Below are 81,888 nucleotides of genomic sequence, written 5' to 3' on the forward strand. Positions count from 1 at the left end.
GTACTGAAGGTAGAGTAATTTCGGACGCGGGTTCAACTCCCGCCAGCTCCACCAGATTTTATATAACCTCAATATAACTTCAATAATAAAATCAGTCAGTTAGCAATTTTAACCAAATTTCAATATCACTATAATATAACTTAAAACGATCCGTATATGATCCGTGGATTCTTTAATAATTAATTTACGTTTAGGTCAAATCAACCGCACTCGGTTAAAAGTGCGGTTGTATTTTTTAAGGATTAATTAGACTACACTACGATTTGATTTGTATCTTTTAAATGTTTGTAAATCCGATCAAGCATAATCTGCTGCGGCGTTTTGCCGATATCATCTTTTGCAAGCGGTGCACTGTTAATACTCTCCGCAGCCTGCGCGTCGATCCACTTATATTCGCTCACTATTTGCGTAAAGTCCGTTACCGTACCATCAGATTCTGTACCTGTGCCGATAACATATTTCGCATTGATTGAGCCGTCATCTTGAATAGAATAACTGGCGATGGCGCTATAAACTGGGTTTAAGATTTTATTAAATGTTGTCATATAGACTCCTTGTTTTGTATATTTACGCTTTACAAGCGCGATAGTTTATTGTATAGTACGGCTATACAAGAGGTTAAAATGATTCTATCGTTCAAACATAAAGGGCTTGAACTCTTTTTTACCACCGGATCGACGGCCGGTATTCAGGCTAAACATACGAACAAATTGCGCTTACAATTGGACGCGTTAAATAGAGCTACTTGTCCTCAAGATATGAACGCGCCGAGCTGGCGGTTGCATCCATTAAAAGGCAATCTCAAGAATTATTGGTCCATCACCGTAAATGGAAACTGGCGTATTACGTTTAAGTTTGAGAATGGGCACGCTGAAATTGTTGACTATCAAGATTATCACTAGGAGTTATCATGAAAATGTACAATCCACCGCACCCCGGTTTCGTATTGAAAGAATACATTGAAGGCATGAAAATTGGTGAAGTAGCGAAAAAATTAGGCGTTTCCCGCATTTCACTTTCCCGCATTCTTAACGGCAAGACGGCGATTAGCGCTGAAATGGCCATTCGCATAGGGCTAGCACTCAATACCAGTCCTAATATGTGGCTAAGCATGCAGGGTGACTACGACCTCTGGCAAATCGAACATAACAAAACCTTTTCGATAACGCCTTTGTTCCCACATAACCCATCCAAGCCGTTACAGGCATAAAAAACGCGGTCAATTGACCGCGTTTTTTATGCTCTTATATTTTTGGTTTATCCACAATCATGATTGGATTTAAAATCGCACCTATACTTTCTGCGTACATTCGTTCTTCAAAATCCATTCTGTTTCCTGGGGTAACATAACATACACTTTCAAATAAAAAACCATCAGAAACAATAGCAGTAGAGTACGCTGCGGATGAATCAAATACGCCTGTCCTCATAAATCTTACAAATTTACGTATATACCCAACAGATACGAGCTTATCTTCCCCAACATATATCTTTTTCCCCTCGGTCGGTAGTATATCTTTTGGCGTGTTATATCTTTCTGTTGCGAGACATAAAATACCTTTATTATGTTGATTGACCGGTTGGCCGCGGAATATATCTTGCGTTACTTTTAATGCCGTTTTGAGGCGGACAATATCCCACCCACTGTGATAAAGCATCTTTCCTGCCGATGAATATATGTTGATGCCATATTTTTCTTGCTTTTTATTTTTTACCTGATCTAGCGATTTAAAAACATAATAATTAGCACTATAGTTGCCACTATCACCATCGGGTTTAAAAACAATTAAGTACCATCCATCAGATCTATAAACCACTTGGGCATCGGTGTATGTGCCAAAAAACACAATACCAGATATGTTTATTCCTCCGCCATTTCTAATTCCTCCGCCAGTCCATCCCTTATATACGGATGGGGTGTAGTTATGCTCAACAAAGACAAAAGGGTATTCTCCAGGTGGAGATATTTTTATTTCTTTGTAGTATTTCGCCGCTGGTGATGTTGTCTTAAACTTATCTAAAATGGACTCATACTTAATCATTTTTTCAAAGATTAAGACTTGTTCATTACCTACAAATAAAGGTAGAGCATCTGAAAAAATACCGTAATTCATAATATTTTTTCTCTCCATAACAAAATAGCAACAACGCTGGCTTCGTAACGCCAAACGTCACTTACGTTTTTTACGGTTTGCCAATGCGCCTTAGGCGAATTCTCTCTCCCACTTACTGGCAAAATATCCGCATATGCAACGACAATATCAACTCCACCTTGATGCCCTGGATTCAAAAAGTCAGACTTGCCATATTGAGTATCGCTCCGCAAGAAAGTAAAAAATTGTCTATACTTTTCTTTCATCGAAACGGGCAACTCTTCAGCGATATACTCACCGCTAGATCCAGTTGGGGTAGGTATTACCTTTACAAGCATAGCAACATCAGAATTGTCATTTTTGCCATCAATCCATAATCCATAACTCATAATAAGTAACCTATTTTAACTCTTACAACACCTCGATCGTCATAAACAATAATCTGATTATTATTCATAACAAGCCCCCTATTTTGCGAGCTCGCTCGCACCAAAAAACTACCTGTTCGACCGACTTTTAATACGCCATCACCTCCGCTTATGTCAATTTCACCACCAGAAATTTTCGGCGCTCTAATCTCCTGATTCGCCTGTATATGCTCACCACGGATTGTATTTGCGATAATACTTCCACCGTGAACCTGAGTAACACCTGCATTTGCCCAAGGGCTAGGTTCAGTGGTGTGCTCGGTGCATTCTTCGAGCATTGGCCGAGCTAAAAACATATAGCAATTTGTTTCATTTACTTTAGCGTCATAAAAAAAGAAATGCACATCTAAGCTAGCAACGTGTGGGTGAGCTTGAAATTTAATGAAAACGCGGTCAGCATTATTTATTCCGTTAAACGAATAACCCTCCCTACAATATTTTGTAATATTGCCTAAGTATTCGCCATTACTTCCACGTTGGTCGATATAAAGTTGAACTGCTGTACTTCTATGATTTCCCATATAAACACTAAGCATATACCAAGTATTAGCAGTGATAGCAATATTTTGAGAAATACCCGATCTTGTATTAATATCTCCAGTTCTGTAATTATGCCAACGCACCACATTTTCATTTGGTAAATAACCACCTTTTTTCAAACCCCAATCAGGATCTTGAATACATTGTCTTTCTCCTAATTTGTTATCAGGAACATTCGTTGAACCTATCCACCCATAAGGCACGCCATTTGTCGGATTAGCAAAAATCGGGTTATAAAGTAAGTTTTCTCCCGAACCCGATGAAAACTTATCTCGAGTAATCGTTCCTGCTACTACAAGATCACCACGAATACCAACTTGCCCATTTGCAACAGAAAACACTGGTTTCACATTGCTGTCATTAGCATTAGCAACAATACCAAATTTATCAGCCATCACAATGACGGAGCTTTCAGCGATCTTTCCGTCACTTGATGCACCAAGCGCAATACCCGCAATTGCAGTACGACCGCCAGCAACAACCTGCGTCTTGATAGTGTGTGTCGCCGACAATTTGCCGTTTACCCCTGCAACTGCACGACTAACCACATCGATTTCCGCTTTGCTTTGAGCTACTGCATCCGTTTTTGCTTTGTCTGCCTTAGCTTGTGCATCTGCTTGCCATGTTGCACGTAGGCTTTGTTGAGCAATGCCAGCAACTTCTGACCTGTCCGCTTTGGCGGTACGGATGTTTGCGATTGAGCTTTCCGCAGTACCCATTCGTGCGGTAAGTGCGCTAATCTGCTGAGCATTAGCCTTATCGCTGTTAGCCTGAGCTTGTTGTACAGCCGTTATGCCGGATAATGCAGATTCCGCCTTGGCCGTTACGGTTTTAATCGTCTCGGCTTGTGCTTTGTCCGCTTTTTCCAGTTTTTGGATTGCCGTCCCTGTAGTGGCTGCTTGGTTATTAATTTGTTGGAGCGCGTTATTTACTGCCGCAATGCGGGCTTTTGCCTCTTCTGACACCGCACTATTTACATCATTTTTGAGCGAGTTAATCAACTCTTGCCCAAGGTGTGATTTAGTGATTTTGCCCTCAATTGCATTGAGTAGATTATCCGGGTTGTGGTCAGCCTCGCCAAATACGGCCTCGGTAAACTCACCTTTGTTGTCGTTTTTATCGCCACAACGCAACCAAAAATAATATTCCGCGCTCAACGGCACGCCGCTCATAACATAGTTATTTTGTGGATATGGCAAGGTTGCCACTTTAACCGCTTTGCTAATATCATTAGTGGTACTACGCCAAACCTCGGTATAGTTGCCAACACTTGCTATCTTTGGCAAGTCCCAATCAAGCTCGATCGCAAATAATAGCGATTTAGTTACAAATCGAGGGATGTTGAGATTAACCTCAAATGTACGTGTTACTGGATCGGATAATTGACCCGAGCTGTTTTTGCTGCGTATCTCTACCGTATATCTTCCGTTCGGGAGATTATCAAAACTAATCTCCGGGCTGTCTAAGTCTAAGTGAGTGCTGTATAGATTGCCGTTACGGTATAACTTAACGTCATACTTAACAGCGCCTTGATTTGTTGGTGTGGTCCACATTAATTTAACGCCGCCATCACCAAAGCTAATATCTGCATTGGCGGGCTTATTAACTCCTGCGCCATGAGTTGTAGTAACGGACGGTGCAAAGCTAGCACTACCATCAACAATAGCCTCTTTCTGCGGTTCGTGCTGTAACGCAGTGATCGCAAAAGAACCGTCGTTGTTTTCAGCAATGCCAATCGCGCGATAAAGCTGCGTTTTTACTTGCGCCGTGTGCAACGTCCAATTCGCATTTTCCACAAGTCCAACCGGTTCGCGATCTAAATTCACTCGCTGCTTGTCATCAACACTTAAAATTTTCACGCGGACGATTTCAGCCGTTCCGGTAGTGCTTAAATAACCGAGGTAACTATCGGCGGTGAAATCAATCGGGCGATCTAACGTCACAACCTTTCCATTAATCGACAATACGCGACCGCCTAAATTTGTGTTGGCGTATCGATTGTCTGCCACTTCGATAATATCGCCCGGCAAATGAGCTAATCCCTCGCGCCCAACGCTAAAGGTAATTGTGCATTGCTCAAGGCGCGAGGTCTCAAGTATCCATTTACCGTAACGATGAGCTTGTCCGCGCGAAGTACAGGCAAACGCGGTTATCTTCTTCACGTTGTAACCGTAGCGGCGAATCAGGTCATCGTCCGCCACATACTCGATCGCCTTTTGATACATATTGCGTTTGTCGGCATATTCCACTTCAACGGCGGTATAAATCGCTTTCTGTGCCACATATTGACGACTAAACTTGCCGTCAATTACGTTTGACTGCGTGTAGGTGCAAACTGGATCTGTAGGGCGGTCTTGTGTCGCGGTCATTTGCTGACCGTTCCAAATCACCATGGCTCGGAACACGCTTGCCATGTCGGAAAGTACTTCGTACGCGCTGCGCTGGTCGGTGATCCACAGGTTCGCCGTCATGCGCGGTTCTTGCCCGCCGTAGCCGTCCGGTACGAGTTGATCGCAATACTGCGCGATTTGGTACAGCTGGAATTTATCAACGCCGAAATCGCCTAATCGTTCGCCCAAGCCAATTTGTTTATTGGTAACTAAATCATAAAAAATCCAAGCTGGGTTGTTTGTCCAGTCCTCTTTGAAATCGCCTTTCCAAATGCCGGCGGCATAGGTGCGCGCCACAGGGTCATAATTGCTTGGAATTTTTACCAAGCGGCCATGTAGCAGAAAATTGATATTCGGAAAATTCGGGTTGTAACGAGAATCTGTTTTAATCCCCACTAACGCCATATTCGGATATGACAGTTTAGTGTCGATGATTTCCGTATAACTTGCCCAGCTCGTCGCGTTCTGTAATCGTTGACTTTTGCTGTCTTCCGTTACCCGTTTTACGGTTACAGTGAACGGCACTTCCGGTAAATTTTCGATAATATAGCTGCGATAAAAACGCGATGAAGATTTACCCTCAATAGTATAAGTATTGCGCGGTAGATTATTAATTAATACCTGAAAAGTAACGCTTGATCCGTGCGTGTCGCCCTGATCATTTTGACTGAATAGCGCACTAACCGCCAGCGTTAAACGTAAGCGGGAAACGTCCGGATCGATAACGGTTTTAGTTAACGGGTGAGCCTGTTTAACTTCTGCATTTACCGGCACTTCTCGTTCGCTTGCTTCAAACCCTTTTAGCGGTAGCTGGTCTTGAGTACCAAGCGTAAATTGAATTTCGGTATTTTTGAAGTTAAAACTATCGGTATCGTTATCATCTTTGCCGTTTTCGTTTTGAATCGGCGTATTGTCAAAATACGTCGTTTTCCATTTGTTCACTGTGCCTTTGATTGGCCCGAGCGAAATCAAGCCAATCGCTCGTAATTTCTGCGCTGATTTCAGCGAATCCGGCGCTTCGTACGGAGTATGACCTCCACCGCCCTTATTTCCACCACCCATAAACTACCCTTTCTTTAATGCGTCCATATCATCAAACGTTTCAACACCCTGCGAAATAAGCACAAGGCTTGTCATCATCTCGCCGTACAATAACGGGATCGGTCTCCCCTGCGGCGTGAGATTTTTAATATTTGAAAATGAGGTGCTTTGTTTCTTTTCGCCCTCTTTGGCACTGGTATCCATATTCGGCGTAAGAGTTAGCAATGTCATCGCACCTGATAAAATCATTGCCGCCCCCATTGCATACCCGCTTGCCATGGCAAGATAAGACCAACCAGCCGTACCACCGATGTACCATGTAGCTGCAATAAGCACTACGCCGATAACAATCTGACCAATACCAAGCCCCTTGCCCGCACCAGCGATAACCGGCGTAAAATGCACCGTGCTTTCCTCGGTGAGCGTCATTTGTGGATTAGTCTTTATCTGTTCTTCCGTCAGGTAACGCTTGCCGATACGCACCTTGTAATAACCTTTGCGCAGGTGTTGTTGCAGTCCGTTAATCTGCGTTAACAAGCCGCTCATTAACTCGGAAAACGACCGCGCTTCTAATTCAAAGGGGGAATCAACAAATCGTTTAAGATCGCCGTGAAATGTAATTGTCGCCATTGCTTATGTCTCCAAATGCTATGCGTTGATCGCAGCCATGCTCCGTCATACGGCACGCGCGCGGACAATCGCCCTACACTATGATGTAGCATTGTTTGATCGCCAAGATAGATGCCGGCATGATTCGGCACGGCGCTACAAATTTTCAACAACACCACATCGCCAAGCTGCGCGGGTTCTTCTGCGAGCTTTTCAAATCCCAACCGCACTAAATTTTCTTCAATCAGGCTTTGACCGCTTTCAAACCATTCAAAATCATAGCCCGCCGGTGGTTTTGGTCGTCCGAAATCCAAGCCCGCCAACATATAAGCATCTAACACCAACTGCGAGCAGTCTTGGTGATAATTGATAAAATTACGCCCCAGTAACGCCGGCGCAGGTCGAAACTGTAAAATTTCATTATCCACCACCAACCAAAACGCTGTAGCACACCGGATCTGACACATACGGTCGGCGGTTGATAAATACGGCAGACCGTCCGGGTGGGAGTGAACTAACGCGATAATCTCGCCGATTTCGCTTGTCATAATCCATTCTTCGTGATCAATCTCGAAATAATTCTCCGGATCTGCGGCAATGTTAGGGCATGGGTAAAATACTTTCTCACCGCCCTCCAAAACAACAAAGCCGCACATTTCGCGCGGCTCTTGTTTCTTGGCGTAATCAAGTATTTCTTTTTTTAATTCATTGGTAATTTCCATAATTAATTGCCGTATTGTGTGGTGGACGGAAACCCGCCAAAAGGTAAAGCGGTATCATTGCCCCAGCGCAATTTACACCCGCGCAGGCAATGCGAACACTTATCTTTTTTCGTGTCTGTTGTCGGCTTATCGAACTCGTCAGCAACCGGCGGACCGGTATAGCCACATTCCGCACTACGATAACGCCAAATACAAGTATCTGACGTAATCATTAAAATAGGTATGCGCGCATTATCTGTTTCCGCCGGCAAAGCAAGCTCAAACGTCGCCACGTCATCAGTTAATGATTTCAACTGCTCGATAATGTAGTAACTGATTGATTCCTGCGTCGGGTCGGCTTTCGTATTTCCACCAGCAAAATTCGCCGCGTCGAGGAATTGCGCATATACCAAGCGGCGCGTAACTTTTGCACCTAAACCCTGCCCGAAATCTTCAGCAAGTGCGGTCACAATTCCGTACATATTCGAGATAGTCAAAGTCGGGCGGTTACTCGGTCCTTGTCCAGATAGCTCAAAACCATCAGCGTTGATCGGGTAGGCTTGATACTCATTACCCTGCCAAATCACGTTTTGATGTCCTTGAGTTACTCCATTATGGAACCGCAATAATTCCCCTTTTTGCGTGGGATTGCTCGCGCTGTGAATGTGCCGCAAGTCAATTTCCCATAGTTCAATTAGCGCGCCCTGCTCAAGTTTCGGCAATTCTTGACGCATATCGCGCGGTATTGGCTTTGGCATTACACCACCTCTTCAAAGCTGCAACTAAATTCAGTGTGCGTCTTCCCGACGGTTTTACTCCATTCGGGACAAACTACCTTGATCAACTGGTTATCATTGGCTTTTTCGCGAAATAAAAAGGCGGTCACGCCGCCCTTATTCCTTAAAAATTTATCAAAATCGACCGCACTTTTATGATGAATTTTGAAAGTCAGCGAATATTTCCGCAATAACGGATTTAATCCGTCCACGATACGTTGTTCGTAACCATCGCCGAACTTATTCACTTTTCGGCGCGGTTCGTTTTTTACTGTGTAACCCGGTTTCGGGCAGTAAGGCAAAATATCAAGTGCCATTTATTACCTCATTCATTACGTCCGATTAAACGCCCCACCACTGCGCATATCTTCGCGCTGATTTTTGCGATAGCGCATATCCGCAATACGATCCATTTGCCGCATAAGCTCAACGGTAATTTGCAATTCATCGCCGTTTTGCTCGCTACTCACGCTGGCGGAAACTGGTTCGCCATTGTTGATCACTTTCACGGTGATGTTACCGCTACTCCGGCTGATGTTTCCGCCATAGTTAGGCAATTCAGGCACGCTTACACCGCCACCATTAGCAAAGCCACGACGCGGAGCGCCGTAGTTAAGCTGATCTAAAAAGCCACGTCCTAAACGGCTCGTGGCTTCTTTTGTGATGACGTACTCTCCTCGGTGGACAATACCAGCAGGCGCATATTTTCCGCCGTCACCAGTATAACCACCGCCAGCAAATCCGACGCTCATAATCTGCGAAATAACATTCGCGCCCGCTGCCGCAACCGCCGCCATATTGGCAAACTTCTGAGCTGGCGTCATAGCTGAACCGTCGCCCATTGCTTGCATGATCGCCATGGAAAGTTTGACATTGGCTTCTGCAATCGCAAAGGCTTTCGATACCGCAAACATCGCTTTATAAGCAGAGGATTGCTTACCTGCCGATTGCTCGACAGCAGATGCCAAATTACCAAATGCACCGCCCAGATCGTTCAATCCAGTGGCGTATTTCCCAAGCTCCTGCAGGGTTTCATCTTTTTTGTATTTATCGATGATCTGTTGTCTGCGTTGCTGATACTCTTCTTCGGTAATCAGTTTCTGCTCGTTAAATGCCTGCAACTGCGCCAATTCTTCCGCTTGTTTGTTTCGCGTTTCCTGTTGAGGGTCGTAGATTGCCCGTAGTTTGCTTAACGGATCAACTGCCTGTTGAGAAATCTGCTGTGCGTAATTAAATTGCATTTGCTGAGCAGCTTTTCTTGCTTCGTCAGCATTTAATTGACCGGCGGACCGCAATTCTTCAATACTGCCTAAATCTTCCGTAAGGTTTGATTTAAGCAGTTTTTCAGGCGCATATTTGCCGGCGAGTTCAAGACGCTGTTTCGCAAAACGTTCTGTAATTGCCGTCTTCGCTGTTTCATACTCTTGGTGAGATACAACGCCTTTGCGCATATGTTCATCGAGACGCTGAAACATCCGCACTTCTTCAAGGTTAATTTCACCTAGAGTTGATGACGATTTCTTACGAATTTCATCATAGAATGATAGCCAGCTATCGCGTGCGTTTTCGCCGCCTTTAATTTGAGTTTCGATTGTTTTGGTCTTTGTTTCAGTCTCAAACAACCCCTCAAGTTTTTTGCCCATATCTAACATGGTCTGCAACTGCTCGGCAGATAGATTGATCGCCTTAGCGGCACTTTGAGCCGCCGCGACATCGCCATTGGCAATCGCATTCAACACCTTAGAATATTCAGCACCTTTCACGCCAAGAACTTCATAAAGCCCGGCAAGCACATAAGACGCTTTGGCATGACCTTTATTTTTCAGCTCAAGGACTTCCAACTTGGCGCGTAAATCATCTGATTTTTTAGTCAGCTCGCTTTGAGCTTTCGCGAGATCGATAACGGCAGCCGTAGCCTGATTAGTGCTATCCTTATTTTTATCAATGCCATTTTTGACATCAGCGATAATTTGACCGGCTTTTTCTGCGCCAACATTAAATACAGATAATTTTTTGTGAATATCATCTAACGACTTGCCGTTATTCAACATGGACTGTACAAGTGCGCGTAGTTGGTTATCAAATGCCTGACTTTTAGCCGACGCAACTTCCAAGCCTCTTTTGTATTTTGCCGATGCTTCTTCTACTTCCTGCGCAGTTGAAGCAAACCAACCGCCGCGACGATGACTAAACTCGGTCGAGATCATCGCAGAACCCAATTTTTTGAGCTGCTCTTCTTGCTCTTTCATCGCTTCGATTTGCTCAAAAATCTTGGTAGTCAGTACGGCTTCGCTTAACCCTTCATAACTTTCTTTCAGTTGCTCATTGGCAGAGGCGGTATCAATCGCTTTTTTACGCGCTTCTTCTGCTTGTGAGTGGAAATATAACAATGCGCTGGCAGCAATAGTCACCGCACCGGCAGGACCGCCAAGCAGTCCCATAACACCCCGCAAACCAGCCGCCGCTGCGCTGGCAAGTCTGTTTGCCGTTGCTAAATTTTGTTTTGCTGTCGCTTCCGCTTTCGTCAGCGCAATAATCTGTGCTGCCTGCGCTTTCATCTGTTCGCGCAACGCAAATCGCGTTTTTTCAGATTGAGCGACCTGTAACTGTGCAGCCAAAGAAGCCATTTCTGTTTGAGCCGCCACCCGTAACGCAGTGGCTTTAGCATAGAGGGCTTTCGCTTCGTTGTAATGTGACAACGTGTTTTTCGCACTCGCGACACCGGTTTGTACAAGTTTTGCGGAATAATTACCGATCTGCCCAACCGCCAAGGCACCAGCAAATAACGTCGCCATTTTAATGGCATCTTCCAAATTCGCCGCCAAGAACTCTATGCTATTCGCTATGCCGGTAGTGGCTCCGGTGGCACTATCAATACGCCCGATCATTTGGATAAATGACGTTTCAAAATTGGTCATCGCGCCGGAAACCGACTTAATGCGATTAGCAAAATCATCATCGACCTGAGCCTTGACCTTTTTTAATGCTTCAACAACCTGCGGAATATCCAGTTTGCCGGCGGCGCCCATTTGTTTAAGTTCGCCGGTCGTAACGCCCAAACCTTTCGCGATTGCGTCCGCAAGTCCGGGGATTTGTTGTATTACCGAATTAAGATCTTGTCCTTTTAACGTTCCTGTTGCCAACGCTTGCCCAAATTGGACTAACCCCGCCTCGGCTTGCGCGGCGCTGGAACCCGACATAGCAACGGATTTTGTTACGGTTTCAGTTAACGCGGCGACATCAGCTTGGCTTAGTTTTAATTTTTCGGCATTTTGCGCAAATTTTTGATAAACAAGAGACGTCGCACTTACAGCCTGATTGGTCCGCAGGGAAATATCAAAAACAGTCTGTGTCGCCAAAGCAAGTTGAGCATTACCATTTGTTGATAGTTTTAATTGATTGGTTAATTCTGTGTTTGCGTCAGCATACTGGATAAATGCCTTAATTGAACTCGTCAGAGAATCTTTAAATAATAAAAAATTAGTTAATTTGCTGGAGTTATTCAGCGCAGTCATCGCCGAATCGATGTTTTCCAAATAACCCTTGGTTTTAGCCGAAAATGTCTGCGCGCGTTGCTGTGCCTTTGATAATGAATTTTGAAAATTGACTTGATCTAACGTTAGCTGAATATTCAGCGATCCCAATGTGCCGGCCATAAATAAACCCCATAAAAAAAGCACTCCGAAGAGTGCTTTTCTAAAAAGATAAAACTAATTACGAATTACTCGGTTTAAACCATTCAATCAACCCAAAAACAACAGATACAGCAACGATGATTGCGATATATCGGAAACTGCCCCACGCAAAACCGTCTGATAGGATAGAACCAAGAATATAAAGCGCTAAAATTGGAGCAACTACAAATATAGCGATCACTTTAACCATCCAAATAAAGATTTGTCCCATAGTTCCTCCTTTGTTCATATCTGTACTGTACAAAATTATCGTGCTTTATTCAAGGGATTAACTGCGAAATAATCGTTGTCGCTGCCGATTTCAACACGTCAAAAGACAAATCAATACCTTTGTTTTTCAGCATTGCTTTGCTTTTGTTCCAAACAGTATCATTGCGGATTTTGTCTAAGAACTCGTGACCTTGCCATGTAATAGCTTTCGCAGAATATAAACTATTCCCACGTATAGTAATTACATCTGTTTCAATAAGTTCTGCCTGTCCCATTATTTTGAAATGATATGACACAGTATCCGGATCGACCCCCTCAAACTGGTCATCTTTCAATGGAAGGCTTTCCTCAGCCATTTGCTCTAATTTAATTAAAATCTTACGAATAAGTTCCCAATCTCGTTTCATTTTATATTCTCCAAGACCGCACCGGTAAAAGTGCGGTCAGTTTTGAAAGTGTTTTAGATAATGGTTTTACGCTTACTTTGTAGGATTGGCGTATCGAATATGTTTGGGTTGCATTCGCCGTCCACAATTCGCATTCTGTGCGCCAGTTCAAGCAGCATATCTGCCATTAAGTGCGTTTCGTTCATCAATTTACGGTTCAGGCGTACGTCAACACAGCTTTTGCCGTCAATGTTTTTAACGACCGTGCGGTTTTCGTCATCTTCACGGGTGATAACCAACCAGCGACCGGCGTGAGGAATTTTCACCATTTGCGATGTATCTCTCGGCGGCGCAATCAATTCACCCTCTAACGCAATTTTATGTACATACTCTACCGCTTGAGGTAATTGCTCAAAAGTTAGATCTTCTATCGATTCCACGTTAAAGCGCTGGTGGATTAAATGGTAAGCGTCAGAATAAATTAAGCCTTTCTTGCTCACCAGCATATTTACAGCATTGCGTAGGCCCGTGCGATCATCTACTGTAGTTTTTGATTCATATTTGCCTGTTTTACGGATTGCCGGCAAGACTTCTGCTGTTACCCATTTTCTAAAACGGTGTGGAACAGATCCTTTTTTCACCGCATCACGACAGCGTAAGATCAAAGTGTACATTCCGCTTTCGCTAATGATAGAAATACTTTGAGCGCCATTTCCTGCCTGACTGTCGGTTAAACCGATAGTCGCTTTTTCGTCATCATCTAGCTTTAATAAAGCATCGCTTACGTTAGATATTTTTAATGTGCCACAAACGTCCTTAGCAACAAACCAAGGTTCATTGTTAATGACTAAAGTGCGGATAGAATTTGATTCAAAATTGAATGTAGAGAGTTGGGCTTGATTAGACATAGACTGTCTCCTGTGGTTTTTTCGATATTAAGATTTACCCAATTAAGGGTGCCGGGTGGTTCGAAAGCCTTCCACAGGTAGGCTGGGATTATTCCCCTTTCGGGTGTTGTATTCTCCGCCCGCCCGGCATAGATGAAATTTGATTTATGCGTGTTAAGTCTTAATGGCAATAAAACTAAACGAGATCACAAATTTTACGCATAAAAAAACCGCTATGCTATCGGGTGCGGATTGCCGCTGTGGAATATAAGGTTTCGACACCTTGGAACACAATATAAAGTAAAAACCCCGTCTTGTAAACGGGGTTTTTATTTTAGAATACAACTGCTTTAAGCTTAGTATATGTTTTACTATCTGTGGTCGCTAGCATCTTTCTACCGTCTTTTAGAAGCATAATAAAGGTTACATCTTTACCTTTTCCACCCAAAACTAGCCCAGCCAACAACCCTACTGGACCTAGAGCTAATGCGCCAACAGCCCCCCAACCTGCCGCGCCGCCAAGACGAACAGCACTTTCCTCACTGGCTAGTTCAATAGCTTCTATTTGATTCTTATCAAAAGTATATGTTTTCCCTAGTAAACCGCCACCTAAAGGGTCATAAATACTAACACTCCCTAAAAAAGTGCTAATTGAGTTGGCGGTAGATGATATATCCCCCGCATGAATTTTTAATTTAGCCATATTAGATCTCCATAGGTTAAAAAGTCTGGCAAATTTTACCCAACTTTTTTGTAGATCTCCGTGAATTAGATCACAATTATCTTAATAATTTTCCGTCAGCCACCAAAGGTAGTTCAATTTGAATTTTATCTTCAATAATGCGCAACGTAGCTTCTAATACCGGCTTTTTGCCTTTCCATTGATTTAAACCTTGACCGCATAGGCTGGCAAATTGTTTCTCGGCTTTGTGTTCGCCTAAGCATTGATAGTATTGCTCGAGTAATGTTGCGCCGCCTTTTGCTAATTGTTCCTGCATATAGTTAAAGGCTTTAATATAGGAAATTTTAAACTGCATTGCTTTTTTAGTTCGATACCCCATAACCAACAGTAAAAAACCATCTTTGGTCATTTCATAATATGGCAATGGCTTATTATTCTGTAAGTTATTGTTTTTAAAACAAAGCTCAAAATTGAGCCGGTTAAATTCATCATCACCATTTTCTAAAACTTCACGAATATCACGCAAAACATTTTTGTGGAGTTTTCCGAACACTTTCGCTACTGTTTCGGATGTCGTTACGGTTTTGTGATCTTTAATTTGAATAAATTGTTTGAAATTTTCTGGGTTTGCTAATTGCATGATGTTTTCCTTTATAAATTTTAGGCAACAAAAAACCCAGTGGTTAAACTGGGTCTATCGATTGGCTAAATATCTTTCCGAACCGTCATCTTCATCATCTTCTTCCGCCGATTTATCTTTGTAAAAAGGCATAAAGTCCTGTAATTCTGGCGGATTACCTTTTGGATCACGATTAATAACCGCCAGCAAATGTGATATTTGTGCTGTGCGGTAATCATCGCGCCAAAGTCCGAATGGTTGCTCACGGTAAAACAGCATATATTCGGAAAAATGACGTTCAGGCATCAACTCAATCTCTTCTAACGTCTTCCCCAGCGCCAAAGACAGGGTTACTTGGAATCTTCGGCGCTCGGTAAGTTTTTTGGTTCAATGTCAGCAATTGCCTTACTTAATTCTTCAAACACCGACTTATCTAATTGAGATAATTGCTCAAGATCTGCATCATTGGTTGGATCAAACAGGTTTTCGCCTTTTTCATCGCATAAGCGTGTAGCTAAAGTGCGTGCGATTTGATATGGGTCATAGACTTGAGCAAGCTGTTTTGCCAACGCTTCCTCATTATCAAAATTCAACTCAATACCCTGTTCTTGAGCAATTTTAAATAATGCTTGTTGTTGTCCATAAACCGCTTTATTCATGTCGCCGACCGTAAACTCACGGTAAAAATAGGTAATATCGCCAATTAAAAATGACCGAACTTTCGGCTTTGTTGCTAAAAGTTTTTCACGTAAACTCATTTCAATTCTTCCATTCATTCAAAAAAAATGACCGCACTTTTTACAGCGCGGTCGCGTTTATTAAGCGGCTACCGGTAAATGGTAATCGCGTTTTGCTTTTTTGATTGTGACGCCTGATTCAAACTTGCCTTTAGTCTCACCGGAGTAATTAGGCGAAGTTTGAATAAAGCCGGTGCCGTAAAGCGAGCCTTGCTGATTACGCAAAATCATCATGTAAGGGAATGTTTCCTTGGCAAAGAATTTTTTGCGTAAATCCGCCTGCATTGCGGTCCCCGGCGCGTAGAAGAAAGTGAGTTTTACTGAACCATACTCGATTTCGCCCGCTTCAGTTTCAGTACCCTCACTACACATTGTTGTGATGTCTTCTTCCGTGAGTGTATCGCCGTCGCCCTCAATCTGCTTGATCGCACAGAAATTGGAGGACCATTTAACCACCGCCACTTTTGCCGCGCTAAAGTCTGTTGGCTTATCTTGCGATGTCCAATCCACTTCATCGGCAAAAGTAATTGTGTCGGACGCAACGGATTTAACCGGGAAATAACCGTCAAGCGAACCAAGACCGGTAATTTTGACAAAATCGCCCGCTTTAGCACTGTGACCGGTTGCGGTTATTGTCGCGGCTGGCGTTACCGTGCAGGCGGTAATCGCTTTTTCGGTGGTCAAGCCAACACCGATATAAAATTTCGTCCCCTGGAACGGGGTTGTTTGTGTTGCCATAATTTATTCTCCATAAGCAATTTGATAATTAATAACGCGTCGATGTAACTTCGTTTCCGGCTCGTAATCACTGTGATCGCTCATGCGCTCGGCAAACTCAAACGCCGCTGAAAGTGCGGTAAAAATCTGTTTGCGAAGGCTGAAAATGTCGTCAGGATTTTTGCTGTAAACGTCGATTTGTACTTGGAAATCATCTAAATCGCCGTCTTCAAGCGCGGAATTGGGAGAGATGTTCGGAAACTGGTAAACGATGACCGGATAGTCTTTGTTAGTGTCCGGTATGACGCCATAAAAACAATGCCCTGACACCAAAGGCGACAGGGCGCTATAAATTTGTTGTTGGATCATGTCATTTTCCCGCCTCCGCTATAATTTCATCGCGTAACGTGTTAATTATGGTTTGTGCCGCCTGTTGCTTTGATTGCTCAAACGCAGGGCGCATAAAGGGTTTTGCCGGCATTTTTGACGTACCGAACTCTACAAATCGCCAGTAAAACGGGTCGCGCGGGTTATACGCGCCGCCTTTCCCTGTTTTATCCTTGAATTTGAGGACCTGTTTCGTTTTCAGCCCTTTCACCCAAACATAAGTATTTACTCTGCCGTTTTTGTCGATCTTCGTGCGCGACGAAATCGCTTTACGCAAAGTGCCGGGCTTCCGATACGGCGACGGCTGACTTAATACTGGGGCATTTGCTCTTGCGCGATCACGAATAATCGCGCCACCGCGCCGCATAGCTTTCACGGCAATGCGATTTTTTGCTTTCCTACCCAAAGCATTCATCGCTTGCCCTAACTCTTTCAAGCCTGTTACTTTTACTGTTACGCTACTCATTCGGACTTTCCTTACACATCAGCTGTAATGATGTATTCCGCCCGTTTGTGTTGAGAACAGATAAGATTTCATAGTGTTTGCCGTTGTGATTGACGCGCATTGTCGGTTTGACGTCATCACGATAACGTAACCAAATTTGCGTCGTCACTTCGGATTGCACTTGTTGAGCTGAGAAATATTCTCGCCCCGATAGCGGCTTGATTTCCGCCCACACGGTCGCAACATCACGCCATTTCGTGACCGTTGCGCCGTAATCGTTTTGAGCGTTGATTTGCTTTTGTAGCGTTACGCGGTGGCGCAATTTTCCGATTTCCATTTACACTCCCATAATTCGGTAAGGTTGGATCAATCGCCAAACACCCTCTTCAATTTCTTTCGTGGTTACACCGACTGCGACACTTTCCCGATGTTCATACCAATGCGCGATTGTCATCAGCATGGCTTGTTTGATTGCCGAATTAATGACTAAACCATTTGAGACATCTTCCGGCACGCTGTCCGCGTATAAAGTGCGGTCTAACTGGCTTTCGATGTACTCTTTCGCGGCAGATTCGTACAAAGTCAGCAACTCGTCTTCGTCATCGTGATCAAGGCGGCAATGCTGTTTGATAAGTTCGAGACCGATTAGCATAATAATTTCCGAAAGAAAGCCCCGTTTCCGGGGCTATGGATTATTTGGTTTTCGCCGCCAACGTACCTTTCACGAATGCTTCAGGGCGATAGATTGCTAACGCCAAACGTTCTTCGCAAAGGACGGTGACTAAGTTTTTCACAAAGTCATCTTCGTTTTCGGTTGATACCGCAATGCCTGATTGTTGGCGGTCAAAGATTTGCGCACCTAAATCAAATGCACCGGTCAAGAAACTGCCCGCCGCCATTGCTTGGGTTTGTACAACAGGAATGCCCCATAAAGTAGGCTGAGCTAAACTTTGCGGATTACCGATGATGTTGCGACCCATGCCGTCTTTTTCTAGCTCGATTTTTGCCCAGTCGATAGGGTTCAATACGAAACCGTTAGACGGATATTCAGCAAGGATAACTTGCAACTGCGCCAAGCGTAATTGGTCGATAATGGTGTACGCTGCGAGTTTCGCCGGATCTGCGAACGCTTGCGCGACATTCATAATGCCGGTTAAACCACCGGCGGCACCGTCGCCGCTAAGCAGCTGTTTGTCTTCAACCAATTTCAAGCCGTAAGTTAAACGACCGTTGATATAGCTTTGCAACATTGCCGCGTCGTCCAAAATTTGACGAGACGCTTTAACAAAGTGTGCCAACGTTTTAACACCGGTTGTAATTTCTTCAAATTGAAGATCGGATTGCGCTTTCTTCGCACCCTCGGACGCTTGCGCCGCCGCGTTATTCGTAAACAATTTTTCACGAACATATGTAATGGCGTTACTGTCGGTGGTACCCGGCATTAACAAATCGCGAATGGTTAATTTACGTTCCGGCGTAGCAACCACACCCGGCACGCGATGTTCAACCACTAATGCACCGGCAGAACCTGCAGCATCGGCCGTCGCGCTGGTAATGGTCGCTTTAACCATTAATTTCGCAGATTTGTTCGCGCGTGGGTCTTGTGCGTACGATTTAAACTGCTCGGTTTCCATAAGCTGTTCAGCAATGGATTTTTCAGTCGTTGCACCGGCACCACGACGCGCTAATTTTTGCTCAACGTCATCTAAACGAGTTTTTGTATCGTTTAATGTGGTTAAGGCTTCATCGACACGACCTTTCAAGTCATCAAGACCTTTTTCGCCGTTTTCCATTTTGCCTTTCAGCTCTTCACCAAGACCCTTTACTTGATCAGTGGCTTTTTTCAACTCAGCGGCGAGCTGTTCGACGTTCTTTTCTTGTTCAGGCATAATTAATTTTCCCCATTGATAGATTTAAGAATGTTAATTGCGTTGCTAATTTGGTTATTTTCAGGCTCGCCCTGAAGAAGTTTGCGCAAGCCGTGACTAGCAACAATCGTTGCTTGCGTTTTTGAAAACCCTAAATCTCTCAGAGCTTTCTCAAATTCGGGTAATGTCGGCAAACTGCCTTTTGCCAACGCAGATTTAACCGTTTCGACACGGCTTGCTTCATTCGCTGGGAACGTTACAATCGAGATTTCGCGCAAATCGATTTCCAACAACTCCAATACATCTTCCGATTCGTCATAAGCCCATTTGCCCACGCGATAACCGATAGATAAACCGTCAATCGCACCGGCGCGCATAAGCGCGTGGATTTCTTTTGCCTTAGCGACATCGTTTACCAGTAAACGCCCCTCGCCGTATAAGCCGTGTTCATCTTCTTTTAATAGCGTCCAAACACCCAACGGCTGATTACGGTCATGATTCCACAACACCGGCGGCATTTTGCCTTGCGCACTCCACGCCTTAAGCGATTCATCAAACGCGCCCTTACGAACGATTTCGTCATAGCTGTCTTTCACATCAAACACATTGCAATAGCCAGAAAAAAAGCCGTCTTCGTTGACGGCTTCTGTTTTGAATGTGAGATCTTTAACTTTGAATGTCATTTTGTTGTTCCCCGATTTTATCGATTGAGGTTAAATTCAGTTGTACGGTTAATTGATCCGCCCCCTCTACTGGTGGCAAATTCTCTAACGCTCGCACTTCGTTGCGCGTCATCACGCCATTTTGTAAAAGTGCGGTATAAAAACTTGCGCGCCCCGCACTATCCGCGCGGAGCAGCCCCTCTACGCTGAAAATCGGATAGAATTTTGACCGTTCTTCCGGCTTTAATAGCTTGCGCGAAATCGTCTGCTCAATGCGTTTTAGCATTGGATTGAGCGAGTACGTTAAGAAATTTTGGTTAATTTGCTCCGCACTTGACGCCCAAGACGATGATTTATCCGTGCTAAAGACTAATTGCGGCGGCACACCAAACGCGCGGCAGATTTCTTCAATGCCAAAATAGCGGCTTTCCAGCAACTGCGCGTCGTGTGGATTGATCCACGCGCCGGACATATTCGCCGGTTCCATGCCTGCTTCTAAAATCATCCATTTACCGGCATTTTCAGGCTTGCCAAAATCCGCCAATGCGTCACGCATTAATTTTCGCTGATCGGAGTTCAAAACACGGTCGCCGGTTTTCAAAAACCCACCGGCTTTAAGGTTGTTTTTAAATGCTTTGGACGCGGCGTTATTGGCATCAATTTGTAACCCCATGACTTTCGCCTGATAGCTGATTGGCGATAACCCGACTAAACCGTCAAGGGTAAAACCGCGGAAGTGTAAAATTTCTGATTCGTGATATTCGCCGCCGTCCACGTTATTTTTTGTGTAAATGTAAACGATTTCGCCACTGTCGCTACGTTTCACGCGCATATACTGTGGATCAAGAATATCAAGCGATACAACGCGCCCGCCGATACGATTAATGCGGCTATACGCGTTCCCCCACAAGTCAAGATTGGCAATCTGCGCTTCCCAAAACTCGCTCGAACACATATCCGCATTTGGCGCATCGTGAATTATTTTGTACAAGTCGTGCTTTGCGGCAATTTTGCGATCGCTGTCTTTCAGATGTAACGGCAGGGACGCAATCGTCTGACTGCGCAAACGAACGCACGCCCATACTGCACTTAATTTCAGTGATTTTTCTACATCTACACTGCTACCGGAGCCGCTCGACTGGCTAACAAATGGTTCGGCTGTTGAGCCTTTATCAAGACGCTTTGCACCACTAAACCACCGGTCATAAAATCGCGCCCACCAGCCCTGATCGTTTAATGTACTCATGCGATAATAATGTCCTGTAAAAATGAATCTATGTCTTGCGGTGTTTCTGCTGCTTCACAAATTCCCCGCGCCATTGCTAATGCAACCATTCCGTCAATGCGTCCGGTTGCTTTATGTTTTTCAAATTTTCGATTTCCCGCCGGGTCTTGCGTAATGACCGCATTTGCCGCGCACATCGTCAAAACTGGGTTCATGCCGTGGCGTAATTGCGAATTAAGCAAATCGCTTTCCAATGCGTCAATCGCCGGCGACATATCTTTAAAACCCTGCCCAAATGGCACCAACGGCAGGTTAATTCCCTGCGCGTCCATTTCCTTTTTGAAAATATCAATCCGCCAACGGTCAAAAGCGATTGCGGCAATATCAAAATCACGCAATATTTCCGCTATGTCTCGCACAACGTGCGCGTAATCAACAGTCGCCCCCGGTGTCGTACGCAAAAAACCTTGTTTCGCCCATGTGTCATAAGGCGAACGATCGCGTTTTGCGCGGTCTGAAAGACCAATTTCAGGCGTCCAAAAATACGAATAAACGTTCACTGCGCCGCTGTAATCTTTCGCAGTAAGAATAAAAGCGGTTAAGTCGGTCCGCGCGGATAAGTCCAAGCCGCCATATACAGTTAAACCGCTCGGGCTTTCCGGCTCGCCGCCGTTTTCTTTCCATACGTCCTGACTAACAAAGGTTGAAACAGTGCTTACGCGCTGATTCAAGTTCAAGTTACGGAATGTGTTTTCAAAACTTGGCATACGGTTAGCCTTTTCGGCAAGTTTGCGAATATCATCTTCACTGCGGAAAACACCTAAAGCCGGATTGGCTTGTTTCCACGCTTCCGGATCGGTAATTTTCAAATCTTTATCGGCGGTGTAAACATGACAAACCGTGTGCGGATCGCCACTGCTTTTCGCGTCATCAATCCAAATTGACAATAAATCTGCGTCATTCGCCGCCTGTGTACTGATTGTGAGTAGTAACGGGTCTTTGTGCGCACCTTGCGCAGTCGTAATTGCATCCACGAATGCCGACTGGCTACCCTGCACCTGCCCGACTTCATCGAGTATTGCTAACACAGGAGATAAACCTTGCGCGGTTCTACCATCCGCCGCCAATGCCTTATATTCAACATTCATCGGCAATCCGACTAAACGTTTCCCTGACGGTTTAATTGATACAATGTTGCTTAATCGGGGGTTAAACTGCACCATTTTTACCGCAAGGTTAAAAACGATCGAAGCCTGATCACGACTTAATGCCCCACTGACAATTTGGCTATTTTGTACTGCGACAGGTCCGACTAAATGCGCCAGCAATAAACAAGCAATTAGGGCAGTTTTGCCATTTTTCCGCCCAATAGAAAAAATCCCGTGGTTTGTTCCAGCGGGATTATCGTAAACATCAATAATAAATTTTTTCTGAAATGGTTCTAATTTTATTGGTTGCCCAACCGAAGCCCCCTCAGGCACAAAGCAATAGCGTTCAATAAATGCGATTACTTTTTCTGCTTTGGTCATTAGTTAATTGCCCTTGCTATCAAATCATCTTCATCTGATATAGATAAGCGCACATCTTGGTAAAGCTGATTGGTTTTCACTTGATCACGGCTTTCACCATTTGTCGCGCGGCTGTGGATTTGTAAACTGCGGCACATTTGGATTTCGCGTTTATACAAATCTTCGATTACATAATGCAGCGGGTGCATTTTCATTGTGCCGGTATCTGTTTTCACCCACCGGCGAGCCGAAGTAGCCAATTCCTTTTCATAGTCATCAATTTCTACATAGAGCTTGGCAAGTTTAGCGGCGCGTTCTTTGTCAATTGGTGTCCAGCTGTCTAACGCTCGACTGTTGATAATGCTTTCCCAGTACCGCATTTCTGCTTTTGTTAATTTTTGCGGCGGTGGGAGTTTGGTTTGTGCGGCTTTAGCGGCTAAGATTTTAGCGGCTGTGCTATCACTTCTGACTTTGCGTCCGCCCATAAAATCACCTCATAAAGCTGTAAAAAAGGGTAGAAAAACTGTAATAGCGATAAAATAGAGTTCCCCAGGCGGTATTTAGCCTTTTCTTTCTGAACTTTTTACCCGCCCCTACCTATTGAATGGATGTTCGGGGTCAAGCGGAAATCCGTTTATATCGCAACCAATTTCGTTAACGTTTTTTGTTTCTGCTTTTTGCTTTGAGCTATCGTGATGAACCTTACACAATGACTGTAAATTGTTCGGGTCATAGAATAGGTTTAAATCGCCCTTGTGTGCTTTGATGTGGTCAACTACTGTTGCGGGGGTTATCTTGCCCTCGCGCTGGCAGTAAACACACAAAGGTTCTTTTGCCAAGTGGTCAAGTCGTAATTGTTTCCATGCTTTGCGACTATATAAATAATGCCAACTATCACGGCTCATAGCTTACCTTATCCCGCCCTGCAGGCAGGGCTATTGAAATATCAATGCTGAGCATGTTCTACTTGCCATTCACGAATCTTATCAACTCGATTCAGGCACATATCGCGCTCGCGTTTGAGTATGACGGCGTACTGTGTGACATCACCGTAAGTCTTGCCGTCAAATCCTGTCTTGTCCAAGTAACCGATATAAGCCGCCGGTAACACTGGGCAAGTGGCAGTAATTGGTTTACTTGCGCAGGAACTCAATAACATTACTAGGAGCGTTAGCGTTATAAGCATTGCTTTGCTTAACTTGTTGTGGGATTGTTCTAATGACTTCATCTGATTGGCTCCGTGCTTCACTTTCCTGTTTTGATAATTCCAACATAACACGTTGATTTTCCGCCGCGTCTTGTTTCAGTTTGGCTATTGTTGCGCTTTGCGTCTCAATGGTTTGGGCTTGAGCTTGGTTCTCGGCCTTTAGGCTAGATATCTTCTGAGACTGGTACCAAGTCCAACCGCACAAGCCCAAAATCACAATCACCGATACGCCGATAATTGTTCCGGTGATTTTATTAATCCCAAACATAAGGCTTTCTCCACGTTACGACGCTTGACTAAACCCGGCAGGACTTTGCCCTGCGAGTACACCCAGCGGGGGAATTGATTACACATTAAATTAATATCACCTACGCGGGCATATTTAAATAACGAGGCTTGTTTTAACTTCGAGCAACCGGCGTTGAACGTGATTGATACCGCTGCCTCAAATGCGCCTTGCGGCAACTCTTTACCATTTGCCCAACGATTAACGCAATTCTCAGCAATCTTGATGTTATCTTTCCAACGCTCTGCTATTTCTTCGTCCGATAATTTACGACCAAGCACTACGTCGTTTGTATTGCCGATTCCGTCGGTCCATACATCGGCGGGGCATTTATACGGCTCGCGATAACAATCTTCCGCATTGCCGATAACCAACAACCCGACTTCACCGGTTCGGATTCCGTCCGGATATTGAGCTAGAATAATTCCGGCGATAACAACAACACTGCACTTCACTAATGTTTTAAGGTGCTTCATTTGATTAACTTCCCGTTTTTATCTCGGATGCCGGTACGGATTTCTTCAAGTTCTAACATGCGCTTTTTATATCTCGATTCTCGGATATAGCCGCAGACTGTGACAAAAATACCAATTAATACCGCCCACTCACTTAAGGTCAATGCCCCAATGAGACCGGTTAACCAACCCCAAAACTGAGATTCAACGGGCATATCTTTAAATACTTGCATTCTCATAACTCCACCTCGTGTTACTTTGTTAAAAGCTGGTTCCGCGAGGTAATAAAAAACCCCGACCGGAAAACCGATCAGGGTTATAAAATTCTACTTGGTAAACACCACTTACACGATGACCACCATATATTCCAATGATAGTGCAAGTATGCAGGGGGTGTCAATAAGTAATTTTTATATTTTTTGAATTTTGTACACCAGTTTTAAGAAGAACGAAACCAGTTACAAGAAGTTCGTGAATTATAGCTTTTGCTAGGCCAAGTTCTTTTTTGACATTTCTCTTAAATGTATCAATGCTCGGAACTCGAATATTTGATTTACCCGCGCATGGTTGCATGCTAACCTCCCCGCTATTTTCGCGCAGCTTGACAGCAATCCTATTAATTGGATTTTTATTGACGTAATAAGAAAACATGATAAAACGCAAAGTGCGGTCATTTTTTGCGAAGAACCGATCGACGATTTGGCTAATCATATAACCTGTTTCATCATCGCAGGTTTGTTCCCCTGGTTCGGCAGATGCTACGCTTTGCATTAGCTTAGCAATGATATTAACCTGTGCTTTGTCTAATCGACCGGACCGCACCCATGCCCCCCATTTAAACATCCATTCATCGACGAACTCTTCTTGCTGCTCTGTCAACGTTAACTCGGCAAACCGCTTCATTGCTCTAACTCCTTAATTTTCGCTTTGTAATGTTTGATGATCGCCTTGCAGTCTTCGATTGTGTATTTTTTCGGGTCATGGTCCTGCTTTTCCAAAAATTCCACCGCACTTTGTCCAATGCGCCGGACGAGATTTATCCGATATTCGATAATGTTCCCGCTTTTATGGTTATTACATACGCTGCATTGCTTGTGTACGTTTTGTTCGCAGAACCTTAATTCCGGACAAGCCCCAACGCTGCGATAATGCCCGGCATGGTATTGCCCTTGATGATAGCGGCCGCAACTAATACAAGGTTGGTCTTTATCCCGTAACCGGATAAATTTATTAAACACCGCCTGCGCGTCTCTGAGCCACTCTGCGCGGCTTTTCAGTTTCTCCTTGCGTTCCTTAAGCCGTTTCTTTTCCGCTTTGTTTTGCTCGGCCGCTGCCTGTTGCTTGGCATATTCCATAGCACATTGCACCGAGCAGACTTTCGCGAGAGAATTTGCCGGATAAAACAGGTTGCCGCAGTTTTTACATTTCTTTGTCTTACACTTCATCTTGCGCCCCAAAATCCGAATCTGTCGTTGAAATGAACACCATTGTTTACGCCCCACGCAGTCACATACTCAATAAGGCTCGCCATTCTACTTACACTCATTTTTGCTGAGCTTTCACGGATATTTACAAATTCCCCCTCCAACCCCGGCACAACATCCGCTTTTTGATTAGTGGCGATTGCATGACCGGAGATAAATAAGACTTTCCATTGCTCCATAGAGAGTTTCCGCCCCATAAATTCGGCTTGGTTCGCCACGTCTTGGCACATAGCGTGAAATTTCGCATTTTGCTCAAGATTACGTGTCATTGGTTGGATTTTAATAACCAAAGGCTTTTTGTCGTCTGTTGGCAAGTCTTGGATAAACGCTTGGCAATTCGACCGCACTTGTTCGTTGCGCAAGAAAAACGTTTGCTTATCGGTCATTGTAACCGCCTATTTTTTTAATAAAATCAAGACTTACTGAGCGTTGTACAAAGTCTTGCATTGTAGGGTCAAATACTACGACCATTGAGCCTTTGTTGTTTCCACCAACCTCATTGCCAGTCACTGGATTGATAAATTTGATTCGGCCCGAATTAAAATTTCCCTTGTGATCGGTAAACCCGATAATGTCGATCACCTCGTTAGCCTCTTTCCGGATAACCTCAAACCATTCTGTTGATTTATCCAACGGCAACAACATCACCACAAAATAACCAGCCTTGCGTAATTCTGCTGCACGCAACACAAAAGGCAGTGGGTTGTTGTAAGGCGGGTTAACGAAAATCCGTAGCGGGAAAGAGCAAACCTCAGCCACTTCACCAACCAATAAATCAAAAAGGTTGTCGGCTAAAAAATCAGGGGCAATAGATAAATTCTCGTCGTCATCCATACCTTGCTCACCAATATATCGATAACACAAGGCGTTTTTAGCATTTGCGCAGCCATCTAAATCAAACCAGCCAAATTTGTTTTTGAGCCAGTTAAAAACATACTTCGGCGTTTGCCATGTGTTCTTGTCAAAGTTTGTCATGCCGTTTATCCTTTTAATGCCGCCTTGCAGTTGGCAATGTGTTGTAATGTTTTTTCCTGTGGGAGATTCACGATTTTTTGTTCGATTGCCACCGGAATTTCTGGAAACTCGTAACCGCTTTTAACTTTTTCCACAGCGTCTTTTAGCGCTTTAGGGGCCGCATTTAACAAATCTTCTTCGCGCTTGTTCCAATACTTGTTGTAAATCGTTGACAGTAGCCAATATTCCGCTTTTGAGCGGTATTTAAATTTGTGCTCGTCATACTTGGCGTAACCACTAAAAGATTTTAGTCTGGCAATCAACTCGGACTCTGTCGGCAAACCTAACGAGTGATAGTCAATATCGTTGCACCACGCCACAAACTCACCCACGCTTGGCAAATAACCGTTTGCTTTGGCCCTTGCTGCCGCCATGCCGCGCTTGACTTGTTCAAAGGTTTTAATGCCGTTTTCGGCAAACCCTAAAATCCATTGTTGCTTTAGGATTTCCAACTGCTCCCTGCTAATCGTGAGCAAAATCGGACAGCTCGCAGTGAGATTTTCAAAAATCTTGTCAATCATGTGGCGCGCTTGGTCCGGTACGCGTCTTGCGCCGACTTGCTGTTGTGTTGTTAATTGACTCATCAAAATGCCCCCGCCATTTTTTCAGGACTAGACCAGTCGCTTGAGTTTTTCTCGGCAAAAGATTCTTTGCGTGCTCGCTGTTGCCCATCTTGCCAATCCCAACTAGCTCTAAACCCCTGCCAATTTCGCTCGATTGATATTGTGATTGCTTGCACCAACGGAATTCCCGCCTTGTTGGCCTCACGCCGAAATCCGTTTAGCACAGTTTCGGTGATAACGGATTTTTTTGCTTTGCGATGAGCAATAAAATCTTTAGCAAGCTGTCCGGTGATCCCGAATTGCTCTAAAATTTCAACCGCACTTTTTGAGGTTTTTCTCGCGCGCGCGTTACTAACCGTTAGGTTAGTATTTGTATTTTGTGTAGTGTTTTTAATATTGTTTTTTGTGTGTTCACTTTCTGAACTAGTGACTGGTTCACTTTCTGAACTAGTGATGTTCACTTTCTGAACTAGTTCACTTTCTGAACTAGTGCTATTTCTGAACAAGTTGATGGCGTAAACGGAAGTATTTCTCGCGCCGACTTTGCGGACTAAAAGACCGGCATCTACAAGATTTTTTAACGCGTTAATTACCGCAGTTTTACCCGCGCCCGTAAAAGTCACAAATTGGCTGAGTGAAATTGCGTCAAACTCTTTACTCCAGCCTTTAGTTTTGCGGATTACAAGCAAATAGCATTTAAGCTCAACGCCGCCAAGCTCCGCCATTAAGTCATCAACTAACGCATTCGGGACTTGGAAAGAATTTGGGATAAAACGATCGTTACTCATCACGCCTCCAACCAATACTGGGCAACACGTTTTCCACTTGGCACGGTAATCATTTTGCTGATGATGTTATGCCCACGTTTTTTAAGGTCATAGATACGGGCGCCAAGACGTAAGCAGTTAAAGCGCTTTTCCGCGTCTAAGTGCGTTAATCTTTCGCCGTTTTTGAGTGCTTTTAAAATCTGTGCTGATTGTGTTTGACTTGTCGTCTCGTTTTGATTAATATTTTCCATGTTAATTTTTTCCTAAATTGCCACGGTTGCCGCCGTGGTTTTTTATTTGCCCAAATATTTCTCGCGCAACCGGTCGTCAAAGCCTTTTGCCGCCAATAAAAGCAGTTCCAACTCTGATTTCTCAATTGCTACGTGAGAATTCACATCGAAAACATCAAACCCATTTGCCGCAATAAAATTAAACGTCTGATTAGCGTCTTCATTGCTGACAAAACGGCTCAACGTGGACGGCGAACATTCCATCTCGTCCGCAATCTCGCATTGTTTCTGTTTCCAGTATTTGTTCATAACCCGATCTGAAAGTGGTTTTGCGGATCGGGTGAGTTTATTGCGTGCCATTGCGCTTACCTGTTGGTAAATTAATTCCATAAATCAGGGCGCAATTCAGATTTCTTGACTTTACCTTGCGTCAATTCTTCAATCTTTGCGCAACGTTCCGCCGGAACTCTTTCACGCCACTTGGAAACTGCCCAAGGAGTAAGATTGAAATGACGAGCCATAGCCGAAATCCCACCCACGATTTTGTAAGCTTTTTCGATTGGTAGCATTTTAACCCCTCATATCTATTTAAAGTAGCATAATTCTACTACTAAAAATAGAATTGAATCAACTATTTTATTTATGTATCTTCTACCTATAGTAGAAATGGGAGTTTATATGACGACACTTGCGAGCAGACTTGCCGAACTTATGACGCAACAAAACAAGAGTATTCGTGACTTACAGGACGCTTTGGGCGTGACTTATGAAATGGCTAGGAGATATATATTAGGAACTGCCACGCCGAGAGATGCGAAGATAGAGGCAATGGCGGTATATTTCGGCGTCAGTCCTGCTTACTTAAAGTATGGGGCGAGTGAAGAAACCGAAAAACAAGGGCAATCAACAGAAAGCATAAAATCAAATGTGAGAGAGGTAGGTGCCTTTGACTTATGGGATCGCAACACGCCACTAAATAGCGATGAATACGCTGTTCCGTTTTATCAAGACATTCGCCTTGCTGCTGGAAACGGATTTGCTGATGACATAGCGGACTATAACAACTTCAAATTGCGTTTCTCCAAGGCAACACTACGTAAACAAGGCGTACAGTACGAAAATGCGGTATGTGTGATTGCTGATGGAAATTCAATGGAGCCGGTTATTCCGGATGGAACAACGGTGGGAATTGATTTGGGCAATAAGACAATCCGAGACGGCAAGATTTACGCTATCAATCACGGCGGCTTGTTGCGCATAAAACTACTCTACAACATGCCAAATGAACAAGTGAAAATACGTAGTTATAACAGCGAAGAACACCCAGACGAAACAGCCGACCTAAAAGATATATCGGTACTTGGGAAAGTTTTTTGGTATTCAGTTTTACTATAGAAACTAACACTGGATATTGTTGATCTATAATGACTAATCTAAGGAAGAAATATGGACAATTTAAAATTTGAATGTTTTTCAAATATTAATTTAGATGACCCATTTTTTGACAGTTTAAAATCTGATTATATGGAGTTCCCCGACTGGTTCAAAAGGAAAGCCGAGAAAAATGAATATGCTTATGTCCTTTACAATTATAATAGCATTGATGGTTTTTTGTACCTAAAACAAGAAAATGAAATTCTTGATATAGTTCCACCAATATATAATTGTAATATTTTAAAAGTTGGCACATTTAAATTTAATCCGCAAGGTACGCTCAGAGGACAGCGCTTTATAAAGAAAATTCTTGATATAGCAATCATTAATCACTTTGAACTTATTTATCTGACTATATTTGAAAAACACGATTATCTCATTAAATTATTTCAAAAATATGGTTTTTATTATGCCGGTACTAAACAGACTATGAATGGAACAGAGTATGTTTATATGCGAGATATGCGGCACGTTGTTGGCGATATTATTCTAGACTACCCTTACGTTGATCCCAATGCCAATAAATACCTTCTAGCCATTCATCCTGAGTATCACACTCGTCTATTCCCAGAATCTATTTTATTTAATGAATCACCAAATATAATTCAGGATGTTTCACATTCAAACAGTATACATAAGATCTACATATCCGGGGCTTATGGAGCATATAAATTAAAAAGAGGTGATATTCTTGTAATGTATAGAACTGGAGATGGACAAGGATCTGCGTATTATCGTTCAGTGGTATCATCCGTTTGTGTTGTTGAGGAAGTTCACCATATCTCAGAATTCCCAACAGAAGAATCTTATCTTCAATATTGCAGCCGATTTAGTGTATTTAACGCTAGTGAACTTTCTAAATTTTATAGAGAAAAACGATATCCATATATCATTAGGTTTACCTATAATTTAGCTTTGCCAAAACGAATTAATCGGAAACAATTACTTGACAATAGCGTGATAGGAGATCAAACTAGAATTGTATTAGAACAGATTTCTAATGAGCAATTTAGTAGTATTTTAAGGTTATCGCAAGCAAATGAAAGTTTTATTATCAATCAAGCCTGAATTTGTAGAAAAAATTATTTCTGGTGAAAAGAAATTTGAGTTTAGAAAATCTCTACCAAAACGCGAAGGCATAACAACAGTTGTTGTGTATTCCACAATGCCGGTAGGGAAAGTGGTTGGTGAATTTAAAGTGAAAGATACTCTATCTCACACCCCGGAATCTCTTTGGGAAAAAACAAAGGAGTTTTCCGGCATCACTAAAAATTTCTTTGATCAATATTTCTCCTCAAGAGCTTTAGCACACGCACTTGAAATTGATTCATTCAAGTTATACGATGAGCCGTTAGTAATTTCAGATGTGTTGCCATCTGGCACACCTCCACAGTCTTATTGCTACATTAACTAATCAACAAACCGCCCTTAGGCGGTTTTCTTTTGCCCGCGATTCCTACCGCACTTTATTTTGTTCACTGAACAAGTTCATTTGTTCATTTTTTCCTTTTCTTCTCAATTTTGTACTAAACGCCGACCGCACTTTTTAAAATCCGCACTAATCCACTCTCTTTTTTCTGTGATCTAGATCACAAATTCAGCAAATAGTCAAAAATAAATTCAATTAAAAATCAAATATTTACTACTTTTAATAGAAAATATTTCTACTTTTATGCAATTTCTAGTTGCAATTAAATCTACTTTAAGTAGAATTAGCCACATCAAAACGAGATACACAATCTCAACGCTCTTTAACAATACGATTAAAAACACATCGACCAATACTTAAGCGCAGTTAAAACGGCAGTGAGAATGACAAAGCTCACCGATTAATTAGCGATAAGTAGTTAGGAGTAAGTGACTTATGGTCTTGTTGTGATAACACGCCAATCCCGACGGATCGCAAATAGCGATGAACGGATGGAGAAAACTTACATTGCGGTGTGAATGCTTACGGAAATGCAAACAAAGCCAATGGGTGGGAATAGCTAAACGTAAGCAACCGAACCACTGTTTTTGGTCTGTTTTTAAAATGGTTAAAAAAGGAAAAGCGACAGACAGCAAACGTTAGCTAAAGGCGTGACATACCGGAGAGACGGTAAATTTCAAAGCGCATTCTACAAATAATCGAACGAACGCGCGCAGTGAGAGGAATGTTCTTGAGTGCGCTTTGAAATGGCAAACATAAAACAAACGAGGTTAAAAATGGAAGAAAAACAAGAAAACAGCCTATCTGAAAGAGATAAAGAACGAATCAAACAGGCTGTATTAGAAAGTGCGGCAAAGAACACGAATCTTAAGCCAAATGAAGTAGCTGCTCATTTATGTGAGGCATTTACTTTAATTCAGGCTTATACATATTCAAAATCCGAATAGTATCGGTGTTTTCATCAAGCGATTCAAGTTCAGTTGAAAGTGCTTTAATAAACTCACCAAGTGCTTTTGCGTGATATGTGGTAACGATATTCATTTGATCACTTTGGGTTTGTGTTGCGGTCGTTAATATATCGCGGGCAAACATCAATGCCAATGTATCTGCTTTTGGTTTATTCATAATTTCCTCCTGTTTAGATGTAGTCGCAAGATGGAATCTTACTCCTCGTTGTAGTCGCATACAAGAGGGCTTGAGCCTTGCAAGCATAAAGAAAGGCAGCTATCAAAAACCGTATTCTTTAAGCCGAGTGTGGTTCTTGATGGTTGTTATCTTCCATCAAATTGGTTCCTTAGGTTTGCCCTCCGTAAAAGGAGGGCTTTTTTTATAAAAAGGAAATGAAAATGAATACAAAACGTTCAAAAGACATATTTATCCGGCAAGAAAAACACAGTTTCACAGAATTTTTAAAAGTCACCGCCGGCTGGCTTGCAGTTGGTGCGCTGCTGTTTTTGGCTGTGATGATTTTAATCGCTTTCCGCCCTGCGTATGCCACCAACACAGACTGGCACGACGATGCCGTCAGCCGACAAATCCAAGCCGACGCTCGCGCCGAAGCACGCAAAATCTGGCGCGAAGAACACGGCGATTGGCAACCGAATCTCACCCCCGCGGCCGAAGCGGAATTAGTACGTTACACCGTACAAAAACAAACCGACATGGTGCGGGCAACGCAGGAACAATAAGTATGAAAGCTTACGCCGATTATTACAGCCAACTCGACGCAAAACATCAGCGCGAACTGGACAATCAAGCAGCTTATGGTTGCGCCTTAGATAGCGAAAAGTCCAACGTCGATGCCGATTTAAAAGCCCGCGGCGAAAAAAGCGATTATTTCAGCGAAATCACCGAAATACTCAGCATCAACAATAATTTCTGGCTTGCCATCGGCAGTGGCGCGAGTTATGACGACTTCCGCAGCGTGGCCATCGAAGAGATCGCTGCGCGTAACCTTGAAGCAAGAAAAAACGACTATTACCCAGATTAAGTGAGGTAAAAAAATGACGACCCAAGTTCAAACCCAACAAAAACAACCACCGGCATTAAAAGCCTTTTTCGACAAACCCAATATTCAAAACAAAATCAAAGAATTAGTCGGCAAAAATGCCGCTACTTTTGCGACTAGCGTGCTGCAAATCGCCAACAGTAATTCAATGCTTAAAACCGCCGACCCGATGAGTATTTTCAATGCCGCCTGTATGGCAGCTACACTCAATCTCCCGCTACAAAACGGCTTAGGTTTTGCTTATATCGTCCCATATCAAAACCGCAAAGAGAAAAAGACCGAGGCTCAATTTCAGATCGGCTATAAAGGGTTTATTCAGCTGGCCCAGCGTAGCGGCCAGTTTGAGCGACTTGTATCGCTACCGGTTTACAAAAAGCAGTTAGTCAAAAAGGACTTTATCAACGGGTTTATTTTTGACTGGGAGCAAGAGCCTGAGGATGATGAGAATCCAATCGGATATTACGCTTATTTTAAACTCATTAATGGATTTTCCGCTGAGCTATACATGAGCCATGATGATGTTGTTAAACACGCACAGCGCTACAGTCAGACGTTTAAAAAAGGATTTGGTGTATGGCATGACAACTTTGAGAGCATGGCATTAAAAACAGTTACTAAGCTCTTGTTATCCAAGCAAGCCCCGTTATCCGTGGAAATGCAACAGGCCGTATTATCCGATCAGGCGGTAATCAAAAACGAAGGCGAATTCACTTACAACGACAATATCATTGATGGTGAAATTGTTGTCGCCGTTGATGAAACTACCTTTGAACAATGCAAGCAAAGTGTTCAAAACGGCGAAACTACAGTGCAAGAGCTTTGTGATAGCGGTGCGTATGAGTTTAGTCAAGAGCAGTTTGCGGAGTTGGAAGAAGTTGAGAATAAAAGATCAGAATAAATAAATTGACAACCCGCCCGCCATCGGATTAAGATACCCCCACTTTCAAGCCGTCTCAAACGGCTTTTTTTGTATCTAAAATTTACAGGAGAACAAAATGACATCACTCACATACCAAGACTTATGTAAACAACAGCAACAATACAACGACATTCTAATTGGACGCAGAGCAACATTAAGAGAGCAAATCAGACAGCTTAGAGTAGCGCTGGCAATGGATTTAGGACTACTCGAAAGAACCTACAAAAAACAACTTAATGACCCAGCCCCGACAGAACCTTATGTGAAAATAACTGATTGTGAGGGCGTTCCAAGCGACGAGCACCAACTTAAAGCCGAATATGACTGTTTACACAATCCGAATATCACGTTTGGATTAACGTTAGCACTGGAAGAAGGCCCAACAACCTACCCTAAAAAACCGGTTCGACTTGTTATCACAGCTTATTATCTTTCAGAAAATTCCGTAAGATTCGTCTTTCCTAATATTGACGGCACGCCCTCTTTCGGGGTTCGTATTGATGACGATGAGCAAAGTAAATTTACTCAAGTTGTAGAAGCCTATAAACAGCTTGTGATGAAAACTTTTACAATCTAATTGACAAAAACCGCCATCAACAGATAAGATTTTTTTATCGGGGAGAGATAGGTGTAATACAATACTCGAAAGAGAAATAAGCCCAACAAAATCAATAACCGCTCGGGTGCGGTAACCGCTGATTGTGTAGTTGATCCCCGATATTGACAACCCCAAATTCTTATATTACTATTCGCTCCAAGGTCTCAAAACCTAAAACTCAAGGCGGATAGTTCACTAATCGCCACAAGGCGATTTTTTTATATCCGTAATCCTGACTATGTCGGGAGGGCGACTAATACAATACCGAAAGGAAATACGTCCAGCCCTACCTTGAGTGGGTTTTTGAGCCTCCCGACGCCATTCTCAAAAATGGCTTGTTTTAAACAAATACTCAAGGATTACAATATGTCAAATCTTACTATCTTCAAATTTGAAAACACTCCTGTTCAAACCATTGTAGAAAACAATGAGATCTTTTTTAGAGCAGCTCAGCTTGCAGAGTTATTGCAATATAAAAATCCACATAAAGCGATTAAAGATCACGTAGATCCTGACGACCTAACGAAACGTGAGGTCGTGAATACCATCAATAAACGTGCTCAAGTTCTCTTCGTGAATGAAAGCGGAATGTATTCATTAGTCTTGAGTTCAAAATTAGAGCAAGCTAAAAAAGTAAAACGCTGGGTCACTTCCGAAGTGTTACCGGCAATTAGAAAAACAGGAAAATATCAAGTGCAACCAAAACAAATCGCACTACCCGAACCTGAAAAGAAATTCACCTTTGAATTCACGGAGTACGAACTCCAACAGCTTATTTGGTTATGGTTTGCTTTCAAACGTGGTGTCGGCACTTTCCAACACATCGAAAAAGCCTTCAGAGTTTTAGGCTCGAATATGAGCGGGCAAATCTACGGACAGGCTTACGAATATTTAAGCGTGTTACGCTCAACAAACAAAATCTTAAATCGCATTACCAAAGAGTTTGAGATTGACCCAATGACAAACTGGCGAGCATTAGAACACTTGCGCAAATTTGACCCGAAAGCCGTCAGAATCGACTTCTAAAACAACCAAAAATCCACCGCACTTTTTTAAGCCTGCGGCGGATTGTTACACCTAAAATTTAACAAGGAAACTAAGATGTACCACTTTAAATCCCGCTGTTCCGGCATCGCCGATTTAATGCCGGTGCCGAAAAATAAAAGCGATGGAATTTCCGCCACGGCCAAAAGTGCGGTCAGAAAAATTGCCAAATTAGACTTGTTCGGCTATCAAGATTTTGAGGGCAACAAATACACCGAAAAAGGGAATTTGTTAGAAGAACAGGCGATCAAATTAAGCGCGCGCAAGCGTGGACTGCCTCTTAAAAAAAACAACGAGCGACGCGAAAACGACTGGGTGACGGGTGAATGTGATGTTTATGTTCCAACCCGTCGCTTAATTATCGATACAAAATGCTCATGGGACATTGGTACGCACCCGTTTTTTACCGACGAAGCCGAAGAAAAAGCAAAAAAGGCGGGTTATGACTATCAAATGCAGGGCTATATGTGGTTGTGGGAATGCGATGAAGCGCAAATTGATTTCGTGCTTTTCCCGACGCCGTTTGAGCTATTAAGCACTTACGACAATTCCGAACGTTACATTGACTTAGTCGAACAAATCCCGCAGGACAAGCGAATTACCACCGTCACAATTAAACGTGACAATGAAATTATCGAAAAAATCAAACAACGCGTCGAAGCGGCGCAAGACTATTATCAGCAACTCATACAGGAGATGAGCTAATGGCAGGAATTAACAAAGTCATTATTGTCGGCCGCCTTGGCAACGCCCCGGAAATGCGCACCATGCCGAACGGCGGAATCAGCAAGCTATCCTGTGGTAGTTAATAACTACGTAAATAATTTTATTGAGTGGGCCAAAAGCCAATTTAATGCACCGCAAGATTACAACTCACCTAGGCCGCTGGTTGATGTGTTGCCGGTGGTGGATTACAAACCTTATAAAGGAGACATAAAATGTTCGTTGAAGTCCCAACAGTCAAAAAAGTAAATATTAAATACATAGCAATTAAAGTACCGGTCAGATACGGTGAAGAAGACATGCCGTTTGATTTTCCAATGCGCGAAGGCGATGAATGGATTGCGAAAATAGACCTTGATACCAACAAGATAGTAAACTGGCCACAGGGCAAATCAGGAAGTTTTTCATTAAAAGTAGTTGACGAAGGCATTTACGCATTACTGGATGAAGACGGCGCGTATGTTGCGCAAATTTCTTACGACTACGTCCCAAATCGAGTTATTCCGGGCGAATACGGCGATTATATCGATATGAAAATCGACGAAACCGGCAAAGTAACGAATATGCCATATCCAATTAGTTTTGATGATTTCTTTAAAAAGAATGAAGATGATTAATAAAGACGCTCACTTGGAGCGTCTTTTATTTTGAGGTAATTATGACTTACAAGCCAATTTTAGATGCGTGCTGCGGCAGTCGGATGTTTCACTTTGACAAACAAAATCCACACGTTTTATTTGCCGACAACCGAGCTTTCGAAAGCACCTTGTGTGACGGGCGGCAGCTAAAAATTGCACCGGATGTTATCCACGATTTCACGGATATGCCCTACCCGGATAAATCTTTTAAATGTGTAATTTTTGACCCGCCCCACTTAATCAAAGGCGGTGACAAATCTTGGTTAGTCAAAAAATACGGACGGCTTGACGAGGATTGGCGAACGCAGCTTAAAAAAGGTTTTGATGAGTGTATGAGGGTGCTTGATGACGGCGGATCGCTTATTTTTAAGTGGGCGGAAACGCAAATCACGGTAAAAGAGATTTTATCCGCAATTGGAGCAACACCGATTATCGGACATAAATCCGGTAGGCTAAATAATACGCATTGGATGTTGTTTGTTAAAGGCGTTAACTATATCGGAGATGATACAAGATGAGTAAATACTTTAGTTATGACGCGATCGATGTGAATTTATATGTCCATGACACCGCAGAGGAGGCTAAACAATCCGCGTTAGATATTGCCGAGGATGGATATAACTTAAGTTCAGGTTGGTGTGACGGACTTTCAAAAGGCTCGCAGGATTTAATTAAAAGTATTTGTTATGGCGTAATCCTTGGCTGGATTGATTTACCTGTTCGCCAGCCCTCTGTTGAGCAAGATAGAGCGGATGCAGTGGCGAAGTTTAAGTATATGGTGCAACCTCCGGTTATTGTTGAGCATGAGCAAAATAACGGCTGGATTAAGTGCAGTGATAGATTGCCTCCAGTCAACGAGGACGGCGAGAGTTGCTCTGTTTTACTTTATGGTATAGATATACTTAGCGACTTTGGATCTCATCAGTTTATTGGGTACTTGATGGATGGTAAGTTTTATTGCGATGACGGACATAGTCCACATCAATGCTATTACGTCTCTCACTGGCAACCACTCCCTCCACCACCAACAGAATAACCAACGACCGCAAAAGTGCGGTCTTTGAAAACGCTTTAGATGATTAATTCAAGCCGCCCTTTTGGGCGGTTTTTTATTGGAGGAAAATATGGAAAATATTATTATCATTCCGGCGAAAACAATGCCAATCACAAAATACTGTGAAGTGTTTGGGCTAAATCTAGCGCAAATAAATAGGCGATTAGAGCGTGGTATATGGCAAAAAGATGTTCATGTACTACAAGTAGAAGGTTGTAAAGAGCGATTTATTGACTTGGAAGAGGTGGATAAATGGGCGAGAAAAAACAAAATCCACGTGGTGTAACAATTCGCAAGCACAAGGCAAGCGAAACGATTAATATCACTTTCACATTTAAAGGGGTGCGCTGTCGTGAGCCACTCTCTTTACCCATTACTCAATCAAATATCAATTATGCAGCAAGATTATTAGGCGAAATTCGAAATAAAATTGAGCGCAATACATTCAATTATGCTGACTACTTCTCTACTTCCTCCCGTCTTAAAATTTTTGGAAAACTTATTGATGGCGTTACAGTAAAGCATTATCTTGATGAGTATATCGAAACGGCAAAAGTGCGTAAGCTCTCACCGTCCACTATTGTTGGTTATCAAAGGATAGTCAATGAGCTTTCCAGTTTTCACAAGGTTGCCGTAAGTAGTTTAACGCCTGCAATGGTTAAAAACTGGATAAAACAGCAACACACAACAACCAAGACGATCAGAAATAAATTATCTGTCTTGCGTAGTGCAATTGACGAGGCTGTAACAGATGGTGTAATACAGATAAATCCTGTATCTCAAATTTCAGTCGATCGTTATAAATCCACCACCTCGCAGCAAAGTGATGAATACGAAGTCGATCCGTTTACGCCCGAAGAAATTGGATTGATTCTTGATAATTGCCGTTTTCAACAATGGCGTAACCTATTTTGTTTTGCATTAAGAACCGGCTTACGTAGTTCAGAATTGTGTGCTCTGCGTTGGATTGATATTGATTTTACTGAACAGACTGCTCACATCCAAAAAGCAAAAGTTGTAGGCGTAGTGAAAGGCACAAAAACGAAATCTGGGAATCGTATTATCGATCTTGATGAAGTTGCATTGAGCGCATTAAGAGACCAACAAGATTTCACACGAGATTGTGATTTTATTTTCTGCGATCCAAAAACTAAGCAACCTTGGGCATCGTCGGATGCAATCCGAAAAAAGGCATGGGTTCCAACTTTAGCGCAAGCTGGAGTACGCTATAGAAACCCTTACCAAACACGTCACACTTTTGCTACAATGCATATTTCACAAGGTGCAAACCTGTTTTGGCTATCAAAACAAATGGGACATAAAGGCCCCGAAATGCTTTTCCGTCATTACGGACGTTTCTTGAAAGAGTACGAAGGGAAAACAAGTAAATAATTTCCGAAAGGTACGTATTTGATCCGCGCAATAATTGAAAATGAAAATATTCTTTAACATTCAATTAGTTAAGTGTTATTAATGCGCGGGTTCAACTCCCGCCAGCTCCACCAAATCACCATCCAAAGCAAACTTATCAAATTCTAAAAAGCCTTGAAAATAACAATTTCAAGGCTTTTTTATTCTAGGCAAACAAACGTGCTTTGTAATCAGTCAACATTCGCAATGTGCTTGCGAATTGCCAAATAAATGAGTAAACCTAACAATCCGCACACCAAAATTACGCTTGCTGTGGCGTAAAAAATATCGCCAATGCCGACTAATGGCGAGACTATACCGCCTAAAAAGAATGGGGCGAATCCTAACAAGGCGGAGGCGCTGCCGGCATATTGACGTTCGCTTTCCATTGCTAGGGACGAAATGGCCGGAAACGTTAAGCCCATTAATAGCAACATCACAAAGAAACCAATTTCCACCCAAAACCAATGCGGCTGAATCATTAATACCGCAATGGTATAAATTGCGGCGACGAAAAAGCCCGCCACACCGGCCTTCAATGCGGTGCTATTTGGCCACTTCGCGCCGACATTGGTGCCGATAACTAACGCCGCGCCATTCGCGCCAAAACATAAACCAAAAGCAAAGGCGCTCAAGCCGTAAAAACTTTGTAAAATAAACGGCGATGCCGCGATGTAGGCGAACATTGCACCAAGCAAGAAACTTTCAATGCCTACGTAGCTCATAAATAATCGATTTTTGACAATTTTGGCAAAAGCAGAAAAAGTGAAAAACAGCGAACCTTGCAAGCGATTTTCCGAGCTCAGACTTTCTTTTAAACGAAAACAAAAAGCCAACACCGCGACACCAATCAATGCCAAGAAGGCAAACACGCCTTTCCAGCTGATGTATTCCAATAAAAGGCTGCCGAGAATCGGCGAAACAATTGGCGCCATGCCATTGATGGTCATCAACAAGCCGAAGAAACGTGTCATTTCGCGGCCGCGGTACAAATCCGTCGCTATCGCACGGGAAATCACCACGCCGCCCGCCGAAGATAAACCTTGTATGAGGCGTAGTGCGATCATCGTTTCGATATTCGGCGCAAACACAATAAAAATCGTGCTAACAATATAAATCAGCAAGGAAATAACCAGTGGCTTTTTACGACCAAATTTGTCGCTAATCGGGCCAAGCAGCAATTGTCCCAGCGCCAATCCGATCATCGCGGAGGTTAAGGTCAATTGGGTCATGGATGCGGTGCTGTTAAAGAAGGTCGCCAATTGTGGCAATGACGGTAGATATAAATCCACCACGAAAGGTCCGAAGGCGGAAAGTACGCCGAGTAAAATCACTAAAAAGGCTTTGGAATTTGCGCTTGTCATAAAGAAATCCGAATAAAATAAAAATAAGGCGCCGATTATACTTCGTCGAGTCTTGCTTTCAACTCGTTTCATGTCTTATTTTTGTAAAATAAGAAAAAGCTTATTTCATTGTTTTATCTCGCTTTCTCTATTTATTTTGCTAAGACCCGCTGCGTTTTTAATAAAGCAAAAAGAAATTTTTTATAAAAAGATCGCTTTTTAGTACGTGCTTTTATGCCTATAAGCCGCATTTTATTACTGTTTTACTGATACCTTTTTTTCAAGGCATTTTTATCTTGTTCACGCAAGCGTTCCAGCTTTTCTTTAATTTGAATTTCCATCCCGCGATTGGTCGGAAAATAATATTGCGTGTCTTTCATTTCTTGCGGAAAATAATTTTCCCCTGCCGCATAAGCATTCGGCTCATCGTGCGCATAACGATATTCCGCGCCATAGCCAAGCTGTTTCATTAGATTAGTCGGTGCATTGCGTAAATGCGGCGGTACGTCATAATCCGGTAACGCTTTGGCCTGTTGTTTTGCGGCGTTGAATGCGGTGTAAACGGCATTGCTCTTCGGCGCGACGGCGAGATATATAATCGCTTGTGCAATAGCACGTTCGCCTTCATAAGGGCCCACGCGGGTGAAACAATCCCAAGCGGCAAGCGCTACTTGCATGGCACGCGGATCCGCATTGCCAACGTCTTCCGATGCGATCGCCAGCAAACGTCTTGCCACATAAAGCGGATCGCCACCGGCAGTTAAAATACGCGCATACCAATACAACGCCGCATCAGGCGCCGAGCCGCGCACGGATTTATGTAAAGCGGAAATCAAATCATAAAAACGATCGCCCTGTTTATCAAAGCGTGCTTGACGTTCGCCCAGCACTTCTTTTAATAAAGTGTGGTCGATTTTTTTACCGTTTTCGGTTTCATCCGCCATATCAGCCATCAATTCAAGGGAATTAAGCGCAAGGCGGGCATCGCCATTCACATATTCGGCAAGCAGATGCAAAATATTGTCTTCTAAAACCAACCGCGCGTTGCCCAGCCCGCGTTCCGAATCTTGCACGGCCCGTTGCAATACTTGTTCGATTTCTTGCACGGTTAAGGATTTCAACACATAAACCCGCACCCGTGAGAGCAATGCATTATTCAGTTCAAAAGACGGATTTTCTGTAGTCGCGCCGATAAAAATAACAGTACCGTCTTCAATATGCGGCAAAAAAGCATCTTGCTGACTTTTGTTGAAACGATGTACTTCATCCACAAACAAAACGGTTTTACGATCGGCAAGGCGGTTTTGTTTAGCGCGATCAATGGCGTCGCGAATTTCTTTAATGCCGCCGGTAACAGCAGAAATACGTTCCACATCGGCATTAATTCGGTTAGCAATAATTTCCGCCAAGGTGGTTTTACCAGTACCCGGCGGCCCCCAGAAAATCATTGAATGCACATGACCGGCTTGAATGGCTTTGCGTAGCGGTTTACCTTCACCGATTAAATGCGATTGACCAAAATATTGCTCGAGATTAGTCGGACGCATTCTCGCCGCCAATGGCTGAAAGCTATTCTCAGCAAAATCGAAATCAAAATTAGGCATCATTATTTCCTATGAATTGGGAAAAAATTGAGGGCGTACTTAAAATACGCCCTTTATTCTTTGAGTTATTTTTTGCGTTGGTCATCCAACTCGACACCTTTCGGTGGCGTGAATTGAAACAAGTTATCCGATAAAGTTTGATTGGTAATATTGCGTAACACGTAAAGGTTAGTTTGACCGTCTTTTTCCGTTGTGCTGAAATTTTTCAATACACCGCCGCTATCCACACGAATATCAAACTGTCTGATATTGCTCTTGGCCGATTTCGGTTTTAACACAAAGGTATCCGCTTGTTGCGTTACGGAATATTGATTCCAATGACTATTATCGTTGCTAGTAAGCAATACAAACGGCGTGTCGTTTACCGCATCTTTTACCCATTGCGCAGTCACTTGTTGCACGAAAGGATCGTAATACCAAAGGGTTTTACCATCGGCAATAATTTGAGTTTCCTGCGGCGATTGGGTATCCATACGGAATAAATTCGGACGTTTAATTTGAATTTTGCCACTACCTTGTTGTACGTTTTTACCGCCGGCGGAAGTTACGGTTTGGGTAAAATCGGCACTTAATACATGCACTTGATTTAAACGCGACTGTAATTCCCCCGCTGCATCAGCAAATACCACCGCACTGAAGCCCATTAATCCCGCGCCGATAGCGTGAATTGCAGTGAGTCTTAACAGCGTTTTTTTCATTTTACTTTCCTTTTTAAGTCGAATTGAAATTAATAATCGGGACGGTGCGCCAAAATTTCTCGTTTACCGTTTTGCATGGCGCTCACAATACCTTGCTCTTCCATTTGATCCATAATACGAGCGGCACGATTAAAACCGACGCTAAATTTACGTTGAATAGAGGAAACCGACGTAGTACCCGTGTTTAATACAAATTCCATCACTTCATCAAACAGCGGATCCAACTCACCGCCGATAGCGGCCGTTTTTTCAGTATTTTCCTCATCATCAGTGCCATCTAAAATGCCGTCGATATAATCCGGTTTACCGCGTGCACGCCAATCATCAGCAATACGCACCACTTCATCATCGCTCATAAAGGCACCGTGGACACGCACGAGATCTGATGAACCTTGGCCCGAGTACAACATATCACCACGACCAAGTAGAGCTTCCGCACCACCTTGATCCAAAATAGTACGCGAGTCGATTTTACTTGCTACGGTAAAGGCGATCCTGCTTGGCACATTGGCTTTAATTAAACCGGTGATCACATCCACGGACGGACGCTGGGTGGCCAAGATCAAATGAATACCGATAGCGCGGGCTTTTTGCGCAAGGCGTGCAATCAACTCTTCAATTTGTTTTCCTGCCACCATCATCAAATCGGCAAACTCATCAACGATTACCACAATATAACTGAGTTTTTTCAATGCCGGCGGCATTTGATCGATAGTATCACCAGGTTTCCAAATCGGATTTGGAATTGGCATCCCCATGGCTTCATATTCGTCGATTTTTTCGTTAAAGCCCTCGATATTACGCACGCGCAAAGCAGAAAGTAATCGATAGCGACGCTCCATCTCATCCACACACCAACGAAGCGCATTTGCCGCTTTCTTCATATCAGTAACCACCGGCGTAAGCAAGTGCGGAATATCGTTATACACGGAAAGTTCCACCACTTTAGGGTCAATCATAATGAATTTCACGTCTTCCGGTTGCACGCGGAACAACAAGCTCAAAATCATCGTATTTACGCCCACGGATTTACCGGAGCCAGTCGCCCCTGCCACCAATAAGTGTGGCATTTTGGCCAAATCGACCACCACCGGTTTACCGCTAATATCTTTTCCTAATGCCATTGGCAATAAAGCCTTGGCGTTGTGAAATTCCGCGCTATCCAATACATCGCGTAACGGCACGATTTGACGATGCGCGTTCGGCGTTTCAATACCGATATAAGGTTTACCCGGAATCACTTCAGCCACACGAATCGAACGAAACATCAATGCGCGCGCTAAATCCGTATCAATACCGGTCACTTTCGATGCCTTCACACCCGGTTGTAATTCCAGTTCATAACGCGTGACAACCGGACCGACAAGTACATCTTGCACCGTTGCTTTTATATTAAAATTACGCAATTGCTGTTCGATGCGGCGCGACGTGTCCATAATTTCTTCACGCGTAATATCTTGCGATTGGGCAGGGCGACGTTCCAAAAGATCCAAACTTGGCAATGGCGTACTTGGTTTTTCGCGTTTGGCGGTCGGTTGTTGGAACGCTGGATGTACTAACGAATCGCCGTAGGATTTATAGTTAGGCGTGCTGTCTGCCTCCAATGCGGTGCTCTCGGGCACTTGCGGTTCCGATAAAACCACCTTTAACGCTTCTTCCGCATTTAACGCTTTCGCCCGTTGTTCCATCTCCGTTAAACGTTGTCGCTCCTGGGCGGCAAATTGGCGAGCCAGTTCATCATCTGCGCTCTCTTCTTCCGATGCGGCCATTCTGCTTTCCAATGCGGTGCTATTTTGTGATGTCGCCGATGCCAAAGAAACCCTCGGCATTGCAGGTTCTTGCAAAGAATCCAGTAGATTTGTTTTTTCTTCGACTTGAATCGGCGAATAAATATTTTCTTGACTCGAAGCAAAATTTTGCCGGGCCGATAACGCCCCCCCCTCGGAAATACTGACTTTAGGCAATTCGTCCAAGTTTTCCCGTTTAAAATCCGCAAAATTTTCATCAAAATCAGGCAAGTTCTTCAAAGCATTTGGTGAAATATCTCTTTCATTCGACAATCCGCTGATATTGATCTCTTTTTCCGAAGACAACGGCTCGATCACATTTCCATTTTCCTTTGCGAGAATTTCATCTTCTTGAAGAGAGACCGCCTCCGCTTCATCTTTATTCACGACAAGCGTTTCCGGCTTATGAATTACGATTTGTTCCAATTCATCCGCAGATTCTTTGCCTTGCTCGCCGACACTTTCACCTTCATCATTTTTCATCGTGAGCCAACGATAGAAACGCACGATAAGGCGAATTAGAAAAGTGCCGGAACAAAAAATAAAACCGATTACCGAGAACGCTAATCCGGCGAGAATACAGCCTAATTTGCCTAAAGTCGGATAAAAAGAAACCACTAGGCTTCCACCCAATACGCCGCCAGATAAATAGTAATTCGTATTGGAAAGCAGTAATGTTGCCATCGTCGTTAAGCCGACGAGTAGCATAATGAAACCGAAACTACGCAAAAGAATTTTGGTTACGGATAAAGCGCGAACCGCTTTGGTTTTCAGTAAGAAGATCGGTACAAAGAAAAATAAAAATGGAAATACGTTGCCCACATAACCGAAAAATACCAAAAAAGCGTCCATTAACCAGGCGCCGAACGCACCGGCTTTATTGACGACTTCCGTTTGATAACTGGCGGTAGACCAAGAATTATCTAAAGGCGTATAACTTGACCAGGCAACAATCAAATAGAGCCCGAAAAGTGCAGTTAAAGCAAAAATAAATTCACCGAGATACTGCTTCGGCGTAAAACGTTCTGTAATTTGTTTAATCATCTTTATTTTAAAACGAGGTAATTGGTTTGTTTCACCTCTTCCATCACCACATAAGTTCGCGTATCGTTCACCCCCGGCAAACGTAACAAGGTCGTGCCGAGTAACTTGCGGTATGCTGCCATATCCGCTACGCGGGTTTTTAGTAAATAATCAAAATCGCCCGAAACCAAATGACATTCTTGAATTTCATCTAATGCTTGAATCGCCGCATTAAATTCTTCAAATACATCAGGTTTACCACGCACTAAAGTAATTTCTACGATAACCAATAAAGGCGCATCCAGTAACTCGGGATTCAATAACGCCCGGTAACCGGTAATTACGCCTTGCTTTTCCAAGCGTTTTACGCGTTCTAAACAAGGTGTCGGCGAAAGCCCAACCTTTTTAGAAAGATCAATATTTGAGATTTTGCCATTGCGTTGCAATTCATTGAGAATTTTAATGTCAATCGCATCCAATGCTTTGCTTAACTTTTTTTCCATTTCTATTCGTTAATCTATTTGCGGTGCGCGCTATTTTAGCGAATTTTGCCGGAAGTTTCAGTATGCCAATATATTTCTAAAGATTATCCAGCACAGCAAGTGCATCCGACAATTTTTTCACTGTGAATACTTGCATATTTTCCAACGCATTTTTCGGTTTATTACCGAATGGAACAATGGCTCGTTTAAAGCCGTGTTTTGCCGCCTCACTGATACGTTCTTGTCCGCTTGGTACCGGACGAATCTCGCCGGCAAGCCCTACCTCACCAAAAATCACTAAATCTTGCGGTAACGGCTGGTTGCGGAAACTGGAAATTAACGCTAATAATAAGGCGAGATCGGCGCCGGTTTCACTTACTTTCACACCGCCCACCACATTCACAAAGACATCTTGATCCGCCATTTGCAAACCGCCGTGGCGATGCAATACAGCAAGTAATAACGCTAAGCGATTTTGTTCCAAACCCACTGCAACACGGCGCGGATTAGCCAACATGGAATGATCCGCCAATGCTTGAATTTCCACCAACAGCGGACGTGTTCCTTCCCACAACACCATCACAGAGCTACCGGATGTCATTTCATCGCCGCGACTTAAAAAAATCGCCGACGGATTTTTCACTTCGCGCAAGCCCTGTTCCGTCATACCGAATACGCCCAATTCGTTTACCGCACCGAAACGGTTTTTGTGGCTGCGCAAGGTACGATAACGCGAGTCTGCCTCACCTTCTAAAAGCAACGAACAATCAATAACGTGTTCTAATACTTTCGGGCCGGCAAGAGTACCGTCTTTCGTGACATGACCGACCATAATAATTGCCGCTTGGCGCGTTTTCGCGTAGCGCGTTAAAAATGACGCGCATTCGCGCACTTGTGCTACGCTGCCCGGCGAAGACTGAATATCCGCCAAATGCATCACTTGAATGGAATCGATAACGATAATTTGCGGTTTAAGTTGATCAGCAAGGTTACAAATTTGCTCGACGGAGGTTTCCGACAGTATATTTAACTTATCGTTCGGTAGTCCTAAGCGATTGGCACGCATCGCCACTTGTTGTAAAGATTCCTCGCCGGTTACATAAAGTGCCGTCATATTTTTTGCCAAACCGCACATTACTTGCAGTAACAGCGTACTTTTACCCGCACCGGGATGACCACCAATCAAAATCGCACTGCCCGGCACGATACCGCCTCCCAGTACGCGATCTAGCTCATTAAATCCGCTGCTAAATCGGGGCGTTTGCTGCAAACTGATCTCAGAAAGAGTTTGAATTTTCGCTTGAGTTTCACCGGCGTAACCGTTGAAACGGTCATTTTTCGGTTTGGACGCGGAAATTAAACGCACTTCGCTGATAGTATTCCAAGCCTTACAAGCAGAACACTGCCCTTGCCAGCGGGAAAATTCCGCACCGCAATCATTACATACATAAGCCGTCTTCGGGGCTTTTGCCATTTTTTATTCCTTTATTTATTCTTTGTTTCCGATTGTTTAATAAAAAATAAAAGCTATACCGCCAATCGCATCAGTCGAATCATTCGATCAAAATAGGTTCGACTTTGCAGAAGCATCGTTAATTTTTCGAGTGTTTTAACGTTGTCCTTGCATTCGCTGTGAAAACGAATCAGGCTCTGAATCTCACTTAGAAAATATTGATTGCTTTTCAGAATATCGGTCCAATCGGTGACGTCTTTGGACTTGGCCATCGCTTCAATTATTCTTGGGTTTTCATCGTAATAATGATAAAGATTGAAAAACGCACCCACGCGTTCGACGGTTTTCATAAAATCTTGACTGAAAAACGCAATCGGAACAGCCAGCGTTTCCTCTACCAAAGTTTGCTCCATGGTGAGCACCGCATTGAACCTCGAATCCGACACCGCATTGAAACCCGCATCGGACATCGGATCGAGCACCGCATTGGAGGGTGTAGGGAAAGTCATCGCATTTGCTTCGCGTTGTGCTTGTAAAAAATCACGCCATTTATTGAGCCAATCCGTGACGGAAAAAGGTAGAGCTAATCGATAACCGCGCTTGGCTTTGCTGGCGCTGCTGAAATAAATATTTTGCGTAAAAGGCAAGGTTTCGACAAAATCGAAAAGATCTTTGACCTGGCCTTTTTTCAATTCAAATTCGATTTCGCAAATCGGCTCTTCACGTTCGCCTGCTATGATTTTGCCTTGGTCAAAGGCCACTTCGATATGCGAATGACGGAACGGAATCAACCAAAAAGTGCGCTTAAAATCCGTCGAAAAAACGATTTGCAACGGCTCATTCGGTAATTGTTCAAAAGGATATAATGTACGTAATTGTTCGTTAGTCGGAGTTTCTTTAGCGATAAGCGATAAGTTATATTCCGGACGATTATGCAATCCGCCCGCGACTGTTCCATCGGTTTTTAAGGTCAACGTAAATGTTTGCTCTTCTTGGCGAATGCGCAAGCCCATTTTTTGTTTGGCAAGAAAATGATCGGAATAATCGTAATAAGTGTTACCGAGAAAAATGCTTCCGTGTTCTAGCGGAGTGAATTGTTGTAGGTGTCGTTCTAAAAGAGAGAATGAGGCTGAAGATACCGCAAGTTTAAGTTCGATTTCATTATTCATAATAGTGAATCCCACTGAATTTAACTGTTTAAATATACAAGTAAGTGTAAATAAATCAAGATCTTTTTCGTGTAATTTGCGCTGAAATCAAGTAATATGCGCACGAATTTTTTTACCCCTTTTATGGAGTCAATCACTTATGGCAATGAATAATATTCTCGGATTATTTGCCCATTCGCCTTTAAAACCTTTGCAAAAACATTCCGATAAAGTGACCGAATGTTGCGATCTTTTAATTCCTTTTTTCGAAAAAACCTTCTTAAAGGATTGGGAAAATGCGGAAAATACCCGCTTGGAAATTTCCCAGCGCGAACGTGAAGCGGATACTCTGAAACGTGAAATTCGTTTGAAATTGCCTCGGGGTTTGTTCTTACCTATCGATCGTACCGATTTATTAGAATTGGTGACACAACAAGATAAGCTCGCCAATTATGCAAAAGACATTGCCGGACGTATGATCGGGCGCCAATTCGGCATTCCTGAAGAAATGCAGGAAGAATTTTTGCACTATGTGAAACGTAGCTTGGATTCCATTCATCAAGCGCATTTGGTGATTGAGGAAATGGACAAATTGCTGGAAACCGGTTTTAAGGGAAGAGAGTTAAATTTAGTCAACAATATGATTCAAGAACTCGATAGCATTGAAGACGATACTGATCAAATGCAAATTAAATTACGCAAAATGCTTTATACCATCGAAAGTCGCTACAATCCGATTGATGTCATGTTTTTATATAAAATTATCGAATGGGTCGGTGTGCTTGCCGACCAAGCTCAACGCGTCGGCTCACGCATCGAATTAATGCTGGCGCGTTCATAATAAAAATATCAACATAGGAAATTCACTATGGAAGTTATTCATCAATATGGAACATGGCTGGTATTGATTACCGCCGTTTTCGGTTTTTTTATGGCGTTCGGAATAGGCGCCAACGATGTTTCAAACTCAATGGGGACCTCGGTCGGTTCCGGCACGATTACAGCAAAACAAGCAATTATTATCGCATTAATTTTTGAATCTGCCGGTGCATATCTTGCCGGCGGCGAGGTAACGGAAACCATTAAAAGCGGCGTGATCGATCCGATGCAATTTACAGATACGCCGGATATTTTAGCGCTCGGTATGCTTTCTGCACTGTTCGCTTCCGGTGCTTGGTTATTTATCGCCACAAAAATGGGCTGGCCGGTTTCCGGTACGCACACTATTATCGGCGCAATTATTGGTTTTGCCTGCATTACACTCGGACCGGGTTCCGTCGATTGGTCGAATATCGGCAGTATCGTCGGTAGCTGGTTTATCACACCGGTGATTGCCGGTCTTCTCGCTTACGCAATTTTTGCCAGCACGCAAAAGCTCATTTTTGATACGGATCAACCACTTAAAAATGCGCAAAAATTCGGTCCTTATTACATGGGAATCACTGTGTTAGTTCTTTGTATCGTAACCATGACAAAAGGCTTAAAACACGTAGGATTAAACCTGTCTGACAGCGAAACGCTGATAATTTCCCTGCTAATCAGTGTTATCGGCATGCTCTTCTGCCATTTTTATTTTAAAAGTCGAGCTTTCACACAAGCGGTAAATAAAGGGTCCTTCGGTGCGGTAGAAAAAATCTTCAGCATTTTAATGTTATTAACCGCCTGCGCAATGGCATTTGCGCACGGTTCCAATGATGTGGCAAACGCCATCGGCCCCCTTTCTGCGGTGGTTTCTATCGTAAATGAAGGCGGTAAAATCATTTCCGGTGGCGCGCTTGCTTGGTGGATCTTACCGCTAGGCGCATTAGGTATCGCGGTCGGTTTAATCACCATGGGACAAAAAGTAATGGCGACCGTGGGTTCCGGCATTACCGATTTAACCCCGAGCCGTGGCTTCGCTGCACAATTTGCCACCGCGATGACGGTGGTGGTCGCCTCTGGTACCGGATTACCGATTTCCACCACGCAAACGCTGGTAGGCGCAATTTTAGGTATCGGTTTTGCACGCGGTATCGCGGCGTTAAATCTTACGGTTATTCGTAATATCATCAGTTCATGGGTGGTTACATTGCCTGCCGGCGCATTCTTTGCGACCGTCATTTTCTATACGTTACGGGCAGTCTTTCACCAATAAAATAAAAAAAGTGCGGTTAATCCGCACTTTTTTCATCCGATAAATATCCTATTAGAGGATGAATTTTTCAGCATTTTATGTAAGGGAGAATCATGTCAAAACTGAAGCTTTTATTGTCTGGTCTGCTATTCAATGCGGTGCTAAATTCCGCATACGCCGAAACGCAATATGTCACGGAAAATCTTAACACTTATCTTCGTCGCGGTGCGGGCGAGCAATTCAAAATTGCCGGTATGATTCAATCCGGTGAACAAGTCAATGTGTTGGAGCAACAAGGCAAATACAGCCTGATTCGCGACGGCAAAAACCGTGAAGCTTGGATCCTAACTGCTGAATTAAGTAAAACGCCAAGCAGCAAATTAGAAAACCCGCAGTTAAAGGCGCAAATTCAAGAATTGACCTTAAAACTCAATCACTTAGACAGCGATTGGCAACAACGTACCGTAGAAATGCAACGCCGCACCAAACAATCTGAGCAACAAAGCAACGAGTTGTTGGAACAAAATGCTCAGCTAAAACGCGAGCTTGAAATCACCAAAAATAAAAATCGTGATTTAGAAGCCGTGCTAGATGCGGGTAAACGCGAAATCGCCGTTCAATGGTTTATTTATGGCGGTTGCGTATTGGGCTTCGGCTTGTTACTTGGCTTAATTATTCCGCATATTCTACCGAGACGTAAACGTCGTGATGATTGGGCATAATCATGCATCATATTGAGTATTAATTTGACACTTGTTTTTTAAGGAAAAACGATGGAAATCTATTTAGTAGGCGGTGCGGTGCGCGATCAGTTATTAGGCTTACCAATTAAAGATCGTGACTGGGTCGTCGTCGGCGCTACGCCTGAAATGCTACTGTCGCAAGGCTACCAACAAGTCGGCAAAGATTTCCCTGTTTTCTTAAATCCTAAAACTAAAGAAGAATATGCGCTTGCACGAACCGAGCGCAAATCCGGCTGCGGTTATACCGGTTTTATTTGTGATTTTTCAGCGGAAATTACGCTGCAACAAGATCTGATTCGCCGCGATCTCACCATCAATGCGATGGCGTTAGACATGCAAGGCCGACTGCACGATCCCTATCATGGTAAGACTGACTTAGCGCACCGCATTCTACGCCATGTCTCCCCCGCATTTGCCGAAGATCCGCTACGCGTGTTGCGCGTCGCCCGTTTTGCCGCACGTTTTCATCACTTAGGTTTCACCATTGCGCCGGAAACCTTAACGCTGATGAAAACGCTTACCAAAAGCGGCGAACTTTCGTATTTAACCGCCGAGCGCGTTTGGTTGGAAACAGAAAAAGCACTTAACGAAAAAAATCCTGAAATTTACTTTGAAACGCTTCGCCAAATTGGTGCATTAAAGGTGCTTTTTCCTGAATTAAATGCGCTTTATGGCGTGCCAAATCCGCCGCAACATCATCCCGAAATCGATAGCTTTATACATACCATGTTGGTGCTGCAGCAAGCGGTAAAACTCACGCAAGACAAGCCGGAAATAAATAAAGGCGCAGTGTGTTTTGCGGCGATTTGTCATGACCTCGGTAAAGCACTCACGCCAGAAGAGATTTTGCCGCATCATTACGGGCACGAACAAGCGGGCATTAAACCAACACGCGAACTTTGCAAGCGGTTCCGTGTGCCAAATTATTATCAGGCGCTGGCGGAATTGGCTTGCGAATATCACTCGCATATTCACAAAGCCTTTGAACTTCGTGCAGAAACCATAATAAAATTATTTAACCGTTTTGATGTATGGCGAAAACCGCAACGCTTCCAAGAATTTTTACTCGTTTGCCTTGCAGACACGCGCGGTAGAACTGGTTTTGAGTATCAAGAATATCCGCAAATTGATTACATTAACGCCCTGCTTAACGTCGCAAATCAAACGGATGTACAACAAGTGATCGCCGATGGATTTGAAAAAGAAGGCATTCACAACGAATTAACCCGTCGCCGAAGCAAAGCGATAAGTGATGCCAAGAATACATATCAAGCCTGTTAGAACAAGCTTTACTCGATAAATTTAACCCCTTACAATACGCGCAATTTTTTGGTCGAAGCATTATCATGAAACAGTTAAAATTTTTCACCGCACTTTTCGCTACAGCGATACTTGGTGCCTGTACATCAGACCTCGAACGTCCTAACGATGTGCAATATCTTGATAAAAGCGATACAACTTGGCTTCAACATCTGCAAAAAATAGAAAAAATCCGCGCTTATCATGCCAAAGGGCAAATCGGCTACATCAGTCCGCAAGAACGTTTTTCCAGTCGCTTTGAATGGCAGTATCAAAACCCACGCTCTTACAGATTGAAACTTTATTCTTTAATTAGCAAATCCAGTTTATTAATTGAAATGCATCAAAACGGCATGACCGTATCCGATCACGACGGCAACCAACAATCTGCGAGTAATGCCAAATTATTGCTGCAAAAAATGATTGGCATGGATATACCGCTGGAACATTTGGCCTATTGGTTGAAAGGTCAACCAGCACCGCATTCGGATTACCAAGTGGGTCAAAATCATTTTCTCGGTGCTTTTAGTTATCCGCTCGACGGCTCCGTCTGGACAGCGGATTATTTAAGTTATCACGCGCAAAATGCTATGCCGGAAAATATTTTACTGAAAAATCAAAATACCTCTCAAACCTTAAAAATTCGCGTAGACGAATGGGAATTTTAATGAAAACTTACTCATTTTCGCACGTGCTTTCCTCCCCCGAGCTTGACCAACCGAACCGCTTTCCAAGCCCGGCAAAACTCAATTTATTCCTTTACATTAACGGCAAATTACCAAACGGTTACCACGAGTTACAAACACTTTTCCAATTCCTTGATTTCGGCGATTGGCTTGAAATTGACATTCGCGAACAAGACGATCAAATTCTAATTACACCCGAAATTTCCGGACTTAAAACTGAAGATAATCTGATTTATCGCGCAGCTAAATTATTGCAGAAAAACACACAAATCAAACAAGGCGCAAATATTCATTTGGATAAAATCCTACCTATGGGCGGCGGTGTAGGTGGTGGCTCCTCCAATGCGGGCACCGCATTGGTCGCGCTCAATGTACTTTGGAAAGCAAATTTGCCCGTTCATGAACTGGCCAAAATAGGCTTAATGCTAGGTGCCGATGTGCCGATTTTCGTACACGGTCATGCTGCATTTGCCGAAGGGGTAGGCGAAAAAATCACTTATTGCGAACCGAAAGAAAAATGGTTCGTCGTGTTAAAACCGGCCTGCTCTATTTCGACTGCGCTAATTTTTAACGCTCCCGATTTAGTGCGAAATACGCCAAAGCGCACGCTAAAAACTTTACTTAATTCGCCATACGAAAACGATTGCGAAAAAGTTGTACGAAATCATTACGCGGGCGTTGAAAAAGCCCTGAACTGGTTGCTAGAATATGCGCCGGCAAGATTAACAGGAACCGGCGCTTGCGTGTTCGCAGAATTTGATCGGGAAATCGACGCACAAGCCTGCTTTCAACAAAAACCGGCGGAATTATCCGGTTTTGTTGCGAAAGGACTCAATGTTTCTCCGTTACACCAAATGCTGAAACGATATTATCTCCCTAATTTATCTACAATCTAACCTGAGGTTATCACAACATGCCAGATATTAAACTCTTCGCGGGTAATGCGACTCCTGAACTTGCAAAGCGCATCTCCGAACGTCTATATATTTCACTAGGCGATGCGACTGTCGGTCGTTTCAGCGACGGTGAAATACAAGTTCAAATTAACGAAAATGTGCGCGGCGCAGATGTATTTATTGTCCAGTCAACTTGCGCACCAACCAACGATAATCTAATGGAATTAATCGTCATGGTGGATGCATTACGTCGTGCATCCGCCGGCCGTATCACTGCTGTTATTCCTTATTTCGGGTACGCTCGCCAAGACCGTCGCGTACGTTCAGCGCGGGTGCCGATCACTGCAAAAGTCGTGGCAGATATGCTTTCCACTGTAGGGATCGACCGTGTATTAACCTGCGATTTACACGCTGAACAAATCCAAGGTTTCTTTGATGTACCGGTTGATAACGTGTTCGGTTCGCCGGTGTTAATTCGCGATATTTTGAAAAAAACTGACCTTGAAAACCCAATCGTTGTTTCGCCGGATATCGGTGGCGTTGTGCGCGCTCGTGCTGTTGCAAAATTGTTAAACGACACAGATATGGCGATTATCGACAAACGTCGTCCGCGCGCAAATGTTGCACAAGTCATGCATATTATCGGCGATGTGGCAGATCGCGATTGTATTCTTGTAGATGATATGATCGACACCGGCGGCACTTTATGCAAAGCGGCCGAAGCCCTTAAGGAACGCGGCGCGAAACGCGTATTTGCTTATGCTACTCACGCAGTATTCTCCGGCGCCGCAGCGAAAAATCTCGCTAGCGATGCGATTGACGAAATTGTGGTCACCGATACCATTCCGCTTTCACCGGAAATGAAAGCCCTCGGCAAAGTGAGAGAGCTCACCCTTTCTTCTATGCTCGCGGAAGCTATTCGTCGGATTAGCAACGAAGAATCGATTTCCGCAATGTTCAACTAACTCGGTTCAAAAAAACTCAAAGGCATGGATTTCTTCCGTGCCTTTTTTTATTTTAAAAACATTTTAAAAAATATCCTGCATGTTGCCATTTTTTCACAAAATTTGATCAATATCACAAAACCATAAAATCTGCCTTGAGATTTTTTCTCACTCAAGCATAATAACAACCTAAATAAGAACAAATCGCATTTGGAGTTTTTAATGTTGCGTATAATTCGTTATGGCGCGTTGCTGTTTACTTTTTTCCTTTCACAACTTGCTTTAGCGCAAGATCACTACCAAGAACGAGTCGCAGACATTACCGCTCGATTGGATAAAACTACCGCCCTTCTCCGACAAAACAATCCTGATGACGCCCGTACGGAAGTGCAAATGGCTTATTTTGAAGTGTTTGAAAATTTAGAAGGACCAATTCGAATTAATTTCTCCGCACAAAAAAGTTATCAAATGGAAGCCGCCTTCGGTGAAATCCGTAAAATGATTGGCGAAGGTAAACCTCTCAATGAAATCCAAGCAAAAATCGATGGCTTAAAACAAGCGCTACAAGAGGTTCTTCCTTCGTTAACGGAAGGGCATCAATTAAATGCCGATGGGCAACATGACGTTTATCAAAACGATCAAATTCTGCCTTACTGGCAAGAGAGCTTTAAAACTATCGATGATCTCGTGGCGCAAGCTATCGAAGCCTATCAGCAAGGGGATTTTAGTAAAGCCAAACAGGCCTTCCAACAAGCGCAATATGACGGCTATAAAAATTCCGAAATGGAAATGGCAATTCGTACTCATCGTTCTTCCGAACAATCCGCGGCGATCAACCAACAATTCTATAATTTGATACGTTTAAGCGAACAAGCAGATCAAATGACGGAAATTGCCTATCAAAGTACCAATCTTTTGCAAGATATTGAAGAGCAACTACCGAGTTTACCGACCACACGCGAAGAACAAAACCGTCAATCAACGCAAGCGGCGCAAACCACCGAACAAGCAGAACAGGATTGGCAAAACATCGCCAAACAAGTGAATCAAAATATTCAACAAGCCATCATGCTTTATGAAAAAGGCGAACACAAAAAAGCAATTCTTGCCGTACAAGATACTTATTTCGACGTATTCGAAAACAGTGGTATGGAAAACAAAATCGGTTCGCGCGATAGCAATTTCAAAGCCGAATTGGAAGGCTATTTCACCCGTCTTGTAAGCTTAATGAAAGCCGAACAAGGAGATAAGTTACAAGAGCAAGCGAAAGGCTTATCCGACAGATTAAACCAAGCTGTCGATATGTTACAAGGTGGCGAACAAAGTGATTGGTCGTTGTTCTTATATAGTTTACTGATTATTTTGCGCGAAGGTTTGGAAGCTTTACTGATCGTTGCTGCGATTGTGGCATACTTAGTAAAAAATAATCATCAAGACAAATTGCCGGTAATTCGCCAATCCGTTTATGTCGCCTTATTCGCCAGCCTAGTGACGGCATTTTTCTTTCAACTTATCTTTGAAAATTCCGGACAAAACCGTGAACTGTTGGAAGGTTTCACCATGATCATCGCTGTATTTATGCTGTTTATGATGAGTTACTGGTTGCTTTCCAAAGTGGAAGCGCAAAATTGGAAACGTTATTTGGAAGGCAAAATTAGCACCGCATTGACGGCAGGATCACTCGCCGGTTTGTGGTTCACCAGTTTCTTGGCAGTCTATCGTGAAGGCGCCGAAACCGTGTTGTTCTACTATGCGCTAGCCGGCGATGCCAAAAGTGCTCTCGGTTTAACCTACCTTTTCGGTGGCTTTTTGGTCGGCGCATTATTACTTGCCATCTGTTACTTCATCATGCGCTACACTGTGGTGAAATTGCCGCTCAAACCGTTTTTTATGTTCACAGGCAGTTTTATGTATGTAATGGCGTTCGTATTCGCCGGTAAATCCGTACTGGAATTGATCGAAGGTAAGTTATTTGAACCAACCCTGATAAACGGTGTACCTGAAATTACGTGGTTGGGCATCTATCCTTACGTGGAAACCCTTATGCCACAAGGTATTTTAATTATCGCTGCCGTTCTTGCTTTAGCAGTGATGAAATATCAAAGCAAAAAAGTGAATTAAACGTAGGAACAAATATAATTTGTCCTTGCATGATATAAACCTAACCTTCATCTCAGGAGAAAAAATATGAAAAAAGCACTTATCGCGACCGCACTTGCAGCAGGTTTGTTTGCCGCTAGCGCTAACGCCTTTACCGAATATCCGATCGGTGAAGCCGTAACCATGAATGAAATGGAAATCGCTGCCGTGTATTTAAAACCGATTGATATGGAACCGCGTGGCATGGGTTTACCGGCGGCCAAATCCGATATTCACTTGGAAGCGGATATTCACGCGGTGAAAGGTAACAAAAACGGTTTCGGCGACGGCGAATGGATGCCGTACCTTACGATTAACTATACTTTAGTGAATACCGATACCGGCGAAAAACAAGAAGGCACCTTCATGCCGATGGTTGCCGGTGACGGTCCACACTATGGTGCAAACGTAAAAATGATGGGTGTGGGTAACTACAAATTAACTTACCACATCGATCCCCCATCAAAAGCCGGTATGCACCGCCATACTGACGAGGAAACCGGCGTTGGCCGTTGGTGGAAACCTTTTGATGTAAATTATGAATTTAAATTTACGGGGATAAAATAATCTCTGTTCCTTCCCTCCCTCTGTTTACAGAGGGAGGTACTGAAGGCGGAAGGAGGGAAAAAAGCGATTAAATCTAATGTTATTTTTGTAATATCGTTACAATCCCTCCCCCAGTCGCTACGCGACAGCTCCCTCTGTAAACGGAGAGAGCGAAGTTATTAACTTCAAGCTTTACACTAATCTATGAATTACTTCTTCACCTTCCTACTACAAACTCTGCTTCCCATCAGCCTTTTACTCGGTGCGGCATGGGCCAAATCTCGCGATCTTTACCTAAAAGGCATAATTTGGGGTTCGTTACTCGCCTTTTTTGTCGGTATTACTTTACGCCTGAATTCACCTGGCACACAAACTTTCAATCTCGGTTTTACAATTTTCTTGCTTGCGACATTCATTCTATTCGCCACCAGCCAATGTTTTAATGCACGCAAACTCGCTTATTTCTGGCAATTTTTATTGATGCTTATCGCCGGCAATTTATGGGCGAAGGATCCAAATATTGGCACGTTCACCAATATTGATGTCATCAACACCGATTTTATTTTGCACGCCAGTGCTGTTATTTTTGGCGTTATTTTTTGCGGGTCCCTCGGTGCTTGGATTTATTTTCTCTTCCAGCAAAGCGAAAAAACACACAAAAAATTCATCGCTCGATTTAAAAGTCTCATCGCGTTACTTTTAGTCTGCCTCATTATTCCAATCATCGGTGAATTGATGCTTAGTTTGATGAAATTGCAACTCATCGAACTCACTAAACCACGCTTAAGTTTCGTAGCAAAATCCGGCGAAATCACCGGTTATTTAAACTATATTTGTGTTGCATTAATTCTGTTATTTATCGGGCTATTCTACGGAAGCATTCACCGCGCCCGCATACAAGCCGTGGCACAAGCGGGAAATCCAATTGAAAAACGTCAAAAATTAGCAGCTGCACTAATTTCTCGTCGCCTCATCCGTTGGGGCGCGCTTGCTGCGGTAATTATTGCGACAAATCAACTCTACTGGGAAAAAATCGCCTCGCGTCCGCCTCAACTTTCTGAAGCGCAGCCGGTTACGTTAGATGAAGAGCAAAACGTACATATTCCTATTGAGCAAGTAAAAGACGGTAAACTGCATCGTTTTGTCTGGATTGCCGATGACGGAAAAGCGGTACGTTTTTTCATAATTAACCGCCAACCGGCGAAAATCAGTCTCGCAGCGGTATTTGATGCCTGCTTATTGTGCGGAGATCAAGGTTATGTGATGCAAGACAACCAAGTGGTCTGCGTGGGCTGTGGCGTACATATGTTTATCCCATCCATTGGCAAACCAGGCGGTTGTAATCCGGTGCCCATAGAAAATTGGCAACAAACGGAAAATGACGTCGTAATTAATCGTGCCTCTTTGGAGGATGGACTGAATTTATTTAGCACCATCGTGGAAATCAACGTGCAAGATCCGATTAGTGGCGCAAAGCTTAAAAACACCGAAACCGAGCACAAATACAGCTATGAAAATCACACTTATTTCTTTGAAAATGAGGAAAATCTTGAGCTGTTCCGCGATAATCCGGAAAAATACCTGGGTAACCTGAAAAAACAAGGGGAATAACGATGTTAGCAAGAATGTTATTTCAATCTTGGCGATTCGGCATTAAACGCAAATTATTGGCGATAATCACCATTTTCTTGGCGGCCTGCTTAGTTTCTGCGCTGCTTGCGGTATCTATCGACATCGGCGACAAAATGGCGAAAGAGCTAAAATCTTACGGTGCGAATATTTTAATCGAACCGGCCGGCAATGCGGTGCTCTCGGAGGAGTTCAATACCGGCACCGCATTGGCAAGCCAAGATTTTATTGATGAAAAAGAACTGCCGGCGATTAAAGATATTTTCTGGCGCAATAATATTGTTGGCTTCGCCCCACAACTGACGGCTACGGTTCAAGCTAAAAAGGTACAAGCTGAAAAAGCGTTGCCAATATCTGACGCTCATTCTGCTGCCACTGCGAGCGAAAACATCAGTATTCTCGGCACCTTTTTCGATCATCACATCGCCGTACCGGATGAAGATGACTATCACACCGGACAGCGTATTATTAGCCCCTATTGGCAAGTACAAGGCGAATGGGTGAATGACACAGAGGATAATTTCGGCGAACAAATTCCCGTACTCGTAGGCGCCCAACTTGCCAAACATAAAGGTTGGAAAATCGGCGATCGCTTAAATCTGCGTTATCAAGAAGGCGACATTAACAATCAACGTTTAATCAAAATTCAAGGTATTTTAACCACCGGTGGTGCAGAAGATAACCTAATCGTAATGCCGTTAAGCGCGGCGCAAGCCTTACTCGGTTTGGAAGGTAAAGTACAATCGGTCAAAGTGTCCGCGCTGACAGTGCCGGAAAATACGCTTTCCCGCAAAGCACGTATCAATAGCGATGCGTTAGATGCGGAAGAATACGATCGCTGGTACTGCACAGCCTACGTTTCCTCCATTTCCCACCAATTGGAAGAAGCGATTTCCGGCGCAGTAGTACGCCCGATTTGGCAAGTGGCGGCATCGGAAGGTATCGTAATCGGTAAAATTCAATTATTGCTTGCCGTCGTGACCATAGCGGCATTAATCGCAGCGGCAATGGGGATTGCTTCGTTAATGAGCTCCTCTATTATCGAACGAGCAAAAGAAATCGGCTTAATGAAAGCGCTTGGCGCTTATCAATGGCAAATTGTATTACTATTTTATTGCGAAGCGATTCTCAGTGCGTTTATCGGCGGCGCTTTTGGTTGTATTGCGGGCTGGGGATTGGCGAAATTTATTGGTACAACATTATTCGGCGCGCCATTAAGTTTTGCTTGGATTGTCATTCCATGCGTGTTGGCATTATCCGTCCTTATCGCGCTAATCGGTACTTGGTTCCCAGCGCACCGCATTGCCAAATTGTACCCGGTGGAGGTGCTGTATGGCCGCTAATAAAACGATGTTCTGGCGTTTAATTTTCCGTGCGCTTCGCTTGCGTTTACAACGCGTAACAATTATTTTCACCGCGCTTGCTGTGGGCGCAAGTATCGTGACAGCGATGGCCGCCGTGTATTTTGATATCAACACAAAAATGAGCCAAGAATTGCGCACTTTCGGTGCCAATTTCTATATCGGTTCGACAACTGGCGGTATGATTGAGGTCAATCGCTTTGATGAGATATTACAACAAGCCCCACACGGCTTAATCAGTGCCGCCAGCCCTTATATTTATGGTGTTGCACGTAGTGAATTGGAAAAAATCGTCATCATGGGGGTACGCTTTGAAAATATGCGTATTCTTGCGCCTTATTGGCAAATTAGTGGCACACCAATTAATGTGAACTTTGACGATCGCAATGCGATGATCGGCAAAACCTTGGCGGAACGCCTCCACTTAAAAATCGGCGATAAATTGCAATTGAGCAAAAATTCGATAGAAAAACATCAATTTACCATTAAAGCCATTGTAGAAGCCGGCGACGCCACCGACAACATGCTGATCGTGAATCTTGATTTTGCACAAAATTGGTTGGAAAAAGAAGGGCTTGCCAATAATGGCTTACTTAACGTAAAAAACGAATCCGGCCAAGCGGATAGTTTTGCCGAAACAATCATGCAGCGATATCCCGATATGGTTGCGCGCCCAATTCGTAAAGTATCGGCCTCTGAAGGACAGATCTTGGATAAAATCAAAGGCTTGATGGGATTAATTTCACTGGTGATTTTAGTGTTGGCGACACTTTGCGTGAACACCACCTTAATCGCAATTGTTGGCGAACGCGCTAAAGAATTTGCCCTACAAAAAGCCTTAGGTGCAAAACAATCGGATATTATTAAACAAATCTGTACGGAAATTTTAATTATCGCTGCAGCAGCTATCATTGCGGGCTTAATTTTTGGCTATTTATTGGCGCAAATTTTAGGATTCACCGTGTTTAAAGCCTACATCGATATGCGCTTGCCGGTAATTCCCATCACTATTGTTTTATCATTATTCGTCGCCTTGATCGCGGTAATCGTACCGACCCGCCGCGCACTAAAAATTCAAATGGCGAATGTTTTGAAGGGAGAGTAATTTTTATGTCTAGGGTAATTCGTTACTCTAGGTTAAGCATAGCCCTACCCTTTTCTTTTGGGTAGAAATTGTAAGTTCCCCAACGGGGAACGTTTATACGTAACCGTGGGTAGATCCACCCATGGCACAAAGAGAAAAGTATGACTAATTTTGTAATCGAAACCCAGCATTTATACAAACGCTTCGACCAAGTAACAGCGCTGGAAGACATTAACATTCAAATTGCCGAAGGCGAATTTGTCGCCATTATGGGGGCATCCGGCTCGGGTAAAACTACCTTGATGAATATTCTGACCGGATTAGATACCGCCAGCGAAGGCAAAGTGATATTAGACGGCATAGATACGGCACAACTGGATGAAACCGGTCGTCAACGCTTCCGCGCAGAAAAAATCGGTTTGGTGTTCCAACAATTCCATTTAATTCCTTATTTGACAGCGTTGGAAAACGTGATGTTGGCGCAACATTATCATAGCGTGATTGATGAAGCCGCTGCCAAAGCGGTACTGAAACAAGTCGGCTTAGAGCACCGCATTGAACACCGTCCTAGTCAGCTTTCCGGCGGCGAACAACAACGGGTTTGTATCGCGCGTGCCTTGGTGAACCAGCCACCGGTAATTTTCGCCGATGAACCAACAGGCAATTTGGATGAAAAAAATGAGGCCTTAGTGCTTGATTTATTACAACGCTTAAACCGTCAAGGCCGAACCATCGTGATGGTGACGCATAATCCCGAGTTGGGTAAGCTGACCGATCGCGTAATTTATTTACACCATGGTAAATTCATCAAAGAGGAAACACATGCAAAATAAACGATTAAAATTACTGGCGCTAAGTGCGGCAGTTCTCTGCACCGTTTGCTGCAAAGAGCAAACCGCCAGTCTCGGCGACGCAGCGCCGGAAATTGTCGCCTACGACTTGCAAGGCAAACAAGCGAAGTTAAGCGATTGGCAAGGTACACGTCTGCTCACATTCTGGTCAGAAACGTGCGGCGTTTGTGTAGCAGAATTAAAAGAATTGGAAGGCATCGCAGCAACATATCCAAATAAGGTGCAATTGATCGCAATTAACGTGGACGGCGAAAAAGCCGATACGCAAGCCGTGGTGAACAAACGCCAAATCACACAACCGGTCATTAAAGATCAAATGAAAATCACCGCAGAACGTTATCAATTAGTCGGTACGCCAACCTCTTTTATTATTGATAAAGACGGCCATATTCAAGCAAAATTTGAGGGAAAAATTCCGCAAAAAGAGTTGGATAAACTTTTTAAAGGATAAGTTATGAAACGAATTTACTTTTTACTCGGTGCGCTTTGTTGTTTTTCTTTTTTCGTACAAGCGGAATCTCCCGCTAATCCTGATTTAGCCAAGGCTGAAAAAATTTATAAACGTTCCTGCGCTACTTGTCACGGCAAAAGCGGCGAAAAACCGGCGATGGGCGAATCAAAAATTATCAATCAGTTAAACGCAGAGGAAATTTCAAGCGCACTTTTTGATCATAAAAGTGGCAAAATTGTCGGTGCCGGTAATCCGGCTAAACAACGTTTAAGCGATGAAGAAATTCACGCACTTTCAGAATTTATCCCGGACTTAAAATAAATTCTTGAAAAATAATGAAACTAAGCCGAGAATAGACGGTCTTAACAGGGCTTGGCTTTTCCGCTAAGAAAAATATACTTAAATTTCAACTTAAAGGATTATTTATGAACAAATTTACCAAAATCAGCGCAACCGCATTATTCGCGTTATTCTTAACCGCTTGCGATAAACCGGCGGACAAACCTGCAAATAACGCAAAACCAGAAACCACACAACAAACCGAGGCAGCAAAACCGGCTGAGGCAACAAAACCGGCTGAAACAGCGCCTGCATTAAGTGCAGAAGAACAAGAAAAAGCGGACTACGAAAAATTAGTTGCGTGGAATCAACAACAGGGTGCAGCGCAAGCGCAAAGCCAACAAAAACTACAACAAGAATTACAAGCTGCAATCGTTGCGCAAGATGAAAACAAAGCTAAGGCAGCAATTGAAGAATTCAATAAAACCGTTCAAGCAAGCATCGCAAGCTTAGACGCATTAGAAATTAAATCCGATTTAATTAAATCGGCACAAACTAAAACAAAAAACGTCTTAGCTCTTGCAAGCGAATTACTAGTCGCACAAGCTAATGTCAAAGATGAAGCGGAACAAAAAGTTTACGTTGAAAAAGCACAACAATTACAAAGCGAAATGCAAGCTTTAGCACAACTTAGCGCGCAAATCGAAGCAAAATTAAATCCTGCCCCGGCTCAAGCACCGGCAGCAAAATAATTCCTCTCTTAAACGCAAAAGTGCGGTCAATTAATTTGCCGCACTTTTTTCGTATCCCGAATTCTTATAATCCCACTCTGTCCTTAATTCGCTCGGCAAACATACCGATACTCACTGCAAAATAATTAGATTTATTCCAATCTAAAATGGTACGGAAATTATTAGATACCAAAAATACGCGCCCCACTTCTCTATCTGGGCGAACTAACCAAAGCGGCGTATCGGCAAGGACACTCCATTTTTCTTGCTCTTGCGCACTAAAATTCAAAGGCGCTACGCCTAAGCTTTGCCACTCGCTTAATGAACGGGCTTTCTCTTTCTCAACACCGGCAAAAGATAACGCCATTGGTTGCGTTAACATCACTTCCGCCCCCCAAGGTAATTTATCATTCCACCCCACGGTATGTAGATAATTCGCAATAGAGGCGAACGCGTCAAATTGGTTTGTCCAAATATCTTTCACGCCGTCGTCATCGCCGTCCGCCGCATAATTTAAAAACGCACTCGGCATAAATTGAGTTTGCCCCATAGCTCCCGCCCACGAACCAAGCATACGTTCGCGACGAATATGATCGCGTTCCAACATTTTCATCGCATTGATAAATTCTTTCCCGAACAAAGCCTCGCGTCGTCCCTCGAAGGCCAACGTAGCCAAAGCAGACAGCACGTCATAATTACCTTGATAATGCCCGAAACTACTTTCCATCCCCCACAGCGCTAAAATATATTCCTGCTGCACGCCATAACGTTGACTGGCTCGTTGCAACGGCGCCAAAGTTTCCCAATAACGCGTTTCGGCAATGGCTACTTTATTATCGGTCAGCACCTTATTGAGATAGTTTGTCGTGCCGTTTGGATTTAAAATCGGCGGTGCATTCGGGTCACGTTTTTTAATGCTGCCCGCTTGTGCACGATCTAAATCCACTGCCTTTTGCACATATCGGATATTATTTTGCGCCGCCAATACAGATTTCGACACACCTTGTGCCGCCGCTTTGCCTTTTAAAAATTGTACGTAATCATCAAAATTATCTGGCGTGCGGGACTTATCGTAAGTAGCATCCGCGTCAATTGAAGCAATAAAGCTTGGGTTCAATGCGGTGCTATTTTGAGAGTTCAATGCGGTGCCGTAGCGAGCATCCGATTCACTGCTTGAGCATCCAAAGGTAAACGTCGATAAAAGAAAGGTTGAAATAAAAGGAATACTTTTCATTAATTTCACTTTAAAACAAATAATTAGACTAAACGCGCTTAAATAAAAAATAAGCCCGAACGGGAAAATACGAATGGGCAAGATGCAACCGAATGTATAAAAATCAATGTCGGGCTAAAATTGAACGTACTTTCTCCAAGTCTTCTGCCGTATCTACGCCGACTTCCGGCGCTTCTTCGGCTAATTCCACATGAATGCGTTCGCCGTTCCACAGCACGCGTAGCTGTTCAAGTTTTTCTAAATTTTCTAACTCAGTCGGCGCCCATTGCACGTATTGTTTAATGAAACCGGCGCGGTAGGCGTAGATGCCGATATGGCGCCAATAAACATCGGCAAGTTGCGCCTTCGCCGGCTCTTGCAAATTCATAAATTGATCGCGGTCGTAAGGAATCGCCGAACGGGAAAAATATAGCACATAACCGTTTTTATCGGTCAACACTTTCACCACATTCGGGTTAAATAATTCTTGAGGCTCCTGAATTTTCACCGCAAGGCTTGCCATATTCACCTTAAAATTGGCTAAGTTTTCCGCCACTTGACGCACAATTCGCGGCGGAATTAACGGCTCATCACCTTGAATATTGACTATAATTTCGTCATCTGCAATGGCTAATTTTTCCACCACTTCCGCCAAACGTTCCGTACCGGAATTATGATGTTCGGCGGTCATACAAACTTCCGCACCGAAATCTTTTGCCACTTGCGCCACATTTTTATTATCGGTGGCGATAATTACACGGCTTGCGCCGGACTGCCGTGCTTTTTCAAATACATGTTGAATCATCGGCTTGCCAGCAATATCAGCCAGCGGTTTGCCCGGCAAACGTGACGACGCAAAACGGGCGGGAATAATTACGCTAAATGTCATAATCTTTTCCTTATTCTTTCAAAGTTTCTGCTTTTTCGGCAAGCAACAGCGGCACGCCGTTTTTAATCGGGTAGGCTAGACGCTCATAGCGACAAATCAAACGTTGATGTTGCGCATCATATTGCAAGCGCGCCAAACAACGCGGGCATGCAAGAATTTCCAGCAATTTGGGATTTAATAAGCTTTTAGCCATGACGATATTTCTCCACCAAAGCTTCAATTTTTGCCCAAAAGCACGCAAGATTTTCGCCGGATTCGTCTGCATCGACGATTTCTCCTTCTACCGGCACATACCACCAATTATCTTGAGCAAAAGCTTGGCACTTTACGGCATCTTTTTCAGTCATAAAGAGCGGTTGATTTGATGCTATTTTTTCCAACTGAGCCGCAGAAAAATGTTGATGATCTCGGAAAGCTTGAGTTTCGCTCAAACGAATTCCCAACCTTTCCAACATCGTAAAAAAGCGTTGCGGGTTGCCGATGCCGGCAATAGCTGCACCGCATTGGAAAGCGCTTAATGGGCGCTTCTCGTCGGTTTTTAAATTAATTGCATAGTTGAGGATCAATTTCAGCACCGCATTGGAGTACTGATTTTTGCCGCCGTTGGTAATAATAAAATCTACGCTTTTCAAGCGACTCGGTAATTCGCGCAAAGGCCCTGCCGGTAATAAAAAACCGTTGCCCAGCGCGCGTTCTGCATCCATTACGACTATTTCAACATCGCGCTGTAGCGAGTAATGCTGCAAACCGTCGTCGGCAATAATGACATCGCACTCAGCTTGCTTTAACAACAATTCGATGGCTTGCCGCCGATTCGGCGCAATCACTACCGGTACACCGGTGCGTTTTGCGATTAATACGGGTTCGTCACCGCCTTTAACAGGATCCGTGTTTGCTGTTACCGGCAAAGGATAGTTTTGCGCTTTGCTGCCGTAGCCGCGAGAGATCACCCCCGCGCGCAATCCACGTTTTTTTAATTCTTCAGCCAACCAAATCACTACCGGCGTTTTACCGTTGCCGCCAACGGATAAATTGCCAACAATCACTACCGGCTTCGGCGCGCGATAAGAGGATTTTAAGCCGAGAGAAAATAACGCACGACGAATTCGGCTAAGTAACCAAAATAAAAGAGAAAAAGGCAAAAATAGCCAAGCGAGTTTAGAATGAGAGTACCAAAATGGCATAGCCTATCCTTTCTAATCATACAAAATAAAATAACGCGAGTTTTCTAACTCGCGTTTTTCATTCATCCGTGGTTAACCATTAAATTGCATATTATGCAACTGTTTGTACACGCCGTTTAAATCAAGTAATTGTTGGTGAGTGCCGCGTTCACGAATTTCGCCGTGATCGATGACTAAAATTTCATCGGCGTTTTCAATAGTGGACAAGCGATGCGCAATCACCAATACAGTGCGATCTTTTTTCAATGCTTCCAATGCGGCTTGAATTGCGCGTTCGGATTCCGTATCTAATGCTGAAGTCGCTTCATCCAAAATCAATACCGGTGAGTTGCGTAATAATGCGCGAGCAATTGCTAAACGTTGGCGCTGACCGCCGGACAGACTAGCGCCGTTTTCGCCGATAACCGTATCAAAACCTTGCGGTAATTTTTCGATAAATTCCAGTGCATAAGCCGCTTTCGCCGCAGCGATAATTTCTTCACGGGAATATTTATCTTTCGCCGCGTAAGCAATATTGTTGGCAATGGTATCGTTAAACAAATGCACTTGTTGTGAAACCACCGCGCAATTTTCGCGTAAATTAGATAAGCGATAATCTTGAATATTCACGCCGTCAAGTAAAATTTCGCCTTGTTCAATATCGTAAAAACGCGTTACCAAATTGGCGATAGTCGATTTACCAGAACCGGAACGCCCTACCAAAGCGATAGTTTTTCCCGCCGGCAATTTGAAGGAAATATGATTAAGCGCCAATTCATTTTTGCCTTGATAGGCGAAACTAACATTTTTAAATTCCACTTCGCCTTTCGCAGGCTCGGCTTTATAACTGCCGTTGTCTTTCTCCGGTTCGAGATCCAAAATGGCAAATAATGTTTGACAGGCCGCCATTCCACGTTGAAATTGAGAGTTTACATTAGTTAGAGATTTTAACGGGCGCATCATCGCCAACATGGAAGAAAACACCACGGTAAAAGAACCTGCGCTCAGATTATCGTCGGCAATTAAGGGCGTGGTTGCCAGATAAAGCACCGCAGCGAGAGCAAGCGAGGCGATAATTTGTACCACAGGATCGGAAATCGCATCTGCCGTCACCATTTTCATGCCTTTACGACGCATATCGTTACTCACCTGATTAAAACGTTCTTCCTCCACATATTGTCCGCCGAAAGATAGTACCACTTTATGCCCTTTCAGCATCTGTTCCGTGGTAGAGGTTAGTTCGCCCATGGAATCCTGCATATTTTTACTTAATTTGCGGAAAATTTTCGACACTGTGCGAATCAGCACTGCAATAATCGGCCCGATAATAAAAAGCACGATCGTCAATTCCCAACTGGTATAAAACATTACCACCAACAAGGAAATAATATAGGCGCCTTCGCGTACGATGGTAATTAATGAATTCGACGAAGAATTGGCAATCATCTCGGAATCATAAGTTATGCGCGAAAGAAGTTTTCCGGTAGGATTGCGATCAAAAAAACTCACGGGCATAAACATCAAATGCTTAAACAAGCGACGACGCATATTCATCACCACTTTGCCCGACACCCAAGCCAAGCAATAATTAGACACAAAACTAGTGGCACCACGCAAAAAAATCACCCCGATCACTACAAATGCCATCAGTTTCAAAAAACTGTGATCAGCCTCACCGAAACCTTCGTCAAGCAATGGTTTTAATAAGTAAATCAAACCGGAATCTGCCAATGCATTAAAAACTAAAGCGCCCCCCGCCACTACTAAACCGGCTTTATAAGGCTTAATCATCGGCCACAAACGCTTAAAAGTCTGCACAGTAGAAAAATCGTCTTGTAATTTTTGATTTTGCATAATTATTATCTTGTAAAAAAATTGGCGGCATTGTACCTGTTATTCGTTTGAGAATCCAATTTCCCTAGCATACCAAGGCGAAAAAGCGTGACGTGCCCGTTGAACCGTCAATTTCTCGGAATAAAAATTCACTCGGATTTGTCCCGACACCGCGGTATTTTCCACCCGACTTTGATAACGACGCAAACGTTCCATCACCGAAGGATGAGGGAATTTCCACGGATTCCAGCGTCCGCTGGAAATCACGGCGATATCCGGCTTACTTTGCGCTAACAGAAATTCTCCGGTGGACGTTTTACTCCCATGATGGCCAACCTGTAACACATCAATTTTCCCCAGCGAACGGGCGAATACTTGTTCGTTTTTGATTTCTGCATCGCCGGTTAATAACACGCGATGACGGCCGTCCTCGACTAAAATCACACAAGAATCCGCATTTTCCGCGCGTTCAATGCGGTGCTGCGGGGAGAGTACAGTTAAAGATAAACCTTGCCAGTGCCAAACTTTGCCTTGTAAACATTCAATGCGATACGTTTCACCGTAGCTTTGCGCGGAAGGGCTAATTAGCACCGCATTGGGATAAGCCTCTAAAATTGCTTTTGCACCGCCGGCATGATCATTATCATCATGACTTAAAATCAGTTTTTCCGGCGTAATACCTTCGCGTCGAAAATAAGGCAAAATTTCCAGTTCCGCCATAGAACCGCCTTTCCATGCAGCGCCGGTATCATACAAAATCGCACGATTATTCTTTACAATTAAAGTGGCCAAGCCCTGCCCTACGTCAAGCGTGTCAAGATGCCAATGCGGTGCCGAACATTGTCGAATAAGCACCGAAGACAAGCACAAAAACGCTATACCGATTAAGCTTGCGGTTATTTTTTTCCGTCGAACGGGAGACCAAGGCTCGATTGTATTTAAGGTAAAACCGCGGGACGGTTTAATTTGCCAATTTTGCGGGGAAATAGCTCGTTCACGATAAATAAAACGAATCAGTAGGAGAAAAAGTAAGCTACAAATTGCAGTCAATATTAATGCCGAATTAAAGGAAAATGTCAGTTGTTCACCTTGAAAAAAAGCGATCAGCCGAGTAATCGTTTCTGCCAATCCGTTTGCCAATGACCAAGAATAAAAAGCGCCATCGGTCAATACCGCAAACAAAATCAACGGCACCAACAAGAGGCTATACAATGGCACGGCAATCAGGTTGGCAAAAAAACCATTTGCTGCCACGCTGTTAAACAAAAAAAGCTGCAAAGGGGTGAATAGTATTAACAAACCGAATTGCAAATGAAATAACCCTAAAACCCACTGAACTTTGGGTGAAAAAGGTTTATGACGCCATTGAAATAAGGAAAATGGTACATAGCGGTACCATACGATCAAACACCCCACCGCACCGGCGGAAAGCCAGAAGCTGGTAGAAAGGGGCATCAGCGGATCATAAAACAATAGAAACGCCACCACTAATACGAAAAGCTGGTAGGCGGAATAATAACGTCGTGAAAATTGAATAAAAGCCACAAAAACTAAAGCGGAAATGGCACGTAAAGTCGGTACGCTAAAGCCGGCCAAATACGCATAAAGCAGCGCAAAAAGCAGCCCATTTAATATCGGCAAAAGCGGTTGAATAGCCAATGTCGGCAGTGCAAATTGTAACGCGCGCAGCAATAAAAACCCAATGCCAGCCGCCAAGCCGATATGTAAACCGGAAATGGCGATTAAATGCGCGGTGTTAGTTTGTTGGTAAATTTTCCAAGAAGTATCGTCCAACCAAGCCCGTTCGCCAAATGCCAGCGCCATTAACAGCCCTTGTTGCGACAGATCCGAGGTTTGTCGTAACGCGCGTTGTAATTTTGTCGTACGCCACGAAAAGTTTTCACCTATTTTAATCGCTTCTTTTACCGTTCCCACGGCAATAACACCTTTGGAAAAATACCATTGCTGTCGATCAAATCCGCCCAAATTCAATCTTGCAGAAAGCGGGCGCAAAGTAACCTCGCCTTGCCATTGTTCGCCTAAAAAAGGCCGTCCTTCGGCTTTCCAATTCAAAAAAATACGTTGTTCCGGTTGTCCTTCTGCCAATTGAGCTCGCGCAATGATTGTTTGATATGCTTGTTGATGTAGCACTTCCTCGACGGTAAAACTTAATTGCTGTTTGCGAGCCGAGACCGAATTGGCTTGGTTTAATAAATCCAGGGCGAAAGAATGAGCGTAGGCTAATGCAGAAACGATGATAATCAACACCACCAAAATACGGTAAATCGATATTTTTTTACACAAATAAGCGCTCAATAAGAGCGGAATCAGCACTAATAGACAAAGCCATAGGGTTTTATCGGTTAACAAAAGAAAGTCCGGTAAAACTAACAACGAAAGGGAGGCAAAAATCATCGCTCCGGCAAGGATGAATAAATTAAAAGGCATGGCGATCGGCAAAAAAACAAAGATGCGCCAAACGCTAGTGGGATTTTTATTAAAGGACAATCTTATCCCGACAATCTTGCGATCAGGATCGCAAAATCCAGTTCTAATCGGGAAATTCTATTTGCTAAACCGATTAAGTTCTGCTATTTATATCGCCCTTAAAAATCGGGTTCTCAGAAAAGTAGTAGAGAACGAACTATAATAATGATAGACAGGAAGTCGTGAACTTCACGCTTAAATCTGTTCGTATTAGGAGTGAGATATGTCGAAAGCATCGCTAAGTTTATTAGATCTTGCAGGCGTTAAACCATATCAACCAAAAAAAGGTGAAGAATATATGAACGAAGATCAAATTCTTCACTTCCGTAAAATCTTAACGGCTTGGCACGAACAAATCATGGAAGAGGCATCCCGCACCGTAGCGCATATGCGTGATGAAGCGGCGAACTTCCCGGATCCGGCTGATCGTGCAACTCAGGAAGAGGAATTTAGCTTGGAACTGCGTAACCGCGACCGCGAACGTAAATTAATGAAAAAAATCGAATCTACCTTGAAAAAACTTGATAGCGAAGATTTCGGTTATTGCGATTCTTGCGGTGAGGAAATCGGTATTCGTCGTCTAGAAGCGCGTCCGACTGCCGATCTCTGTATTGATTGTAAAACCCTGGCGGAAATTCGTGAAAAACAAGTAGCGGGTTAGATATCACTTGAAGAAAAAAAGTGCGGTTAAAAATCATCTGCTCCCCAAATTTTGGGGGGCAGATTAAATTGACCGCATTTTTTGTTTTACCGAATGGTACATTACATTTCTATATTTTGATCAGAAAAACGTTCGATTTTCGCGCCTAAACTGCGAAGTTTTTCTTCAATATGTTCATAACCGCGATCGATATGATAAATACGATCCACGATAGTTTCGCCGGAGGCGATACAACCTGCTAAAACTAAACTAATTGAGGCACGTAAGTCTGTCGCCATCACCTCGGCGCCGGAAAGTTGCTCTACACCGTGACACACTGCCGTGTTGCCTTCAATTTCCGCTTTTCCCCCCATGCGAATGAGTTCCGGAATATGCATAAAGCGATTTTCAAAAATGGTTTCAGTAATAATGCTGGTGCCTTCGGCCACCATATTTAATAACGTGAACTGTGCCTGCATATCCGTCGGAAAGCCCGGATGCGGTGCTGTTCGGATGTTTACCGCTTTCGGGCGATTGCCGAACATATCAAGAGTAATGCTATCTTCAGCAATATCTACTTGTGCACCGGCTTCACGTAATTTATCAATGACCGCATCCAAAGTATCGGCTTTGGTATTCTTACAAACCACGCGACCACCGGAAATCGCACCGGCAATCAAAAATGTTCCGGTTTCAATGCGATCAGGTACAATGCGGTGCTCACAACCGGTTAAACGATCAACCCCTTCAATTGTAATATGATCGGAACCGGCGCCACTAATTTTCGCACCCATTTTATTTAAGAAATCGGCTGTATCCACGATTTCCGGTTCGCGCGCGGCGTTTTCAATCACGGTCGTACCTTTGGCAAGGGTCGCCGCCATCATCATCGATAAGGTTGCACCAACACTCACTTTCTCCATTACAATACGAGTGCCAACCAAACGATCCGCGACTTGCGCTTTTACGTAACCTTCTTCCAATACAATATCGGCACCCATTTTTTCTAAGCCGCTGATATGTAAATCCACCGGTCGCGCACCAATAGAACAACCGCCCGGCAACGAAACCTGACCTTGGTGAAAACGCGCTACTAACGGAGCCAACGCCCAAATAGAAGCACGCATGGTTTTTACCAAATCATAAGGTGCGACGAAATGGTCAATTTTGGATGCGTCCAACAGCACCGCATTGGAGGCATCACGTTCGGCGATAACGCCGAGTTTACGTAAAATTTTAAGTGTGGTTTCAATATCTTTGAGTTCAGGCACATTGGTTAATTTAACCGGCTCGGTCGCTAAAATGCTAGCAAAAAGAATTGGCAACGCAGCGTTTTTAGCGCCGGAAATACTCACTGTGCCACTTAAACGAGACTGCCCACCATAAACACGAAATTTTTCCATGAAAGAAATCCTAATTAACTGGCTTGGTGTAAAAGACGATCCATTTTCCACTTTTCGGTGGTATAAGTTTTGATCGTCAACGCATGAATCTCACCCGTACTGAAATAAGGCATAAGTGGCGCATAAATCGTTTGTTGCTGTTTTAATTTCGATAAGGCCGCGATTTCATCACTTACTACGATCACGCCAAAGTGCGCATTTTCGCCTTGAGCGTAAACTTCATTCAGGTTTAATGTTTCTTTTAAAATTCGTTCAATTTCTTGCAGTTCCATTCGGCTTTCCGTTTTAATAACTATCGGTAAACGAGGCAATCCAGTCAGATAAATTGACTAAATCCGCCAACGTAAGTAATTGTTGAGGGGGGTTAACTAAGCGCACCGTTTTATTAGGAAGTTGTTGGCTATCGTGTAAAAAATTGCACAACAGCGCAAAGCCCGCGGAATCAATTCTCGTGACACCGATTAAATCCCATTCGATATATGGTTGAGTTAATTTTGTCTCAGATAAAAAAGAAGCACGTTGCTGCCATAATGGTAGCAACGTGTTACGAGATAGCTCCCCCGAAAATCGGAGCACTATCTTATCATTGTTTTGTACTAAATCCCAATTTAACATGGCGAGATTATTTGCTTAAGGTGACAGGTTGAGCCGCAGTTTTTTGAATCTGTGCAGTCAAGGCGTCAATTCCTTGTTGACGTAAAATGCTGCTCCATTCATTTTGTTTAGTTACGACCATGCTGACGCCTTCGGCCACCATGTCGTAGGCTTGCCATTCCCCGGTTTTACTATTTTTACGCCATTTAAAATCTAATTTAATCGGCGCTGCACCACCGGTTTGCATGATATTCACGCGAATGTTCACCAAGTTTTTATCGCCGATTTCTTTTGCCGGTTCTATTTGAATTTGTTGGCTACTGTATGCGGTCAATACTTGCGCGTAGGCTTGTTCGATAAAATCTCCGAAAGCTTTGAAAAATTTATCGCGTTGTTCCGGTGTAGTAGATTTAAAATACGAACCTAGCACTAAAGAACCGGCATAATTCACTTGCACATAAGGCAATAAATCATTACGCACGATAGTACGTAAATAGTCCGGATTTTGTTTAATTTTACCTTGGTTCGCTTTAATGTCTGAAAATAATTTATCCGATGCTTGTTGCATCAACACATAGGGATTAGTTTCCGCGATTGCGGTGCTCGTCACGAAAAGTGTGCTCACGGCAAAAGTTAAAACGGTAAACCATTTTTTTAATTGATTGATTTTCATCATAAATCTCCTAACTAAAATATTATTTTGCTGCCGGTTCTGCGTTTGTCGCATCACCTTCAGATTTTTTATCGCCATAAAGGAATTGACCAATTAAATCCTCCAATACCATTGCGGATTTGGTGTCTTGGATTTGGCTACCGTTTTTTAACATGGCGGTTTCGCCGTCATCAAAGCCCATTGTCAACGCGATATATTGTTCGCCCAATAACCCCGACGTTTTAATCGACAACGAGCTATTTTCCGGAATTTCATCGTATTCTTGGTTAATCTCGATGTTCACCTTCGGTAAATAGGTTTTTTCGTCTAACTCAATGCCACTCACTCGACCAATCACTACGCCGCCCAACTTAAGAGGAGCGCGAACTTTTAGCCCGCCGATATTATCAAAAGTTGCAGTGACGGTATAAGATTTGTTTTCGCCAAAACCTTGCACATTGGCCACTCGTAAACCTAAAAATACTAAAGCACCGATACCCAGTAACAAAAATAAGCCTACCCAAAATTCATATTTAACGGTTTGTCGCATAAAAATACCCTTATTAACCTGCCCCAAACATTATGGCAGTTAAGATAAAGTCTAATCCCAGTACCACTAATGATGCATGAACAACGGTTCTTGTTGTGGCTTGACTGATCCCTTCAGAAGTCGGCATACAATCATAACCGTTGAATAACGCAATCCACACCACCGCAATGGCAAAGAATACGCTCTTAATAAATCCATTGAGGATATCGTAACTCCAGCTCACGGCATTTTGCATTACCGACCAGAAACTACCCGCATCCACGCCTTTCCAATCTACACCGACTAAAGCGCCACCCCAAATACCGATAGCAATAAAAATAATGGAAAGAATCGGCATCGCAATCACGCCTGCCCAAAAACGCGGTGCAATCACTCGGCGTAACGGATCGACTGCCATCATTTCAAGGCTGGAAAGTTGCTCAGTAGCTTTCATTAAGCCAATTTCTGCAGTCAATGCGGAGCCCGCACGACCAGCAAATAAAAGCGCGGTCACGACCGGACCTAATTCCCGCAACAATGAAAGCGCAACAAGCTGACCAAGACTGGTTTCGGCTGAAAAATCCACCAACACGACATAGCCCTGTAAGCCCAATACCATGCCGATAAATAAGCCGGAAAGCATTACGATCAATAACGATTGCACGCCCAACACGTGTAATTGCTTAATCAACAACGGAAAATGTTTACGTATCTGCGGTTTACCGACTAATGCGCCGAACAGCATAAAACCAGCGCGTCCCAATGCTTGGAAAAATTGGATCACATTACGTCCGAGGGAAGAAATCATATCAACGATCATCGGAATAATTCCTCCACATAGTTTCCAGCCGGATAATGAAATTTCACCGGACCGTCCGCTTCGCCGTTTAAAAATTGCACCACTTGTGGATCCCGACTTTGCAATAGTTGCTCGGACGTTCCCTCCGCAATCACGTGTTTATCCGCGATAATATAAGCATAATCGGCGATACTTAACACTTCCTGCACATCGTGCGAAACGACGATGGAAGTCAAATTCAACGCCTCGTTCAAGCGTTTAATCAAGCTTACGATCACGCCCATGCTAATCGGGTCTTGTCCGGTGAAAGGTTCATCAAACATAATTAAATCCGGATCCAATGCAATCGCACGAGCCAATGCGGCACGACGTGCCATCCCGCCGGAAAGCTCGGACGGCATTAATTCCGCCGCACCGCGCAAGCCCACAGCCTCTAATTTCATCAGTACGATTTGACGAATTAAACTTTCCGGCAATCGGGTATGTTCGCGAATCGAGAATGCCACGTTATCAAAAGTAGAAATATCGGTAAACAGCGCTCCCGATTGGAATAACATGCCCATTCGTTTACGCACTTCGTAAAGCTCGCGATTCGACAGGCGACAAATATCCTGTCCATCAAATAAAATCTCACCTCGTTCCGGCATCAGCTGACCACCGATTAATTTCAGTAAAGTGGTTTTACCTATTCCTGAAGGCCCCATAATCGCCGTGATTTTACCTTTTTGCACCTGTAAATTCAGGTTATCGTAAATCACACGACTGCCCCGTTTAAAGGTGAGATTTTTTACTTCGATTAAATTTTGATTCATTAAAATCTCGTTATTTTTCAACCCAAACGCAAAAGTGCGGTGGCTTTGACTAAGGTTTTTGCGAAAGGTTCATCCGCCGACGTATAAAGGCCATCATACCGCGCAGCGTCAAAAACAGTAACGACAAACCATAAAGCGGCATATCGCCCAACACTGAATAAGGCGTTTTTCCTTTCATCGGCGAAATATCGTAAGTTAAAGCGGTTTCTACAAATTGCGGTGCTTGCGCCAAAATTTCACCTTTTGCGCCAATAAACACGGAAATCCCCGTGTTGGTGGCCCGGATCAACGGCTTACCCAATTCTAACGCGCGCATTCTTGCCATTTGTAAATGTTGCCAAGGACCGATGGAATTGCCGAACCACGCGTCGTTAGAAATCGTCAGCAAATAATCGGTATCATTTTTTAAATTTTGACGCACCAGTTCACCAAAAATAATCTCATAACAAATTGCCGGTGCAAAAACTCGGGCTTTAGCCATAAAAGGAGGTTGCGCTACAGCACCGCTTTGAAAAGCGGACATCGGTAAATTAAACACGGAATTTAACGGACGCAATAACGTTTCCAGCGGAACATACTCGCCGAAGGGTACCAAGTGATGTTTGCTGTAACGATTCGGTGTTTCAAGGCGATAAGGAAAATTAGGATTTCCGACGCTTACCATAGAATTGAATAATTTGTCCGAGTGCACGTCTTGATAAACCGTACCGATCACAATTTCTGTATTAGCCGCTTGGCCTGCGCGGTCAAGACGTTCAAAAAACGGAACAAGGGCATTTTCAAGTGTCGGCAAGGCAGATTCCGGCAAAATAATCAGATCGCTTTTGCCTAAATGTTGTGTAATCAGTTTTTGATAAATTTCCAGCGTGGAATATAAATAATCAGGATCCCATTTCAGATTTTGTTCTATGTTGCCCTGCAGCAAGGTAACACGAAGCGGTTCATTTTGAACGGGCTTTACGAAATCAATGCGTTGCGCATAAGCGCTCAAACCGCCAACCCCTGCCAACAGCACCGCATTGAACAGCGCTATTTTCGGATTTTTCCCGTTAAACAAGGCAGAAACACCATTAAAAATACTCGCACTCGCCCACACAGTAAAAAACGTTAAGCCGGTTACGCCAAAAATCGGCGCAATGCCTGAAAACGGGCTGTCGATCTGCGTATAGCCGAATTGTAACCAAGGAAAGCCGGTAAACAGCCAGCCGCGTAAAAATTCGGTGAACGTCCAAATTACGCTGAAAATAACTGCACTTTGCACGTTAAAACGTTGTACTAAGTAAGTGAACAACATCGGATACAGCGCAAGATACGCCGAAAGTAAGCTCACCAAAAAATAACTTACGCCTAAAGAAGCACCACCGAATTGATGAATGCTGACATTCAACCAATTCACACCGAAGCAGAAAAAGCCCATAGACCATAAAAAGGTAGCAAAAAGTGCCGTGGACTTTTTCGATGTTTTTGCTACAAAAATCAAACCGAGCAGTGAGACATAAGCTAAGCCCCAATAATCAAAAGGAGAAAAAGCGAATATGCCGAGCACGCCGGAAACTAAGGCGATGAGGTAAATGATATATTTATTCATAAATAATAATATTGCGTTTACGAATAGAACGAGGGTTACGCAGAGCTTAAAATAAAGAAAGGTATTACTCCGCCTTTTCTTCCATCACATCTATCTCTGATAAATGTTCGTCCGGAACGGTGACGCGCAGTTGAATTAAACGACGGCTATCTGCGGAAGTGACTTTAAACTGTAATTTTTCCAAGGTAATTTCTTCACCGCGTTTCGGTAAATAACCGAAGGCTTGCATGATCAAACCGCCGATAGTATCAACTTCCTCATCGTTAAAATGCGTGTTGAATTGTTCGTTGAAATCGTCAATATCGGTTAACGCCCGCACGGCGTAAGTATGACGGGAAAGTTGGCGAATATCGGCAATTTCTTCTTCATCGAATTCATCCTCAATATCACCGACGATTTGTTCCAAGATATCTTCAATGGTCACTAACCCAGACACCGCACCAAATTCATCCACCACAATCGCCATATGAAAACGTTCAGATCGAAAATCTTTCAACATACGATCTACGCGTTTACTTTCCGGTACAATCACTGTGGGTCTTAAAAGTTTTGATAAATCAAACTCTTCCGAGTCTTCACGCAAAAATTTCAATAAATCTTTGGCGTGTAAAATGCCGGCGATATTATCGCGATCATCCGCATCCGCAATGACCGGAAAACGTGAATGTGCCGATTCGATAATCGTGTTGAGGCACGTATTTAAATTTTGTTGATCTTCAATAAAAACGATTTGCGAACGAGGAATCATAATATCGCGCACACGCAATTCGGCAATTTCCATCACGCCTTCAATCATTTCGCGGGTGTTTTGGTCGATTAAGTCGTTTTGTTCGGAATCTCGGATTACTTCTACCAAATCGTCGCGATTTTTAAGTTCGCCTTGAAAGAAGCGCCCGAAAAGGGATTGGAAAAAAGATTTTTTAGTAACTTCAGCTGGGTTAGTCGAGTGTTCTTCGTTCATAAAAATTAACAATATTACTATCGAATTGATGGGCAAAAAGTACCATATTTACCGCCAAAGCGCAAAAGGAAGCGCCCAAACGCTATAAAATTTTAATCAAATACAAAAATCAATTGAAAACGGCGCAAATCTTTATTGATCTGCGCCGTCTTTAATTTGGTGTCCGCGACAGGACTTGAACCTGCACACCGGTTAGGGCATTAGGACCTGAACCTAACGTGTCTACCAATTCCACCACACGGACTTTTTCAAGCGTTTTACAACGCATTAAAAAGGTTGCCAATTATACAGAAAAAAATGGGTTACGCAAAAATACTTACGGTATTATCTAGCAAGTGCATAACATATCAAAGTGAAGTGTAAGTCCAAAATAGCACCGCATTGGAAGCTACTTCAATGCGGTGCTATTTTGTAAGGTCATTTCAGCTTTGTGCAACAGCCACATAATTTTGAGCACTTGGCATTTTCACCATATTTTTATTTACTCGGTTCCTTAAACCGATATTCCGTCCATTGATAATATTCCTCACCGGCTTTCACAATGCCACCGTAGTTTTGCCATTCAGGGTGATTGGGCGTGTCGGGAAGACATTGGGTTTCCAACGCAACACCACTGTAATCGGCATATTGCGTGTCATGTCGAGTGGGTGTGCCTGAAAGACAATTTCCAGTATAAACCTGCAATGCCGCCTGTGAGGTAAGCACTTCCAAATGCAAATCGTCATTTGGTGAACTGAGCAAAACACAAGGTTTTTGCCAGGCTTTGTTGACGACAAAAGAATGATCGTAGCCCTTGGTGGCAAGCTGTTCGCCTTGCATAAAATCCTGTTGAATCGGCTTGGCAACGCGAAAATCAAAACTGGTGCCGACAACGTGTTTTAACGGCGAATTGGGAATCCCTTCGCTATCTACCGGCAAATAGAAATCCGCATTCAGACGCAAGCGGTGATGACGAACATCTGTCCCCAGCTCAGCGTTTTCTAAATTGAAATAAGCGTGGTTAGTTAAATTCAATGCCGTATCCTGATCGCTTTTCCCCGCATACTCAATTTTGACTGAATTTTCTTCCGTTAAAGTGTAAGTCACCGTCACATCCACATTACCCGGAAAGCCTTGATCGCCATCGGCAGAATGCAAGGAAAAACACACGAAATTTTCACCGCACT

98 protein-coding genes, 1 tRNA gene, 1 other RNA gene and 1 pseudogene (1 of these 101 only partly in view) are annotated in these 81,888 nt (G+C 43.5%); 36 read left to right on the top strand and 65 right to left on the bottom strand.

Annotation, left to right across the window (positions count from 1 at the left end; all coding sequences use genetic code 11):
* Positions 1-54: a transfer-messenger RNA gene (gene ssrA, locus ACO59Y_RS03025) on the top strand (it extends 204 nt beyond the left edge of the window).
* A gap of 197 nt (positions 55-251) precedes the next feature.
* Here ssrA and ACO59Y_RS03030 read toward each other — a convergent pair.
* Positions 252-545, bottom strand: a complete 294-nt coding sequence (locus ACO59Y_RS03030) for a hypothetical protein (RefSeq protein ID WP_486130520.1) — start codon at positions 543-545, stop codon at positions 252-254.
* A gap of 78 nt (positions 546-623) precedes the next feature.
* Here ACO59Y_RS03030 and ACO59Y_RS03035 point away from each other — a divergent pair, with 78 nt between their 5' ends.
* On the top strand, positions 624-902 hold the full coding sequence (locus ACO59Y_RS03035) for a type II toxin-antitoxin system RelE/ParE family toxin (protein WP_486130522.1): 279 nt from the start codon (positions 624-626) through the stop codon (positions 900-902).
* A gap of 8 nt (positions 903-910) precedes the next feature.
* Positions 911-1,210: a HigA family addiction module antitoxin gene (locus ACO59Y_RS03040; protein WP_486130524.1), complete on the top strand. Its 300-nt coding sequence runs from the start codon at positions 911-913 to the stop codon at positions 1,208-1,210.
* Between the two features lie 34 nt (positions 1,211-1,244).
* Here the strand turns inward: ACO59Y_RS03040 and ACO59Y_RS03045 are convergent, their stop codons facing one another.
* The 39 genes from ACO59Y_RS03045 to ACO59Y_RS03235 form a co-directional block, all read right to left on the bottom strand.
* Positions 1,245-2,114, bottom strand: a complete 870-nt coding sequence (locus ACO59Y_RS03045) for a hypothetical protein (RefSeq protein WP_486130526.1) — start codon at positions 2,112-2,114, stop codon at positions 1,245-1,247.
* Entirely contained in the window at positions 2,111-2,482 is a 372-nt protein-coding gene (locus tag ACO59Y_RS03050) for a hypothetical protein (RefSeq protein WP_486130528.1), read from the bottom strand. The genes ACO59Y_RS03045 and ACO59Y_RS03050 overlap by 4 nt, the downstream gene beginning before the upstream one ends.
* Entirely contained in the window at positions 2,479-6,513 is a 4,035-nt protein-coding gene (locus ACO59Y_RS03055) for a TipJ family phage tail tip protein (RefSeq protein ID WP_486130530.1), read from the bottom strand. Before ACO59Y_RS03055 ends, ACO59Y_RS03050 begins: the two co-directional genes overlap by 4 nt.
* A gap of 3 nt (positions 6,514-6,516) precedes the next feature.
* Entirely contained in the window at positions 6,517-7,038 is a 522-nt protein-coding gene (locus ACO59Y_RS03060; protein ID WP_486130690.1) for a tail assembly protein, read from the bottom strand.
* Positions 7,039-7,061: 23 nt separating this feature from the next.
* On the bottom strand, positions 7,062-7,823 hold the full coding sequence (locus tag ACO59Y_RS03065) for a C40 family peptidase (RefSeq protein ID WP_486130532.1): 762 nt from the start codon (positions 7,821-7,823) through the stop codon (positions 7,062-7,064).
* 2 nt (positions 7,824-7,825) lie between these two features.
* Positions 7,826-8,560, bottom strand: a complete 735-nt coding sequence (locus ACO59Y_RS03070) for a phage minor tail protein L (RefSeq protein WP_486130534.1) — start codon at positions 8,558-8,560, stop codon at positions 7,826-7,828.
* Positions 8,560-8,895 (bottom strand): phage tail protein, encoded by a 336-nt coding sequence (locus ACO59Y_RS03075; RefSeq protein ID WP_486130536.1) that lies wholly within the window; start codon positions 8,893-8,895, stop codon positions 8,560-8,562. The genes ACO59Y_RS03070 and ACO59Y_RS03075 overlap by 1 nt, the downstream gene beginning before the upstream one ends.
* 15 nt (positions 8,896-8,910) lie before the next feature.
* A complete protein-coding gene (locus ACO59Y_RS03080) occupies positions 8,911-12,234 on the bottom strand; it encodes a tape measure protein (RefSeq protein ID WP_486130538.1) in 3,324 nt (1,107 codons plus the stop codon).
* A gap of 58 nt (positions 12,235-12,292) precedes the next feature.
* Complete coding sequence (locus ACO59Y_RS03085) at positions 12,293-12,484, bottom strand: hypothetical protein (protein WP_486130540.1); 192 nt, start codon at positions 12,482-12,484, stop codon at positions 12,293-12,295.
* A 49-nt stretch (positions 12,485-12,533) separates the two neighbouring features.
* Positions 12,534-12,890, bottom strand: coding sequence for a DUF2513 domain-containing protein (locus ACO59Y_RS03090; protein ID WP_486130542.1), 357 nt, complete (start codon positions 12,888-12,890; stop codon positions 12,534-12,536).
* Between the two features lie 53 nt (positions 12,891-12,943).
* Entirely contained in the window at positions 12,944-13,777 is an 834-nt protein-coding gene (locus ACO59Y_RS03095) for a BRO family protein (RefSeq protein ID WP_486130544.1), read from the bottom strand.
* Between the two features lie 313 nt (positions 13,778-14,090).
* Positions 14,091-14,459, bottom strand: coding sequence for a hypothetical protein (locus ACO59Y_RS03100; protein WP_449236039.1), 369 nt, complete (start codon positions 14,457-14,459; stop codon positions 14,091-14,093).
* 76 nt (positions 14,460-14,535) lie between these two features.
* Positions 14,536-15,078 (bottom strand): Rha family transcriptional regulator, encoded by a 543-nt coding sequence (locus ACO59Y_RS03105; protein ID WP_486130546.1) that lies wholly within the window; start codon positions 15,076-15,078, stop codon positions 14,536-14,538.
* A gap of 54 nt (positions 15,079-15,132) precedes the next feature.
* Entirely contained in the window at positions 15,133-15,363 is a 231-nt protein-coding gene (locus ACO59Y_RS03110; RefSeq protein WP_486130548.1) for a phage tail assembly protein T, read from the bottom strand.
* Between the two features lie 44 nt (positions 15,364-15,407).
* On the bottom strand, positions 15,408-15,833 hold the full coding sequence (locus ACO59Y_RS03115) for a hypothetical protein (protein WP_486130550.1): 426 nt from the start codon (positions 15,831-15,833) through the stop codon (positions 15,408-15,410).
* A gap of 42 nt (positions 15,834-15,875) precedes the next feature.
* Positions 15,876-16,532: a hypothetical protein gene (locus tag ACO59Y_RS03120; protein WP_486130552.1), complete on the bottom strand. Its 657-nt coding sequence runs from the start codon at positions 16,530-16,532 to the stop codon at positions 15,876-15,878.
* Between the two features lie 3 nt (positions 16,533-16,535).
* Positions 16,536-16,880, bottom strand: coding sequence for a DUF3168 domain-containing protein (locus tag ACO59Y_RS03125; RefSeq protein WP_486130554.1), 345 nt, complete (start codon positions 16,878-16,880; stop codon positions 16,536-16,538).
* Between the two features lies 1 nt (position 16,881).
* Positions 16,882-17,364, bottom strand: a complete 483-nt coding sequence (locus ACO59Y_RS03130; protein WP_083015876.1) for an HK97-gp10 family putative phage morphogenesis protein — start codon at positions 17,362-17,364, stop codon at positions 16,882-16,884.
* Complete coding sequence (locus ACO59Y_RS03135) at positions 17,357-17,680, bottom strand: phage head closure protein (protein WP_486130557.1); 324 nt, start codon at positions 17,678-17,680, stop codon at positions 17,357-17,359. The genes ACO59Y_RS03130 and ACO59Y_RS03135 overlap by 8 nt, the downstream gene beginning before the upstream one ends.
* A complete protein-coding gene (locus ACO59Y_RS03140) occupies positions 17,681-17,995 on the bottom strand; it encodes a head-tail connector protein (protein WP_486130559.1) in 315 nt (104 codons plus the stop codon).
* 40 nt (positions 17,996-18,035) lie between these two features.
* Complete coding sequence (locus ACO59Y_RS03145) at positions 18,036-19,232, bottom strand: phage major capsid protein (protein ID WP_486130561.1); 1,197 nt, start codon at positions 19,230-19,232, stop codon at positions 18,036-18,038.
* A 2-nt stretch (positions 19,233-19,234) separates the two neighbouring features.
* The gene (locus ACO59Y_RS03150; RefSeq protein ID WP_486130563.1) at positions 19,235-19,894 is read right to left on the bottom strand and encodes an HK97 family phage prohead protease; all 660 of its coding nucleotides are present in this window, start codon (positions 19,892-19,894) and stop codon (positions 19,235-19,237) included.
* Positions 19,878-21,119 (bottom strand): phage portal protein, encoded by a 1,242-nt coding sequence (locus tag ACO59Y_RS03155; protein ID WP_486130565.1) that lies wholly within the window; start codon positions 21,117-21,119, stop codon positions 19,878-19,880. Before ACO59Y_RS03155 ends, ACO59Y_RS03150 begins: the two co-directional genes overlap by 17 nt.
* Positions 21,116-22,627, bottom strand: a complete 1,512-nt coding sequence (locus ACO59Y_RS03160; RefSeq protein ID WP_486130567.1) for a terminase large subunit — start codon at positions 22,625-22,627, stop codon at positions 21,116-21,118. Before ACO59Y_RS03160 ends, ACO59Y_RS03155 begins: the two co-directional genes overlap by 4 nt.
* Complete coding sequence (locus ACO59Y_RS03165; RefSeq protein WP_486130569.1) at positions 22,627-23,091, bottom strand: hypothetical protein; 465 nt, start codon at positions 23,089-23,091, stop codon at positions 22,627-22,629. Before ACO59Y_RS03165 ends, ACO59Y_RS03160 begins: the two co-directional genes overlap by 1 nt.
* 108 nt (positions 23,092-23,199) lie before the next feature.
* A complete protein-coding gene (locus ACO59Y_RS03170) occupies positions 23,200-23,511 on the bottom strand; it encodes an HNH endonuclease (RefSeq protein ID WP_083015894.1) in 312 nt (103 codons plus the stop codon).
* 41 nt (positions 23,512-23,552) lie between these two features.
* Entirely contained in the window at positions 23,553-23,834 is a 282-nt protein-coding gene (lysC, locus tag ACO59Y_RS03175) for an Rz1-like lysis system protein LysC (RefSeq protein ID WP_486130571.1), read from the bottom strand.
* Positions 23,740-24,081, bottom strand: a complete 342-nt coding sequence (locus ACO59Y_RS03180; protein WP_486130573.1) for a DUF2570 family protein — start codon at positions 24,079-24,081, stop codon at positions 23,740-23,742. The genes lysC and ACO59Y_RS03180 overlap by 95 nt, the downstream gene beginning before the upstream one ends.
* The gene (locus tag ACO59Y_RS03185; protein ID WP_486130575.1) at positions 24,033-24,575 is read right to left on the bottom strand and encodes a lysozyme; all 543 of its coding nucleotides are present in this window, start codon (positions 24,573-24,575) and stop codon (positions 24,033-24,035) included. Before ACO59Y_RS03185 ends, ACO59Y_RS03180 begins: the two co-directional genes overlap by 49 nt.
* The gene (locus tag ACO59Y_RS03190; RefSeq protein ID WP_486130577.1) at positions 24,572-24,793 is read right to left on the bottom strand and encodes an HP1 family phage holin; all 222 of its coding nucleotides are present in this window, start codon (positions 24,791-24,793) and stop codon (positions 24,572-24,574) included. The genes ACO59Y_RS03185 and ACO59Y_RS03190 overlap by 4 nt, the downstream gene beginning before the upstream one ends.
* 157 nt (positions 24,794-24,950) lie before the next feature.
* Complete coding sequence (locus ACO59Y_RS03195; protein WP_486130579.1) at positions 24,951-25,457, bottom strand: antiterminator Q family protein; 507 nt, start codon at positions 25,455-25,457, stop codon at positions 24,951-24,953.
* Positions 25,454-25,999, bottom strand: coding sequence for a recombination protein NinG (locus ACO59Y_RS03200; protein WP_486130581.1), 546 nt, complete (start codon positions 25,997-25,999; stop codon positions 25,454-25,456). Before ACO59Y_RS03200 ends, ACO59Y_RS03195 begins: the two co-directional genes overlap by 4 nt.
* On the bottom strand, positions 25,996-26,424 hold the full coding sequence (locus ACO59Y_RS03205) for a recombination protein NinB (protein WP_486130583.1): 429 nt from the start codon (positions 26,422-26,424) through the stop codon (positions 25,996-25,998). Before ACO59Y_RS03205 ends, ACO59Y_RS03200 begins: the two co-directional genes overlap by 4 nt.
* A complete protein-coding gene (locus ACO59Y_RS03210; RefSeq protein ID WP_486130585.1) occupies positions 26,414-27,013 on the bottom strand; it encodes a DNA N-6-adenine-methyltransferase in 600 nt (199 codons plus the stop codon). The genes ACO59Y_RS03205 and ACO59Y_RS03210 overlap by 11 nt, the downstream gene beginning before the upstream one ends.
* Positions 27,014-27,018: 5 nt before the next feature.
* Positions 27,019-27,636, bottom strand: coding sequence for a replication protein P (locus tag ACO59Y_RS03215; RefSeq protein ID WP_486130587.1), 618 nt, complete (start codon positions 27,634-27,636; stop codon positions 27,019-27,021).
* Positions 27,636-28,403, bottom strand: coding sequence for a replication protein (locus ACO59Y_RS03220; RefSeq protein WP_486130589.1), 768 nt, complete (start codon positions 28,401-28,403; stop codon positions 27,636-27,638). The genes ACO59Y_RS03215 and ACO59Y_RS03220 overlap by 1 nt, the downstream gene beginning before the upstream one ends.
* Complete coding sequence (locus tag ACO59Y_RS03225) at positions 28,403-28,633, bottom strand: helix-turn-helix domain-containing protein (RefSeq protein ID WP_070714508.1); 231 nt, start codon at positions 28,631-28,633, stop codon at positions 28,403-28,405. The genes ACO59Y_RS03220 and ACO59Y_RS03225 overlap by 1 nt, the downstream gene beginning before the upstream one ends.
* Before the next feature lie 42 nt (positions 28,634-28,675).
* A complete protein-coding gene (locus tag ACO59Y_RS03230; RefSeq protein WP_486130692.1) occupies positions 28,676-28,972 on the bottom strand; it encodes a hypothetical protein in 297 nt (98 codons plus the stop codon).
* A 20-nt stretch (positions 28,973-28,992) separates the two neighbouring features.
* Positions 28,993-29,181 (bottom strand): transcriptional regulator, encoded by a 189-nt coding sequence (locus ACO59Y_RS03235; protein WP_015971225.1) that lies wholly within the window; start codon positions 29,179-29,181, stop codon positions 28,993-28,995.
* Between the two features lie 109 nt (positions 29,182-29,290).
* Between ACO59Y_RS03235 and ACO59Y_RS03240 the strand changes: the two genes are divergently transcribed.
* The 4 genes from ACO59Y_RS03240 (at position 29,291) to ACO59Y_RS03255 (ending at position 32,422) form a co-directional block, all read left to right on the top strand.
* On the top strand, positions 29,291-30,007 hold the full coding sequence (locus ACO59Y_RS03240; protein ID WP_486130592.1) for an XRE family transcriptional regulator: 717 nt from the start codon (positions 29,291-29,293) through the stop codon (positions 30,005-30,007).
* A gap of 51 nt (positions 30,008-30,058) precedes the next feature.
* Positions 30,059-31,114, top strand: coding sequence for an N-acetyltransferase (locus ACO59Y_RS03245; RefSeq protein ID WP_486130594.1), 1,056 nt, complete (start codon positions 30,059-30,061; stop codon positions 31,112-31,114).
* On the top strand, positions 31,086-31,460 hold the full coding sequence (locus tag ACO59Y_RS03250) for an ASCH domain-containing protein (protein ID WP_486130596.1): 375 nt from the start codon (positions 31,086-31,088) through the stop codon (positions 31,458-31,460). The genes ACO59Y_RS03245 and ACO59Y_RS03250 overlap by 29 nt, the downstream gene beginning before the upstream one ends.
* A gap of 791 nt (positions 31,461-32,251) precedes the next feature.
* A complete protein-coding gene (locus ACO59Y_RS03255; RefSeq protein ID WP_486130598.1) occupies positions 32,252-32,422 on the top strand; it encodes a hypothetical protein in 171 nt (56 codons plus the stop codon).
* Here the strand turns inward: ACO59Y_RS03255 and ACO59Y_RS03260 are convergent.
* A complete protein-coding gene (locus tag ACO59Y_RS03260) occupies positions 32,382-32,600 on the bottom strand; it encodes a hypothetical protein (RefSeq protein ID WP_486130600.1) in 219 nt (72 codons plus the stop codon). The genes ACO59Y_RS03255 and ACO59Y_RS03260 overlap by 41 nt on opposite strands.
* 221 nt (positions 32,601-32,821) lie before the next feature.
* Here ACO59Y_RS03260 and ACO59Y_RS03265 point away from each other — a divergent pair, with 221 nt between their 5' ends.
* The 12 genes and pseudogenes from ACO59Y_RS03265 to ACO59Y_RS03320 all read left to right on the top strand — a co-directional run bounded on the left by ACO59Y_RS03265 (position 32,822) and on the right by ACO59Y_RS03320 (position 39,851).
* A complete protein-coding gene (locus tag ACO59Y_RS03265; protein WP_486130602.1) occupies positions 32,822-33,163 on the top strand; it encodes a hypothetical protein in 342 nt (113 codons plus the stop codon).
* Between the two features lie 2 nt (positions 33,164-33,165).
* The gene (locus tag ACO59Y_RS03270) at positions 33,166-33,465 is read left to right on the top strand and encodes a hypothetical protein (protein ID WP_486130604.1); all 300 of its coding nucleotides are present in this window, start codon (positions 33,166-33,168) and stop codon (positions 33,463-33,465) included.
* Between the two features lie 13 nt (positions 33,466-33,478).
* A complete protein-coding gene (locus ACO59Y_RS03275) occupies positions 33,479-34,381 on the top strand; it encodes a recombinase RecT (RefSeq protein WP_486130606.1) in 903 nt (300 codons plus the stop codon).
* Positions 34,382-34,478: 97 nt separating this feature from the next.
* Positions 34,479-34,979: a hypothetical protein gene (locus ACO59Y_RS03280; protein WP_486130608.1), complete on the top strand. Its 501-nt coding sequence runs from the start codon at positions 34,479-34,481 to the stop codon at positions 34,977-34,979.
* 387 nt (positions 34,980-35,366) lie between these two features.
* Positions 35,367-36,026, top strand: a complete 660-nt coding sequence (locus ACO59Y_RS03285) for a P22AR C-terminal domain-containing protein (RefSeq protein WP_486130610.1) — start codon at positions 35,367-35,369, stop codon at positions 36,024-36,026.
* Positions 36,027-36,101: 75 nt separating this feature from the next.
* Entirely contained in the window at positions 36,102-36,749 is a 648-nt protein-coding gene (locus tag ACO59Y_RS03290; RefSeq protein ID WP_486130612.1) for a translocation protein TolB precursor, read from the top strand.
* A pseudogene (locus ACO59Y_RS03295) lies at positions 36,749-36,823 on the top strand (single-stranded DNA-binding protein); the annotation flags it as partial. The gene ACO59Y_RS03290 and the pseudogene ACO59Y_RS03295, both read left to right, overlap by 1 nt.
* A gap of 159 nt (positions 36,824-36,982) precedes the next feature.
* Positions 36,983-37,384 carry a hypothetical protein gene (locus tag ACO59Y_RS03300; RefSeq protein ID WP_486130614.1) on the top strand — a complete coding sequence of 134 codons (402 nt, stop codon included), beginning with the start codon at positions 36,983-36,985 and terminating at the stop codon, positions 37,382-37,384.
* A gap of 41 nt (positions 37,385-37,425) precedes the next feature.
* Complete coding sequence (locus ACO59Y_RS03305; protein WP_486130616.1) at positions 37,426-37,923, top strand: class I SAM-dependent methyltransferase; 498 nt, start codon at positions 37,426-37,428, stop codon at positions 37,921-37,923.
* Positions 37,920-38,441, top strand: coding sequence for a DUF551 domain-containing protein (locus ACO59Y_RS03310; RefSeq protein ID WP_486130618.1), 522 nt, complete (start codon positions 37,920-37,922; stop codon positions 38,439-38,441). Before ACO59Y_RS03305 ends, ACO59Y_RS03310 begins: the two co-directional genes overlap by 4 nt.
* A gap of 88 nt (positions 38,442-38,529) precedes the next feature.
* Positions 38,530-38,745: an excisionase gene (locus ACO59Y_RS03315; protein WP_486130620.1), complete on the top strand. Its 216-nt coding sequence runs from the start codon at positions 38,530-38,532 to the stop codon at positions 38,743-38,745.
* The gene (locus ACO59Y_RS03320; RefSeq protein WP_486130622.1) at positions 38,712-39,851 is read left to right on the top strand and encodes an Arm DNA-binding domain-containing protein; all 1,140 of its coding nucleotides are present in this window, start codon (positions 38,712-38,714) and stop codon (positions 39,849-39,851) included. Before ACO59Y_RS03315 ends, ACO59Y_RS03320 begins: the two co-directional genes overlap by 34 nt.
* A 209-nt stretch (positions 39,852-40,060) precedes the next feature.
* On the opposite strand, the gene ACO59Y_RS03325 is transcribed toward ACO59Y_RS03320, so the two are convergent.
* The 7 genes from ACO59Y_RS03325 to ACO59Y_RS03355 form a co-directional block, all read right to left on the bottom strand.
* Complete coding sequence (locus ACO59Y_RS03325; protein ID WP_486130624.1) at positions 40,061-41,233, bottom strand: multidrug effflux MFS transporter; 1,173 nt, start codon at positions 41,231-41,233, stop codon at positions 40,061-40,063.
* 242 nt (positions 41,234-41,475) lie between these two features.
* Complete coding sequence (locus ACO59Y_RS03330; RefSeq protein ID WP_486130694.1) at positions 41,476-42,816, bottom strand: replication-associated recombination protein A; 1,341 nt, start codon at positions 42,814-42,816, stop codon at positions 41,476-41,478.
* Positions 42,817-42,881: 65 nt separating this feature from the next.
* Complete coding sequence (gene lolA / locus ACO59Y_RS03335; protein ID WP_486130626.1) at positions 42,882-43,514, bottom strand: outer membrane lipoprotein periplasmic chaperone LolA; 633 nt, start codon at positions 43,512-43,514, stop codon at positions 42,882-42,884.
* 29 nt (positions 43,515-43,543) lie between these two features.
* Positions 43,544-46,345, bottom strand: a complete 2,802-nt coding sequence (locus ACO59Y_RS03340) for a DNA translocase FtsK (protein WP_486130628.1) — start codon at positions 46,343-46,345, stop codon at positions 43,544-43,546.
* A gap of 2 nt (positions 46,346-46,347) precedes the next feature.
* Entirely contained in the window at positions 46,348-46,827 is a 480-nt protein-coding gene (lrp, locus tag ACO59Y_RS03345; protein ID WP_373604184.1) for a leucine-responsive transcriptional regulator Lrp, read from the bottom strand.
* 76 nt (positions 46,828-46,903) lie between these two features.
* Positions 46,904-48,280 carry a DNA repair protein RadA gene (gene radA / locus ACO59Y_RS03350; RefSeq protein WP_486130630.1) on the bottom strand — a complete coding sequence of 459 codons (1,377 nt, stop codon included), beginning with the start codon at positions 48,278-48,280 and terminating at the stop codon, positions 46,904-46,906.
* Between the two features lie 53 nt (positions 48,281-48,333).
* The gene (locus tag ACO59Y_RS03355) at positions 48,334-49,428 is read right to left on the bottom strand and encodes a CYTH domain-containing protein (protein WP_486130632.1); all 1,095 of its coding nucleotides are present in this window, start codon (positions 49,426-49,428) and stop codon (positions 48,334-48,336) included.
* Between the two features lie 139 nt (positions 49,429-49,567).
* Between ACO59Y_RS03355 and ACO59Y_RS03360 the strand changes: the two genes are divergently transcribed.
* The 16 genes from ACO59Y_RS03360 to ACO59Y_RS03435 all read left to right on the top strand — a co-directional run bounded on the left by ACO59Y_RS03360 (position 49,568) and on the right by ACO59Y_RS03435 (position 65,180).
* On the top strand, positions 49,568-50,248 hold the full coding sequence (locus ACO59Y_RS03360) for a TIGR00153 family protein (RefSeq protein ID WP_373604181.1): 681 nt from the start codon (positions 49,568-49,570) through the stop codon (positions 50,246-50,248).
* Between the two features lie 27 nt (positions 50,249-50,275).
* Complete coding sequence (locus ACO59Y_RS03365; RefSeq protein ID WP_486130635.1) at positions 50,276-51,541, top strand: inorganic phosphate transporter; 1,266 nt, start codon at positions 50,276-50,278, stop codon at positions 51,539-51,541.
* 92 nt (positions 51,542-51,633) lie between these two features.
* Entirely contained in the window at positions 51,634-52,242 is a 609-nt protein-coding gene (locus ACO59Y_RS03370; protein WP_373604179.1) for a TIGR04211 family SH3 domain-containing protein, read from the top strand.
* Positions 52,243-52,293: 51 nt separating this feature from the next.
* The gene (locus ACO59Y_RS03375; RefSeq protein ID WP_486130637.1) at positions 52,294-53,544 is read left to right on the top strand and encodes a multifunctional CCA addition/repair protein; all 1,251 of its coding nucleotides are present in this window, start codon (positions 52,294-52,296) and stop codon (positions 53,542-53,544) included.
* A gap of 65 nt (positions 53,545-53,609) precedes the next feature.
* The gene (gene lolB, locus ACO59Y_RS03380; RefSeq protein ID WP_373604177.1) at positions 53,610-54,230 is read left to right on the top strand and encodes a lipoprotein insertase outer membrane protein LolB; all 621 of its coding nucleotides are present in this window, start codon (positions 53,610-53,612) and stop codon (positions 54,228-54,230) included.
* Positions 54,230-55,144, top strand: a complete 915-nt coding sequence (gene ispE, locus ACO59Y_RS03385) for a 4-(cytidine 5'-diphospho)-2-C-methyl-D-erythritol kinase (protein ID WP_486130639.1) — start codon at positions 54,230-54,232, stop codon at positions 55,142-55,144. The genes lolB and ispE overlap by 1 nt, the downstream gene beginning before the upstream one ends.
* A 17-nt stretch (positions 55,145-55,161) precedes the next feature.
* Entirely contained in the window at positions 55,162-56,109 is a 948-nt protein-coding gene (locus ACO59Y_RS03390) for a ribose-phosphate pyrophosphokinase (protein WP_373604175.1), read from the top strand.
* 201 nt (positions 56,110-56,310) lie between these two features.
* Positions 56,311-58,209 carry an FTR1 family iron permease gene (locus ACO59Y_RS03395; RefSeq protein ID WP_486130641.1) on the top strand — a complete coding sequence of 633 codons (1,899 nt, stop codon included), beginning with the start codon at positions 56,311-56,313 and terminating at the stop codon, positions 58,207-58,209.
* Between the two features lie 66 nt (positions 58,210-58,275).
* Positions 58,276-58,794: an iron transporter gene (locus ACO59Y_RS03400; RefSeq protein ID WP_373604173.1), complete on the top strand. Its 519-nt coding sequence runs from the start codon at positions 58,276-58,278 to the stop codon at positions 58,792-58,794.
* A 183-nt stretch (positions 58,795-58,977) separates the two neighbouring features.
* Positions 58,978-60,384 (top strand): Fe-S-containing protein, encoded by a 1,407-nt coding sequence (locus ACO59Y_RS03405; RefSeq protein WP_486130644.1) that lies wholly within the window; start codon positions 58,978-58,980, stop codon positions 60,382-60,384.
* Positions 60,385-60,386: 2 nt separating this feature from the next.
* Positions 60,387-61,745 carry an ABC transporter permease gene (locus tag ACO59Y_RS03410; protein ID WP_486130646.1) on the top strand — a complete coding sequence of 453 codons (1,359 nt, stop codon included), beginning with the start codon at positions 60,387-60,389 and terminating at the stop codon, positions 61,743-61,745.
* Entirely contained in the window at positions 61,735-62,868 is a 1,134-nt protein-coding gene (locus ACO59Y_RS03415; protein WP_486130648.1) for an ABC transporter permease, read from the top strand. The genes ACO59Y_RS03410 and ACO59Y_RS03415 overlap by 11 nt, the downstream gene beginning before the upstream one ends.
* Positions 62,869-63,008: 140 nt before the next feature.
* On the top strand, positions 63,009-63,680 hold the full coding sequence (locus tag ACO59Y_RS03420) for an ABC transporter ATP-binding protein (RefSeq protein ID WP_486130650.1): 672 nt from the start codon (positions 63,009-63,011) through the stop codon (positions 63,678-63,680).
* Entirely contained in the window at positions 63,670-64,149 is a 480-nt protein-coding gene (locus tag ACO59Y_RS03425; RefSeq protein WP_486130652.1) for a TlpA family protein disulfide reductase, read from the top strand. The genes ACO59Y_RS03420 and ACO59Y_RS03425 overlap by 11 nt, the downstream gene beginning before the upstream one ends.
* Before the next feature lie 3 nt (positions 64,150-64,152).
* Positions 64,153-64,470 carry a c-type cytochrome gene (locus ACO59Y_RS03430; RefSeq protein ID WP_486130654.1) on the top strand — a complete coding sequence of 106 codons (318 nt, stop codon included), beginning with the start codon at positions 64,153-64,155 and terminating at the stop codon, positions 64,468-64,470.
* Between the two features lie 104 nt (positions 64,471-64,574).
* Entirely contained in the window at positions 64,575-65,180 is a 606-nt protein-coding gene (locus tag ACO59Y_RS03435; protein WP_486130656.1) for a lipoprotein HlpB, read from the top strand.
* Positions 65,181-65,244: 64 nt separating this feature from the next.
* Here ACO59Y_RS03435 and ACO59Y_RS03440 read toward each other — a convergent pair whose 3' ends face one another.
* From ACO59Y_RS03440 to ACO59Y_RS03465, 6 genes are all read right to left on the bottom strand, one after another.
* The gene (locus ACO59Y_RS03440; RefSeq protein ID WP_486130658.1) at positions 65,245-66,393 is read right to left on the bottom strand and encodes a lytic murein transglycosylase; all 1,149 of its coding nucleotides are present in this window, start codon (positions 66,391-66,393) and stop codon (positions 65,245-65,247) included.
* Positions 66,394-66,496: 103 nt separating this feature from the next.
* Positions 66,497-67,261, bottom strand: a complete 765-nt coding sequence (gene kdsB, locus ACO59Y_RS03445; RefSeq protein ID WP_486130660.1) for a 3-deoxy-manno-octulosonate cytidylyltransferase — start codon at positions 67,259-67,261, stop codon at positions 66,497-66,499.
* 10 nt (positions 67,262-67,271) lie between these two features.
* Positions 67,272-67,454 carry a Trm112 family protein gene (locus tag ACO59Y_RS03450; RefSeq protein ID WP_486130662.1) on the bottom strand — a complete coding sequence of 61 codons (183 nt, stop codon included), beginning with the start codon at positions 67,452-67,454 and terminating at the stop codon, positions 67,272-67,274.
* A complete protein-coding gene (lpxK, locus tag ACO59Y_RS03455; RefSeq protein WP_486130664.1) occupies positions 67,447-68,445 on the bottom strand; it encodes a tetraacyldisaccharide 4'-kinase in 999 nt (332 codons plus the stop codon). Before lpxK ends, ACO59Y_RS03450 begins: the two co-directional genes overlap by 8 nt.
* Positions 68,446-68,517: 72 nt before the next feature.
* A complete protein-coding gene (msbA, locus tag ACO59Y_RS03460; RefSeq protein ID WP_486130666.1) occupies positions 68,518-70,278 on the bottom strand; it encodes a lipid A ABC transporter ATP-binding protein/permease MsbA in 1,761 nt (586 codons plus the stop codon).
* Positions 70,279-70,317: 39 nt separating this feature from the next.
* Complete coding sequence (locus tag ACO59Y_RS03465; protein ID WP_486130668.1) at positions 70,318-72,705, bottom strand: DNA internalization-related competence protein ComEC/Rec2; 2,388 nt, start codon at positions 72,703-72,705, stop codon at positions 70,318-70,320.
* 262 nt (positions 72,706-72,967) lie between these two features.
* Between ACO59Y_RS03465 and dksA the strand changes: the two genes are divergently transcribed.
* Positions 72,968-73,405 carry an RNA polymerase-binding protein DksA gene (gene dksA / locus ACO59Y_RS03470; RefSeq protein ID WP_373604159.1) on the top strand — a complete coding sequence of 146 codons (438 nt, stop codon included), beginning with the start codon at positions 72,968-72,970 and terminating at the stop codon, positions 73,403-73,405.
* A gap of 101 nt (positions 73,406-73,506) precedes the next feature.
* Here the strand turns inward: dksA and murA are convergent, their stop codons facing one another.
* From murA to ACO59Y_RS03525, 11 genes are all read right to left on the bottom strand, one after another.
* The gene (gene murA, locus ACO59Y_RS03475) at positions 73,507-74,787 is read right to left on the bottom strand and encodes a UDP-N-acetylglucosamine 1-carboxyvinyltransferase (RefSeq protein WP_486130670.1); all 1,281 of its coding nucleotides are present in this window, start codon (positions 74,785-74,787) and stop codon (positions 73,507-73,509) included.
* 14 nt (positions 74,788-74,801) lie between these two features.
* Entirely contained in the window at positions 74,802-75,059 is a 258-nt protein-coding gene (locus ACO59Y_RS03480) for a BolA family protein (protein ID WP_486130672.1), read from the bottom strand.
* Positions 75,060-75,072: 13 nt separating this feature from the next.
* Entirely contained in the window at positions 75,073-75,402 is a 330-nt protein-coding gene (locus ACO59Y_RS03485; RefSeq protein WP_486130674.1) for an STAS domain-containing protein, read from the bottom strand.
* Positions 75,403-75,409: 7 nt separating this feature from the next.
* The gene (mlaC, locus tag ACO59Y_RS03490) at positions 75,410-76,054 is read right to left on the bottom strand and encodes a phospholipid-binding protein MlaC (protein ID WP_373604320.1); all 645 of its coding nucleotides are present in this window, start codon (positions 76,052-76,054) and stop codon (positions 75,410-75,412) included.
* Between the two features lie 22 nt (positions 76,055-76,076).
* Entirely contained in the window at positions 76,077-76,583 is a 507-nt protein-coding gene (gene mlaD, locus ACO59Y_RS03495) for an outer membrane lipid asymmetry maintenance protein MlaD (protein WP_373604155.1), read from the bottom strand.
* Positions 76,584-76,596: 13 nt separating this feature from the next.
* Positions 76,597-77,382, bottom strand: a complete 786-nt coding sequence (gene mlaE, locus ACO59Y_RS03500; protein WP_486130676.1) for a lipid asymmetry maintenance ABC transporter permease subunit MlaE — start codon at positions 77,380-77,382, stop codon at positions 76,597-76,599.
* Entirely contained in the window at positions 77,379-78,173 is a 795-nt protein-coding gene (gene mlaF / locus ACO59Y_RS03505; protein ID WP_486130678.1) for a phospholipid ABC transporter ATP-binding protein MlaF, read from the bottom strand. Before mlaF ends, mlaE begins: the two co-directional genes overlap by 4 nt.
* 49 nt (positions 78,174-78,222) lie before the next feature.
* A complete protein-coding gene (gene lnt, locus ACO59Y_RS03510) occupies positions 78,223-79,761 on the bottom strand; it encodes an apolipoprotein N-acyltransferase (protein WP_486130680.1) in 1,539 nt (512 codons plus the stop codon).
* Between the two features lie 64 nt (positions 79,762-79,825).
* Positions 79,826-80,722, bottom strand: a complete 897-nt coding sequence (gene corC, locus ACO59Y_RS03515; RefSeq protein ID WP_486130682.1) for a CNNM family magnesium/cobalt transport protein CorC — start codon at positions 80,720-80,722, stop codon at positions 79,826-79,828.
* 157 nt (positions 80,723-80,879) lie between these two features.
* Positions 80,880-80,966: transfer RNA gene (locus tag ACO59Y_RS03520), tRNA-Leu, on the bottom strand.
* A gap of 233 nt (positions 80,967-81,199) precedes the next feature.
* Positions 81,200-81,888, bottom strand: a 689-nt coding sequence (locus ACO59Y_RS03525; RefSeq protein ID WP_486130684.1) for a galactose-1-epimerase, incomplete at its 5' end; no start/stop codon positions are given.

Source organism: Rodentibacter sp. (genome assembly GCF_057314195.1).

Excerpts from the sequence above, each read along its gene's own strand:
- ACO59Y_RS03310 (WP_486130618.1), top strand. The coding sequence starts at position 37,920 with ATGAGTAAATACTTTAGTTATGACGCGATCGATGTGAATTTATATGTC.
- lnt (WP_486130680.1), bottom strand. The coding sequence starts at position 79,761 with ATGAATAAATATATCATTTACCTCATCGCCTTAGTTTCCGGCGTGCTC.
- ACO59Y_RS03195 (WP_486130579.1), bottom strand. The coding sequence starts at position 25,457 with ATGAAGCGGTTTGCCGAGTTAACGTTGACAGAGCAGCAAGAAGAGTTC.
- ACO59Y_RS03100 (WP_449236039.1), bottom strand. The coding sequence starts at position 14,459 with ATGGCTAAATTAAAAATTCATGCGGGGGATATATCATCTACCGCCAAC.
- ACO59Y_RS03465 (WP_486130668.1), bottom strand. The coding sequence starts at position 72,705 with ATGCCTTTTAATTTATTCATCCTTGCCGGAGCGATGATTTTTGCCTCC.
- ACO59Y_RS03080 (WP_486130538.1), bottom strand. The coding sequence starts at position 12,234 with ATGGCCGGCACATTGGGATCGCTGAATATTCAGCTAACGTTAGATCAA.
- ACO59Y_RS03430 (WP_486130654.1), top strand. The coding sequence starts at position 64,153 with ATGAAACGAATTTACTTTTTACTCGGTGCGCTTTGTTGTTTTTCTTTT.
- ACO59Y_RS03235 (WP_015971225.1), bottom strand. The coding sequence starts at position 29,181 with ATGCTACCAATCGAAAAAGCTTACAAAATCGTGGGTGGGATTTCGGCT.
- ACO59Y_RS03450 (WP_486130662.1), bottom strand. The coding sequence starts at position 67,454 with ATGGCTAAAAGCTTATTAAATCCCAAATTGCTGGAAATTCTTGCATGC.
- ACO59Y_RS03240 (WP_486130592.1), top strand. The coding sequence starts at position 29,291 with ATGACGACACTTGCGAGCAGACTTGCCGAACTTATGACGCAACAAAAC.
- ACO59Y_RS03400 (WP_373604173.1), top strand. The coding sequence starts at position 58,276 with ATGAAAAAAGCACTTATCGCGACCGCACTTGCAGCAGGTTTGTTTGCC.
- ACO59Y_RS03340 (WP_486130628.1), bottom strand. The coding sequence starts at position 46,345 with ATGATTAAACAAATTACAGAACGTTTTACGCCGAAGCAGTATCTCGGT.
- ACO59Y_RS03105 (WP_486130546.1), bottom strand. The coding sequence starts at position 15,078 with ATGCAATTAGCAAACCCAGAAAATTTCAAACAATTTATTCAAATTAAA.
- ACO59Y_RS03165 (WP_486130569.1), bottom strand. The coding sequence starts at position 23,091 with ATGGGCGGACGCAAAGTCAGAAGTGATAGCACAGCCGCTAAAATCTTA.
- ACO59Y_RS03270 (WP_486130604.1), top strand. The coding sequence starts at position 33,166 with ATGAAAGCTTACGCCGATTATTACAGCCAACTCGACGCAAAACATCAG.
- ACO59Y_RS03155 (WP_486130565.1), bottom strand. The coding sequence starts at position 21,119 with ATGAGTACATTAAACGATCAGGGCTGGTGGGCGCGATTTTATGACCGG.
- ACO59Y_RS03145 (WP_486130561.1), bottom strand. The coding sequence starts at position 19,232 with ATGCCTGAACAAGAAAAGAACGTCGAACAGCTCGCCGCTGAGTTGAAA.
- mlaF (WP_486130678.1), bottom strand. The coding sequence starts at position 78,173 with ATGAATCAAAATTTAATCGAAGTAAAAAATCTCACCTTTAAACGGGGC.
- ACO59Y_RS03330 (WP_486130694.1), bottom strand. The coding sequence starts at position 42,816 with ATGCCTAATTTTGATTTCGATTTTGCTGAGAATAGCTTTCAGCCATTG.
- ACO59Y_RS03390 (WP_373604175.1), top strand. The coding sequence starts at position 55,162 with ATGCCAGATATTAAACTCTTCGCGGGTAATGCGACTCCTGAACTTGCA.
- ACO59Y_RS03110 (WP_486130548.1), bottom strand. The coding sequence starts at position 15,363 with ATGCCTGAACGTCATTTTTCCGAATATATGCTGTTTTACCGTGAGCAA.
- ACO59Y_RS03480 (WP_486130672.1), bottom strand. The coding sequence starts at position 75,059 with ATGGAACTGCAAGAAATTGAACGAATTTTAAAAGAAACATTAAACCTG.
- ACO59Y_RS03245 (WP_486130594.1), top strand. The coding sequence starts at position 30,059 with ATGGACAATTTAAAATTTGAATGTTTTTCAAATATTAATTTAGATGAC.
- ACO59Y_RS03315 (WP_486130620.1), top strand. The coding sequence starts at position 38,530 with ATGGAAAATATTATTATCATTCCGGCGAAAACAATGCCAATCACAAAA.
- ACO59Y_RS03160 (WP_486130567.1), bottom strand. The coding sequence starts at position 22,627 with ATGACCAAAGCAGAAAAAGTAATCGCATTTATTGAACGCTATTGCTTT.
- ACO59Y_RS03275 (WP_486130606.1), top strand. The coding sequence starts at position 33,479 with ATGACGACCCAAGTTCAAACCCAACAAAAACAACCACCGGCATTAAAA.
- ACO59Y_RS03150 (WP_486130563.1), bottom strand. The coding sequence starts at position 19,894 with ATGACATTCAAAGTTAAAGATCTCACATTCAAAACAGAAGCCGTCAAC.
- ACO59Y_RS03265 (WP_486130602.1), top strand. The coding sequence starts at position 32,822 with ATGAATACAAAACGTTCAAAAGACATATTTATCCGGCAAGAAAAACAC.
- ACO59Y_RS03190 (WP_486130577.1), bottom strand. The coding sequence starts at position 24,793 with ATGAGAATGCAAGTATTTAAAGATATGCCCGTTGAATCTCAGTTTTGG.
- ACO59Y_RS03300 (WP_486130614.1), top strand. The coding sequence starts at position 36,983 with ATGTTCGTTGAAGTCCCAACAGTCAAAAAAGTAAATATTAAATACATA.
- ACO59Y_RS03130 (WP_083015876.1), bottom strand. The coding sequence starts at position 17,364 with ATGAGTAGCGTAACAGTAAAAGTAACAGGCTTGAAAGAGTTAGGGCAA.
- ACO59Y_RS03405 (WP_486130644.1), top strand. The coding sequence starts at position 58,978 with ATGAATTACTTCTTCACCTTCCTACTACAAACTCTGCTTCCCATCAGC.
- ACO59Y_RS03215 (WP_486130587.1), bottom strand. The coding sequence starts at position 27,636 with ATGAGTCAATTAACAACACAACAGCAAGTCGGCGCAAGACGCGTACCG.
- ACO59Y_RS03205 (WP_486130583.1), bottom strand. The coding sequence starts at position 26,424 with ATGACCGATAAGCAAACGTTTTTCTTGCGCAACGAACAAGTGCGGTCG.
- ACO59Y_RS03030 (WP_486130520.1), bottom strand. The coding sequence starts at position 545 with ATGACAACATTTAATAAAATCTTAAACCCAGTTTATAGCGCCATCGCC.
- ACO59Y_RS03420 (WP_486130650.1), top strand. The coding sequence starts at position 63,009 with ATGACTAATTTTGTAATCGAAACCCAGCATTTATACAAACGCTTCGAC.
- ACO59Y_RS03260 (WP_486130600.1), bottom strand. The coding sequence starts at position 32,600 with ATGAATAAACCAAAAGCAGATACATTGGCATTGATGTTTGCCCGCGAT.
- lpxK (WP_486130664.1), bottom strand. The coding sequence starts at position 68,445 with ATGCCATTTTGGTACTCTCATTCTAAACTCGCTTGGCTATTTTTGCCT.
- ACO59Y_RS03440 (WP_486130658.1), bottom strand. The coding sequence starts at position 66,393 with ATGAAAAGTATTCCTTTTATTTCAACCTTTCTTTTATCGACGTTTACC.
- ACO59Y_RS03225 (WP_070714508.1), bottom strand. The coding sequence starts at position 28,633 with ATGGAAAATATTAATCAAAACGAGACGACAAGTCAAACACAATCAGCA.
- ACO59Y_RS03115 (WP_486130550.1), bottom strand. The coding sequence starts at position 15,833 with ATGAATGGAAGAATTGAAATGAGTTTACGTGAAAAACTTTTAGCAACA.
- mlaC (WP_373604320.1), bottom strand. The coding sequence starts at position 76,054 with ATGAAAATCAATCAATTAAAAAAATGGTTTACCGTTTTAACTTTTGCC.
- ACO59Y_RS03230 (WP_486130692.1), bottom strand. The coding sequence starts at position 28,972 with ATGGCACGCAATAAACTCACCCGATCCGCAAAACCACTTTCAGATCGG.
- ACO59Y_RS03170 (WP_083015894.1), bottom strand. The coding sequence starts at position 23,511 with ATGAGCCGTGATAGTTGGCATTATTTATATAGTCGCAAAGCATGGAAA.
- ACO59Y_RS03050 (WP_486130528.1), bottom strand. The coding sequence starts at position 2,482 with ATGAGTTATGGATTATGGATTGATGGCAAAAATGACAATTCTGATGTT.
- mlaD (WP_373604155.1), bottom strand. The coding sequence starts at position 76,583 with ATGCGACAAACCGTTAAATATGAATTTTGGGTAGGCTTATTTTTGTTA.
- ACO59Y_RS03250 (WP_486130596.1), top strand. The coding sequence starts at position 31,086 with ATGAAAGTTTTATTATCAATCAAGCCTGAATTTGTAGAAAAAATTATT.
- corC (WP_486130682.1), bottom strand. The coding sequence starts at position 80,722 with ATGAACGAAGAACACTCGACTAACCCAGCTGAAGTTACTAAAAAATCT.
- ACO59Y_RS03090 (WP_486130542.1), bottom strand. The coding sequence starts at position 12,890 with ATGAAACGAGATTGGGAACTTATTCGTAAGATTTTAATTAAATTAGAG.
- ACO59Y_RS03065 (WP_486130532.1), bottom strand. The coding sequence starts at position 7,823 with ATGGAAATTACCAATGAATTAAAAAAAGAAATACTTGATTACGCCAAG.
- ACO59Y_RS03415 (WP_486130648.1), top strand. The coding sequence starts at position 61,735 with ATGGCCGCTAATAAAACGATGTTCTGGCGTTTAATTTTCCGTGCGCTT.
- ACO59Y_RS03120 (WP_486130552.1), bottom strand. The coding sequence starts at position 16,532 with ATGGCAACACAAACAACCCCGTTCCAGGGGACGAAATTTTATATCGGT.
- ACO59Y_RS03365 (WP_486130635.1), top strand. The coding sequence starts at position 50,276 with ATGGAAGTTATTCATCAATATGGAACATGGCTGGTATTGATTACCGCC.
- lysC (WP_486130571.1), bottom strand. The coding sequence starts at position 23,834 with ATGAAGTCATTAGAACAATCCCACAACAAGTTAAGCAAAGCAATGCTT.
- lolB (WP_373604177.1), top strand. The coding sequence starts at position 53,610 with ATGAAACAGTTAAAATTTTTCACCGCACTTTTCGCTACAGCGATACTT.
- ACO59Y_RS03425 (WP_486130652.1), top strand. The coding sequence starts at position 63,670 with ATGCAAAATAAACGATTAAAATTACTGGCGCTAAGTGCGGCAGTTCTC.
- ACO59Y_RS03395 (WP_486130641.1), top strand. The coding sequence starts at position 56,311 with ATGTTGCGTATAATTCGTTATGGCGCGTTGCTGTTTACTTTTTTCCTT.
- ACO59Y_RS03185 (WP_486130575.1), bottom strand. The coding sequence starts at position 24,575 with ATGAAGCACCTTAAAACATTAGTGAAGTGCAGTGTTGTTGTTATCGCC.
- ACO59Y_RS03370 (WP_373604179.1), top strand. The coding sequence starts at position 51,634 with ATGTCAAAACTGAAGCTTTTATTGTCTGGTCTGCTATTCAATGCGGTG.
- ACO59Y_RS03325 (WP_486130624.1), bottom strand. The coding sequence starts at position 41,233 with ATGACAAGCGCAAATTCCAAAGCCTTTTTAGTGATTTTACTCGGCGTA.
- ACO59Y_RS03180 (WP_486130573.1), bottom strand. The coding sequence starts at position 24,081 with ATGTTTGGGATTAATAAAATCACCGGAACAATTATCGGCGTATCGGTG.
- ACO59Y_RS03070 (WP_486130534.1), bottom strand. The coding sequence starts at position 8,560 with ATGCCAAAGCCAATACCGCGCGATATGCGTCAAGAATTGCCGAAACTT.
- dksA (WP_373604159.1), top strand. The coding sequence starts at position 72,968 with ATGTCGAAAGCATCGCTAAGTTTATTAGATCTTGCAGGCGTTAAACCA.
- ACO59Y_RS03095 (WP_486130544.1), bottom strand. The coding sequence starts at position 13,777 with ATGTCTAATCAAGCCCAACTCTCTACATTCAATTTTGAATCAAATTCT.
- ACO59Y_RS03280 (WP_486130608.1), top strand. The coding sequence starts at position 34,479 with ATGACATCACTCACATACCAAGACTTATGTAAACAACAGCAACAATAC.
- ACO59Y_RS03410 (WP_486130646.1), top strand. The coding sequence starts at position 60,387 with ATGTTAGCAAGAATGTTATTTCAATCTTGGCGATTCGGCATTAAACGC.
- kdsB (WP_486130660.1), bottom strand. The coding sequence starts at position 67,261 with ATGACATTTAGCGTAATTATTCCCGCCCGTTTTGCGTCGTCACGTTTG.
- ACO59Y_RS03210 (WP_486130585.1), bottom strand. The coding sequence starts at position 27,013 with ATGACAAACTTTGACAAGAACACATGGCAAACGCCGAAGTATGTTTTT.
- ACO59Y_RS03140 (WP_486130559.1), bottom strand. The coding sequence starts at position 17,995 with ATGCTAATCGGTCTCGAACTTATCAAACAGCATTGCCGCCTTGATCAC.
- ACO59Y_RS03055 (WP_486130530.1), bottom strand. The coding sequence starts at position 6,513 with ATGGGTGGTGGAAATAAGGGCGGTGGAGGTCATACTCCGTACGAAGCG.
- murA (WP_486130670.1), bottom strand. The coding sequence starts at position 74,787 with ATGGAAAAATTTCGTGTTTATGGTGGGCAGTCTCGTTTAAGTGGCACA.
- lolA (WP_486130626.1), bottom strand. The coding sequence starts at position 43,514 with ATGAAAAAAACGCTGTTAAGACTCACTGCAATTCACGCTATCGGCGCG.
- ACO59Y_RS03320 (WP_486130622.1), top strand. The coding sequence starts at position 38,712 with ATGGGCGAGAAAAAACAAAATCCACGTGGTGTAACAATTCGCAAGCAC.
- ispE (WP_486130639.1), top strand. The coding sequence starts at position 54,230 with ATGAAAACTTACTCATTTTCGCACGTGCTTTCCTCCCCCGAGCTTGAC.
- ACO59Y_RS03290 (WP_486130612.1), top strand. The coding sequence starts at position 36,102 with ATGTACCACTTTAAATCCCGCTGTTCCGGCATCGCCGATTTAATGCCG.
- lrp (WP_373604184.1), bottom strand. The coding sequence starts at position 46,827 with ATGGAAAAAAAGTTAAGCAAAGCATTGGATGCGATTGACATTAAAATT.
- ACO59Y_RS03220 (WP_486130589.1), bottom strand. The coding sequence starts at position 28,403 with ATGAGTAACGATCGTTTTATCCCAAATTCTTTCCAAGTCCCGAATGCG.
- msbA (WP_486130666.1), bottom strand. The coding sequence starts at position 70,278 with ATGCAAAATCAAAAATTACAAGACGATTTTTCTACTGTGCAGACTTTT.
- radA (WP_486130630.1), bottom strand. The coding sequence starts at position 48,280 with ATGGCAAAAGCCCCGAAGACGGCTTATGTATGTAATGATTGCGGTGCG.
- mlaE (WP_486130676.1), bottom strand. The coding sequence starts at position 77,382 with ATGATCGTTGATATGATTTCTTCCCTCGGACGTAATGTGATCCAATTT.
- ACO59Y_RS03040 (WP_486130524.1), top strand. The coding sequence starts at position 911 with ATGAAAATGTACAATCCACCGCACCCCGGTTTCGTATTGAAAGAATAC.
- ACO59Y_RS03085 (WP_486130540.1), bottom strand. The coding sequence starts at position 12,484 with ATGGGACAAATCTTTATTTGGATGGTTAAAGTGATCGCTATATTTGTA.
- ACO59Y_RS03200 (WP_486130581.1), bottom strand. The coding sequence starts at position 25,999 with ATGAAGTGTAAGACAAAGAAATGTAAAAACTGCGGCAACCTGTTTTAT.
- ACO59Y_RS03305 (WP_486130616.1), top strand. The coding sequence starts at position 37,426 with ATGACTTACAAGCCAATTTTAGATGCGTGCTGCGGCAGTCGGATGTTT.
- ACO59Y_RS03075 (WP_486130536.1), bottom strand. The coding sequence starts at position 8,895 with ATGGCACTTGATATTTTGCCTTACTGCCCGAAACCGGGTTACACAGTA.
- ACO59Y_RS03045 (WP_486130526.1), bottom strand. The coding sequence starts at position 2,114 with ATGAATTACGGTATTTTTTCAGATGCTCTACCTTTATTTGTAGGTAAT.
- ACO59Y_RS03125 (WP_486130554.1), bottom strand. The coding sequence starts at position 16,880 with ATGATCCAACAACAAATTTATAGCGCCCTGTCGCCTTTGGTGTCAGGG.
- ACO59Y_RS03060 (WP_486130690.1), bottom strand. The coding sequence starts at position 7,038 with ATGAGCGGCTTGTTAACGCAGATTAACGGACTGCAACAACACCTGCGC.
- ACO59Y_RS03355 (WP_486130632.1), bottom strand. The coding sequence starts at position 49,428 with ATGAATAATGAAATCGAACTTAAACTTGCGGTATCTTCAGCCTCATTC.
- ACO59Y_RS03135 (WP_486130557.1), bottom strand. The coding sequence starts at position 17,680 with ATGGAAATCGGAAAATTGCGCCACCGCGTAACGCTACAAAAGCAAATC.
- ACO59Y_RS03485 (WP_486130674.1), bottom strand. The coding sequence starts at position 75,402 with ATGTTAAATTGGGATTTAGTACAAAACAATGATAAGATAGTGCTCCGA.
- ACO59Y_RS03360 (WP_373604181.1), top strand. The coding sequence starts at position 49,568 with ATGGCAATGAATAATATTCTCGGATTATTTGCCCATTCGCCTTTAAAA.
- ACO59Y_RS03285 (WP_486130610.1), top strand. The coding sequence starts at position 35,367 with ATGTCAAATCTTACTATCTTCAAATTTGAAAACACTCCTGTTCAAACC.
- ACO59Y_RS03035 (WP_486130522.1), top strand. The coding sequence starts at position 624 with ATGATTCTATCGTTCAAACATAAAGGGCTTGAACTCTTTTTTACCACC.
- ACO59Y_RS03435 (WP_486130656.1), top strand. The coding sequence starts at position 64,575 with ATGAACAAATTTACCAAAATCAGCGCAACCGCATTATTCGCGTTATTC.
- ACO59Y_RS03255 (WP_486130598.1), top strand. The coding sequence starts at position 32,252 with ATGGAAGAAAAACAAGAAAACAGCCTATCTGAAAGAGATAAAGAACGA.
- ACO59Y_RS03375 (WP_486130637.1), top strand. The coding sequence starts at position 52,294 with ATGGAAATCTATTTAGTAGGCGGTGCGGTGCGCGATCAGTTATTAGGC.